Origin of the sequence: Pseudoalteromonas caenipelagi (assembly GCF_013140855.1) — a bacterium.
Classification (GTDB): Bacteria; Pseudomonadota; Gammaproteobacteria; order Enterobacterales; family Alteromonadaceae; genus Pseudoalteromonas; species Pseudoalteromonas caenipelagi.
The window spans coordinates 692,057-807,399 of sequence record NZ_JABBPG010000001.1; the positions used below are offsets into that span (position 1 = coordinate 692,057).

The 115,343-nt window shown below is 42.7% G+C and carries 98 protein-coding genes and 8 tRNA genes (2 of these 106 running past the window's edge); 27 read left to right on the forward strand and 79 right to left on the reverse strand.

All coding sequences use genetic code 11. The features are described from left to right. The 30 genes from HG263_RS02965 to HG263_RS03105 form a co-directional block, all read right to left on the reverse strand. Positions 1-260 carry the start of a phage tail protein I gene (locus tag HG263_RS02965; protein ID WP_171624578.1) on the reverse strand. Its footprint begins 412 nt before the window's first position, so the window shows 260 of its 672 coding nt (coding positions 1-260); it begins with the start codon at positions 258-260; the stop codon falls past the left edge of the window. Then, positions 257-1,162: a baseplate assembly protein gene (locus HG263_RS02970; RefSeq protein ID WP_171624579.1), complete on the reverse strand. Its 906-nt coding sequence runs from the start codon at positions 1,160-1,162 to the stop codon at positions 257-259. The genes HG263_RS02965 and HG263_RS02970 overlap by 4 nt, the downstream gene beginning before the upstream one ends. A gap of 20 nt (positions 1,163-1,182) precedes the next feature. Then, the gene (locus tag HG263_RS02975) at positions 1,183-1,887 is read right to left on the reverse strand and encodes a hypothetical protein (RefSeq protein WP_171624580.1); all 705 of its coding nucleotides are present in this window, start codon (positions 1,885-1,887) and stop codon (positions 1,183-1,185) included. A gap of 351 nt (positions 1,888-2,238) precedes the next feature. After that, positions 2,239-2,781 carry a hypothetical protein gene (locus HG263_RS02980; RefSeq protein WP_171624581.1) on the reverse strand — a complete coding sequence of 181 codons (543 nt, stop codon included), beginning with the start codon at positions 2,779-2,781 and terminating at the stop codon, positions 2,239-2,241. Between the two features lie 30 nt (positions 2,782-2,811). Next, on the reverse strand, positions 2,812-4,125 hold the full coding sequence (locus HG263_RS02985; RefSeq protein ID WP_171624582.1) for a hypothetical protein: 1,314 nt from the start codon (positions 4,123-4,125) through the stop codon (positions 2,812-2,814). A 19-nt stretch (positions 4,126-4,144) separates the two neighbouring features. Next, positions 4,145-9,037 carry a hypothetical protein gene (locus HG263_RS02990; protein ID WP_171624583.1) on the reverse strand — a complete coding sequence of 1,631 codons (4,893 nt, stop codon included), beginning with the start codon at positions 9,035-9,037 and terminating at the stop codon, positions 4,145-4,147. 2 nt (positions 9,038-9,039) lie between these two features. Further along, entirely contained in the window at positions 9,040-13,329 is a 4,290-nt protein-coding gene (locus tag HG263_RS02995; RefSeq protein WP_171624584.1) for a phage tail protein, read from the reverse strand. Between the two features lies 1 nt (position 13,330). Further along, a complete protein-coding gene (locus HG263_RS03000) occupies positions 13,331-13,939 on the reverse strand; it encodes a baseplate hub domain-containing protein (RefSeq protein ID WP_171624585.1) in 609 nt (202 codons plus the stop codon). Beyond that, complete coding sequence (locus HG263_RS03005) at positions 13,939-14,526, reverse strand: hypothetical protein (protein WP_171624586.1); 588 nt, start codon at positions 14,524-14,526, stop codon at positions 13,939-13,941. Before HG263_RS03005 ends, HG263_RS03000 begins: the two co-directional genes overlap by 1 nt. Further along, positions 14,517-17,498 (reverse strand): tape measure protein, encoded by a 2,982-nt coding sequence (locus HG263_RS03010; RefSeq protein WP_171624587.1) that lies wholly within the window; start codon positions 17,496-17,498, stop codon positions 14,517-14,519. Before HG263_RS03010 ends, HG263_RS03005 begins: the two co-directional genes overlap by 10 nt. Continuing rightward, positions 17,488-17,763, reverse strand: coding sequence for a phage tail assembly chaperone (locus tag HG263_RS22795; RefSeq protein WP_439331978.1), 276 nt, complete (start codon positions 17,761-17,763; stop codon positions 17,488-17,490). The genes HG263_RS03010 and HG263_RS22795 overlap by 11 nt, the downstream gene beginning before the upstream one ends. Before the next feature lie 5 nt (positions 17,764-17,768). After that, positions 17,769-18,182, reverse strand: coding sequence for a hypothetical protein (locus HG263_RS03015; RefSeq protein ID WP_171624588.1), 414 nt, complete (start codon positions 18,180-18,182; stop codon positions 17,769-17,771). Beyond that, positions 18,179-19,099: a phage tail tube protein gene (locus tag HG263_RS03020; RefSeq protein WP_171624589.1), complete on the reverse strand. Its 921-nt coding sequence runs from the start codon at positions 19,097-19,099 to the stop codon at positions 18,179-18,181. The genes HG263_RS03015 and HG263_RS03020 overlap by 4 nt, the downstream gene beginning before the upstream one ends. Before the next feature lie 285 nt (positions 19,100-19,384). Beyond that, a complete protein-coding gene (locus tag HG263_RS03025) occupies positions 19,385-22,339 on the reverse strand; it encodes a hypothetical protein (RefSeq protein ID WP_171624590.1) in 2,955 nt (984 codons plus the stop codon). Further along, complete coding sequence (locus HG263_RS03030; protein ID WP_171624591.1) at positions 22,339-22,878, reverse strand: phage tail-collar fiber domain-containing protein; 540 nt, start codon at positions 22,876-22,878, stop codon at positions 22,339-22,341. Before HG263_RS03030 ends, HG263_RS03025 begins: the two co-directional genes overlap by 1 nt. Next, the gene (locus HG263_RS03035) at positions 22,875-23,702 is read right to left on the reverse strand and encodes a phage tail protein I (RefSeq protein ID WP_171624592.1); all 828 of its coding nucleotides are present in this window, start codon (positions 23,700-23,702) and stop codon (positions 22,875-22,877) included. Before HG263_RS03035 ends, HG263_RS03030 begins: the two co-directional genes overlap by 4 nt. Then, positions 23,695-24,696, reverse strand: a complete 1,002-nt coding sequence (locus HG263_RS03040; RefSeq protein ID WP_171624593.1) for a baseplate assembly protein — start codon at positions 24,694-24,696, stop codon at positions 23,695-23,697. The genes HG263_RS03035 and HG263_RS03040 overlap by 8 nt, the downstream gene beginning before the upstream one ends. Before the next feature lie 265 nt (positions 24,697-24,961). Continuing rightward, positions 24,962-25,336 (reverse strand): hypothetical protein, encoded by a 375-nt coding sequence (locus HG263_RS03045; protein ID WP_171624594.1) that lies wholly within the window; start codon positions 25,334-25,336, stop codon positions 24,962-24,964. A gap of 11 nt (positions 25,337-25,347) precedes the next feature. Then, the gene (locus HG263_RS03050) at positions 25,348-25,929 is read right to left on the reverse strand and encodes a hypothetical protein (RefSeq protein ID WP_171624595.1); all 582 of its coding nucleotides are present in this window, start codon (positions 25,927-25,929) and stop codon (positions 25,348-25,350) included. Positions 25,930-26,171: 242 nt separating this feature from the next. Then, positions 26,172-26,477 (reverse strand): hypothetical protein, encoded by a 306-nt coding sequence (locus tag HG263_RS03055; RefSeq protein ID WP_171624596.1) that lies wholly within the window; start codon positions 26,475-26,477, stop codon positions 26,172-26,174. A gap of 2 nt (positions 26,478-26,479) precedes the next feature. Beyond that, entirely contained in the window at positions 26,480-27,358 is an 879-nt protein-coding gene (locus tag HG263_RS03060) for a hypothetical protein (protein ID WP_171624597.1), read from the reverse strand. A 70-nt stretch (positions 27,359-27,428) separates the two neighbouring features. Next, positions 27,429-27,743: a hypothetical protein gene (locus HG263_RS03065; RefSeq protein ID WP_171624598.1), complete on the reverse strand. Its 315-nt coding sequence runs from the start codon at positions 27,741-27,743 to the stop codon at positions 27,429-27,431. Positions 27,744-27,779: 36 nt separating this feature from the next. Continuing rightward, positions 27,780-28,304: a phage tail-collar fiber domain-containing protein gene (locus HG263_RS03070; protein WP_171624599.1), complete on the reverse strand. Its 525-nt coding sequence runs from the start codon at positions 28,302-28,304 to the stop codon at positions 27,780-27,782. Positions 28,305-28,430: 126 nt separating this feature from the next. Then, the gene (locus tag HG263_RS03075) at positions 28,431-29,330 is read right to left on the reverse strand and encodes a phage tail protein I (protein ID WP_171624600.1); all 900 of its coding nucleotides are present in this window, start codon (positions 29,328-29,330) and stop codon (positions 28,431-28,433) included. Positions 29,331-29,339: 9 nt separating this feature from the next. Then, positions 29,340-30,164: a baseplate J/gp47 family protein gene (locus tag HG263_RS03080; protein ID WP_171624601.1), complete on the reverse strand. Its 825-nt coding sequence runs from the start codon at positions 30,162-30,164 to the stop codon at positions 29,340-29,342. 106 nt (positions 30,165-30,270) lie between these two features. After that, positions 30,271-30,519, reverse strand: coding sequence for a hypothetical protein (locus HG263_RS03085; RefSeq protein ID WP_171624602.1), 249 nt, complete (start codon positions 30,517-30,519; stop codon positions 30,271-30,273). After that, positions 30,516-30,914, reverse strand: coding sequence for a 3TM-type holin (locus HG263_RS03090; RefSeq protein WP_171624906.1), 399 nt, complete (start codon positions 30,912-30,914; stop codon positions 30,516-30,518). Before HG263_RS03090 ends, HG263_RS03085 begins: the two co-directional genes overlap by 4 nt. Further along, the gene (locus tag HG263_RS03095; RefSeq protein ID WP_171624603.1) at positions 30,914-31,330 is read right to left on the reverse strand and encodes a glycoside hydrolase family protein; all 417 of its coding nucleotides are present in this window, start codon (positions 31,328-31,330) and stop codon (positions 30,914-30,916) included. Before HG263_RS03095 ends, HG263_RS03090 begins: the two co-directional genes overlap by 1 nt. A 9-nt stretch (positions 31,331-31,339) precedes the next feature. Continuing rightward, on the reverse strand, positions 31,340-31,711 hold the full coding sequence (locus HG263_RS03100) for a hypothetical protein (RefSeq protein ID WP_171624604.1): 372 nt from the start codon (positions 31,709-31,711) through the stop codon (positions 31,340-31,342). Next, entirely contained in the window at positions 31,689-31,964 is a 276-nt protein-coding gene (locus tag HG263_RS03105; RefSeq protein WP_171624605.1) for a helix-turn-helix domain-containing protein, read from the reverse strand. The genes HG263_RS03100 and HG263_RS03105 overlap by 23 nt, the downstream gene beginning before the upstream one ends. A gap of 540 nt (positions 31,965-32,504) precedes the next feature. Here HG263_RS03105 and ettA point away from each other — a divergent pair. The 4 genes from ettA to HG263_RS03125 all read left to right on the forward strand — a co-directional run bounded on the left by ettA (position 32,505) and on the right by HG263_RS03125 (position 36,193). Next, complete coding sequence (gene ettA / locus HG263_RS03110) at positions 32,505-34,169, forward strand: energy-dependent translational throttle protein EttA (protein WP_171624606.1); 1,665 nt, start codon at positions 32,505-32,507, stop codon at positions 34,167-34,169. 103 nt (positions 34,170-34,272) lie between these two features. Then, positions 34,273-34,641, forward strand: a complete 369-nt coding sequence (locus tag HG263_RS03115; RefSeq protein WP_171624907.1) for a PilZ domain-containing protein — start codon at positions 34,273-34,275, stop codon at positions 34,639-34,641. A 164-nt stretch (positions 34,642-34,805) separates the two neighbouring features. Next, positions 34,806-35,219, forward strand: a complete 414-nt coding sequence (locus tag HG263_RS03120; RefSeq protein WP_171624607.1) for a hypothetical protein — start codon at positions 34,806-34,808, stop codon at positions 35,217-35,219. Positions 35,220-35,278: 59 nt separating this feature from the next. Next, entirely contained in the window at positions 35,279-36,193 is a 915-nt protein-coding gene (locus tag HG263_RS03125) for a M14 family metallopeptidase (RefSeq protein ID WP_171624608.1), read from the forward strand. A gap of 70 nt (positions 36,194-36,263) precedes the next feature. On the opposite strand, the gene HG263_RS03130 is transcribed toward HG263_RS03125, so the two are convergent. Further along, positions 36,264-36,854, reverse strand: a complete 591-nt coding sequence (locus HG263_RS03130) for a CBS domain-containing protein (RefSeq protein ID WP_171624609.1) — start codon at positions 36,852-36,854, stop codon at positions 36,264-36,266. 349 nt (positions 36,855-37,203) lie between these two features. Here HG263_RS03130 and HG263_RS03135 point away from each other — a divergent pair, with 349 nt between their 5' ends. Beyond that, positions 37,204-38,160, forward strand: coding sequence for an FHA domain-containing protein (locus HG263_RS03135; protein WP_171624610.1), 957 nt, complete (start codon positions 37,204-37,206; stop codon positions 38,158-38,160). Positions 38,161-38,190: 30 nt separating this feature from the next. Here the strand turns inward: HG263_RS03135 and HG263_RS03140 are convergent, their stop codons facing one another. Next, positions 38,191-38,706 (reverse strand): Mpo1 family 2-hydroxy fatty acid dioxygenase, encoded by a 516-nt coding sequence (locus HG263_RS03140; RefSeq protein WP_171624611.1) that lies wholly within the window; start codon positions 38,704-38,706, stop codon positions 38,191-38,193. A 146-nt stretch (positions 38,707-38,852) separates the two neighbouring features. On the opposite strand from HG263_RS03140, the gene HG263_RS03145 reads away from it, so the two are divergent. Beyond that, positions 38,853-40,142: an amidohydrolase gene (locus HG263_RS03145; protein ID WP_171624612.1), complete on the forward strand. Its 1,290-nt coding sequence runs from the start codon at positions 38,853-38,855 to the stop codon at positions 40,140-40,142. Positions 40,143-40,303: 161 nt separating this feature from the next. On the opposite strand, the gene recD is transcribed toward HG263_RS03145, so the two are convergent. The 5 genes from recD to HG263_RS03170 all read right to left on the reverse strand — a co-directional run bounded on the left by recD (position 40,304) and on the right by HG263_RS03170 (position 51,617). Then, complete coding sequence (gene recD, locus HG263_RS03150) at positions 40,304-42,199, reverse strand: exodeoxyribonuclease V subunit alpha (protein WP_171624613.1); 1,896 nt, start codon at positions 42,197-42,199, stop codon at positions 40,304-40,306. Further along, positions 42,196-45,747: an exodeoxyribonuclease V subunit beta gene (gene recB / locus HG263_RS03155; protein ID WP_171624614.1), complete on the reverse strand. Its 3,552-nt coding sequence runs from the start codon at positions 45,745-45,747 to the stop codon at positions 42,196-42,198. The genes recD and recB overlap by 4 nt, the downstream gene beginning before the upstream one ends. Then, positions 45,734-49,030, reverse strand: a complete 3,297-nt coding sequence (recC, locus tag HG263_RS03160) for an exodeoxyribonuclease V subunit gamma (protein WP_171624615.1) — start codon at positions 49,028-49,030, stop codon at positions 45,734-45,736. Before recC ends, recB begins: the two co-directional genes overlap by 14 nt. 108 nt (positions 49,031-49,138) lie before the next feature. After that, on the reverse strand, positions 49,139-50,161 hold the full coding sequence (locus HG263_RS03165; RefSeq protein WP_171624616.1) for a GGDEF domain-containing protein: 1,023 nt from the start codon (positions 50,159-50,161) through the stop codon (positions 49,139-49,141). A gap of 412 nt (positions 50,162-50,573) precedes the next feature. After that, positions 50,574-51,617, reverse strand: a complete 1,044-nt coding sequence (locus tag HG263_RS03170; RefSeq protein WP_171624617.1) for an alkene reductase — start codon at positions 51,615-51,617, stop codon at positions 50,574-50,576. A 144-nt stretch (positions 51,618-51,761) separates the two neighbouring features. Between HG263_RS03170 and HG263_RS03175 the strand changes: the two genes are divergently transcribed. Continuing rightward, on the forward strand, positions 51,762-52,343 hold the full coding sequence (locus HG263_RS03175; protein WP_171624618.1) for a TetR/AcrR family transcriptional regulator: 582 nt from the start codon (positions 51,762-51,764) through the stop codon (positions 52,341-52,343). Between the two features lie 137 nt (positions 52,344-52,480). On the opposite strand, the gene HG263_RS03180 is transcribed toward HG263_RS03175, so the two are convergent. The 22 genes from HG263_RS03180 to aspS form a co-directional block, all read right to left on the reverse strand. Further along, positions 52,481-52,570, reverse strand: a tRNA-Ser gene (locus HG263_RS03180). A gap of 95 nt (positions 52,571-52,665) precedes the next feature. Next, positions 52,666-53,706 carry a quinolinate synthase NadA gene (gene nadA / locus HG263_RS03185; RefSeq protein ID WP_171624619.1) on the reverse strand — a complete coding sequence of 347 codons (1,041 nt, stop codon included), beginning with the start codon at positions 53,704-53,706 and terminating at the stop codon, positions 52,666-52,668. Positions 53,707-53,840: 134 nt separating this feature from the next. Then, positions 53,841-53,916 (reverse strand) — tRNA-Lys (locus tag HG263_RS03190). Positions 53,917-54,065: 149 nt separating this feature from the next. After that, a tRNA-Lys gene (locus HG263_RS03195) sits at positions 54,066-54,141 on the reverse strand. Positions 54,142-54,290: 149 nt separating this feature from the next. Continuing rightward, a tRNA-Lys gene (locus HG263_RS03200) sits at positions 54,291-54,366 on the reverse strand. Between the two features lie 27 nt (positions 54,367-54,393). Next, positions 54,394-54,469: transfer RNA gene (locus tag HG263_RS03205), tRNA-Lys, on the reverse strand. 29 nt (positions 54,470-54,498) lie between these two features. Continuing rightward, positions 54,499-54,574 (reverse strand) — tRNA-Lys (locus HG263_RS03210). Positions 54,575-54,594: 20 nt separating this feature from the next. Continuing rightward, a tRNA-Lys gene (locus HG263_RS03215) sits at positions 54,595-54,670 on the reverse strand. Between the two features lie 25 nt (positions 54,671-54,695). Beyond that, a tRNA-Lys gene (locus HG263_RS03220) sits at positions 54,696-54,771 on the reverse strand. 152 nt (positions 54,772-54,923) lie between these two features. Further along, a complete protein-coding gene (ybgF, locus tag HG263_RS03225; protein WP_171624620.1) occupies positions 54,924-55,685 on the reverse strand; it encodes a tol-pal system protein YbgF in 762 nt (253 codons plus the stop codon). 17 nt (positions 55,686-55,702) lie between these two features. Further along, the gene (gene pal / locus HG263_RS03230) at positions 55,703-56,239 is read right to left on the reverse strand and encodes a peptidoglycan-associated lipoprotein Pal (RefSeq protein WP_171624621.1); all 537 of its coding nucleotides are present in this window, start codon (positions 56,237-56,239) and stop codon (positions 55,703-55,705) included. A gap of 41 nt (positions 56,240-56,280) precedes the next feature. Continuing rightward, a complete protein-coding gene (gene tolB / locus HG263_RS03235; RefSeq protein WP_171624622.1) occupies positions 56,281-57,636 on the reverse strand; it encodes a Tol-Pal system beta propeller repeat protein TolB in 1,356 nt (451 codons plus the stop codon). Between the two features lie 9 nt (positions 57,637-57,645). Then, complete coding sequence (gene tolA, locus HG263_RS03240; protein WP_171624623.1) at positions 57,646-58,584, reverse strand: cell envelope integrity protein TolA; 939 nt, start codon at positions 58,582-58,584, stop codon at positions 57,646-57,648. A gap of 2 nt (positions 58,585-58,586) precedes the next feature. Then, positions 58,587-59,012, reverse strand: a complete 426-nt coding sequence (gene tolR / locus HG263_RS03245) for a protein TolR (RefSeq protein ID WP_171624624.1) — start codon at positions 59,010-59,012, stop codon at positions 58,587-58,589. A gap of 1 nt (position 59,013) precedes the next feature. Next, entirely contained in the window at positions 59,014-59,703 is a 690-nt protein-coding gene (tolQ, locus tag HG263_RS03250; RefSeq protein WP_171624625.1) for a protein TolQ, read from the reverse strand. Positions 59,704-60,628: 925 nt separating this feature from the next. Continuing rightward, positions 60,629-61,633: a Holliday junction branch migration DNA helicase RuvB gene (gene ruvB / locus HG263_RS03255; RefSeq protein WP_171624626.1), complete on the reverse strand. Its 1,005-nt coding sequence runs from the start codon at positions 61,631-61,633 to the stop codon at positions 60,629-60,631. 4 nt (positions 61,634-61,637) lie between these two features. Then, complete coding sequence (ruvA, locus tag HG263_RS03260; protein ID WP_171624627.1) at positions 61,638-62,255, reverse strand: Holliday junction branch migration protein RuvA; 618 nt, start codon at positions 62,253-62,255, stop codon at positions 61,638-61,640. Between the two features lie 8 nt (positions 62,256-62,263). After that, the gene (ruvC, locus tag HG263_RS03265) at positions 62,264-62,785 is read right to left on the reverse strand and encodes a crossover junction endodeoxyribonuclease RuvC (protein ID WP_171624628.1); all 522 of its coding nucleotides are present in this window, start codon (positions 62,783-62,785) and stop codon (positions 62,264-62,266) included. Between the two features lie 104 nt (positions 62,786-62,889). Continuing rightward, entirely contained in the window at positions 62,890-63,036 is a 147-nt protein-coding gene (locus HG263_RS22545) for a helix-hairpin-helix domain-containing protein (RefSeq protein ID WP_171624629.1), read from the reverse strand. A 1-nt stretch (position 63,037) separates the two neighbouring features. Continuing rightward, complete coding sequence (locus tag HG263_RS22550) at positions 63,038-63,184, reverse strand: TfoX/Sxy family DNA transformation protein (protein WP_171624630.1); 147 nt, start codon at positions 63,182-63,184, stop codon at positions 63,038-63,040. Between the two features lie 229 nt (positions 63,185-63,413). Then, the gene (locus tag HG263_RS03280) at positions 63,414-63,944 is read right to left on the reverse strand and encodes a carbon-nitrogen hydrolase family protein (protein ID WP_216628335.1); all 531 of its coding nucleotides are present in this window, start codon (positions 63,942-63,944) and stop codon (positions 63,414-63,416) included. Positions 63,945-64,100: 156 nt separating this feature from the next. Further along, positions 64,101-65,876: an aspartate--tRNA ligase gene (gene aspS / locus HG263_RS03285; RefSeq protein WP_171624631.1), complete on the reverse strand. Its 1,776-nt coding sequence runs from the start codon at positions 65,874-65,876 to the stop codon at positions 64,101-64,103. Positions 65,877-66,045: 169 nt separating this feature from the next. Between aspS and HG263_RS03290 the strand changes: the two genes are divergently transcribed. Continuing rightward, the gene (locus HG263_RS03290; protein WP_171624632.1) at positions 66,046-66,894 is read left to right on the forward strand and encodes a DUF72 domain-containing protein; all 849 of its coding nucleotides are present in this window, start codon (positions 66,046-66,048) and stop codon (positions 66,892-66,894) included. Between the two features lie 90 nt (positions 66,895-66,984). Continuing rightward, a complete protein-coding gene (locus tag HG263_RS03295; RefSeq protein WP_171624633.1) occupies positions 66,985-67,191 on the forward strand; it encodes a hypothetical protein in 207 nt (68 codons plus the stop codon). Between the two features lie 102 nt (positions 67,192-67,293). On the opposite strand, the gene HG263_RS03300 is transcribed toward HG263_RS03295, so the two are convergent. Then, positions 67,294-67,704 carry a GFA family protein gene (locus HG263_RS03300; RefSeq protein WP_171624634.1) on the reverse strand — a complete coding sequence of 137 codons (411 nt, stop codon included), beginning with the start codon at positions 67,702-67,704 and terminating at the stop codon, positions 67,294-67,296. Positions 67,705-67,783: 79 nt separating this feature from the next. Here HG263_RS03300 and HG263_RS03305 point away from each other — a divergent pair, with 79 nt between their 5' ends. Then, on the forward strand, positions 67,784-68,287 hold the full coding sequence (locus tag HG263_RS03305; protein WP_171624635.1) for a M48 metallopeptidase family protein: 504 nt from the start codon (positions 67,784-67,786) through the stop codon (positions 68,285-68,287). On the opposite strand, the gene HG263_RS03310 is transcribed toward HG263_RS03305, so the two are convergent. Next, positions 68,267-69,538, reverse strand: coding sequence for an oligosaccharide flippase family protein (locus tag HG263_RS03310; protein WP_171624636.1), 1,272 nt, complete (start codon positions 69,536-69,538; stop codon positions 68,267-68,269). The two genes, HG263_RS03305 and HG263_RS03310, sit on opposite strands and share 21 nt — an antisense overlap. A 14-nt stretch (positions 69,539-69,552) precedes the next feature. Beyond that, entirely contained in the window at positions 69,553-70,242 is a 690-nt protein-coding gene (locus tag HG263_RS03315; protein WP_171624637.1) for a DUF3334 family protein, read from the reverse strand. Positions 70,243-70,359: 117 nt separating this feature from the next. Here HG263_RS03315 and cmoA point away from each other — a divergent pair, with 117 nt between their 5' ends. From cmoA to HG263_RS03340, 5 genes are all read left to right on the forward strand, one after another. Next, complete coding sequence (gene cmoA, locus HG263_RS03320; RefSeq protein ID WP_171624638.1) at positions 70,360-71,085, forward strand: carboxy-S-adenosyl-L-methionine synthase CmoA; 726 nt, start codon at positions 70,360-70,362, stop codon at positions 71,083-71,085. Positions 71,086-71,095: 10 nt separating this feature from the next. Further along, the gene (gene cmoB, locus HG263_RS03325) at positions 71,096-72,064 is read left to right on the forward strand and encodes a tRNA 5-methoxyuridine(34)/uridine 5-oxyacetic acid(34) synthase CmoB (RefSeq protein ID WP_171624639.1); all 969 of its coding nucleotides are present in this window, start codon (positions 71,096-71,098) and stop codon (positions 72,062-72,064) included. A gap of 158 nt (positions 72,065-72,222) precedes the next feature. Next, positions 72,223-73,275: a phosphoribosylformylglycinamidine cyclo-ligase gene (gene purM / locus HG263_RS03330; RefSeq protein WP_171624640.1), complete on the forward strand. Its 1,053-nt coding sequence runs from the start codon at positions 72,223-72,225 to the stop codon at positions 73,273-73,275. Continuing rightward, complete coding sequence (gene purN / locus HG263_RS03335) at positions 73,275-73,922, forward strand: phosphoribosylglycinamide formyltransferase (RefSeq protein WP_171624641.1); 648 nt, start codon at positions 73,275-73,277, stop codon at positions 73,920-73,922. Before purM ends, purN begins: the two co-directional genes overlap by 1 nt. Beyond that, a complete protein-coding gene (locus HG263_RS03340; protein WP_171624642.1) occupies positions 73,867-74,631 on the forward strand; it encodes a DUF3108 domain-containing protein in 765 nt (254 codons plus the stop codon). Before purN ends, HG263_RS03340 begins: the two co-directional genes overlap by 56 nt. Before the next feature lie 51 nt (positions 74,632-74,682). Here the strand turns inward: HG263_RS03340 and HG263_RS03345 are convergent, their stop codons facing one another. Continuing rightward, positions 74,683-75,447 (reverse strand): class II glutamine amidotransferase, encoded by a 765-nt coding sequence (locus HG263_RS03345; RefSeq protein ID WP_171624643.1) that lies wholly within the window; start codon positions 75,445-75,447, stop codon positions 74,683-74,685. Positions 75,448-75,650: 203 nt separating this feature from the next. On the opposite strand from HG263_RS03345, the gene HG263_RS03350 reads away from it, so the two are divergent. Beyond that, on the forward strand, positions 75,651-76,079 hold the full coding sequence (locus HG263_RS03350; RefSeq protein WP_171624644.1) for a peptidoglycan-binding domain-containing protein: 429 nt from the start codon (positions 75,651-75,653) through the stop codon (positions 76,077-76,079). Between the two features lie 89 nt (positions 76,080-76,168). Here HG263_RS03350 and HG263_RS03355 read toward each other — a convergent pair whose 3' ends face one another. Next, a complete protein-coding gene (locus HG263_RS03355; protein WP_171624645.1) occupies positions 76,169-77,551 on the reverse strand; it encodes a Na+/H+ antiporter NhaC family protein in 1,383 nt (460 codons plus the stop codon). A 413-nt stretch (positions 77,552-77,964) separates the two neighbouring features. On the opposite strand from HG263_RS03355, the gene HG263_RS03360 reads away from it, so the two are divergent. Further along, positions 77,965-78,201: a hypothetical protein gene (locus tag HG263_RS03360; RefSeq protein WP_171624646.1), complete on the forward strand. Its 237-nt coding sequence runs from the start codon at positions 77,965-77,967 to the stop codon at positions 78,199-78,201. 63 nt (positions 78,202-78,264) lie between these two features. Here HG263_RS03360 and topA read toward each other — a convergent pair whose 3' ends face one another. Both topA and HG263_RS03370 read right to left on the reverse strand, forming a co-directional pair. Next, a complete protein-coding gene (topA, locus tag HG263_RS03365; protein WP_171624647.1) occupies positions 78,265-80,904 on the reverse strand; it encodes a type I DNA topoisomerase in 2,640 nt (879 codons plus the stop codon). 245 nt (positions 80,905-81,149) lie between these two features. Next, a complete protein-coding gene (locus HG263_RS03370; RefSeq protein WP_171624648.1) occupies positions 81,150-84,206 on the reverse strand; it encodes an Ig-like domain-containing protein in 3,057 nt (1,018 codons plus the stop codon). Between the two features lie 167 nt (positions 84,207-84,373). Here HG263_RS03370 and HG263_RS03375 point away from each other — a divergent pair, with 167 nt between their 5' ends. Then, positions 84,374-85,699 (forward strand): dicarboxylate/amino acid:cation symporter, encoded by a 1,326-nt coding sequence (locus HG263_RS03375; protein WP_171624649.1) that lies wholly within the window; start codon positions 84,374-84,376, stop codon positions 85,697-85,699. A 68-nt stretch (positions 85,700-85,767) separates the two neighbouring features. On the opposite strand, the gene HG263_RS03380 is transcribed toward HG263_RS03375, so the two are convergent. From HG263_RS03380 to HG263_RS03415, 8 genes are all read right to left on the reverse strand, one after another. Next, a complete protein-coding gene (locus HG263_RS03380; RefSeq protein ID WP_171624650.1) occupies positions 85,768-86,937 on the reverse strand; it encodes a cystathionine beta-lyase in 1,170 nt (389 codons plus the stop codon). A 10-nt stretch (positions 86,938-86,947) separates the two neighbouring features. Next, entirely contained in the window at positions 86,948-87,862 is a 915-nt protein-coding gene (nudC, locus tag HG263_RS03385) for an NAD(+) diphosphatase (protein ID WP_171624651.1), read from the reverse strand. A gap of 138 nt (positions 87,863-88,000) precedes the next feature. After that, positions 88,001-88,804 carry a glucosamine-6-phosphate deaminase gene (nagB, locus tag HG263_RS03390; RefSeq protein WP_171624652.1) on the reverse strand — a complete coding sequence of 268 codons (804 nt, stop codon included), beginning with the start codon at positions 88,802-88,804 and terminating at the stop codon, positions 88,001-88,003. Between the two features lie 258 nt (positions 88,805-89,062). Beyond that, positions 89,063-90,196, reverse strand: a complete 1,134-nt coding sequence (gene nagX / locus HG263_RS03395) for a transmembrane glucosamine N-acetyltransferase NagX (RefSeq protein ID WP_171624653.1) — start codon at positions 90,194-90,196, stop codon at positions 89,063-89,065. A gap of 63 nt (positions 90,197-90,259) precedes the next feature. After that, the gene (gene nagA / locus HG263_RS03400; protein WP_171624654.1) at positions 90,260-91,384 is read right to left on the reverse strand and encodes an N-acetylglucosamine-6-phosphate deacetylase; all 1,125 of its coding nucleotides are present in this window, start codon (positions 91,382-91,384) and stop codon (positions 90,260-90,262) included. Next, a complete protein-coding gene (gene nagK, locus HG263_RS03405) occupies positions 91,384-92,295 on the reverse strand; it encodes an N-acetylglucosamine kinase (RefSeq protein WP_171624655.1) in 912 nt (303 codons plus the stop codon). Before nagK ends, nagA begins: the two co-directional genes overlap by 1 nt. Before the next feature lie 272 nt (positions 92,296-92,567). Further along, positions 92,568-93,410, reverse strand: a complete 843-nt coding sequence (locus HG263_RS03410; RefSeq protein WP_171624656.1) for an isopenicillin N synthase family dioxygenase — start codon at positions 93,408-93,410, stop codon at positions 92,568-92,570. A 288-nt stretch (positions 93,411-93,698) separates the two neighbouring features. Continuing rightward, positions 93,699-94,508, reverse strand: coding sequence for a M48 family metallopeptidase (locus HG263_RS03415; RefSeq protein WP_171624657.1), 810 nt, complete (start codon positions 94,506-94,508; stop codon positions 93,699-93,701). A 179-nt stretch (positions 94,509-94,687) separates the two neighbouring features. Here HG263_RS03415 and HG263_RS03420 point away from each other — a divergent pair, with 179 nt between their 5' ends. Then, the gene (locus HG263_RS03420) at positions 94,688-95,878 is read left to right on the forward strand and encodes a Bcr/CflA family efflux MFS transporter (RefSeq protein WP_171624658.1); all 1,191 of its coding nucleotides are present in this window, start codon (positions 94,688-94,690) and stop codon (positions 95,876-95,878) included. Between the two features lie 29 nt (positions 95,879-95,907). Here HG263_RS03420 and grpE read toward each other — a convergent pair whose 3' ends face one another. Both grpE and HG263_RS03430 read right to left on the reverse strand, forming a co-directional pair. Then, positions 95,908-96,510: a nucleotide exchange factor GrpE gene (grpE, locus tag HG263_RS03425; RefSeq protein ID WP_171624659.1), complete on the reverse strand. Its 603-nt coding sequence runs from the start codon at positions 96,508-96,510 to the stop codon at positions 95,908-95,910. Between the two features lie 58 nt (positions 96,511-96,568). Next, positions 96,569-97,513 carry an HrcA family transcriptional regulator gene (locus tag HG263_RS03430; protein ID WP_171624660.1) on the reverse strand — a complete coding sequence of 315 codons (945 nt, stop codon included), beginning with the start codon at positions 97,511-97,513 and terminating at the stop codon, positions 96,569-96,571. Between the two features lie 85 nt (positions 97,514-97,598). Between HG263_RS03430 and nadK the strand changes: the two genes are divergently transcribed. From nadK to HG263_RS03450, 4 genes are all read left to right on the forward strand, one after another. Further along, positions 97,599-98,483: an NAD(+) kinase gene (gene nadK, locus HG263_RS03435; protein ID WP_171624661.1), complete on the forward strand. Its 885-nt coding sequence runs from the start codon at positions 97,599-97,601 to the stop codon at positions 98,481-98,483. A gap of 65 nt (positions 98,484-98,548) precedes the next feature. After that, a complete protein-coding gene (locus tag HG263_RS03440) occupies positions 98,549-99,157 on the forward strand; it encodes a hypothetical protein (protein ID WP_171624908.1) in 609 nt (202 codons plus the stop codon). Positions 99,158-99,247: 90 nt separating this feature from the next. Next, positions 99,248-100,921, forward strand: a complete 1,674-nt coding sequence (recN, locus tag HG263_RS03445; RefSeq protein WP_171624662.1) for a DNA repair protein RecN — start codon at positions 99,248-99,250, stop codon at positions 100,919-100,921. A 615-nt stretch (positions 100,922-101,536) separates the two neighbouring features. After that, positions 101,537-103,423, forward strand: a complete 1,887-nt coding sequence (locus HG263_RS03450) for an acyltransferase family protein (RefSeq protein ID WP_171624663.1) — start codon at positions 101,537-101,539, stop codon at positions 103,421-103,423. A 301-nt stretch (positions 103,424-103,724) separates the two neighbouring features. Here the strand turns inward: HG263_RS03450 and HG263_RS03455 are convergent, their stop codons facing one another. From HG263_RS03455 to HG263_RS03465, 3 genes are all read right to left on the reverse strand, one after another. After that, positions 103,725-105,140, reverse strand: coding sequence for an FAD-dependent oxidoreductase (locus HG263_RS03455; RefSeq protein WP_171624664.1), 1,416 nt, complete (start codon positions 105,138-105,140; stop codon positions 103,725-103,727). A gap of 8 nt (positions 105,141-105,148) precedes the next feature. Then, positions 105,149-109,603 (reverse strand): glutamate synthase large subunit, encoded by a 4,455-nt coding sequence (gltB, locus tag HG263_RS03460; protein WP_171624665.1) that lies wholly within the window; start codon positions 109,601-109,603, stop codon positions 105,149-105,151. A gap of 526 nt (positions 109,604-110,129) precedes the next feature. Further along, positions 110,130-110,477, reverse strand: a complete 348-nt coding sequence (locus HG263_RS03465; RefSeq protein ID WP_171624666.1) for a Grx4 family monothiol glutaredoxin — start codon at positions 110,475-110,477, stop codon at positions 110,130-110,132. Between the two features lie 241 nt (positions 110,478-110,718). Here HG263_RS03465 and HG263_RS03470 point away from each other — a divergent pair, with 241 nt between their 5' ends. From HG263_RS03470 to HG263_RS03485, 4 genes are all read left to right on the forward strand, one after another. Next, complete coding sequence (locus HG263_RS03470; protein ID WP_171624667.1) at positions 110,719-111,300, forward strand: Fe-Mn family superoxide dismutase; 582 nt, start codon at positions 110,719-110,721, stop codon at positions 111,298-111,300. Between the two features lie 204 nt (positions 111,301-111,504). Continuing rightward, positions 111,505-113,427, forward strand: a complete 1,923-nt coding sequence (locus tag HG263_RS03475; protein ID WP_171624668.1) for a PrkA family serine protein kinase — start codon at positions 111,505-111,507, stop codon at positions 113,425-113,427. Positions 113,428-113,454: 27 nt separating this feature from the next. Then, the gene (locus HG263_RS03480) at positions 113,455-114,738 is read left to right on the forward strand and encodes a YeaH/YhbH family protein (RefSeq protein WP_171624669.1); all 1,284 of its coding nucleotides are present in this window, start codon (positions 113,455-113,457) and stop codon (positions 114,736-114,738) included. Positions 114,739-114,756: 18 nt separating this feature from the next. After that, positions 114,757-115,343 carry the 5' portion of a SpoVR family protein gene (locus tag HG263_RS03485; RefSeq protein ID WP_171624670.1) on the forward strand. It continues 919 nt past the right edge of the window, so the window shows 587 of its 1,506 coding nt (coding positions 1-587); it begins with the start codon at positions 114,757-114,759; its stop codon lies beyond the right edge, outside the window.

The window sequence follows — 115,343 nt, forward strand, 5'->3', positions numbered from 1 at the left end:
ATGGCAAAGCGGGTGCCTAAATGTTTATGCTGCTCATAGCTTTGCGATATCACCAAACGTTTGGTTGTATCACTCCAGCTTTCGTCCCATTGCGTCACACCTTGGCTCCAAGCAAGCCAAGGTAGCAAAGACGTTGGGCAACTTTGTGCATCCCAAAGTGTTGCTATAAAGTCTGTGCCATCAAAAATTGGCTGTAGAAGATGTTGCGCTGCAACTTGTAGTTCGCTTTGCAGTTGTGTGCCATTGTGCAATTGACTCATGCCACAACCTCAAAGGTGATGTTATCTAAACCGTTTTCACACCAGGCAACTTCATCTTGCGCCACAACAATGTTGCTATTTGGCTGAATAAGTTCAACTTCTTCAACGCCCTCTTGATGCAGCACCGCAAACAATGCCGAGCGTTTGATGCTTTGCCCAAGGCCATTCTGTTTCGCGATAAAGCGCGCTGTTTTTTCAAGTACTAGCTCTTTAACATGGCTGTTACCGGGGCCTTGCTCTAGTTTGATATGAGCTTGTAACGTAAACGACTTTATTTTTGCCGGCACAATGTCAACGCGATCGCCAATAGGACGAATTTTTTGCGCCTCTAACACATGCGAAACGTGCTCGGGCGCGCCCGCTTGTAGCCCAAATGCCTCGTGTAAGGTGTTCATTAAACCGCTTGATGGCAAGCCATTTTGTGACTCGTTACTTAATACCGTGAGCACAACGTGGCAAGGTGAGGGACTGGCAACATGTACATCTTTTACCCGCTCATCAGCGCTCAAAGTATGATAGCGGTAGCTTTTACCTGTACCTGCGGTGTTTAAGCTATGAAACGCCAGTTGCACTCGCTCGCGCAGCCGCGTGTCGTTTTCGTTTTGTTGACGTACCACGCCATACTTACTGGCAATATGATCTAAATCACTGCCCATTGCGCTACTGAGCATAGTAGATTTAGCCGCGTCGTTCACTCGTGCGCGCAGCAACATGGCATGATAGGCATAGGTGTTCAGCAACTGAGTAAGTGGCTCAGACTCAAGCCCCAAGGTTTGCTCAAGCGCTGGGTTTTGCGCTAATAAATTGTTTTTTAACTCTGTAAGCAGTTGCTCGTAGTCTAACTGTTGTAACACATTAGGCGGCGGCAACTTTGATAAATCAATCAGTTTAGATTTTGACATAAGCAGCTCGGCAAAGTGGTTTATTGGGCATCGTAAAAATAAATAGCAACGTTATTGGGCGCTAAAATTTGCCCATTACTAATGGTATTGGTGGCCACATTCAGGTTCATAGCATTGGTAGCGTCAAGCCAGCTTCCACCTTGATTGTAGGCACAAAAATTAGGCCCATCGGCTTGAGCTTGGCGAGTGAGATTAAACGCCGTGTTACTGCCATCGGGTACATGATTAAGGTTGTATCGACCCATTACCCCTTTGGGAAAGGTTTGCGCAAATTGATTTGGCGCAGCGATTACGTCCATTTGCGGCATGGCGGTAAACTCTTCCCCTTCACCGATGGTGGCAATCATAATATGCGCGGTAACTTGGCTGTGCTCGCTGATGGTATTTCCCGTACTAAACCAGTTATCGTCCCCGGTGTTTGGGTTAACCAAAGCAAGGTTTTCACCACCAACTACGATACACTCGTTTACTTGCAGCCATTCACCCAATTGGTGACCACCCGCAAAACTGCCTAAATTGGTATTACCAAATGAGGTGAATTTGATCAAGACGGGTTGAACAAGGGGCTGAACGAGCGAGTTAGCAAAATATTGCTCACGACCATACACAGGCAAGTTTTGGGTAAGTGGATTGTTGACAGGCTCGGCTGCAATGCTATCAATAAAAATAGTACTGGTGGATGCTCGGCACACGTCAGCATGCACCAAGGTAAAAGGATTGCTCATAGTTTGGCTCTGCTTTTTAATGAATATTCAAAACCGCGCAAACAAAAAATGGGCATAGAGTAAAACCCTATGCCCATTTCGTTACGGGAAAGACCACTGTTTCAATTTGCTGAAATAGTAGCAATTATTTAGAAAAGAAAACGGTCAAGTTTGACCGTTTTGAAAAGGAAGTGGCAACTAACTGAATTTAGTTACCTTGCTGTTGGAAATGCAAAGCCACTCGCATACTCGTACTAACTCAGGCACAGTCATTCGGAACATCTCAAAAGTGCTCTGTGAAGATATGCTTAAAACTATGTAGTGAGTGATTTAGCGAGGGCTTTGAATAGGAAGGAAAACAAGTATTAGTAATTATAGGTAAGCGTCAAACTCAACGGTCTCGAATTCAAGTCTAAAATCAGCACCTATACGCGCTAAGCCACGGTTTACACGTGCAGCGCTGATGGTATAGTTGCCCGAGTTTACAAACTGACCGCTAAGCAACACTTTAGCATCTTTAATTGTTGCGATGTAACGCATATCATCTACAGGCAATTGGCCGTCGACCACACGCTCACACATTAGCATAAGTTCAGTATCGTTTAACGAATCAGGCAGTGGCGCTTCTTCATCAGCAGCTTGCAGGTCAGCAGTTAATGTAAACTCCGTGCCTACTTTTACCCAATGAATATCACCCACTAAGCGTGCGGCTTCACCCGTCACGGTTACATCAGTTAATGCAAGCTGTGCTAATGGTGCTTGCTCAGAGGCTTGTTGTATATCAGCCTGTGGCGCAAAGTAATCTGCTACTTCTTGCTCGTTTTGCCACACTTCGCCTGTGAGCGGGTTAGTTAAATGCGTTACCCCGTTTACCGTAACGCTCTGATTTTGGCTATCAAAAATAAAGTCTGTCATTGTAATATCCTTAAATTAATTGAGCGTGGTTTAAATTGCTTGCGCAATGCCTTCGGTGGTTTCGATGCGAGAAGAGCTGATATAAATTATTTTGTTATGCTGGCGGCTAATAGCGGCTATGTGACAATCATACTGAGTAATATAAAAATCATTATCCTTTTTGCGGTAACCAATGGTTATTTTAACTTGACGTTCACCTGCATGTTTTGTTTTTGGTAGAAGGGCAACACCTGAATAACGACTAAAGCTACTGTAATCAGAGTTTGTCACGTCGTGATAAGGTAGCCAAGCATCCCCATGTAAATCAACCGGAAGACTAGTTTGGCCTAGCACTAAACCCTGCTCACGAGAAAATTCATATTGGCGTGCCCGCCAAACAAACTTTGGCGGAGTGCAAATAACTTGGTCTGAACTCCCTTGGAGACTACTTATATTTTCATTGCTATGTGAATAGGCCCGAATTTCGACTGAATAATAGCCTTTTTGAGTAGTAAACTCTTGCTCAAAAGCCGCTTTATTAGCAATTGCTTTACCCATTTCCGCTTCCCCTGACGATGTACGACTATATGCTTTACCACCACGCACATAGATTAACGCTCTATCAGATTTACGCACTTTTAATGCAGAAAAGTCTACTAAAATAGAGGTATCTATTGACCAACTATTCGCTTTGTGAATGTTAATCGTCAGCGCTGAAGCGCTATTGTAATTGGCATTACTCGTAAATAGCCTGGCAGTGTTGTCATGATATGGTAGTAACCCGTATCCATGACCACTCGCTGTCAACGAGATTTTTCGACTAATGACTTCTACTTCACCTTGAGCGTTTATTTTTCCTAATTTCGCGGAAACGTAGCGATATACATCACTTGTACTCCATGTTGTGTAGCCTCTATCGTAATAAAAATACATCTCTTTAGTATCAAAGTCTTCAATCGAAATATAGCTCGTTGGTGCTTGAGTAGATGTATTACTGTATTGTGAAGGGTGCTGCTGATAGTTCAAGTTTTGAATGGCATTCACTGGTGTTTGGCTAAAATAAAAGCTTTTTTGTGTCGCATTATTGATTGATTTAATCAACTCAGGAATTTTCGACAGCTCTTGTGTTGCTTGTACCGCAAAAGCGTCTTTTGCGCTATTCAGCGACGCGGTGCTTTGGCCTAGCGAGTCTGTGGCTGTATCTAAGTGTTGCTCTGCTACAGCAACCAGTGCGGCTTCTACATTTGCGCCAGAAGTGAGCTGATTAATAGCTACACCAAGTTGCGCGTTTTCTTGAGGGGTAAGTGTGCCGTTGACAATTTTATTGGTCAACGTTTGCACTGCATTTGCAATTGTATTAGACATGATTTCTCCTTAATAAAAATTAGATAAATGCGGCAGCAATTGGGTTAGTTGCAGCCACAGCGGCTCTGACTGGGTCTTGAATATAGTCTTGCCACTCTTGTTCGGTTTTACCGGCAAATTTTTGGCTATCGCCAGAAGTTACTTGATTTGCTGATGCTTGAAGTTGTTGATTAAAGTTACCTTGGTGGATCACTTTTTGGTTGTAGTTGGGACCTGCGTAAATATCGCCTTTGACATAAGTAGGCCTGCCAAAGTAAAACTTTTCTCTGTCGGTATCAAAATGACACCAATTGCTGTTTTGCGGCCCTATATCAACATAACCATTATTGGTGATGGCTCTGACTGTATTGCTCACACCTTTTGCAAGCTTGGTATTTGAGTCTTGAAGTTGAATATCACTGCGAAACTTAACCCAGCGACTTTGATAATTCATCTGCATAGCCCAGTTGTCAGCTATATTGTCTGATCCTAAGTTCCCCATACCAATATATGAGTAACCATCTCCTATATAGCTCAAATGCAGTGACGCTGAGTTATCTCGACCAGACTCACCAATTGAGATACCCGCAGCCTGCTCATTGGTATTCGAGCCGCTAGAGCTACTGTCCAATGTCAGCCACGGGTTGTTTTTGCTGATATTAATATCAGCACCAAAGTCAAAGGCTTGGCTGTTGGTATACTTCATGGCCACTTTGTTAGTGTGCGAGTCGTAAATACCGGTATAGCCATTGGCCGTGTTTGGTGACCATATATAGCTATCAGTGCCCGACATTTTTAAGTCGCCACTGACTTTTACATCCCCAGTAAATGCCCATTCACCATTTGCGGCAACTTTTGACCAGTCACTTCCATAGTTGATGTACAACTGATCAGTAGCCCCAACTAAAGCGCGTTTATCACGGATTTTAAGATCTTGCCCGCTATTGGTATCAACATGTGAGCTTTCAAAACGCGCGAGCTTGTCGCTTTTGCCGTGGTATTTATTGCTAAGTAACTTATCGCCTTCTTGTAATGCAGCTGCCTTGACCTTACCTCTAAATTCCCAGTCGTTACTCAAATGTAAGTTTCTAGCAGTCCAATGAGTTTGTCCGCTAGAGCGTCTGAATAGGGTAAAATAATCTGCCCCTGAGCCGCTGGTCACTGGACTATTGTCACCATTGTATTCAATACCGCCACCGTGATTTGGGCTTTGCCCCACATACACAATGCCAGTTGTTTGTGCATCCACTTCAGCGCATACATTAAGTACCGCAGCGCCACTGTCATTGGCGCGAATATTTACCGTGGTATTGTCGCCGTTATCAAAGGTTGCATTACCATTAATTGCCAGCCCCGAGGCTGTAACATAACCTTTTACCTTAAGCCCCCAGTCTTTTAGTGACATCCACTCAGTGATTGAGCTTCCACTTCTGTGTTGCCATCTAAAATATTCATTTAAGTTATCTGAGGTTTCAAAATACAGGTAACTATTGGTATCTTGGTCCGAGGTATTTTGAAATCCAATCGCAGCACCATCAGAGTTTTCTACCCAGCGAAGTGCTTGATTAGTTAAATCAATACTTTCACCCTTAGCAACGGCACCAATCTCGCTTGGTGTGGGTTTATGACCTTCGTGGTAGACTTGGTTACCTTGCACCGTGATAGTAGCTTCTCGGTTATCAGCTGAGCTTAGGGCAATACCTGACTTTGTTCCTTCATGTATAAACTCTTGAGGATAACCTTCGGTATTAAAGTCACCAATCTCTATCACTTCCTGCCCATAACTTTGTACAGTTATGTTCATAGCAATGGCACTTGGAGTGTCAACTTTTGCTTGGATTAAAAAGTGTTCATTGGTATTTGAAAGCAGACGTAAAGTAACTTGTGAGTAAGGCCCACTGAGCGACTTGATTGTAAAATCACTGTGATGATTGACTATGATTTCAGCCGAAAACGCAACAACCGTGCTATCAGTCGTTCCTTTTAAGTTTAGCCGGATCATTGAGGCAAGCTCTGCCCCCGTTACTTTTGCAATCGTTTTAAACTCACTTTTAGTCACAAGTGGCGTACGACCAGAGATAGAAGGTAATGCTTTTACATCTGAAGCTAAGGGCTTATTGCCTTCATGATAAACCCGTTGGTTATAACCTTCCCCTGCGTAAATGTCGCCCTTAACTTTTAATTCCTTGTTAAACCAATGGTTGGGTCTATCGGTCTCATAGTGGCAAAAGTTGTCATTTTGCGCACCTAATTTTAGATACCCCCTGCCATTTGAGACTTTAAACGCCTTGTCACCATATTCACCGGTCGTAGTTTCTAAAGTGACGCCACTTACTTTTACAGAGTCAGAAAACGCCCACGCGCCTTTGGCGGATACATTAGAAAAATCGCCATTGTAGTTGACGTACAGCATCTCGGGCGTGTGAGCTACAAGCGCACGACCACCTCTAAGTCTAAAGTCATTACCGTGAGTAAAGTCGAACTCAGAGTCCACCAAGCGCTGTAATTTGCTATCTGCTGCTTGCAGTCCTGCACGCGCTTCACTGACTACTTCCTCTTTGGTTTTGCCTCCTAAGCGCTGTGAATCAGGTGCTGTGCCCCCTGCAATTTCTGCCACTTCATTACGAATTGACTGTGCCTCAACAACAGAATTTGCAGCACTATCTTCACTGGCTTTTGCCGCAACCTGACTGGCTTGTGCCGTTGCAGCCGATTGCGCTGCATTGCTTTCACTGGTTTTGGCTGCCGCTTTACTCGCAGCGGCTGCCGTAGCCGATGATGCGGCATTGGTTTCACTGGTTTTCGCCGCAGCTTTACTTGTAGCTGCAGCGCTGGCTGAGCTGGCTGCCGCTGATTGACTAGAGGCTGCTGCGGTTTTACTACTCGCTGCGCTACTTGCAGAATTTGCTGCTGCGGTTTCGCTGGCCTTGGCCGCTTCTTCGCTACCAAGCGCTGCCTCGGCTGACTCAGCAGCTGCGGCTTTACTTGATGCCGCCGCCGATTTGCTCAACCCCGCACTAATCGCAGAACCCGCCGCTGCACTTTGGCTTGCTTTGGCGGCATCTTCGCTGGCTTTAGCCGCCACTTTAGATGCTGCCGCATTGGTTTCGCTGGTTTTTGCCGCCGCTTTGCTAGCTGCTGCGCTACTTGCAGAACTGGCCGCTGCGGACTTACTTGACGCCGCTGCCGTTTTGCTACTCGCTGCGCTGCTCGCTGAGCTGGCTGCTGCGGTTTCACTGACCTTTGCCGCGTCTTCGCTGGCAAGTGCCGCACTTGCATGCTCGGCCGCTTTATCTTCACTGACTTTGGCTGCTGACTTACTGCTTGCCGCACTTGTTGCTGAAGCAGCCGCTGCGCTTTGGCTTGCTTTGGCGGCATCTTCACTGGCTTTAGCCGCCACTTTAGATGCTGCCGCATTGGTCTCACTGGTTTTAGCCGCCGCTTTACTCGCCGCGGCGCTACTTGCGGAACTGGCCGCTGCGGACTTACTTGATGCCGCTGCCGTTTTGCTACTCGCTGCGCTGCTCGCTGAGCTGGCTGCTGCGGTTTCACTAGCCTTTGCCGCATCTTCGCTGGCAAGTGCCGCACTTGCATGCTCGGCCGCTTTATCTTCACTGGCTTTAGCAGCTGATTTACTGCTTGCCGCACTTGTTGCTGAACCCGCCGCTGCGCTTTGACTTGCTTTGGCGGCATCCTCACTGGCTTTAGCCGCCACTTTAGATGCCGCTGCGTTGGTTTCGCTGGTTTTAGCCGCCGCTTTACTTGCCGCGGCGCTACTTGCAGAACTGGCCGCAGCCGACTGGCTTGACGCCGCTGCTGTTTTGCTACTCGCTGCGCTGCTCGCTGAGCTGGCTGCTGCGGTTTCACTGACTTTTGCGGCGTCTTCGCTGGCAAGTGCTGCAGCTGCATGCTCGGCTACTTTATCTTCGCTGGCTTTGGCTGCTGACTTGCTGCTAGCCGCACTTGTTGCTGAACCCGCCGCTGCGCTTTGGCTTGCTTTGGCGGCATCTTCACTGGCTTTAGCCGCCACTTTAGATGCCGCTGCGTTGGTTTCGCTGGTTTTAGCCGCCGCTTTACTTGCCGCGGCGCTACTTGCAGAACTGGCCGCTGCCGATTGGCTTGACGCCGCTGCTGTTTTGCTACTCGCTGCGCTGCTCGCTGAGCTGGCTGCTGCGGTTTCACTGACTTTTGCGGCATCTTCGCTGGCAAGTGCTGCAGCTGCAGAATCAGCTGCCGCAGCTTTACTTGATGCTGCTGCCGATTTGCTTAGCCCTGCACTAATCGCAGAGCCCGCCGCTGCGCTTTGGCTTGCCTTAGCTGCATCTTCACTGGCTTTGGCTGCCACTTTAGACGCTGCTGCATTGTTTTCGCTGGTTTTCGCAGCTATCTTACTTGCTGCAGCAGCGCTGGCTGATGCTGCTGCATCATCTGCATTTTGTGCTGCTTGTGCTATAGAGGCCACCATGGCTTCTAGCTCTTCAATTAATTGCGCTACTTTTACTGCATTGCGATTAATTTCAGCTGGCGTTGCTATTTCGCTTTGTTCACCTAAAAAATTGGTAACAGGGAATGTAGCTTCATTACTTTGAAACCAACCCGTCAGCTCCTTTTCACGGCGATGCCACTTTGTTTGCAGCTCTGTTAAGCTTTTTGCCAAACGCGCAGGTGTCGAATTATTGAAATTTTGAACCAAACCATAAGGCAGTTCACTGCCACTTTCTTGCGGGTTAAACCTCTGCCCATCGAGCAAAGCTAAACGCAATTGTGTATCACTGATCACTTGGGCAACTTGAAGTATCTGATTTTGTTGATTTAGCCTTAAATAAACGAGATCTCCCGTTTGTACTTTCGCCACGCTAATAAATTGCGTATGCACACCCGTGATCGTCGCGTTATTTTTAGTAACGCTAATTTTGCCAATTGAATAGGCCATAATTATCCTCTTTTATAAATTACTGCGACCTGTTTGATTTGATCAGGAGAGTCAAATGTGACGTTGTGACGTACTTGAGCGATGGTGTAACGCTCTTCACTTTGTGTTGGTTGACGCATCCCTTTGCCAGGCATGGAACTTGAGCAAATTAAATCGCCAGTTTGTAAATTGCCACCTTCGCCGCAGACATTCATTGCGCCTTCACCACCTGCGTTGATGCTTGCTATATCGTACAGGTAGGCCAGTTGCTCCCACTCTTCAAAGCCGACTAGGCCAGCAGGTTGCGAGTCTGTAAGCACTCGACGACGCGTGTAAATACCTCGCACTGTAATGTCCATCGGTGTGCTCGATAGTTTTGCCGTACAAATTGCATTTGAGATATTTGCAATGTGCATAAGCTCATCATCACAAAGAATATCACCGGGTTCTGGCTCTAACTCTTTGGGTAGGAGTGTTTCATGAGCAGATGTGTGAGGTCCTATTTCACCATTCTTTGCATAAAGGGCCCAAGAAGACGCGTCGACGTGAATAGCGTTACTATGATATTTAATTGCAATACCCCAAACATCTTCTGGCTTGCCATTATCCCAGACATATAGGTTACGCAGAAAACCTTCCCCATTCGCCATAAACCTGGCGTTAAGGACCCCATCTTGCTTAATAGCAAGCATACCTGAACTCGCTGTAACGGTACTGCTTCCACCCGAATCCCATGTACATGATCGTAAAGTTGCATTACTAATTACACCACTAGACGCTTCAACTTTACCTCTAAAAGTACCACTCGTTGCCTCAACCTTACCCTTAAACGTTCCACTATCAGCTTCAACTCTTCCTTTAAATATACCGCTATTAGCATACACGTTGCCGGTGAACGACCCACTGGTTGCGTTAACATGCCCAGTGAACGACCCGCTACTCGCATTAATATGCCCGTTAAACTTATATTTCCCCGCGCTGCTATCAAAATACACAGCACTGTTATTGCTATTATCGAGTAATTCAAAAACGCCAGCTTTTACCTGCATTCGCCCGGGTGTTATCGTGAGCCCTGTTACATGGTTATTAACGTCTACACCAATTGAAACCCGCGCATCTAGCTCGTCTATTTGGTTCCCTTGTTCATCCAACTTCCTCGCATGCGTAGTCATAAGCTGAAATACGCTCGCAGTACCCGAGTCAGTTTCTACACTAACGTTTTTGACAAACGAGGCTAAAGCACCATTTGAGTCCGTCTTTGAGAAATAAATATCACCCAGCTTGGAAATTTTCCCGCCAAACTCTGTCGATAAAGACTGAGCTTTTAAGCCTATTGCCTTCTCAGTTTCTACTTTCGTATACGTATTACTTGCAAGGCTAGATATGTCGCCATTGAATTCAGAGCGCAAGGAGCTCTCTTTGGCACTAATTACACTATTTGTTTGCGCTGCGGTGTAAAAAGTTTGATCTAGATAAGCGCGATTACTATTAACTTTACTTTCTAGCTCAGTTTTAGCCTGTGAGACAGCGCTTTGTGCATCCGCTTTGGTAATATAATAGTGCTGCACATCAGCCTTGTTTTGTGCAACTTCAGAGGTTAGGCCGCTAATTTTTGTGGCAAGCGCTTGCTCTTTGGTTGCTAACGATTGCTCAACGTTAACTATCTGCGCACTGTTGCCATCTACAACTGCTTTAACCTCACTAATTTTATTCGCAAGCGCTTGATTTTGTGTGGCAGAAGCTTGCTCTACACTGACTATTTGCGCTTTGTTCTGCACAACCTGTGCTTCCACTTGCCTGATGTTTGTTGCAATAGCGCGTTCTTTATCTGCAAGGGACTGCTCAACATTGACTATCTGAGCATTGTTTTCACCGACCAAGGCCTTAACTTCACTCACTCTTGTAGCCAATGCTTGATTTTCATCAGCTTGAACTGCAACAGCCTCATTAATTCTTGCGTTAGTTTTGGCGGTTTTTTCCTCTAAAGTAAGCGTACTTGTTAAATCGGCCTCGAAAACTTGCTCAGTATCCAATGCTTGTTCAAGAATACTATTGGCAAGATCATCAATTTCTCTTATCTTCTCTTGCGTTTCTTTTAATTCGTTAACACTGAGCCCAGATACTGAAAATGCCTGCCTAACAACTTGCAACTCGTGGCGAGCTTCAACAATTAAGTTGCTGGTGGCCTGAGCCAAAAATTCAATTGCTAGCTCACTGTCTGTTACATTGCCTTTTTCTTCACCTAAAGCACCATACAGCACACCATCATCGCTCAACTCAACCTGTAAGGTTTGAAATGCTAACTCTTGTTGAGTTTGCAAATCTCGAAGTGATACGCGAACTTGGTTCACTATGCCCTCAGGCTGCCAACCAACACCCATACCTATCCAATTTGGGCTTTGGCTCATCTCAAATACAAGCGCGGTGCTGTGCTCATAAGTTGCTAAATCGGCAGTTTTAACATCAAAACTCTTCCATTGGCTTTTGCCTGCCGCATTCAAGGTTCTAACACGTCCTTGGTAGCTTTTTGAAGGTAGTAATGAAGAAACGGTGAGCACTTGGGAGATAACGGTTTTTTGCTCACCTTCCCCTGCAAACTGCCACTCATAATTGGTTTGCGTGGATGCGCCTGTTGTAGTTGCATACAGCACAACACTTGTCGGTGTGAGCGAGGTGATTTCAACAGTAGGTACCGCCGGCTCTGCAACAGTAAACAACAAAGTCGCTGCGCTACTTCGATAGCCGAGTATATTGACCGCATAAATACTGATTTGGTACTCACCTGCATCCAGCGCTAACGAGATGTCATGTAAGGTCGTATTACCTGATTTTACAACTTTACCATTCCTGCGAACTTGGTACTCAAAGTCATTTGACGCTGATTGCCATTCAACCTTTAGGGTATTATCCTCTCCTACACTGGCTTGTAATCCTGCTGGGGCATCCGGCTTTCGTGAGCGATATACGGTATCTTCGATGATTGTTTGTGGTGCACTCGGCTCCCATGAAAAATGACTGGGCTGATGCTCAACTAAGCTTAAGTCAACTTCGCCACTGCCATTAAGCACCATATCATTGAGTACAAAAGGCTTTTTATCAAACCCTAGCAACTCATCACTAACGCGAATAACGTCACCAATTGCCAGTAAAGCCGCATCATCACGAGCCGTAAATTTAATGCTTAACTGTTCACGACTTTTACGCGCAATAAACTCCGCAATACGCTTTGCTTCATAGAAGCTGTTGAGCGTTTCAATTTTTACTTTTTTGGTTAAACGAATGTCGTTGTCTTGGGCTAACCATTGCGTATCAATCGCACTGCTTGGCTCTGGAAATACAGCATCTTGTAGCTTGCCATTGCGCTTTTCATCATAGTACTGAACCGTTACTTGGTTGTAGCGATCCTTTTTTGAGGCATCGTTAACCTCAATATCACTTACAATGGTTTGTTCATTGGCCTCCCATGATATCGGCGCCTTATTTTCTTCAAGCACTAACGTTAGTTTGCCATTAACCACAGGTAAGCTGGCACGCATCGAAGCCAAAAGCATTTCACAATTGGCTTTTACTGATTTACTGGTATTAAGTCGCACATTAGAGGTGTACAACGGGATGGTTGCTCCCCCCTCATAGCTCTCTACCTGCAAATCACAAATATTGGCGGCACGTTTAAAGCTTTCGACATCTAGGTCAGAGCTGGGTAACCCTTTGCCATAGCGGGTGTTGGTTAAATAATCATATAGTTGCAGCGCAGGGTTAGAGGTAACATTACTTTTAGTTCCAGTTCGTACATCATGGATACGCGTTTGTTCAATGTCTGCGGTAATGTTTGGCCTTGAAGTAAAAACAGGGTCATCAGCGCCCATCTCTAAACGTACATAGCTATACAACAAGCCTTCGGGTAAGTTTCTGTCAGGAGACCAGCCGCTAGCGTTTAAAAGAGGGTCAGAATAACGCCCCCCCTCAATATTACGTGTATAAGCCCACCAATGTGCCCCCTCATCATGGAACTTATCAGATGTGATTGGCTCATCATCAATGTAAATCTGCTTTACTGTTGCGCCATTTGCTTCACCCCAAACAATGATAAGGTGAAGTAGCTCATTTTCTACATCATTTCGCACCACATCATTCGTCGCGCGGTAGATAATCGTACCACCTGTTCTTTTTACTTCTCCATAAAATACAGGTATAGCAGCGTCAGTTGCAGGTGCTGTAAAATCGACCCCTTGTACTTGCTTTTGAGGTTGCGGCTCTAAATCGACCCCCAAAATCTTAAAAAAGCCGCTAACGATATTACCTAAAAAACCCATGCTATGGCTCCTGCTGCTGGTTGTTATTGCGCTTATTTTTCGGTGCTTCAAAGCTCGATTTGGCAGAACGAGACTTCACCGTGCCATCACCTTCTTTACCCCAAGGCACTGAATCTGTTAAGAAAGGCGTGTGCTCAAACGGATCGGTATTTGGAAAAAACTTCTGATGACTTGCGGTATTTGTTTGCCGACCTGCGGATTTTTCAAAATCGGCCCAAATAGAGCTGACGGTAAAGCTCATGGTGCCAGACGAGTTCATATCCATTTTTGCAATAAGCCCTTTGTACAAAGACAAAGCCCCTACGGGTGCATCTGTGATGATCAGCTTGGATAACTCAACACGACGGTTCATCCACTTTTCGCCAAGACCTAAGGCCACTACGGCTGAGTCCAAAGCATTAAAATTAAGCTTTAAATCACCAATGCGAATACCGCTACTGTGTTTTACCGAACTGAAACTTTTTAGCATGCCAGCAAGGTAAATGTTGCCACCATAGCTAATATCTTCATCCGCATCGGTCATATATATTGGACCCCAATCGAATTGGATTTTCAGTAAATGGCAAAATTGATAATCACCAGCAAGCGCTTGTTTTAATGCTGTAGACATTATTGCGTTACCTCCACCAGCTCTACGCTCACAGGAATGGGTCGGCCAGCTGAAATAGAGATCTCCGTATCATCATCATCGCTGTACACTAAAAACTGTACATTTTCGCCACATTGAATCGCGCTGTTACCCGCCACATTCGTTTTCAACTTGGGATAAAAGTGAATAATGTCTGCGTCGCTATTAAACCCCGTAACCTGATATACCTTGTGGTGACCTAAAAACTGAATAAAGTCACCTGCTGAAAATGCCACGCCTTCTCCTTTTGCAGACACCGCAACACGTACCGAGCTCTCACCTTGCGAAATTGACTCTGCAGTTTTTGCACTCAACACACTGCCAATTTGTGGTAGCGGGTTTGGCAACTTGGTTTTTTCAAATACCCCATCTAAGCTTGCCACTTCTGCATACACCGCCATGGCCTCTTGATAAGGCATCGCCGTTGAAGTGAGCTTAATGCGCCACCTTTGCGGTTGGCCGAGCTGACGTACCTGACGGGTAAAACTGTATTTGTTTTTGGTGACTAAGGTTTTTGTTTCTGAAGAGATTTTTGCTTTAGCAATTTGTGTTAATGCGGTTAATCCCATTCTCCTGACTCCATTGCATAACGTACATCTTGCATGATTTTGGCGCGCTCACGCTTCATTACTTGCGCAACGCCCTCACTATCATTGGCATTGATGACGTAATTAAATTTGACTGATTTATCGATGTTTTGTGGTGTTTGTTCTGCTGCACTATTTGACGTATTCAACCCTGCGGTGGTGCGACGGCTGGTGACGTTAACCGGGCCTGCAATAAGTTCAGGCCCATATTCACCCACTAGGCCGATTTTACCGGCGGGGATCAGACCACCATGGTCATAGGCACCTGAGTAATTGGTTGATTTAATCGCCTGAACGTTAGCCATACCGGCAGCCACCGCAGCGGCTGCCGCAGCGATGCCCAAAGCAGGTCCTACATACGGAATACCCGCTAAAGAGGCATAAGCGTTGGTTGCCGATTCATACGTTTTAATTGTCGTTTGCGCGATTGCCGCGGCCTTTGCCGCTTTTGATTGTTTGCCACCAAATGCGGCGGCCACGCTGGCTACCCCACCAAAGAAGTCCGATGCCTGATTTAAACGCTGCGACTGCTGCTCACGCTCGATATCTGCCATGGCCTTATTTTTTTGCTTGGTTTGGTCCACCTCAATTTGGGCTTGTTCTTCTGCAAGCGCTTGAGTTGCGGCAAGCTTTTCTTCGTTTTGGGCTTCAATGACCGAAGAATCCTGTTCATCGGTTTGTTCAGGATCCTCTTCTTCCCCTGTTCCTAAAAACAACTCATCAATGATATTTTTACCTGACTCATATACTTCAACCATGGCCTGCACAGATGCTTCAACATTTTCAGGGTTTGTTAAGTCACCATTGAGCGAGTCACCCAAATTTTGCAACTGAGACATAAAACCTGAAGCTTCACTGGCAAGCTGCGCATTTTTCTGCCTTTCAAGCTGAATAATCTTTTCATGGCGCTTTTTAATTAAGTCTGTTTGAATTTGTGTTTGCTGATTTTCTGAGCTTTCTACTATTCCACGTTGACGCTCGCAGCTTTGTGTCAGCAGCTTTTCTGTTTCTTCGGCGTTTTTTTGCGCAGATGTATTGTCACTTTTTGGGTCTAATGCGCTAACAATTGTTTGCACATCGTTTTTTGCCCCTGCGCTAGTTAATCCAGAGCTTGCTTTTGGACCTTTCGCAGGTTTTAAACCAATTTCAGTATTGTTTTTTGCCTTATCGTAATTTTCGCCTTTTTTGTCGTAGGCCTCGCCAAGCTTTTGTGCTTCATCAAGCTTTTTATAAAGTTCTTCTGTGACCTTTTCTCTTTGCTTTAGCGCTTCATCCCAAGATTTCTTAATGCGCTCTTCAAATGTGCTACTGTCAAATTCATCAAGCTTTTCAGATTTGTTACCTCTGAGGTTTTTAAGTTCCTCATCTCTTTGAACCTTATTTTGCGCAACCTTCTTTTTCTCTTCTTCATAATCAAATGAATCAGACCAAGGATTCAATGCACCAATCGAGTTTTTAAACTCGAGCATTAATGATTCACTGGCCGACGAAAGGTCATTCTTGATACTGGTAAAGGTATAGTCTGTCGCCGTATCAAAGTAATTCATCCAATGATCGAATTCTTTGCGTGCCATACCGAGCGCAGAACTGATACTCTGGGGAATTAGCAAGTAGTTTACACCAAGCTTCTTCAGGCCTTCTTTGGCATCTCCTCCCCATTTTTCATACGCTTTAGAGAAAAAACTTGAAGCTCCATTTAATGCTGCTTCTAACTCATCTCCCATGGTGTACTGATAAAGACCGCTAAAGCCCGCTTTCAACGGACCTATGTAAGCATCAAAGTACTTTCCTAACTGACCTGATGCCAATGAGTCATTAAACGTATCTAAAGCATCACTTCCTACACTAAATGCAGATTTTATAGCATCGCCAACTCCTCCCGAGCCGATATTTAAAAACAGCTCATCCCACTCAGACTTAAAACGGGCAACCTCACCACCCATTGTTCCCATTTGCTCAGCCATTGCCCCGGCAAAGTTGTTTTGAGCTAACTGATTGAAGTACCCTTGTATACTCTCAGCATTATCTTTGATGTTAGTCGTAACACCATTATAAGTAAGCGCTAAGCCATCTTTGGTTTCCTTCGCATTTATGCCAAGGTTTGCAAATGCATCAGCTTGAGTTTTCGCATTGTCAGACGTCGCATTAATTACATTATTTGCAACATCTTGTAAGCTCATACCCATGGCACTTGCTATATCACCATAGGCAGTCATCGCCTCTTTAGTCGGTATTAAACCGTTGTTGTAAAGCGCTAAAAAAGAATTGGTGGTTTGATCTATATTATGTGGCGTTTCTTCTGCCATTTCTTTGAGATTGTGGAAAATCTCTTTGCTTTTTTCAGAGCTCGCTGCAACAACATTGATTCTCGCTTCAAGCGCTTCAAATTGAGACGTTACAGCTATCGTTTTTTGACCTGCTGCAACCACAGCATCAGCTAACAACAATGGAGCCCCGGCAGCACCTGCAACACCTTTTGCAAAACTGCCTATACCCGCAAGTGATTTTTTAAAAGGTGAGCCTCCAACTTTTTTATTACTGGCAGCACTAACACTGCTGCTTGCTGAGCCGCTAGCGCCCATAGACGAGTTTAGATCTTTACTTGCTTTAATATTCTTTCGAAGTTGATCTTCTAAAGCTGCAAGTCTGCCTTTGGCTTTGTCTGAGCTTTGCTCTAGTTGGCTAAACGACTTACCTGCTTCTTTGCCAAAGTTTGAAGCTGATTTTTTTGCAGTTTTAAAATCTTGATGTAGCCATGTGAGATTTTTACTCGCGCCTTTAATATGCGATAAAAAGCCCGCTAGAGATTTTTTAGCCCAATCTACATCATCAGCAAAATCAGACGTTGCTCTTGCGGACTTTTTTACTTGCTCTTCAAGCTTTGAGAGTTCACGCGTTGCGCTCGTGGTTTCTTTAATTAGCAACGATAGGGAAAGCTCAGCGTTAGTTGCCATGCATGACACTCCAATAAATTCGGTCTATTGAGCGCAAAAGATCGACCTCCCAGGAGCGGAGGTGTTTACGCGTTAGAGATGACCAGTGGTAAATTTCGGTAAAATTGATAGGTTTGTCGCTTTTCAGCTCTAAATACCATTGCCATAAATAAGCCAGCTCGTCTGGCAGAGCAACTTGCTCTGCCAGTTCGGCTGGCTTGTGACCTGTGGTTTTCCAGACCTGTTTAAGCGCTTGTTTACGGGTTAAGCGTGCGCCTTTAGGTATGGTGTTTAGTTGGAACTCGCTTTTGGCGTAGTCGGCGAACTGCTCAACCCTTTGGCGAAAAAAAGCGCACGTTTGGCCGCAACTTTATCAATTTGTTCGCAAATTTGCGGCGCTTGATGCAAAAACTTTTTAACGGTTTCAAGTTCACAAGGTTCATCAAATGACCAATCGGCCACCAATGCAGCGATTAAACCTAAACGCTCATCAGCAAACGCCTCTGCACGTTTTGCTTCGTCTTCAATGGTAGCAAAAGCCATAGCGTTGCGTTTGGCTAGGGTTTCTGCATCTCTAAACGCATCTGAGTCAATACCACGTACTACGATGTAATGCTCTGATTGCGAGCCATCCGGTAAAGTCAGTGGCACTTTAATGCCTTCGTTGGCTTTTTCGCGGGTAAAAAAATCTTCCATCATGCTCATGCTTTTGCTTTCCTTTCGATAATTAAATTGGTGCCTTCTGTTTCTGACAGCAAGCCTTGGAATGGCAGTGATACAATGATTGCACCCGTGCCTTCTACATCAGGCTGACCACCTGTGTAGCGCAGGTTTGGCACACTCACAACATATTGGTTGCCCGTAGGATCAGTCATCGAAAAACTGATATTTGACTGCTCACCGTTGAAAAACTTCTCAAGCAGGGCGTGGTTTTCAAAGTAAACACCCAGCGTACCAGTTAGGTTTGATAAACCAATTGATGGACGAATTGTCTCGCTTGAGCCAATCACAAAACGCGGCTCAATGCCGTTTTCAAGGGTAAACCCAAGTTCAGTCGCAATGGCTAGGTTTTCGCCGCCTTCAGTAACCTGACCGTTAAAGGTATCTACCGCCGGTACGGCTGCCGTGGCTTTTAACGTAGCACCCGCTGGCAACTCAGATAATGCTTCAACCGATTTACCTACTGCACTAAATGTTGCGGTTGTTACACCTTCTGTGCCCAACTGAATATTGATATTGTTAAGCTCAATACCACGATAAAGTTGGTATGGCTTATCTGCTGCTGACAATGTCGTAAAGTGGCGTAAGATGCTAAAGCTGCGACGTTTTGTGCCGCTTTTTAGCTTGTCGGCTTCCCAATCACCGCATACAGCCGCTGCTAGCAACATGTCGATGGCTTGCCACTGTAATTCAGCTTTGATGTCACCACCAATTTGCTGAGTACCGTCTCTAAAGTCAGAGATCTGACGGTCGCTACGAATGGTGTTCGATTGACTGGTGTTTTTTGTTAGGCCCAAAGTTGTGCCTGTAATTGGCACTTCAATAAACTGTGCCGACGCTGGCGTAACGCCATACTCTGTTTCTTCTACTAAATAAAACTTATGTGATGTGGATTGAGACATAGTGATTCCTAAAAGTAATAGGGTGATTTAAATACAGGTATTCGTGCCGCAACTAACAGTGCGACAATAAGTGGTAATGTTTTTTGTAAATTAAAAAGGATGAAGTAAGCTGAATGCTTACTTCTTCGATGATGAAATGATTCTAATCAAATTTAGGGACAAAAAACGGTCAAGTTTGACCGCTGTGTTAATTTATGGGAATTAGATATATAGGCTTAGTGGCAAAGTAACTGTTGATAATTACATTACAGTTAAGCCAAGTGTATGTTCTGTCATAATTCAACCTTAGTTGTTATGGGCAATGCCAATTGGGAATTGACTATGATGACAGAACACTTTAACCGTATTGCCGTTAAGGTCGGTTTTAACATCTTCACCATTGACCAATGGAATAGCTTGATCGTCTCCCCAAGAGGTTTCTTCATAAGGGATTAAGTACTCGTTTCTATCGAGTCCTTTGGCGCTTATGCTGCCATTTGGTTTTTTAAGCCAAACATCATTATTCCAATCAACTGTAGAGTCTGTGGCACAGTACCAATATTGGCCGTCCATCACCGTTGTACCGGCTTTGTTTTTAACAAAGTACACCTGACCTTTCACCATATCGGTTCCAAGATTGGTCGAATCAATCACCTGTACTTGTGGCTTGTCAAACTTCAACTCACTGCCGTTAAACTGCACATAGTACAAACCATTTTTTACCGTGAGTGAGTAAAGCGCTTTACAGCCTATATTACCTAGCACACCACCTAAATGCGGCAATAGCGCATGTTTTGGCTCTTCATCACGAACCAAACCATTACCCAGTATACTCGCCTGAGTTAGTGGCACACTGGCATTAGTGGTATATGTTATTGAAGTGGGTACTTTATCAAGCAAACTCGTTTGTAAATTGGCACCAAATGACGCTCGCGCATCATTACCGCACCATACTTTGCTAACATCACTGACGAGTGAACTTAGCGATGCAGGTGTTGTACTGTTAGCTTTTGTCTCATAGTAATATAACGCCACATTATCTTGTGCAAATATAGTAGGGTGTGAAATAGAGTTACTTTGGGCAACAAGGTTCATCGCACTTTCACTGCTTTCCCACTGCTCACCGTTATAAAAAGTTACTAAATCGTTATCGCCAGATACTGCTTTTTTCGTTAACGCGAAGCGCTCACCTGAGCCGTCTGGAATATGATTTGGGTTCCACTGGCCCACGACGCCATTTGGAAAAGTTGCGGCTATGTTGTCGGCTGAGCCAATGATATCGACATAGGGCAACACATCAAACTCACATCCTTGGTACTGCGTTGGCATGATGATCTGAGCTCGAATAGTGCTGGCCCGTCCAGAGCTAATCCAATTAGCACTGTTATTGTTTGGGTTAACCAATGCAATGTGGTTACGGCTATTTAGTAAGCAGCCTCTATCAACTTGAATCCAAGTATTCAACGGGTGGCCGCCACCATAGGTACCTAAATCAGTGTCACCGTAGTCTAAAAACTTGATTAAAACAGAGTCAATATCAAACTTATCATTGTCCCGATAGGCAAAATATCTGTCCCGATTGAATAGCGGTAAGTTTTTAGTTAGCAGATTAGCATTATCATTTTTTATATCCAGATAAATAGTCATCTCAGAGTCATGGCAATAATCACTGTTGATTAATGTAAACGGTATCTTGCCCTTGGCACGCAACTGACCTGTAATGGCTTTTTGCATAGACTCATGTAGCAATTGTTGCTTATTTAGCTTATTGGAATTTAAGCGCAAGTCTTCTACTTGACCTGCATAAATTGCATCGTGATATTTATAGCTACCTGGTCGACCTGTTTGACCTGATGACAACGCACCGTGTGTAGTATGACGGCCTATACGAGATGGTGTTGGTAATTCAAAGCACCCTGCTTTACTCGGATAATAGTTACTTGGCAACGTATTCCAATGAAAATTAGCAACATTGGTTTGGGTAAACTGTGCGGTGCCCATTGGGTTATAAACTGGGTGATATGCGCCTTGGTTTAGGCGTTGAACGAGGGCGATTGGAAGAGCAAAGCCCTTATCTATTCCCTCAGTTGTGAACCTGCCCACATCTGGATATCCTGGTGAATCTAAATTATTAGGGGTCACAAAAACAGAATACGCCGCAGGATTATATTCCACTAAATCTCGATCATTCCCCGTATAGCCAAATCTGCTACCAATAATTGAGTTAGGTTTACCATGAATACCAAGAAATTTATTGTAAGAAGATCCACCGTCGCTAGGTCTAGTTACCTTCCATGAATCACTTACTCCTTCTACCACACGCATACGATAACGTACTTGCACAAGCTTATTTGCTTTAGCATCATAATAAATATTGTGTTCTGGACCACTTAAAAATACAGTTTTTTGCTCATCAGTCAGTGATGACCATTTAACACCATAACCCTTGGTATTTTGGTCCCACTCACCAAACGCGCAGTAGCCTTGTGCCACCAAATTATTAACGAGTGCAATGCCTTCATAGTTGCTTGCACCATATTGCACATTGCCAAGTGGGTAAACCACATCCTTTTCACTGATGTCTTCACGCCAAGACTCTAAAAATACAAGGTCTTTACGTGTGGTGATAACTTTATTGGTCGCTGTTTCTGATGAAAAAGCCGCTTGTGCATCGCTATGCTGCGTAACTGTGCCTGTGGCTGAGTCATAGGTTTTGGTGCCATCGGGTGCATCTGGGAGTAAAACTCTTGTCATTTCGAGTGGATTTTCAGCATCCCACGTTCCGAAAAGCTGGTGTATAACGCCGTCAATGACGACAACTGGGTAATCGTACAAACTATCCCCGCGACCAAGAGCAATTTTATTTCGCCACGCAGTTGTTGACTGATACATCCACATACCGTCATTCACATGTTCTAAATCCGTGTGATGCTTGCCCCACTCAACAAACCCACTGCCCGCATATTGCTGCTTGCGCTGTTCACGCAAGGCATCAAACTGCACTTTTGCCATGGCTGGCATCCAAGGTTTAATCGCCTCTTCCATGCGCGTTTGAATATCTGCGTTTACCTTAGCCGCATCGCTTTTTACTTTATTAAGTGTGGTGGTAGTTGCCGATGACATCTCGTTCTTAGCATCCACTACTGATTTTTCAACACGCGATATTTGGCTTTGTACAGCTTGAGTTAGTGCATTACTTTTGTTGGCTAAGTCGGCATTGGTGGTATTGAGTTTTTGAATTTGTTGTTCGATTGTGCTCATTACAGCACTCCTTTTTGAGCAAGTTCTTGATAAAGTTTTACGGTGGTGAGGTTGGTTTCTAGCTGCGAGGCCAGCATCTCGGTTTGTACTTGGGTCATATGTAAAAACACATCGTCGTAATACAGACGCAAGTCGCCATCATGAGTCACGGTAATCGCATCATGCGGTGCTGCACTGAGTAATAAGTCAAACCCCTGCACCACGGTGGCCATTGGGGTAAGGTAAAACAGCACGTTTTCAGGGTGTGACCAAACGGCAAATAAAGTACCGTCTGATAAATAAAAGCCAACTTCTTTGACGCTATAGCTGGTGTCACTGGTAAATTTACCCGACACCCTAAATTGGCCGTTGTTATAATCAACGCCCTCGCCTGTTGGCACGCGGTCGCGTTCGTTTTGTAACTGGGTTTGTGTCCGGGTCGGCGTGTAGCCTTTATCACCCACAGCAATATGGCTTAGGTGCACACTCAACCCTTTTTCTTTAGCATTCACTGCGGCGTTCAAGCCCGCCTGTGTAATGATAGGTTGGTAAGAACTCATGTTATTTCCATCGTTAATATTTGAAATGTGGTACTGCCTGACACTGTATCGACATACAAGTCAGACATATCGAATTGAATAGCTTGATTTTGCTTTAAACTACTATGTGCAATGTGCAGTTGATTACCCCCACTGTTCGCATAAACCGTAACAGGCTCTAACAGCGACTCTGTATTTTGGCTAAGCTGTTGCGTTGCAAGTTGAATGTGGTTATTTCTGGCACTCACATACAGGTTGTTTTGCTCAAATTGCCCGTCGGCATTTTGCTCAAGCGCTGCTTGGGTAATTTGTGTGGCCGTACTCACTGGCGAAAAATACAGCTGGTTTTGCACTATATTGCCAATGTGAAAGTCTATTTGCGTACGGGCTGGCTTGTTTGCCGCCACTGCACGCCAAAGTTGGGCTTGCAGTTTTGGGGTGATAAAGGTATCACCATTTTCATCAAGGTTATGAGTGGCTAAGGCCACGATGGTTGCGGTGTGGGGTGCGCCCCCAGTTTGCCACCACTCTTGCAGCTCAAGCTCAGCATCTAGTGCGCTGAGTGATTGTTTTAAAGCACCAAATGTGCCCTTAATTCTGTGGCTCGGTACACTGTCTGCGATAACTTGGCGTTGAATATGCTCAGGCCAATTACTATCCCATGTATCTACACTCAAGCCATGGGCAAGCCAAGGTAAAAAGTGCGCAGGACACTGCCATGGGTTCCAAAGGTGCTGCAAGGGCACCGGCAGTTTTTCTATTCGCGCCGCTGCGCCCGATAAACCATGCTCTAACAGCGAACTACTTACAGGCAATAATGGGTCATATTGTGTAGCATCAGACATCTCGCTGTGCCTCAATTGATACCTCTATACTTTCGCAATGCGCCACTTCGTTTGCGGCAACAAAAATATCACTAGTAGGCGAGAGCAGCTCAACACGTTGCACGCCGGCGCCGTGTAAAACAGCATATAGACCCGACAGCGAAATATCATGGTTAAATTTACGATGTTGTTTTAGCCAGTTTTTGCAGTTTGCCATCACCGAGGTATGAATTTCGTCGCTATTTATACCCGGATACAGGTGCAATTTAGCTTTGATAGCAAATGGCTTAACCGTGGGTTTGAGTAAGTTAACCCTATCGGTCAAAGGGCGAATATTGTCTTGGTTAAGCACCTCGTAGACTTTTGCAATAACCATATCTGATGGTGTGCCATCCCCTTCGTCACTGAGCAAAGTAATTGCCACGTCACCGGGCATAGGGTTTTCAAGTCCAGCATTATAAGTGTTGGTTAGCAACATAGTGCCGCTTGGCACTTGTTCTGCAAGCTCCGCTGGTGGCAACAGCATCACAAACTCTGGCGCTTCAATAAACACATCTTGAATATGGTTTGACGCTTTAAAACAATGAAAGGCATACGCTCCTTCGGGGCCTGCGGTGCTAAACCCTTCTAATGCTAATTGAATGCGTGTACGAAAACGTTCGTCGCTTTCATATTCAATCTCATCTGCAGGTAAATCATCACTGGCCTGATTAATAACAGCGCGCGTAACACCAAAGCGCTGACCTAAAAAGTCCAATTCTTCAGTGCTGGCTTTGGCAAGCAAAACAGCCTCTGCGCCTTCATTGATACGCTGACGAACTAACAGCTCTCTATATGTGAACGTTTCAATGAGTTTTACCACTGGATCACTTTCATAATTGAGCTGTGCGTCTGGATAACGAGTTGCAAAGTCAGCCATAATGGCTGTTTTTATTTCCTCGAAACTAAGTGGCTCAATAATCTCGGGCACGGGTAGTTGATTTAAGTCGATGGCACTAAAATTGGTTAAGCTCATAAAGCACTCAAAGTTGATAGCATGATAATTGGGAGTGGAATAATTGAAAGGGTTGCGGATTAGGTAGGAGAACCGTCCCTATCTGTGACTGCCCTTCAAATTATGTGTGACAAGTAGTACCTTACGCTAAGGAGATCCTGACCTTCGTCAGGATGACAAACGCGTGCACATCAGTGCGCTTAGGAGATCCCGACCTTCATCGGGATGACTAACTTGTTTCAGGATCTCGTGACTAAACGTTCAGGGTTACCTGCTGCAAGGCGTTTTATTCGCCCTTAAGCACTTGGCTTACACCATTTGCACGTTGACTGATTTCATCCATCACTTGCGCTTGGCCTTTTACTTGATAAGGGAACTGTAAGCTGCCCTCAGTCACTTGTTGCTCGATACCACCAATGGCGGCTTTTAGTGACTCTGTTGACGCGCGCATTTCTGCAAGGCTTTGCGCAGTGCTTAGTTTGTTGATAAAGCCACTTAGCTCGTTGAGTAGGATGTGTGTGGTGTCTGAGGTGGTGCCCAGTAGAGAGTCACTGTCAGCTACTTTTTTATTGATATTATGTCTAAACGTTTGTGTTTGCTGCTGTTTTAAAATTTCTGCTTGTTGCTGTTCAGATACTAGCGTTGCGATATTTGTTTCCATGATAATGCTCCTTATAGTGTTTCTTGCTCAGATCGAATAATTTCAATATCGCCGTGTTTATACAATCGACCATTGCCAACCCGCATTGTGTCTACTGAAAGGGTTAAATAATATTGATTTGTAAAGCTTAAGCGGCCATAAATATGACCATCGGAACCTTTATAAACGTGGGGTGTATGAGTACCTACAGTATCAACGTTAATGACATTCTCGACGACTTTATAGCAATAGCCAACTAGAGTGGCATCTACTATTTTTCCTTCTCCATATGCATAACCTGTTATGTGTAGATGAAACATTGCATGGTCTGTATCGGCCTTAAATGGCAGTTTAAAGTGTAGGTTCGTCACACCTGAATCATTGGTAAAAAAGTTAGCAACATTGATAGCACGGGAGCCATAGCCACCATTACCAATAATAGAAAGCTGGTTTAGTTTGTCGTCTACTTTGCTATTGGTGCTGGTAATGAGTGAGTCTACTTCTACCGATTTACTCGCGACTCTTGCATCTATATCTTGAATTTTATTTTCTACAACGGTGGTAAGCTCTTCTGCTTTACCGACTAGCGTTGCAATATCTTGTTCTAAAGCCATTTGTTTTCTCCAACTCATGGTTTGCCATACTGCAAAATTGGCAGGGTTAAAATAAAAAACCCGCTCATAGCAAAACACCAGTCGCGTATAAGATCCTGACCTTCGTCAGGATGACGATGTGGGATATATTTCACATATTCGTCATTCTGAACTTGTTTCAGAATCTCATAACACTTAAATGGGAAGATTGAGCTAGTAAGCGGGCTTGTTTGGTTTAAGGTTTAAGGTTTAAGGTTTAAGAATTATTCAGGTTTCGCGTAAGTTGCTTTGATGGCGTTTCGCTGAGCCAGCCATGCGTCTTTTGCGGCTGTGGCTTGCTCTGATGATTCACCAAACTCAGTCACAGCTGCCATATAGTCAAAGAAAAGGTAATCACTTTCTTTACTATACTGGGCGCGTCTTAGCGTTTGTATTTCTTGTTCATTAAAAATAAGCTCGTAGTCGTCTGCTGCAACTTCGGCTTGCTTTGCAATATGTTCTGCGTGAGTGGCGTCTTTAATACCACCAGCAAAAATTTTGTTTGTTGATACTTGCTTTAGTACTGCCATGATTATGCTCCTTCATCTAATGCTGGGGCGGTATGAGAATATGGGTGACCCACGCTATCCGCCCAAATCATATTGTCACCATGATCGCCTGTGCCAACGTAAGGTAAAGCAATAGCCACTTTCATTTTGCCTAAGCCTCTAAAGTAAGGCTGATGGCACCCCCCCCAACCAGTACGTGTGGCATGTTTGTACTGCCAGCCTTTGCCAACATCATTGGCACTAACTCGAATATTTGCCGAACGGTTTTGTGACGGGTAGAACGCAAGACTCCCCGATTGCTCAAGCACGTTAACCCAGCAACTAGCCTGAGTTAAAAATTCCCCTTTACTCCAACCGGTGAATGTTGGGCAGCCTTGGTTTAAAACAAATAGCAGCCCTAAGTTTTCATCCGTAGTCATCCCTTTGGTTAGGTCAACATCGAATACTAAAATTCTGAAATTACTGCCGTAATAAGTGTCATTATCTGAGCGGTAGTTACCTAAAGCACGATGAAATTCATTGTTTGGCTCAAAGCCATGCTCTGAAAGCATTTTATTTGTAAGCTTTGTCACCGTTGCAGTGCCCTCCGTGCCTTGGTAATAAAAGCAGCTCCAAGGCGCAGAATGAGACTGCATCACATCTACTGGTGTGCCAAAATCTTGATCTGAGTTAATTTTTGAAAAGAGCTTAGTATCAGATAAGTTGTTCGGAGCCAATGGCAACGCTTTTTGAAAACTGGCTATTTTACTCTCAACGGCTTGCTCCTTAGCCGCAAGCCTACTATCAATTTCTTGCGATTTTTGATTCAGCGTGCTCGTAATGTCTGCAATCTTGCTGTCTACCGTGTCTGTAAGTCGATCGGTTGAATCTATCAAGCGACCAATATCTTGCTCTAATGCCATGATATTTCCTTTTGGTTTTTAAAAATAAAAAAACCGCTCAAAAGCGGCCTCGTATATTTACTGCTTGTATCTAATGTGAGTCGTCGCAATATCGTGCCTGAATCGCAGTACGTGCATCTAGCCATAGTTTTTTAGCGCTAACGGTTTGTTCGTGACTATCACCATATTGTGCTTGCATGGCCAGATATTTAAATGCAAGTCCGTCAGATTCCATTTGATATGCATGGCTTCTTGCTGCTTTACATTGTGCTCTTTTTTGGATCTGCTTGGCTTGTTCAAAGGCGGCTTTAGACGCTAAAGGCACACATTGTGCTCCTAATGTATGAGTATTATCATTACCTTGTTCAGTTTCCGCATTGATTATCATTTGTTGTAATTCCTGCATCGCTATCCTTCCTCTCACTTATTGATACAATATTATTTAAAGTACACCCGCATCCATCAACGCAAATTTTTGCTTGAGGTGGCGGACCATATTGCCGATTTGTGCTGCGCCTAGTTTGGCAAGCTCGGGGGCAATTAAAATGTTGAGATTAACGCCTTGGTCAATCACCGTGATTGAGTCAGCGGGTACACCGGTTAGCACCAAGTCAAACGCCAGTAGCAAATCGACTTCGGCTGATTTATAAGCAATGGGTTTATCAGGATTTGAATAAACCGCAAACAAGGTGCCGTCTTCTAAGTAAAAGCCGACTTCGTTGACCCAAAAGTTATGGTCCGTGTCGTCAATCACACTCATATGAATTTGTGCGTTGCCTTTGTCTTCTCCACTGGCAACTGAAATTCGATGTACTTCTGCTTGTAATGCACTGCGGCTTTGATCAGGCGTGTAGTTACCTGTGCCTAAGCCGATTTTGTTAATTTTGGCTTGAAAGCCATTTTTGTCTGAATTAAACACCGCCTCCAATCCGGCGGTGGTGATGGTTGGCCGTAAAATTGTGCTCACTGCACTTACTCCTTGTTTCAATAGAAATAAAAGCAGTTACACGGCATGCACTGTGGTAACTTACACCTAATTTGAAAGCCGCTGGGCAATGTGTGGGTAAACCAAAAAGCGATTGCCGAGAGGTAACTACTTGTTTGGATATAGATAAAAGCGCCCAACGCTGATGCGCCGGTTACTAAAATGACAACCTGCTGCAAGCTGTGATTGCAAGTAGTAGCAACCCGCTGGCAGCTTTTGGTCGCTCGTCATATAAAATCGCCCTACCGTATGGCGCTGATTATTCAAATGTACGCCAAGCGCCACGGTATCTTGTAATCTTGCGTCAACCGCCTTTGTTGCCCCTCGCTGACGATTTACAGCGTAGCGCCCGTGGCTACTGACCGTTAAACCTGCCGTTATTTCGCTGGGGGCAGCCTTAGCAGGCAAGGTATTGTAGTTAATTCGCCCTACCTGCAAGCCACTACTGGTGGTTGCAACCGTGATACCTAAATCTAGCTTAGCGCCAACTAAAAAGTTAAAGTGCGCTCGCTGTGGCTTGGTCTGGTTGGTCACTCGGTTAATTGCTTTATAAAGCGCGTCAGATAGCGCGACTTGCTGACTGGTGTATACCTGCTCATTAGCCCAAGTGATAAAGGTAAAGGTATTTGGCTCTTTGCTATGTACTGGTATCAAAGCAGTGTTATCTACATCCTCAAACCATTCAAAAAATTCGATAACGACACCCAAAGACTTCAGTGCGCGTTTAACTGCGCCTACCGTGCCTTTGTGCTTATGAATGGCCACTGAGTTTTTGATCAGCGCACGTTTTGCCTCTACTGGCCACTGCTCATCCCAATCATCAACTGACAAACTCCATGCTAACCAAGGCAATAATTTTTCAGGACAAGTATCAGGGTGCCAGTGCTTTGCAACATAATCAGGTATCGGTTTTACATCATCAAAGTAGGTCGCTCGCTCATGCGCTTGTTCAAACTTGCTGGCATTTGGCGCTAATAAAGACTTAAAGTCTTGTTTGGTGTTAGACATGCGCTGCTCCTACAAGTATTCAATGTTGATTGCATCAGCCACTGCCGCTTCATCAATACCGCAAGGAAGATCATCCACAGGTTCAAAAAGCTTTACTTTACGAACGCCTGCCTGATGCAACATGTCGATAATTCCAGAATGGGGTATTTCTTGCCCTAGTTTGTAATGCTCACTAATAAAGGTCTTTAACTTGCGGTTGATTTGTTCACTGACCTGCGTTTTATCCGCTAACTCGTTTAAATAAACTTGTGCATTGATCTGGTAGGTCTTTGGCTCAACGTTATGCACTTTTACCAAGTCAGTTAATGGCCTAATGTCGTCATTATTTAAATGCGCTCTAACTTGGCTTATCACCTCAATTGGGTCGACGCCTTGTTGTGGTAACACTTTTACATCCACAACCCCTGGCATAGATGAATACACATAAACATCTTTTACATCTTGGCTAGCCGCCATGGTTTGGTATTCATAAGCGCCCATGGTGCCCGCCATACTATAACTCTCTAAAGACAGTGGAATACGCTGACGGTATCGCTCATCGTCTTCATTTTGTGAGCGCTCAACCCCAAATAAGCGACCTAAATGATCTAGGTCTTTACCTTTTGCGTAAGCTACCATCACTGAACGAGCCGCATCATTGATACGTTGACGAAGTAATAATTCTCTTGTAGCCGCAATTTCTAACAATTTAACGGCAGGGTCAGACACCAACGGCGTATAATCCGGTAGTTCATCGAGCAATGAATCGTACATTTGCTGATAGATTGCTTGGTAATCTAAATTTTCAATCACATCTGGCACCGCCAAGCGTGATAGCTCAATTGCATTGTTCACAAGTAACTCCTTTTGGGTATAACTAGGTGCCGCGTGTTCATTGAAGTACACACAATAAGATTAATAAATGATGTTTAGTGGTGGTGTTTGGTGTTTGGTGTGTTGTTTATTCGCTGCGAAGATTGCTACCAAGCAGAGTATCGAGCTTTTTATCGATAGAATCTAAGCGTTTTTCAATGCGTTTTTGGTCTTCATTGCGGATTTGCTTTAGATGGTTTAATTCTTGCGAATTGGTTGTGATCCGTTTATCTAAATCCCCTAAATAGAGGATCCCTGATACCAGCAATGTTACCGTTGTAATAATATGGGCTAAATTGAGCTCCTTCTTCATTTGCCAATGCTCTGGTTGACTCATTTAGCGACCCCTTTGATTTTTTCAACCGTTCGTAACCCCGCGAGCCCTAACATGCCTAAAGTTAGCTCAAGCATGACTTCTAGTGGGAGTTCTGGTGCGCCAACTTCTGGCCACAACCATTGCAAAATCGGATTCACCACAAAAGAGAACAAAAAGCCAAACCCACAAACCCAGAGCAAAAATGGTCGCGCGCCGGCAACAAACACACTGCGATGAGACGCACTTAACGCATTAATTTGTGCTTGCACCTGTGCAGATTTGGCGACGAGTCTTGCCTTGAGTAAATCTTGCTTTAGGACTTCTTCTTCACTTGTAAATAGTTCATCTAAAATATTGCCCACTGTTTGGATAGGATCTTGACTGGTTGTGCTAAATAACTTAGCCAGCAACCCCATCATTGCCATTCCCCTGTGAGCATCTGCTTAGCAAGCTCATTGGCTCGATTTGGCACTTGATTTGCCCAGCGGCTGTTAAGCATCTCTAATGCGGCTTGCTCATAATTGCCATTTTCAATGTGCTTGATCATTTTCTTAAAGCCCATTAAGCCATTAATGCCAAGATTGAATGCCATATTGATAAGTACAGCTAGACGTGCTTCATTGCATTTGCCGACATCAATACGGCGCTTTACGCCCGCTTTTGCCTCTTGCACATCATGAGCAAGCAGCTGCTCTGCTTCTTCCTCATCAACGCCGTTATCATCTAGGTTTCGCCCATAGCCAATGGTAAGCTTACCTCCCGTACAATAATAAGGGTACTGTTTGTACCCTTCGTGCTTTTTGATCTGTTCGACCGTGATCATCAGCGACATAGTTACCCCTTATACACTATTAAGGTTGGCCGAAAACTCAGCCAACAAACTGCGCTCAGCTTTAACGAGCCAAAACTCTGCTGAACGTTTTGAGTCAAACCCAACCAATTTTGCCGCATCAGCCAAAGTGCCTGTCATCAAATAACGAGCACGAATTGCCCTTATACACTCTGGTCTAAGTGCCGCAATGAGTTGGGTGATTAACTCGATTTCGGTTGGTACAGACATAGACTCTGCACCTGCAAATCCCCCTGTCGGTCTACCAAACGATTCACTGATAGAAGTGCTTTTAAAACCTTTACCGAATTCTCTGGCTTTCCAAAAGTTGCCCCAGCGTTTAAGTGCACTACGAACTTGCTTAATCGTTATGTGAGTCGTCATGATTAATCTTTCCAATTACATCTAAAATATCGAGTAAATATACGTCTTCAACTAGGCTGATAACGTCATTCCAACGGGGGTCAAACTCTCTGTTTTCCCAACGTCTGAGCGTTCGCTCTTCAATCCCATAACTGGCTGCCGATTCAGCCTGTGTAAACCCCCTCAAGCGGCGAGCGAAGCGCAGTATTTCACCACCCCTAGGGGTTTTTCTTGAGGTAAAAATTCGCGCAGAGTTAACTGGTGATTGAGTCATTGCATTTCCTTTTAATTTCTTAATTAATTTATGACTGCCGAAGACGCTTTAAAGTTTTTATGGATCGACCCAAAAACAGGTACATACGGCAAAGCTGTACAATTGAGTGATAGCCAAACTTCAACTTAACGACTGACTTTAAATAAGCCCTTTTCCGTAAAGCTCACTTAACCAATCACGTGCTATTGGCAAAAAATCCCTAAGCGCATAAAGAGCAGACAAACCAAGCCGTTTAGCTTGATTTGGGATTATTTACAATTTCTCTAAACAATTGTTCTCAATGTAAGCTAATATTACCGTTTTCCTGACCCTGAAACAGGTCAAAAATGACCTATAATTATAAAGTTATGGCTTTTCACTAGGTTAGAATGAAAGTGAGCAATAAAAGCACAACTCATACACATTTGTTAAATAATAAGGTTGTATTATAAAGTTATTAGTAAGCTCATACCTTAGTAATAGTAATTACGCTAAAACATTGCCCCATCGCTGCGCTTTCACTAAAATAACGCCAAACTAAATAATTAGAATTGGAACCTCATGGCTCAATATATTTATACAATGTCGCGGGTGAGCAAAGTTGTGCCGCCTAAAAGAACCATCTTAAAAGATATCTCTCTGTGTTTTTTCCCAGGTGCCAAAATCGGTGTTCTTGGCCTAAATGGTGCGGGTAAATCTACTTTATTACGCATCATGGCGGGTATTGATAAAGAATTTGAAGGTGAAGCGCGCCCGCAACCTGGTACCAAGATAGGCTACCTGCCACAAGAACCTGTTCTAGACGAAAGTAAAACCGTTCGTGAAACAGTTGAAGAAGCCGTTAGTGAAGTTAAAAACGCTTTAGCGCGTCTTGATGAAGTTTATGCAGAGTATGCGATGGAAGACGCTGACTTTGATGCGCTTGCAAAAGAGCAAGGTCAGTTGGAAGCGATTATTCAAGCACATGATGGTCATAATATTGATAATGTTTTAGAACGTGCTGCAGATGCTCTTCGTCTACCTGAGTGGGATGCAAAAATTGAACATTTATCAGGAGGTGAACGTCGTCGCGTTGCAATCTGTCGTTTGTTGCTTGAAAAACCAGATATGCTGTTACTGGACGAACCAACGAACCACTTGGATGCTGAATCTGTCGCTTGGCTTGAGCGATTCTTACATGACTATGAAGGCACTGTTGTGGCAATCACCCACGACCGTTACTTCTTAGATAATGTAGCTGGTTGGATTTTAGAACTTGACCGCGGCCATGGTATTCCATGGGAAGGTAACTACTCGTCTTGGCTTGAGCAAAAAGACGCGCGTTTGAAACAAGAAGAAAAGTCAGAAAAAGCACGCCAAAAATCGATTGAGAAAGAACTTGAATGGGTTCGTTCAAATCCAAAAGGCCGTCAGGCAAAATCGAAAGCGCGTATGGCTCAATTTACCGAAATGCAGCAGTCTGACTATCAAAAACGTAATGAAACTAATGAGCTGTTTATTCCACCGGGTCCTCGTTTAGGTGACAAAGTTATTGAAGTGAATAACCTAAACAAAAGCTTTGGTGATCGCGTCCTTATCGATGACCTAAGTTTCAATGTACCAAAAGGGGCAATTGTCGGTATTATTGGTGCAAACGGTGCTGGTAAGTCTACACTTTTCAAAATGTTAAGTGGTCAAGAACAACCATCAGGCGGTGAAATTGTTATTGGTGATACTGTTGAACTCGCAACTGTTGAGCAGTTCCGTGAGAACATGGACGAAAACAATACGGTATTCCAAGAAATTTCTAACGGCCAAGACATCCTCAAAATTGGTAACTTTGAGTTCCCAAGCCGTGCATACGTAGGCCGTTTTAACTTTAAAGGGAACGATCAGCAGAAGTTTGTTAAAGAACTTTCGGGTGGTGAGCGTAACCGTTTACATTTGGCCAAACTATTGAAAGCAGGCGGCAACGTGATCCTACTGGATGAGCCAACTAACGATCTAGACGTTGAAACGCTGCGTGCCCTAGAAAACGCTATTTTAGAGTTCCCTGGTTGTGTTATGTGTATTTCCCACGACCGTTGGTTCTTAGACCGAATTGCAACCCATATTTTAGATTATCGTGATGAAGGTCAGGTAAACTTCTTTGATGGTAACTACACAGAATATGAAGAATGGTTGAAAAAGACTTACGGTGCTGAAGCCGCTGAGCCGAAACGTATAAAATACAAAAAAATAGGTTAACTCATATAGCCCGCAAGCCTCGATAATTCGGGGCTTTTTTATAGTTGGTAATGACTAAGATAAGCAACTATGCTTAACACATACCCGTTATAGAGGAACGATGATGGAAGAGCGCCGACAATTTACCCGAGTGTTATTTTCAACCCCTGCGTTATTAATGACAGCCAGTGGAGACTATAATTGTCAATTGCTTGATTTATCGCTTAAGGGTGCACTTGTTACATTGCCTAAAGGTTATGTTCCTTTAAAAGACGAATTGGCAAGTATTAAAGTTATGCTGCCTGATAGTGATATTACCATCTCTATGGAAGTAGAAGTAAGACACATTGAACATGATCATCTTGGCTTACACTGTAGTCAAATTGATTTAGACAGCGTGACCCATTTAAAAAGATTGATTGAGCTAAACATTGGTGACGATAAAGTGCTTCACAGAGAACTCGTTCAGTTAATACATAGTTCTGAGGCTTAATGCCTAGCCCCTTCTTTCATTTTTACAAAACCTGAACTTTGCTCATCCATTTTACATCATCAAAACGGATGATAAATTTTTGTCCCTCCATATTTTATTCATTTTGTTTCATTATTCTAAACGGACTAAACAGTTACCCTATTGAGAAAATGGAACACCTTAACATGAAAGAGCTTAGACTACAGATTAACATAACCTTCTACACCCTTGTTGCATCAATAGTTTTATGCCTACTAACCGTATCAATGTTTGTAACTCATGACCATGATAACGCCTTGCTGAAAAGTGCCATGGTGCTATCTTTTATACTCATTGGTGCAATTAATGTTAATTTACTAATGGCACTATCAGGAAAACGTAAAGCCAGTTTATGTAACAACGGCCTTCATTACGTATCCGCAATTGGACGTAAAGTGTATATCCCAGCTGAGAGTATTAGTCATATTAAAGTTAAAAAATGCTGTGGTATAAGAATAACCAAAGTGTCTACCCCTGAACGAAATATCTACTTTTTAAGCTTCCAATTTTCAACACTACAAGAGCTTAAACTAAAAGAATTTGGTTATTTAGCTCAGTAAGTTGCACCTGCTCACTAAAGCAAATAGGATGGAGTTTTGCTCTATTATTTGAGGCTTTTATGTCACAACTTTATCCTATTGGCGAAGCAAATATCCCTTGGCAAGCCCATCACAAAAAACAGTGGCTCGAACAACAGCAGGTAAAACGCAGTTATACTGACGAAGTCGAATCGCAAATAAAAGCATTGTCAGATCAACTCGACGTTGAACAATATGGGAGGTTAGATTATAACCCCCATCAATATTCACTTTATGCGCTGAAAAGCAAACAGTGGCAAGACCATAAACCAACCGTGCTAGTGACTGGTGGCGTGCATGGCTATGAAACCAGTGGTGTACATGGTGCGCTCGCCTTTGCAAAACATCACGCACAATATTACCAACGCTTTTTTAACGTCATCGTACTACCTTGTATCAGCCCATGGGGCTATGAAACCATCAACAGATGGAACCCCAACGCCATTGACCCTAATCGATCGTTTTATCAAGACTCCCCAGCTGAAGAGTCACGACTCGCTATGGCGTATATTAATACCTTAGGCTGCGACATTGTCTGCCACGTTGATTTACACGAAACAACGGATACCGATAATAGTGAATTTAGACCAGCTCTTGCTGCAAGAGACGGTAAACAAAACCATAATTGGAATATTCCAGATGGATTTTATCTAGTTGGTCATACTCAAAAACCACAACCCGCGTTTCAAAAAGCTATTATAGAAAAAGTTGCAACCGTCACCCCTATCGCCCCTGCTGATGAATCTAATCAACTGATTGGCGTGCCTGTCGAACAATTTGGCGTGATCAACTACGATGGGACAACTTTGGGTTTATGTATGGGAATGACATCAGCGCCTTACGTCACGACCACTGAAGTTTACCCTGACGGTGCATCGGCTACGCCTCAAAACTGCATCGATGGTCAAGTCGCCGCTGTTATTGGCGCGTTAGACTATATTTTAAACCTTGGCTAACTAACTTGAAGTTAACTACTTGGCACAGCTTTGTTCATTGACATTAATGCTGTGCCAATGACTTCGTACATTATGCGAGCATTTCTTCATGCCCGTGAATAATAGCAAATATCTCTTTGAAAGAATGGGCTTTTTGAATAATGTTGACCGGAATATGTAACGCTCTGGCAATATCACTGGCTGAGATCATCCCTCGCAAACCACCATTTTTACTTACTAATAGTACATGTTGTTGCCCTATCTCTTTTAAAGTTTCCAACACGTCACCTATTTTGGCCTCTTTAACAAGACTAAAAGGAAGTGCATGCAAGTCGTTTTTACTCGTCATCACGTCTTCCACTGTAAGATCACTGCGCGCTTGATTACGCTTTTGCGCAATACTTAATACTTTCCGTCCTGTTAAATCTCTAGAGTTAACAACTCCTAAAAAAGTATCATCATGGTCGATAACCAGCTTAGAGCGCACATGACCATTGACCATCATGAAAAGCGCATGATCTATATCTACATCTTTGAGGATCATCTGAGGCGCACGGCGAGTAAAATCGGTGACAACCTTTAAAGCGCTTGAATATAAGGTTAATGGCTGAGAATCGTAATGATCACATAAAGAGTATACGTTTTCTAACTTAACCGTATTCATTTTTTTAAATTCACTCATTGAAGCCTCTTTAATTAGACGAATAAGCTGTTTTCAAAATATGGTTCATTCTGCAATAATGCGCAAGATGGGATTACGGATATAGTTGTAATCTTGTGTAATTGGCTAATGCCATAAAAATCTCTAGACTATTGTTGTAAAATGTAGTTTTGTTAAATCGCCCAATAATGTGTGGTATTGGTTAGGGTTATTATTTAAATTCAGGCCAAAAAAACGACAAAACAAGAGCTTATGCTATTAACAAACACTATTTGTATCTTTAAGCATTCGCAAAGCTGCAGATAAATGGAATAATCGTCTTAGCAATGACGCTTGATGACAACACAAAAGGTAATGTAAGGACATATATATGGCTTATCTTATTGATGAACACAAACTGAGCAAAGTATATCTAAAAAGCTATCATACGATTGGCCGTTATAAGTTCAATGTTGACACTTTGATAGACCAACCTGGAGTCTCACGTCATCACGCAATTATCGAGCTTGCCCAAGGTAAATGGCTTATCCGCGACGTTAGCACTAATGGCATTTGGATCAATGATAAAAAAATTGATAAGAATCTACCCTACCAACTATGTGAAAACGACAAACTCGATTTTGCCGCCCCAGGTCAGAATTCTTTTGTAGTCGCTAACTTAAATACACAATGCCAATTTCTGGTTTCGCAAAGCGACAACCAGCAAGTAATTGAAATATCAGATCAACTATTGCTTCCTGATGGCGATAACCCGACCCATATTATTTATTATGATCAAATGCTCAATTATTGGTTCCTTGAAGATCTCAATACCAGTGATCGTCAAGCACTCATTGATGGTGGGCTCGTTAATGCCTTTAATAATCAGTGGGTTTTTTATTCGGCTGGTACTGCCGCAATGACTAAGCACCTTGAGCGTTTACCTAGCGTGAAACCATGCGGACTTTCATTCTCAGTCAGTCAAGATGAAGAGGCAACACAATTGTCTGTAAACCTTGATGGTAATACCATTGATTTGGGTGTTCGCAGTCACCACTACTTATTGTTGCTGCTCGCTCGTTTGCGTATTCAAGATAAAGATGACGGTTTAGAGCAAGAGCAACAAGGCTGGATTTACCGAGAAGATTTAATCAAAGCGCTAGGTGTGCAAATGAACCATATGAATATTATGGTCCACAGGGCGCGAAAACAGTTAACTGACGCTGGTGGCGAGGCCTATCCTGAGCTTGGTTATCTCATTGAGACTTCAAATGGTAAGCTGCGCCTTAACAGCCAAGATATCACGATTATCAAGGGGCACAAACTAGAGACGCGCATGTCACTTTAAGCTTCCTTTTAGAGGCTGAGTATTAAACACTCAGCCTTTGCGATACTCACCTGCAACAGCTATGATTTTCTGCTCCAGCGTCTTCATTAATCCGAGCATAAATAATGCTTCAACGACAACAAATAGTGGCCCAATAACTAGCCCAATTAAATCATCAACAAAAGCAGGCTTTTTCCCTTCAAAATAATGACCAATAAACTGTAAAATCCACCCGCAAACAAAAAGCACAGCGCCTAACAAGTAAAACCAACTCTTGTCGTCTGGCCAGCCAATATAGAGCTGTTTAGCGGCCGTATACACGAGCGCAAATAATAACGACATCAGCGCACCTAATCGAAAGTCTAAACGCAAGTAATAAGCACTGCACAACAGAACCACAATCAGGGTTGGCGTTAATACCATAGAATTTAATTGGGATATTGGAATATAAAGGAGTAGACCGATGGCAATGACGATTAAAGGGATCCCCACAAAGTGCGTTGCTATGTTACGCCTATCTCTGTGGTACTTTGCATAGTTTATTAGTTTTTGTTCCAACATAGTCATCAATACACACCAAAATTAAAGTAATTACTTTATTTAGTTAAACCATATCGCTCAATTTTTGTCAATTTTGTCCTTTATCTAAAACATTAGCATCCGCTGCTACGCTGAGTTAGGCTAACCGCAAAATAATAATCTGGGTAACATACATGCGCTTTTTTCTTTTGTGGTTAGTTAGTAGCCATCTATTTATAACTAATTTGGCTTGGGCAAATATCGCTCAAAGCTCAAACTTAGATTCGATTAATCAAGATGTTATAAAATGGCGCCGCCATTTGCATCAATACCCTGAACTGAGCAATAGAGAATATAAAACTGCTGAGTATATTGCAGCTCACTTGCGTAAACTTGGTCTAGAAGTACAAACAGGTGTTGCCCATACCGGCGTGGTAGCGAAATTGGTTGGAGCCAAGCCAGGCCCGTTGATTGCACTGCGTGCTGATATGGATGCACTGCCTGTAACAGAGCAAGTAGCGCTCCCCTTTGCATCAAAGCAAGTTGCTGAATATCGCGGGAAAGAAGTAGGTGTTATGCACGCATGCGGTCATGACACACATGTTGCTATTTTGATGGGGGTTGCAACTTTGCTAGCACAACAGCAGTCGCAACTATCCGGTTCAGTGATGTTTATCTTCCAACCAGCAGAGGAAGGCGCGCCAGAAGAAGAAGAAGGCGGTGCACAATTAATGCTAAAAGAAGGTATATTTGCCGCGCAAAAACCTGAAGCGATTTTTGGGTTACACGCAACCAGCCGCTTGAAAGTCGGACAAATTGGTTATAGAAGTGGCCCGATGATGGCCAGTGAAGACTCGTTTTCAATCATTGTTCAGGGTAAACAAACTCATGGCTCTCGACCTTGGCGTGGCATTGACCCGATAGTTACCGCCGCGCAGATCATTATGTCAGCACAAACGATTGCCTCAAGACAAGTTGATGTTACTAAAGCCCCTTCGGTGCTGTCATTTGGCGCGATAAACGGTGGCGTGCGCTCTAATATTATCCCTGATCAAGTTGAGCTAATCGGCACCATCAGAACGTTTGACCAAACCATGCGTGCAGACATTAAGCAGCGCCTAGAAAAAACGACCTCTCTTGTAGCTCAATCAGCAGGAGCAACAGCAACCACAAAAATTAATTCGGGCTATCCTGTTACTATCAACAACCCGCAACTTACAAAAAAGATGTTGCCAACGTTACAATCACTCATTGGAAACGATAATTTAATTGAGCTTGACCTGATTACCGGTGCTGAAGATTTTTCATACTATGCATTAGAAACACCTGGGTTGTTTTTGATGTTAGGCGTTACACCAAAAGATAAACCGCTAAACGAAGCGGCCAGTAACCACTCACCTTTGTTTTATGTGGATGAAGATGCTTTAGCAGTTGGAGTATCTACACTGAGTAACCTCGCGTTAAATTACTTAAACGACCGATAAGCATGAAAAAGCCGCCATAATCATCAAACTATGGCGGCATAATTGAACCACTGGGCAGTGGGTACACTAAGGGAATGTAAGCTTTAAGTTAATATTTCTAGCTAAAGCCGACATGAAAACTATAGAGTAGTTCGTAAGAAACACAAAACATTATCCACTTGTTAATTTTTCATTAACCTATTACGTAACCCAGAACACCTTGCTACTGACCTATTCATTGCATTGAGTAATACTTGTTCTTGAGCCACCAGCTCAAAATGCTGTTTGGCTCGCGTGATCCCTGTATACACGAGCTGCCGGTTAATACCAACTGAAGCTCGTTGAATGGGTGGTAATATCATCGCAGTATGCGCAAATTCAGATCCTTGAGACTTGTGAATAGTCATGGCGTATACATTCTCATACCGTGGTAAACGCGCGGGATAAAACGCTCGGAAACTGCCCTGCTCATCAATAAAGGTTGCTTTTAACTGTCCTTGTTCATCGGGCAATAATATACCAATATCACCATTAAACAGCTTTAACTGGTAGTCATTCTCTACCACCATAATTGGCTGACCTGCATAATGGCGTGTGATCGGATTAATCAATCGTTTAGCATAAAGCGCTTGTTCAATGCGCCTATTTAGCTGTTCAACACCATAAGGTCCTTCTCTGAGTGCCGCGAGCAATTGATACTGTGAAAAGGCATGGTGAATGTCTTTTACATCGGCTCCGTTATGCATCAAAGTTAAATAACGACTGTAATGTGAGGCCGCTCGCTCGACTAACGCTATGTATTGCTCGTTATTTAGCCCCCACAACGTGATATCACTATATCCTTTTGTCAACGTTAGATTAAGCAGCTGCGTGTCATTATTGTTTACCGCTAAAGCTAGCTGCCCAACGCCACTTCGGCTATCAAAACGATGGCTTTTTTGTAAAAATGCAATACTATCAGACAGTAAAAAGTCGCTGTGTTGCACCTTGAGAAAAGGCTTGTTGGCAAAGCACAATGTATTGAGTTTATCGCACAAACTTTGGCTATAGTTGGGTTGCTTATTGAGCGCCAAATCTTGGCATAAATCACTCATCACACTACCGGTGTCAACCGAAGCAAGTTGGTCCTTATCGCCTAATAAAATTAACCTTGCATGCGTGGGTAATGCTTGCACAAGTTTAGCAAGTAGAGATAAATCAACCATTGACGCTTCATCAATAATTAGCAAATCTAAGTGCAGCGGGTTAAATTGATTGTGGCGATACTGATTACTTTGTGGGATCACACCCAGCAAACGGTGAATAGTTTGTGCTTGATCTACAATCAGCTCATTCAGTTTAGGGGCTAACCCTAACTTTGCTTTTGCGCCCAAAATTGATTCACTTAACCGAGCAGCAGCTTTACCTGTTGGGGCGACGAGTTTGACGGTGAGGGGCGCTTCAATGTACAAAGATTGCAAAATTGCCAACAACTTAGTGACTGTTGTGGTTTTACCTGTACCAGGCCCACCGGTGATCACACAAAAACCACTACTGGCGGCCATGGCACATGCTACCTTTTGCCAATCTATACCGCTATCCTCGGAGTCTGGAAAGTAGCTGTCTAGCAAGTGTATCAGCTTGTCTTCATCCAGTTTTATAACTTGCTGTTGCATCTGTAAGAAACGCTCAGCTAACATAGCTTCATAGCTGGCTAAACGGGATAAATACAACTTATCAGCAAACAGCACAAGTGGTTTACCTTCGCCTACGGCAGGGTGTTGCAATAATTGTTGCCAGATAATATTGCCATCTTGGGGTTGCCAAGGAGCTAAAGGTACATCTAGCTGGTAAATGGCCAGTGAAAAAGGATCCGCCCACTGAATTTCCTCATACGATAAACAACTATGTTGTTGTTGTTCGGCACGAAGCAATAACAGGATCACATAAAAACTGTCATCTATTTTCTGATTATTCAATAACTTTGCTAAAGCAAGATCAGAATGACGAACTCGCATGTGTACCAGCAAGGCGGCAATATATGCGTCGTGATCAATGACGGCCTGTGGCGTATCGGCAAATAAATCTAACTGACTCATAGCAAACTACCTTGGCTAAACAATGCATCCAACTTAAGCAATTGCTCTGTACTTAATTGATTAAAGTACACGCCAGCTGTATCAGGTAGCGCTCTTAAAAACAAATAATAGACTCCCCCTAAATGGGTATCTGGGTGGTAATCAGCGATACGTTGGATCAGTAAACGATGTAATGCAACCGAATAGATCATGTATTGCAAATGATATTGGTGGGCATCCATCGCCAGCTTTAAGTTATCAGTTTGATAGTCGTTTGGACTATCTCCAAGGTAATTAGACTTATAGTCCAAAATGTAATATTTACCCTCATAGACAAAGATCAGGTCGATAAACCCTTTTAAGAGCCCTTTGACGTTATCAAAGCTTAATTGGCTATGCTGACCGGTAATATCACTCACCAAACGATTTAACTCTGTTGCGCTCAGCGGCTCCAATGGCAGATAAAACTCCATCTCCACCAAACAATCACTTGGCCTTAACTTGGCTAGCTGTAGAGCATTTTCAGCATTAAGCTGGCATTGCAAACAGCCTTGTATCCAATCTTGAACAGGAACTTGCCATTGTTCATCAATATGATATTTGCTGAGACTTTTTGCTATTGCTTCGCTCAAAGGAAGTTGCTCGTTGCTAGTTGGAGAGTGTGGCGAAGTAAAATCAATAAGCTCAAAAATTTCATGCAAACAACTACCCGGTTTTGCCCCTTTTGGGAAAGTATAAGGGCTAAGTTGCGTGTTTACTGAATGAGCACCTTGATCTGGCAAATCTAACTGATGGTTCTCATCTAGTGCGCCAAGCGGTCTTTCATCAGTGTGACTGTGATAGCTTAATTGGCTAAAACTTGTTGCTCGCCAATTTCTCTCTATAGATGCACTCACAGGCTTAACTGACAACGATTGCAGGGCTGGACTATTTGCTGACACTTTAAGCTGCACACCGACGTCTTCTGCTAACCAACATAGTGCAATATCATCATGCTCGTCACAGAAAGACTGTAAAGCCTCATGCCACTGTGCTTGAGATTGGAAGCTCTGTGCACTAAACAGTACATAGCCAATGGCCGTTTGCGTTATGCCCGGCTTTTTACTGCGCCCCGCGGCAACATTAAATAATCCAATATCACAAAAATGGATAGCCCGGGTGAGTGCAACGTACAGCAGCCTTATATCTTCAGCTAGACGTTCTTGCTGTGCAAGTGCAAGCTCATCATCTCCGGCATCCAGTGAATACACCAATTGCCCATCACGGTGAAATACCACATCACTTGCCTCGCGATAACTATTAGCAAATGGCATATAAACTATTGGATATTCAAGCCCTTTTGATGCATGCATTGTGACAATTTTTACCAAGTCAGCGTCACTTTCTAATCGAACCTGAGCACTATCTTGAGCTGCATGCTGAGTTTGTGTAGCAAACCAGCGCAACACACGTAACGTGCCGTCGAGCTCAATTTGCTTTTGTTGTAAAAGCTCGGCTAAATGGCGATAGTCTGTAAGCCAACGCTCTACATTGTAACCTTGTGCTTGCCAAAGCGCAGGCAAGTTATTTTGTGTAAGCAGTTGCTCTAACATCGCCATAGCACCTTGTTTGTACCACAGCTTTTGTAACTTGCTAAATTGCTCAAGGTACCCCTGCCATTGTTGCTCGTGAGTGCGAAGTTGAAATATTTGCTGATAGTCCAATGCAAATAAGGGGCTGACTAAAACGCCTCGCAACGCAGCTTCATCGTACTTACCATGAAGTACTTCTAAAAAGCTTAATATTGCATGACTGATTGGCTGACTGAAAATACTATCCCGAGCCAAATAAACACTAGGAATAGCTGACTGAGCAAGCGCAGATTTGATAACACTCGCCTCCCCTCTATCTCGCACTAACACGCAGATATCACCGGCTTGCACGGCTTTGTTACCTATCAACGCCTTACCTTCAGCCGCGTCAATAAGTAACTGCGCAATTTTGTTTGCATAGTTTTTTGCCAAAATAGGTAATGCCTGAGATTTACTGGTTATCGCAGCATCATCTTTGTAAACACTAAATTGCAATGCTGTATCACCCAACGCTTTTGACGAAAAACGGCTATCTTCCGACTTGCCATTGGCCGTTACAGAAATAAATGGAATATCCTTGTTGAAAATAAAGCTATGCTCATGGTTAGAAAATATCGCATTAACCGCAGCAACCACACCCGTGGCTGAGCGGAAATTGGTTGCTAAGGTATATTGATTGCTCGGTTCAACTTGTTGCTTTGCATGAATATATGTGAAAATATCAGCTCCACGAAAACCGTAAATGGCTTGTTTAGGGTCACCTATCATGGTCAGCGCGCTACCACCTTCTGTGCCATAAATTGTATCAAAGATGCCATACTGGACGGGGTCGGTGTCCTGAAACTCATCTATCATGGCAACCGGAAACAACTGCGCAATTTTATCAACTAAGATGTCACCTTGCTTTGATTTTAACGCTTCATAAAGCTGACGTAGTAAGTCGTCCGGACTAATCAAACCATGTTGCTGCTTGTGAGCCCTTAGCAGTCGGCGTACCTCAACCACGCTGTACTGCAAAATAGCAATTTTTAGCCCGGTACTGACTTGCGAGTGCAATTGGGCCATCATATCAAATTCGCTTGTCATGGAGTGCTCAATAAGCGCCGCGCCTTTTTTATAGTTGGCAGGGTTTGATAATGATGCTTCGCCCCAGATTGAAAAAGAATGTTTAGCGCTGCCAAACTCAAAATACCAATCGTCACTTTGGCAATATGCAATCAACGCATCAATATTGCCTGCTCTTCCAGGTGTTTTGTTTTTAGCCAAACCCGAGTTCGCAAGCACGCTAAAAAAGTCACTACTCATTAATGATTGTTTAAATTTTTGCGCCTGTTGTTGATATTGCTTTCTTGCGTCGAGCACTGTTTGCAAATCTAATTGTGGGGTAATCGTCGCCTGCTCTTTATTTAGGATACTAATTACTTCTTTAGCCAATGATTGCGGACTCTTGTAGTGCTCAATAACCGCTTGCGTGGTATCCCTATCCAACGGATAAACAAAGCTACGCCAATGATCTTTAATCGCCTCTAATACAAGCTCAGACTCATCTAAAACAAACTCAAGATTGAATGCCACATTAGACTCAAAAGCATGTTGCTTTAGCATCCTTTGACAAAAACCATGTATGGTAAAAATCGCCGCTTCATCAATTGATTTAGCTGCAGAATCTAGCAATACAAAAGAGTTGTGAGGGTCGTCAACCTGAGCAAGAACACGGTTGACTAACTCGTCTTGGCAAGGCTGCCCCAATAAGGCATCGCGCGCGAGCAAAATACGTGCTCTAACCCGCTCTTTAATTTCTTGCGTTGCAGCTTCAGTAAAAGTAACCACTAGGATCTGCTCAACGCTCAGCGGTGCGCTTGGCTGTTCGGGTATTTGCAAGCCAAGTAGACAGCGTAGATACAAACCTGTGATAGTATAGGTCTTGCCAGTACCAGCGCTGGCTTCAATCAAGCTGCTACCCGAGATTGGCATCACTTGTGGATTAAGCATCTGCATATCGCTGCTCCTGAGCTAAAGTCACAATATCTGCCAGTAAATCCTGACTAATCGTTTGAAGCGGCTCAATAACCTCTGCAAGCGTTGTAAAATTCAAAGCTACATACGCATCTTCGCTTTCTCCGTAGCCAATATATTGCCCGCCATTAAACTTAGCAGCCGCTTTATTTGCATCACCCGTTGCGACTAATTCATAAGCCGTGCTGACAAAAAATGGCATAGGTTGGGCTAAACACGCTCGGTAAAAGCTCAGCCACTTTTGTAAATAGCCGTGTGCTTTTGACTTTTCCATCGGTGCAAAACTCACCTGTTCATCAAGCCCGTAAATATAGGTATGCACGGGCTCATCCATACACTGAGCAATACAATGCATTAAAAACCCTTTTACTCGGTCTTTTGCCTTTATACTGGCACTGCGATAAAAAATTTGTTTGTTGTCGTAGAGCTTATCTAGCCAGCCCAACAAGGTATGCTGAGCAATATCTAAACGCACTTCTAGCGGAGCTCTTGGTTGCTTAACTTGAGGCTTTAGCAGCTCTACCATGGGTTGCACACGTTGTTGCAAACGCGCAAGCTGTATTTCGCCTACCGCCGCTTGCGGTAAATTACCGCGTTGCATTATTTGTGCTAAGTTTATTGGCTCATCTCTTAATTCAGCCGCTAACAATTCATCCAAGTAAAAGTAGCGTTCAAGGGTATCCAGAACAAAGGGTTCTTCATCTTTATTGAGTTCAGTTTGTTCGTTTAATCTCAAGCCCAATGTTTGCGTATAAAAAGCCTTTTGAGGGGCAAGTACAGTAAACAAAAACTGACCAATATCGAGGTGTTTTTCATACTCAACATCAAGGGGAGCTGGTGGTTGCCGCTCAAGCTTTGTGTTTTCGACTAGCCATACTGGGTTATAACTTTGCAACTTATTGTCAGGGCAGTAATTAGCTGGGTTAAAAGGTTGTAATGTTGCCCTTTGAAGCAAATGCTCAGATGGCTTTGACTCAATATTTTCATATTTAAAGCTTCGGTCAACATATTCCAATAGCTCACTGACCAATACAGATGGCATTTGTGGTTCATTATTGTAGCAAGAGCGACCAATATAACTTATGTAAAAATGCTCGCGAGCACTGAGCAGCGCTTCAAGAAACAGATAACGGTCGTCAAATTTTCGTGACCGGTCACCTTTTTGCCGTTTAGAGTGTGGTACTAAATCAAAACCGATTGGTTGCACGGTGCGTGGATAATCTGCATCATTCATACCCAGCAGGCACACAACTTTAAAGGGGACGGCACGCATAGGCATCAATGTACAAAAATTTACAGGCCCTACTAAAAAGCGCTGGCCAACGCCCTTTTCTTTTACGCCCTGCTTAACTAAATAGCTTAACACTCTAGCCGATACTGGCGATTGCATATCTAAGTTGTCATCATGTTTTTGCAAATCATCAATGACACTCTCTAAAGTAAGCAAGTCCCAGCTTTGTTCCGTCTGCGCATCATAAAACTGTGCGACCATCTCTCTGAGCAACTGGGCTTTATCAGTTAGTCGGTCGTCGTTGTTCAGCTTCAATTTGTAGCTGGCTAATGTATTGACGAAATGCAGCAGTTTACTCAAACTATTAACCGCCATACCTTCAACTAGATCGGCAGGATAAATATCGGCAAATGCAACCTGTTCGTCACTTGAAGCAATACCCAATAACAAACGGTTTAAGCCATGCTGCCACGTGTTAAGCGATAATGCTGGCAAGTCGTGCTCGGTTTTATGCTTGGCATCTAACCCCCATTTAACCCCTACCTGCTCTAACCAATACTTCAGTTGCGAAAACTCATGTTCTTCAACCTTAAACTTGCTAGCGATTGGGTTCACAGCAAGTAGGTCTAATATGTCCGATACACCAAATCGACTAAAAGGTAAGTTAACTAAACTAACAAACGAGCTTAAAATTGGCTTTTCTTGTTCAATTGATAAATCAGCCAATGCATATGGGATAAATCGCTCTGCGTTGGCAGCCCCAAACACTGCTTCAATGTATGGGCTATAAGTGCCAACATCTGGCATCATCACAATAATGTCTTTAGGAGTTAAGTTTGGGTTGTCGTGAAACAGCCTCAGTAAATGATCGTGTAAGCACTCAACTTCTCGCAAGGGCGTGTGACAGTCAACTAACTGAATAGATCTGTCCTCTGGGTTAATTGTCAGCTTACCTTCATCACTGATAAACCAGCTTTTGTCAGGCGTTAGTGACCGTCCTTTAAATGCTAATTGATATATTTCGCTGTGTACTTGAGCTAATAAACTGTCGTCAAAATCGCTGACAAAGCCATCAATCCACTGAGCATCTAATTGTACTAACTGTTCGAAGTAGTCGCGACCAAGCTTGCCCCACGATGACAACAGCGGGTTGCCTACAAAGTAATAATCTTCTTGGTTTTTTTGCGCTTCCAACTCAGGCATTTTAATGTATTTAGCGGCAATTTTTGACTGTGTTTTTTCGTCAACTAAATCTCCCCAGTAGTGCTCACTGGGATTGCAAAAAAATAATAGAACGTCAATTTTTTTAGCTAACGTTTGGAAAACTTCCAATTGACTAGGCGCCATTGCCGACAACCCAAATATGGTGATCCGCTCCGGTAGGAGCCGCTCTGGTAGGAGCCGCTCTGGTAAGAGCCGCTCATCTAAAGCATTGTCAAGAGCACTGAGCAGTTGTTGGTGCATATTAGCTCTGTGATAATCGCTTTGTCCCAATGATTGAGTATGCTTAACCAAGCGCCTCCAAAGATCAGGCTGCCAAGCTGCTACAGATATGTCTACATCATCTAACTCATCGCGTCCACTATCCCATTGGCTTATCCAATGCGGACGATACATCAGATATTGGTCATATACGTCGGCTATTTTTTCACACAGAGAAAACAGTTTTAAGCCATCACTGTCTTCTTTTAAATACTGGTTTAGTTGAGCATACTTATCATCATCTAAACAACTCGGTAATATTGAGACCAACTTCCAAGTCATATTTTGTTTGTTATAGGGAGATTCACTAGGCACATTAGGCAAAAATTGTTGGTACAATTGCCAAATAAAACTCGATGGAAGTGGAAAATCTACCTGAGCGGCAACGCCAAGTGCTTCACTAAGACCAATTTTTAACCATTGTGACATGCCAGGAGATTGCACCAATACAACTTCTTTGCTAAACGGGGAGCTCAATGGGGCCGTTTTTAACAACGTATGAAACTGCGCCTGTAATACTTCCATTTTATTAGATTGAATAATGTGCAACATGGTGGTTTCCCGAAGCTATTAACAACCAGAATAACCTGAGAATCTAGCTGATTTTTAAGTTTTATATGCTGTGGGCAGTGTAAGATATTTGCGTATCATAAGATAGATTCAAAACAGATCTATATCCCCATCTTCATCTCGTGATGGCGTCTGTGGTGGCTCCATTTGGTCATAAAAGCAAAGCTGATCCCTGCCATTTTCTTTTGCAAAATAAAGCGCCTTGTCAGCGCTTTCTAACACATGGATGGGAAAATCATAAGGCCCTACCTTTGCTACACCAATACTTACGGTCAGCTTATTAACAAAGGGGAATTTGGTAATACGAACAAGCTCCACAAACTTGTATAACAAGGACTCTATTTCTTCACGGGTGGCAGGTTCAAATACCAAAACAAACTCCTCGCCACCAAAGCGAAATAGTAAGTCTGTAGCTCTAAAGAATCCATCCATTACCTGAGCCAAAATAAGCAACACCTCATCGCCGCACACATGACCATAGTTGTCATTTACCCGTTTAAAATGGTCAATATCCAGCATAGCAAGCCAAGATACTGTTTCTCTATGAGTTTCTCTATCTTGCTGTGACTTAGTTGTTTTGTAATGCTTAAGAACTTGCTTTTCGATTAATTGTTTGAGTTTTTTATCAAAAGTCTGTCGATTTAACAGCCCTGTTAGCTTATCCCTTTCATTTTCATGCAAAATAGTCAGGTAGTTTTCGTAGATACAACAAAATGCATTGAGCAGCACTTGCTCTGAGCTGCCAAGCCCTTTACTAACAATTGCAATAGCCCCGATAGGCTTATCTGCTAATGTAATTGGCACCCATCTTCTTTCTATCCCATCGTTGCTTTGAACAGCGATAATACATGCTGAGTTCAAACAAGATAATAATTCCGAACTTGGGCTTTGTACCTTTTCAGATTGACTCCACCGATAACGTTTTCCCTCTATTACCTGTAAGCTTAGACAACATTCAACATCCGCAGCGTCCTTTAATGAGATAGATTTGTAGATTGATACTTCCTGACAACCAATAAATTCATGAATGGTGGATAGTAAACTTGATTCGAGTGAATCAACATCTCGCGTTTTTGTGAGTTTTACAACAGAGTGAAGTAGCTCTTCTTGCATAACCTACCCTAAAAAAATTAAAGTGTTAAAACAGCACCTAAATTGAGTTGTCAGTATTTAGCTATAAAACAACATTATTTAATTATTATAGACAGAATTTTTAAGCTTGTTGAGGATTGATAATTTGGGCCTGTTTTTCTTTCAAGTTTGTTTTTGCAGCAGTTGGATTAGTATTTATATAAGACAGAGCCAGCATATTTATTTTAAGCGAGTCTGGTGATAAAGACTTTTTACTCCTGTAAAGTCACCTTACCCCACTTCCATGTGGAGCAACAAAGTGGCAATCAAGCGCTGCCCTTCGGGGAACAGAATTAAACATCAAAGTTCAACAGGCCCTTGTAGTTCACTCTAGCAGGTTACCTGCACATTGAAGTGACAAAACGCTGAAAAATTTTCAGCGCGGTGGCGTAAACTATACTAGCTGGGCTAGCATTTCTTCATTGTATTGTGTTAACGGCTGCTGGTTTTTTACTTTATTAACATAGTCTGGGTTAGCAATAAATGGTCTGCCGATGGCAACTAGGTCAAATCGCTTGTTATCCAACGCCTGTGAAGCCGTTTGTGGTGTAAAGCCCCCAACACCAACCAAAGTGCCATTGTAGCGCGCACGCATGTAATCAGAAACACGTCCGCCCAAATGCTCAAATTGCATGTTATCGTCAAAAATACCCACATGCACAAATGCCAGCTCTCGTGCATTCAACTTAGCAAGTAGATAGTCGAATACTGCTTTATCTCTGTGATCCGGCTCCATATTAAAGTATGCCCCCGGAGATAAACGCAAGCCCACCTTTTGCGCACCAATTGCATCTGAAACTGCTGCAACAACTTCAAGCGCAAAGCGGGACATGTTTTCAGGCGTTTCGCCGTACTCATCCGTACGCTGATTTGAAGAGTAATGTAAAAATTGGTCTATTAGATAACCATTTGCACCATGGAGTTCAACGCCATCAAAACCCGCTTCAATCGCATTTTTTGCAGCCTGAGCATAATCAGCGACTAACTGCTTAATTTCAGCAGTTGTTGCAGCTTTAGGTGTTTGATAGCTTAAATCTCTCATTCTCGGAACCGTACCTTCAACACCAATAGCCGATGGAGCTAACACATCCCCTTCACCAAAAAAATAAGGATGTGCTACACGACCCACATGCCATAGCTGGGCAAAGATCTTACCTCCTGCGTTATGCACTGCACGAGTCACGTTTTTCCACCCGTCGATTTGCGCTTGAGTGAATAGTCCAGGTGTATTTGGGTAACCTTGGGCATCTGGACGAATAATTGTCGCCTCACTGATGATCAAGCCCGAATCAGCTCTGCGTGCGTAGTAGGCTGCCATTGCTTCTGTTGGCACTAAATTATCGTCGGCCATGCAACGAGTCAAAGGAGCCATCAAAATGCGGTTGTTTAGAGTGAGCGTGTCGTTGAGTTTGAATTGCTCAAATAATGTTGAAGTCATATTTCCTCGCCAAGGTAATTTTATTTTGTTCATTTTGAATATTCGTTCAAGATACACATACTTGAATAAACGTTCAAGAACTATTTTTGAATAAACAATCAAATTAGGGTAGAATTTTTTCAACCAATCAAGATAACTCCCTATATGAGAAGCGCAGAATTCGATAAAGAATATGTTTTACGCCAAGCTATGCGCACGTTTATGCAATATGGCTACAGTAAAACCAGCATGCAAAAATTAACAGAAGCTACGGGGTTGCACCCTGGCTCTATTTATTGCGCATTTAAAAATAAAAAAGGTTTGCTATTAGCATCTGTTGAGCAATATCAACAAGATAAAAATGAGCAATTTGAGCAACTGTTTGCACAGCATAAAAGCGTTCGCTCTGCGCTGGAAATATTTTTGCAGGACATTGTCCAGCCATGTGCCAGTAATGAAGCTACCAAGGTATGTCTGCTTACTCGTACACTGTCAGAAGTGGATGGCCAAGATGATGAAGTGACTCAAGTTCTCTCAAATAACCTTTGCGCATTTGAACAAGCACTACAGAGTGTATTAAGCAAAGCTCAGCACTGCGGTGAAATTAGCGCTACACCAAGTGCGAAAGAAAGAGCACAGTTTTTAGTTATGGGTATTTATGGACTAAGAACTTATGCCAGTACTAGTAGCGATGAGCAAGCACTTGTGAAGCTCAGTGAACAACTACTTGGACACGTTTTACAATAATAGCAGTGGACATTAATGTTTGAGCAATTTGTAGAATTAAATGACAGTTAGAATAACACACTGCCTTTCTTGAATTTCAGAGACAAAAAAAGCGCCGTAAAAGCGCTTTTTTTGTTGTGCCCATTTAAAAAGCAACATGGCGGAGAGGGAGGGATTCGAACCCTCGATAGGGGTTAGCCTATACACGAGTTCCAGTCGTGCGCCTTCAGCCACTCAGCCACCTCTCCGTTACACCTAAAGTGCGGGGCTAATACTATGAAAAGCAATGCACTTTAGCAAGTAGTTTTTCGGATATATCAATCAGTTGCTCAACTATCGAGCATTACTTTTGCAGACTTGCTGAAAAATCCAACATACGATTTAATGAACGCAATGCCCCTTCACGTAAATTCATATCAACAAATACTTCTTTACCTTGCGGGTCTACTAGTGCTTCTTCAATCGCTTTTAAGCCATTCATTGCCATCCACGGACAATGCGCACAACTTTTACACGTCGCGCCTTCACCTGCCGTTGGCGCTTCAAAAAACTCTTTATCAGGACACAACTGCTGCATTTTGTAAAAAATACCTCTATCAGTTGCAACAATGAACTTTTTATTATTCATTGTTTGTGCCGCTTTTATCAATTGGCTTGTTGAACCAACTGCATCAGCCAAATCGACTATCTCGGCAGGTGATTCTGGATGTACCAAAACAGCCGCATCTGGATGAAGCGCCTTCATATCTTTCAAAGCTTTTGTTTTAAACTCATCATGAACGATACACGCACCGTTCCACATGATCATATCTGCACCCGTTTTCTTTTGGATGTAAGAGCCAAGATGTTTATCCGGACCCCAGATGATCTTCTCCCCTTGTTCATCAAGGTGATCAACTATCTCTAGTGCACATGATGACGTAACTATCCAATCTGCTCGCGCTTTTACCGCTGTTGAAGTGTTCGCATACACGACCACCTTTCTATCTGGGTGTTGATCACAAAATGCAGAAAACTCGTCAATTGGACAGCCCACATCCAGTGAACATGTAGCCGCTAGCGTTGGCATAACCACGGTTTTATTAGGGGTAAGGATTTTAGCGGTCTCACCCATAAAGCGCACACCAGCTACCACAATAACATCTGCATCGTGCTTAGCGCCAAAGCGCGCCATTTCTAGTGAGTCGGCAACGCACCCACCCGTCTCTTCCGCCAAAGCTTGGATTTCAGGGTCTGTGTAGTAGTGCGCGACTAATACCGCATTTTTTTCTTTTAACAATGATTTGATACGCGCTTTATAAGCAGATTTTTCGTCATCTGATAATGGCGTAGGCTTGGGAGGAAAAATATAATCCTCTGGCATGATTTGTTCAGCTAAACTCATTTCTCGACCACTGTAGTCACATTGCATAATTAGGGCGAATTATACGTAAATGAGCGCAATAATCCTAGTCAAACACAGATTAAATGACACGCTAAAGAAATTAAAATGAAAGATAAAAGAAACTATGTATGAAGTGGTGGGTCATGATGGACTTGAACCATCGACCAATGGATTAAAAGTCCACTGCTCTACCAACTGAGCTAATGACCCGCTCTGAGTAAAAGTGCCACTAATTCATCCTGAAGCTTGGGACCGGCTCGTCTTCCTGACTCGCGTTCTCAACACTGCGAAACTGCGTTTCGTTTGTTGCTCACCCAACTGAGCTAATGACCCGCTCTGAGTATTGATATTATGGGAAATGGTGGGTCATGATGGACTTGAACCATCGACCAATGGATTAAAAGTCCACTGCTCTACCAACTGAGCTAATGACCCGCTCTGAGTAAAAGTGCCACTAATTCATCCTGAAGATTAGGACCGGCTCGTCTTCCTGACTCGCGTTCTCAACACTGCGAAACTGCGTTTCGTTTGTTGCTCACCCAACTGAGCTAATGACCCGCTCTATATCAATGGGGTGTTCTGAATGGTGGGTCATGATGGACTTGAACCATCGACCAATGGATTAAAAGTCCACTGCTCTACCAACTGAGCTAATGACCCGCTCGATATTCAAAACTGATTTGTAAATGGTGGGTCATGATGGACTTGAACCATCGACCAATGGATTAAAAGTCCACTGCTCTACCAACTGAGCTAATGACCCGCTCACGTTATCCTGAATTTTTGCATTGCTGGTGGGTCATGATGGACTTGAACCATCGACCAATGGATTAAAAGTCCACTGCTCTACCAACTGAGCTAATGACCCGCTCAATGCAAATATGTAAATGGTGGGTCATGATGGACTTGAACCATCGACCAATGGATTAAAAGTCCACTGCTCTACCAACTGAGCTAATGACCCGCTCGGATAACATTTACAAATTAAGTGGTGGGTCATGATGGACTTGAACCATCGACCAATGGATTAAAAGTCCACTGCTCTACCAACTGAGCTAATGACCCACTTAGTGCAGCATTTTGATTTGAACCAATCGCCTGCTGCGGGCGCTTATAATACTTATTTAAAAAATGAGTGCAACTGAAATACGTAGTTTTTTTCAGTTTTTATGTCTAAGCGCCTAATTTTAAACCATTGTGGTAAAAATTCATGCCATTTATATCTTTGCAAGACGTTCTGTGGCTAATTTAGCAGCAGTTGTACTTGGGTATTCAGATATCAAAGTATTCAGAATTTGCTTTGCAAGATCTGTTTTTTCCAGCTTCTCATACAAAGCACCTAGCTTTAACATAGCATCTGGGCGCTTATTAGAATCAGGAAATTGCTCAACGACCTTTTTAAAATGCACTAATGCATTATTATCATCATTTTTAATAGATAATAACTGCCCCAACCAATAATGTGCATTAGGAATATACACTGAATTAGGGAATGTGGTTAAAAAGCTCTGAAATTCAGGGATTGCTGCGTCATAGCGTTTGTCTTGCATTATCAAGGCAACAGCACGGTCATAGGCTTCATTTTCTGATAGATCGTTACTAAGAGCTTGCGACGCATCAGCAGGGTTAACTGCTGTAGCTGAAGCAGTATTGCTTTGGTCGTATACTTTTGAAACTCGGTTTTCAATCTCTTGATACAACTCTCGCTGGCGTTGCAATACTTTTTCAAGTTTATAGCTTTGCTCCTCAGTGACGCCACGTACTTGACTCACTTCGTCCTGAAGCAAATTAAGCTGCTGTTGCAGTTCAATTTGTAGTAGATTGCGAGTTTTCATCATTCGCTCTAATTGCGCAATACGTTGCTCAATAGAACCTGGAGTTGGGTTGTTTGCAGCCTCAGAAACAGGAGCGGGAGCAGCCCAAACTTGGGTGCTCCCGCTTAGTAACATCAGAGCTGCCAAAATAGTATTCGGCTTCATAATCTCTCTTTACTAAATTAGTATACAAGCACCGCGCGACGGTTTTTAGCAAATGCTTCTTCTGTGCGTGATTTGATCATTGGCTTCTCTTCACCATAGCTCACTACAGAAATTTGGCTTTGCGACACACCTAAGCTTTGTAGGTACTTAGATACTGCCTTACCACGGCTCTCGCCTAGTGCAATGTTGTACTCAGGCGTACCGCGCTCATCTGCGTGGCCTTCTACAAGTACTTTTACACTTGGGTTTTTAACTAAGAAGTCAGCGTGTGCTTGCAGTAATTCTGCATACTTGCTCTGAATAGTTGATTTATCAAAGTCAAAGTACACAATTTGCTCTTGACGCAATGCTTCGTATTTTTCGCGCAACTTTTCTTCTGCTGATTTTTCACGAGAAATAGTGTTAACGTCTACTTGATTGTTTGCATCGTTATTGGCAGCTTGATTGCTTTCATTTGCAGCACCTTCGTCAACACTTGAAGAAGAGCTACATGCCGCTAGCGTCATTACTGGTAGAGCCACCAATAGCGCTTTTAAAGTTTTGTTAAGTTGCATCGAGTATATTCCTATTTGTAAAATTCAAACCAGCAAAGTTGTTATAAAAATGGCGACCAGGCCGGAGCCTTCACTTGCCCATCTGAAACGGGAAGCCGCGCTTTAAATCGACCATCCATAGACACTAAAGCTAAAACCTGCTTATTATTGTGTAGCGTACTATAAATAATCATAGAGCCATTTGGTGCAATACTGGGAGATTCGTCTAAACGCGTTCTCGTCAATACTTGAAACAGCCCTGATCCTAATTCTTTTTTAGCGATGTGATACTTACCTAGCGTTCTGTTTACCATAACCAGCTGTTGTCCGTCTGGTGTTATGGAGCCTGCTAGATTCATATCACCGTCAAAAGTAATACGTTTTGACCTACCTGACTCTAAATTTAACTTATATATCTGGGCATTACCACCCCTTTCAGACGTATAGACAATTTCTTTCCCATTTGGGTGCCATGATGGTTCAGTATCTATGCTACGGTGCTTAGTCAAACGTCTTGTTTGTTTTGTTTTTAGGTCCATTACGTAGACTTCTGTTGCACCACCGGCATCTTTAGAAAGTACAATCAATAACTTTGTACCGTCAGGTGAAAATTGTGGCGCACCATTAATGCCAGGAAAGCTAGTTAAAATCTCGCGTTTACCCGTGTATAAGTCTTGAAGAATGATCTGTGATTGGCGGTTTTCAAAAGTCACATACGCAAGTTTATTGCCATCGGGTGACCAAGCGGGTGACATCAATGGCTCTTTTGAACGCAGCAGCACTTGCTCGTTATAACCATCATAGTCAGCCACTACCAATTGATATGGTTTTTCTTCGCCGTCACGCACAATCACGTAAGCTATCTTGGTACGGAATGCGCCGCGCTCACCGGTCAATGCTTGATACACTACATCACTGATTTGATGCGCATAGCGCCTAAAACCATCACTAGTGATGATGCTTTGCCTTGCTTCTTTTATATGATCCTGACTTTTCATAAGTTGACCATTGCTCATCATACGGGTTTCACCACCCGTTATTTGCGCACGGATAACATCAATCAACTCATACTTTACTAGGTAGCGACCACCAGGCTGCTGTTCGATAGAACCAACCACAATTGCTTCTACACCTTTATTAACCCATGCATTGTAATCAACATCTTCATCGTTGGTAGGCATTTGTGGCATATCTGCCAAATCAAGTGGCTTGAATTTACCGCTACGCATTAAATCAGCGGCAATCACCTCACTTAACTGCGATGGCACTTGGCCAACACCATTATAGTTAAACGGTACTATGGCTATTGGGCGTGCACTGTCGATGCCCTCTGTAATGACAATTTCAAGCGCTGCGTTGGCAACACCTTGCAAGCCAAAAGCAACTATGATTAACAAGGTTTTCAATCGGTTAAACATGAGCTTCCTTTATAAATTAGGTTTAATTGTTAGATTAATATTTTTAAGCTGTTCAAACACGTCTTTCTCTTTTGACACTGGCAACGTATCCGCCATCCGTACTGCTCTAAGCGCAGCGTCACAGACTATCTTATCGCCCCCTAAAGAAGTAACACTGGTAACCAGACCATTAAATGCTAATCGAATATTCACACGGCATTCTTTGCCACGCATTTTTTCATCCGTTAGCAGGTTTTGTTGAATACGTTGTGTGATCAAAGCCTGATACTTCTCTACTTCTGTCAATACTTGTTGCTGACGAATTCTAGCTCGAGCAGCTTGCTCTTTTGCCAGTTGTTCTTGCAACATTTTTTCTTCTAGTGCTTTTTGACGTGCTCTTTCAGCCTCTTGCGCCTTGCGCTTTTCTTCAGCCTCACGACGTTTTCTTGCCTCTTCCGCTTTTCGCAGAGCATCTTCTTCTGCTTTGCGCTTTTGCGCTGCTGCTTTCGCCGCTTTTTCAGCTGCTAATGTTTCTTGCTGCGCCTTTTGCGCTTGCTCGCGTTGCTTCTTCTCTATCGCGCGGGCTTTTCTAGCTTGCGCTTCTGCTTTGCGTTTCTCTTCTTCTTTTGCAAGACGTTGCTGCTCAAGTTTTTTGATCCTGCGCGCTTCAGCTTCTCGCTCTTTTCTTGCTTGTACAGCACGGCGTTCTAGATCACGTATACGTTTCTCTTCAGCCTTTTTTTGTGCATCTTCTTTTTGTTTCAGCTCTGCTATTTTCTTTTCAACAGCATTTTGGTCTACTGAAATCGCCGACACGATATTCTCTGATGGTTCGCTTTGTGGCGCATTCAGTGTCACCTCCATCACAGTAGGTGTTGGCGTTTCAAATGTCGCGCTAGCAAACAAAAAACCGGCAATCGCTAAGTGCAAAAGAAAAGATTTCAATAACCCACTTTGTAACGAGTCCATGGCTATTCCTCAAACGATTTCGTCATTAAGCCAACCGATGGCACACCCGCATTTTTCAAAAAGTCCATAAGCAACAGCACTTCTTGATACGACACTTTCCCTGAACCTTTAATCATGACCGGCGTATCCGGATTTTGTTGTAATTTCAGTTTTATGATTGCGGCCACTTCAACTGCATCCATGGGCGCTTCAGGATCTGTCCCTACACTCACATAGTAACGACCTTCAGCGTCTATACTCGCAATAATCGGCGGAGCATCTTTGGTTTCAACCAAGTCAGACTCCTGCATTTGTGGCAAGTCAACTTTTACACCATGCGTGATCAAAGGTGCTGTGGCCATAAAAATAATCAGCAGCACCAACATGACATCTATATATGGTACAACGTTTATTTCAGCTACTTGGCGACGTTTTTTCCGCACATACATGTTACTTTGCCTCGACTGAGTTTGTAGCTTGGCGGTGCAGGATATTAGAAAACTCTTCCATAAAATTAACGTACTGAGTCTCTGCAACTTCTACATTTTTCGCAAAGCGGTTGTAGGCAATAACGGCAGGTATCGCAGCGAATAGGCCCATTGCAGTTGCAATCAAAGCTTCCGCTATACCTGGTGCTACCATTTGCAAAGTTGCCTGTTTCACCTCGCCAAGTGCGATAAATGCGTTCATTATCCCCCACACAGTACCAAACAACCCGATATAAGGGCTGATCGATCCTACTGTTGCCAAGAAAGATAAACCAGATTCTAGTTTTTCAACTTCTCTTGATAACGCTACCCGCATTGAACGGTGGGTGCCCTCAATAACCATGCCAGCAGAAGGAGAGTTACTTTTTTTATGGCGCGCAAACTCTTTGAATCCAGCAATAAACAAAGCTTCTAAGCCAGCAGCTGGCGTAACTTTACTAGTTACTTCACCGTAGAGCTTACTAAGGTCTATTCCCGACCAAAACCTTTTCTCAAATTCCTTTGCTTCATTGACGGCTTTACGAATAATTCCTTTGCGTTGAAAAATAATGGCCCAAGAGGCAATCGACATCCCAACCAGTGTTAGCATCACAAGTTGCACCAACAAACTTGCTTTTAAAATAAGATCAATAAAATTGAGTCCCGATTCCACTTTATTCTACTCCTAACGATTGTATCTTGGCTTTTAAACCACAAAATCACTCTATTGACTGTAAGCGGCTATAAAGATTCAGTTAGTTTACTCACACATGCCTGTGCTTACAATCTCATTACCATGAAATACAGCTATTTGGCGACAAAGTACGCAAAAATATAACAAACCACTAAAGCCATGCCTATTTTTAATGCAAAAGGATGGGGTTTTATATTTCCTGCACTTTTTATGATGCGTATTTATTATTAGTAACTGCATAAATCTACGTCTTTATGCATAAATCACGAATAAACTCGCATAACCTTATTGGTAAGACCAATTAACAACAAATAAACTAATACTCACAAAAAGAACAAAAATAATACAAGCAACTTAAAAACAACAAGTTACAACATCATCAAGTACATTATTTCAGCAGATGAGAAATAACATCATTTTCTTGATATTAGTTTTTTTAATTTGAAAATTAAATTTTTCTAGTTTGATAGAATGTCTAAACACATTTAATATACACCCTGTACTGAGCAAGCAGCATGGGTCATGCAAAAGCACAGTTTTAGTAATATGATTTCTGATTTGTCGTATTACTGTTGATAAATGGACTTGGGATAAAACCTAAACTCATTTATCAGTTCCCTGGATTACTTCCTTCAACTTGTTGTTTTGCCCGCTATCTTAGCGGGCTTTTTTTTGCCTAAAATTTCCGCCAAGTCTACGCAAGCAGCATTAACGCTAACTGAAGAGCATGAAACCGACGATTGTAAACAGTGTGAAAAGCCCCGTAATAAGAGGATATATTGACCATTTGAGCTAATTTTTTGCAGCTGAGCGTGACTTTTTATACGGGCGTTGAGAGTTGGCTACTTTACCTGAGCATGCGGGACACATAAGCCACAAACAAAGCATGAAGGGTCAACAGACCCTAAGCTTGAGGCGTTAAATTAAAGTGTAAATAGGCTGCATTCGACGCAATACGGCCTCGGGGTGTTCGTTGGATAAACCCTTGTTGAATTAAAAATGGCTCAATGACATCTTCTATGGTTTCTCGCTCTTCACCGATAGCCGCAGCTAAGTTATCCAAACCAACCGGCCCCCCGGTGAATTTTTCAATAATCGCGAGCAAATACTTTCTATCCATATAGTCAAAGCCACATTTATCAACATCAACCATTTCTAGCGCCTGCTGAGCTATCTCAGCTGAGACTTTGCCATCCCCTTTGACCTGAGCAAAATCACGCACGCGTCTGAGTAAACGATTTGCTATACGAGGCGTACCTCGAGAACGCTTTGCTACTTCATCGGCTCCTTCTGGGCTGATTGTAAGGTCTAAGTAGTATGCTGAGCGTGAAATAATCGTCGACAAATCTGCAACTGAGTAAAACTCCAAGCGTTGTACAATCCCAAACCGGTCTCTTAAAGGTGATGTTAATGAGCCTGCTCGAGTCGTTGCGCCTATCAATGTAAACGGTGGTAAATCGAGCTTAATTGACCGCGCAGCGGGCCCCTCTCCTATCATGATATCTAACTGATAGTCTTCCATCGCAGGATATAGTATTTCTTCTACTTGTGGACTGAGCCTATGTATCTCATCGATAAATAATACATCGCCTTCTTCAAGATTAGTAAGCAATGCAGCTAAGTCTCCAGCTTTTTCAAGCACAGGTCCTGACGTTGTTTTAATATTTACTTTAAGTTCATTGGCAACAATATTTGCCAATGTCGTTTTACCGAGCCCTGGAGGACCAAAAATAAGCAAATGATCTAACGCTTCTTCTCTTGTGCGTGCAGCTTCGATGAAAATCTCCATCTGCTTTTTAACATGTGGCTGGCCAGTATAATCACTCAGTAACTTTGGGCGTATCGCTCTGTCTACGACATCTTCATTACCCTGTACTTCTGGCTCTATTAATCTATCGGCTTCTATCATAATGTTACATCATTGATTTGAGCGCTTCTTTTATCAACGCTTCAGTACTCATATTTGGCTGTGACACACTCTTTACTGCTTTTTGTGCTTGCGCTAGCTTGTAGCCCAAAGCAACTAACGCAGCAATCGCGTCGTCTGCAGGGGTATCCTCAACCGTTGGATTTTGCATTGGCTCAAGTATAGCTGAATCACTAAACGGCGTGAGCAAGTCATGGGCAAAGTTTTTCAGTCTATCTTTCATCTCAAGCACTAAACGTTCAGCTGTTTTTTTACCCACCCCAGGAATTTTAACTAACGTGGTCGCATCTTCATTATTAACGCACTGAATAAACTGCTCAGCTGACATGCCTGACAAAATAGCAAGACCAAGTTTGGGGCCAACACCATTTGCTTTAATCAGCTCTCTGAATAACGCCCTTTCTTTTTTATGATTAAAGCCAAATAGCAATTGTGCGTCTTCACGAACCACAAAATGAGTATAAACAGCTGCTTGCTCACCAACTTTGGGCAATTCATAAAAACAAGTCATAGGCATTTGCACTTCATAACCAATACCCGATACATCAAGCAATATTTCAGGCGGTTGTTTTTCTAATAAAATGCCGCTAAGTCTTCCAATCATGATAAGTCCTATCTTAGTCTTCTACGTACTGTTTTCGTCGCGCTACCCGCTAGACGAATTAAGCTTTGTTCTGAGTGAGCATGGCATATTGCGATGGCTAAAGCATCTGCCGCATCAGCTTGTGGTGTACCGGGCAATTTTAAAATACGTTTGACCATTTCTTGAACTTGCGATTTTTGCGCAGCGCCCGTACCAACTACAGCCTGTTTAACTTGCCGTGCTGAGTATTCACTCACAGCCACATTTTGCATCGTTGCAGCAACGATTGCTGCACCACGCGCTTGCCCTAGCTTTAAAGCTGAATCAGGGTTATGCGCCATAAACACTTGCTCGATAGCAAAACTTGTTGGAGAAAACTGTTCAATTAACTGACTTACTCCTTGGTAAATCATTTTTAAGCGGGTTGGAAAGTCATGTTCGCCGAGTTTAATACAGCCACTGCCAAGATATTGAAACTTAGCACCATGATGGTTGATCACTCCATAACCTGTAAATCGGGATCCAGGGTCTATGCCTAAAATAACAGCCAATGCATCTACTCTTTTTTTTATCTAACGGCATAATGCCAAAATACTGTATGAATTACCAGTTATAAATCAGGATAAACCACGGCTCAATACTTTCAAAAGCAAATTCATTTATGAGTATCGGGTTTGTTGCTATACAAGCGTTTTTCTACTTCTTCGTGCTCCTCCAAAGCCATCATGAGTGCTACTTTTTGGTTGTTTGCAATATCTAGCCAATGTCGATTTTGAAGCACACCTTCAAATGCATAGAGCATATTAACGCTCACCGGCAACAACACTTGACCTTAAATATGCTCTGACTGAGCCAATCCGTCTGAGTATTTCAACAGAATCTACGCCTGCATCTAAAAGCATCTGCTCAGATTCAGCGCCCAGCCCGGGTAAGTCAGTAAGTTTTACCATAGCACCTTTGCATCGCTTTTAGGTTTATACTAATTTGCCGTTATTCATCTTCGATTGTATATAAAAAGCAACCCTCACCTTTAGTGCTACTGCTCATGACACATTCACCACTAGCATTATAAACACTGTTATTACCCGCTGATAACCAACCACCCGTTATGGAAATGTGATTACTCAAAAATACTGGGAGTTGATGGCGTCTGGCAATGTTTGCCAATATCTCTGAGTCTTACGCAAAGCCACTTTTTGAAATCAATGCGCTAACCACATAAGCATCTGCACCAGCAGCAACAGCATTGGCTACATGCACTGGATTGGTAAAATCGGCACATATCGCCAGTCCTATTTTGTAACCTCGTACCTCAAATACGCAGTCATCAACACCTGCAGTGCAGTAACGCTCTTCACCTGTGTGTAAAAACTGCTTGTGGTAAAATTCAACTCGACCATCAGCAAAACAAATCACTGCACCAATGGTCGTTTTACCATTTGCCAGCAATGGGCACCCTGCAATAATTGTTACCCCCTGCTCAATCGCCATTTTTGATAGCGCGAGAAAGTTATCACGCTTTGCGTCAACAGCCAGTTTTTGGAGTAAGTCTAGCTCGTATCCAATCAACGACAATTCGGGAAAAACAACTAAATGTGCGCCCAGTTCACTTGCTTGCTTAACCATTGCTATGTGAGCATTTAAATTTGCAACAAAGTTTCCTTTTTCTATTTCAACTTGCACCAAACAAACGGATAAATTTCTTTTCATTTTGTATTCTACTTTGCAGCTACGTTTTACTTATTTACTCGTGTAATACTAAGCCGTAGAGCCCCTAAGTACTCAAGTGCTTCAAATTGTCTAGCTTTAGCAACGGCAAAAACAAAAAAGGCGGCCGAAGCCGCCAATTTATCTAAAACTAAAAAGTTACTCACTCGCGAGTTGTGCTTGCTCAACACTGATAGCTAGCTCTTTAAGCGCATCAGGGTTTGCGATACTTGGCGCGTTGGTCATTAAACATGACGCCTGTGTTGTTTTCGGGAATGCGATCACATCACGAATATTATCAGTGCCACAAAGCAACATCACTAAACGGTCCAGACCAAATGCAAGACCTGCATGTGGTGGCGTACCGTATTTTAATGCATCCAACAAGAAGCCAAACTTATCTTGTTGCTCTTGCTCATTAATACCTAAAATTCTAAATGCCGCTTGTTGCATTTCATTGTTGTGAATACGAACGGAACCACCGCCTACTTCATAGCCATTTAGAACCATATCGTATGCATCTGAAATAGCCCCTGCAGGGTTTGCTTCTAGCTCTGCAGCCGTGATGTCTTTTGGTGCAGTGAATGGGTGGTGAACTGCATGCAGCATCCCTTCGTCATCTTCTTCAAACATTGGGAAATCAACCACCCAAAGCGGCGCCCATTTGTTTAAGTCTGTTAGTTCAAGGTCAAGACCTACTTTCAAACGTAATGCACCCATTGCTTCATTAACTACATTGCGCTTGTCTGCGCCAAACAAAATAATGTCGCCCGTTTGTGCATTGGTACGCTCAAGAAGTGCAGTAATCACGTCTTCACTCAAAAATTTAGCGATAGGTGACTGCACACCTTCCATGCCCGCATCACGGTCATTTACCTTCATCCAAGCAAGACCTTTAGCACCGTAGATCCCAACAAATTTAGTGTATTCGTCAATTTGCTTACGAGAAAGCTGCGCACCACCTGGCACTGTTAGCACAGCCACGCGGCCTTTTTCATCATTTGCAGGCGCAGCTAAAACTTTAAACTCTACGTCTTTTACAAGATCAGCAACATCAACAAGTTCCATCGGGTTACGTAAATCAGGCTTGTCTGACCCAAAACGACGCATTGCTTCGCTATACGCCATAACTGGGAACTGACCTAAATCTACATTGAGTAGTTCTTGCCACATTTCACGAATTAACTGCTCAGTAACTGCACGTACTTGATCAGAGGTCATGAATGAAGTTTCAATATCGATTTGCGTAAATTCAGGCTGGCGGTCAGCGCGTAAGTCTTCGTCTCGGAAACATTTTACGATTTGGTAGTAACGGTCAAAACCCGACATCATCAGCAACTGCTTAAATAGCTGCGGCGACTGCGGAAGCGCGTAGAAGCTGCCTTTATGAACACGACTTGGGACTAAATAGTCACGTGCCCCTTCTGGCGTTGCTTTGGTAAGCACGGGTGTTTCAATATCCAAAAAGTCGTTACTATCTAAGAAACGACGTACAAAGCTACTGGCTTTAGCACGAAGCTTAATACGGTCGCTCATCTCTAAACGACGTAAGTCTAGGTATCGATACTTAAGACGACGCTCTTCAGAGTTTTGCTGGTTAAAGTCAAGTGGTAATGGCTCTGCACGGTTGATGATAGTCAAACCAGTGCCTAATATTTCCACTTCACCGGTTGCCATATCTTTATTCACTTGGCTCTCTGGGCGAGCACGAACAGTCCCCTTAACCTGAACACAAAATTCTTGACGTAATGTATTTGCTACATCCATCAACCCTTCAACTTCAGGGTCAAATACAACTTGCACTAACCCTTCACGGTCGCGCAAATCGATAAAAATTAGGCCACCTAAATCACGGCGTTTGTTGATCCAACCGCATAGTTCTACTTCTTGTCCAACGTGACTTTTGTTTAAGTTTCCGCAATATATTGAGCGCATAGTCTTCCTGTCTCTCAGTTACGCTAAGTGGTAACTGGCATTAATATGAAAAATTATCGGCGATTATATAAAAATACCCGTCTCAATGTCATCCTTGATTCTATTTAGTTTCCAAATTTCGCTAACTTTATTACACTAGCGCCATCAATTAGACGCCTAAAATATAGATATGTTATACCTTGGCTGCCCACAGTGGAGCTCAGCACACTGGAAAGGACGCTTTTTTACCAATCATTGCCCAAACAATAAAATGCTCAGTGAATATGCGCATATTTTTAACTCGGTAGAAGGTAATACCAGCTTTTATGCTGATCCCAAGCCCAGCACGATTGAAAAATGGCGCGCTGATGTACCTGATGACTTTCGTTTTACCTTTAAGATCCCCAAACGTTTCTCACATGAAATGGCGCTACAAAACTGCCATCAAGCGCTCAGCGCTTGGCTTAACTTATTTGAGCCAATTTTTGAAAAGCTCGGTATGATTATGCTGCAACTACCTAAATCCTGCGGACCGGAGTATTTGTCTAGAATTGTTGAATTTTGTCAGTTATTACCCAAAGAGCTAAATCTTGGTATCGAGATACGTCATTTGGGTTTTTTTGATAAAACAGATAATGAACGGCGATTTAATCAATTTTTGATGGCCAACAATTACGACCGCATTATGATGGATACCCGCCCACTGTTCAGTGAACCGGCTACGACTCCCGCAATCATTGACGCACAGCAAAAGAAGCCTAAAGTACCCTTACATGTCATAGCAACAGGTAACTCGCCAGTTATACGCTATGTAGGCTGTTCTAATTTACAAGCCAATCGTACTTTTTACAGCCCTTGGCTGAAAAAAATTAACCACTGGCTCGATGAAGGCAAGACTCCCTATGTGTTTTTTCATACCGCTGATAACTATGATGCCCCACTGTTGGCCAAGCAATTTATCACTGATTTAAACAGAGAAGGCACCCAGCTAGGTGCTTTTCCAGCTCAAAAACAACCTCAACAAACTAGCTTCCTTTAACAAAATTACCAGCTGTTAAAAGTAACAGGTTTTCCTGTTGTGTTAAGCGATGTAACAATGCAAGTGATTATTAACTAGAAGGAAATTAATATGTTGAAATTAAATAAAAAAAACATGAAAACACTATCTCACGATAACCAAGTGTTACCGCAACAGGTAACTCAAAGAGTAGCAGGGGGATTGCCTACTAAAGAAAAAGATACAAGATCAGACGTACATACCTCAATAAGAGCCGCTGGAACTGATTTTGGAGGAAACTCTCGCGCATCAGATTGCTGTTTTGCTTCTATTCGATAACGACGTCTAGAAGTTTAGTAGAAACCCGTGAAAATTGGTTTCTACCTCTAGACCCCTAATTGTACATCAAGCCTTATACAAATATATGGCTTTAGCGAGGGGTTACTTCATTCGACTCGGTTCAAATTCATTATATCTAGGTAGCTTTGCATCCAAATCATCCCAGCTCGCTTTGCTAGTTACAAAGTTATGAGACATCGGGCGTTCGCTAATATCAGTGTCTAAAATTCCTAAGCGCAGACGTAGTTTTTCAGGTAAGTCACTATTGGAACTAAACAAAGGAGATGCACAGTGAGCACAAAAATGACGCTTTCGTCCCAACTTGAACTCAAAGTACTTAATATGCTCCTGTCCTTTTATAATTTTTAGTTCATTCGTATTCACAAATCCGTTAGTGGCATACGCTGTCCCCGTAGATTTTCGGCATAATGAACAGTGACAATGAATGATATCGCTAATTTTCCCAGTAATTTGCAGTTCAACTTGACCACATAAACAGCTTGCTTGATACACCCTGTACTCCTTGAAGTAATTCGTGTTTATTTTTTTATGCATTATACTGCTCGCATTTATTTGTACCAGAGATATACACATGGACTTTGCGCGTTATTTTGTTCACTACCCAGAAGGCATTCAATCACAGGTTGAACAGCTCATTACCTCAGGGCAGCTCAAGCAGTATTTTGAACGTAAGTACCCTAATGCACATCAATTGCAAAATGAAAAAGCACTGTATGAGTTTACCAACCAACTCAAGCAGCGTTATTTAAAAAATGCACCAAAGCTCAATAGTGTAAAGTATAAAAAGCAAGCTGATTTGGTGAAAAATGCGTTAGGTACGCACACATTTAAAAGTCATCAACATGGGGGAAAACTCAAGGCTAAACACGAAATAGCCATTGCTGCACAGTTAAAGCAAGCACCAGAAGCATTATTAAAAGTACTTGTCGTGCATGAATTAGCGCACTTTAAAGAAAAAGATCACAACAAAGCGTTTTATCAACTTTGTTGTCATATGGAGCCTGACTATCATCAACTAGAATTAGACTTACGGCTATTTTTAGTACTGCAGGAATTAGAGCTGAGCTTTTACTGATGCTGGCATATAGCCCAGCATACAAAACCCTGACAAATAGCCACAGCGATATACAAACCAAGCGCGCAAACAAGTGCCAAGAATAAATCCAAAAGCAAATGCACTTACAAGCCCTATTAAACCAAAATGTGCTTGTAAATACCATGCAAGCATCACTGTGATGGTTGTCGCAAACAGCAAAACCCATAAATTGTATATCGGATTACCAATGAGTTTTATGGCTGTTGCGCTACACATTCTCAAAGGCGTGACTAACTGAGCAATCAGCAATATGACCAGCATGGTGTGACCTGACTGTAATTCTGGCTCATGGTACAACACCAGTAATGGATAGGCGATAAGCATCAATACACCCACAAACACCGAATTACATAGCCAAAACAAACGCATTAACTGACCGATCCTTGCCTCATCTAAACGCTTTTCTAGTAATATTGGCTTTAATAGCACCGCAAACGCATTGGACAAAATTGCCATAAGCCCAGCGATGACAACTGCAGGGTAAAATACACTCACCGCTTTTGGGCCAAGCCAATGATGTACCAACAACACGTCAAGCTTTGCAACTAAAGCAGCCCCCGCGCCACTGGCTAATAAAGAAAGCGAAGAAGTACACCAATGCTTGGTTTTAAATTGTGGTTTATGCTGCTGTAGCAAAGGAAAAATTAAAACAAACTGCAGGATAACAACCATACCAATACTGAGTACGAGTGCTTGACACACAGTTGCTAAGTGCAACTGTCCATGTTGCCAATATAGATAGGCACAGGTTAAAGCTGTGCATATTTCAAATAAACATTGCTGCGTTAGTAAGCCCCGGCGCTTTTTGTCCAACGCCAGTAAAAATGCGGCCTGACATTGCATGAGTGCACCCAATGGTACAATTAACAACAAATATTCCAAATGTTCATTGGCCAATTGGTGAGGTGAAAAGTAAGCATACCCCAAGATTACTGAAGCTGAAAAAATCCCCCCGAATACGAGCGCAACAGCAAAGTACACCCGCTTAAGACCGTGCAAAAGGGCATATTCTTGGCTTTTATATAACGGGTGCGCCAAGCGCATCAATGAGGATGAAAACCCCATACTGGCGGGCAGCAGCAGTACTTCACATAAGGCCAGTAAGGCCGCAAAAGTGCCGAAATGTTCGGCACCCATAAACTTGGCTAACATCAGCGTCATTACCACGCGGCTTATATGGTTAAGGCCGGTGAATGTACTGATAGATAGGACTTTTTTTAAAACATCCATTTATTGAAAAAGAATTACAGACCTAACTCCGACATAAAATCATCGTCTGCCGTATCATCGGCGTTGTCTTTTGCTTTTTTCTCTTCCTTTTTAGCGTCTTTAGCAGCCTGACTGGCGATAATGGTATCAGGGTCGACCGATTCAGCAATATCAAAGTCATGCAATTTGATGAACTCTGTTTTGTCCATCGCAAGCTCTAGATAGAAAATATTCTGATTCTGCGTTGTAAAGGTAACGCGTCGAGCTTGAGGGCGGTCCATCGTAGTATCGACTGAAATTTGCACCTGCTTGTTGATGGCCATCATCTTCGGTTGGTTTTGTGTAATTGAGGTATGCAGCTGCTCGCGCACTTTGCTCGTAAAGTCACCCACAATCTGGTTCATCAATTCACCCATAACATTGGATACATCGTCTGATAGATGGCTGCTCGCAATTTCACTCTCAGGCATGCCCATGTTACGCATGTAATCTTGGTAAATTTCCATTGCGGCTTGCGCGGTAAAGTTAGTTACGACAAGCCCGGTAAAACCACCATCGAACAACACAAAACAACCAATGTCTGGACGCATACATGTTCGTGTGATCTTTTGTACCATGGCAGAATATGCGATTTGATTTCCACTTGCTGATGACAGTACCTCAGTCACTGAGCGACATAAGGTTGACAATATGTCTTCTGTACTAACCACTTTATTTTTCGTCATTATTTGTCTCTTTGCTTACTTCTTTTTATTAATAGTAGCCAAGCTACTCAATTTATCACTGACTATCCAGTATAAAATGTTAAAATAGCATGATTATTTGGCAAGAGAGAAAAAATTGTGACTGGCAAAGACAGTATTTATGCCACTGAGCAGCAAGTAAAAGACTTCAGTTTTGATGCCAACGTCGTTGAAGTGTTTCCTGACATGATCCAACGCTCTGTACCGGGCTATGCAACAATCGTAAGTACCATGGGTAAACTCGCAGGACAGTATGCGCAAAGCAACTCAAATTTATACGATTTAGGCTGCTCGCTCGGCGCGGTGACGCTGAGTATGCGTCGAAACATTGCAAAAGAGAACTGCGAAATAATTGCAGTAGATAATTCAAAAGCCATGGTTGAGCGCTGTAAAATGCACTTAAGTGGCTTCAAGTCTGATGTACCTGTGAGCGTACAACTTGGCGATATCACTGAGCTTGAAATCGAAAATGCCAGTGTTGTAGCAATGAACTTTACATTGCAATTTATTCCAAAAGAGCAACGTGAAGCTGTGTTAACCAGTATCTATCGCGGCCTAAAGCCGGGTGGCGTTCTACTTTTAAGTGAAAAAGTTAAAGGTGAAACCGATCAACAGGATAATTTGCTTATCGATCTGCACCATGATTTTAAACGTCACAATGGCTATTCTGAATTAGAGATCAGCCAAAAGCGTACTGCGATTGAAAATGTCATGCGACCAGACCGTTTAAGCACACATATGACGCGATTAGAAAAAATAGGCTTTAAACAAACTCAAGTTTGGTATCAATGTTTTAACTTTTGCTCACTAGTAGCAATTAAATAACGGAGCAAAAATGCACGCTTGGTTCACCGATTTTTATGCTGCCATAGCAAAAAGCCCATTAAGTCATTGGCTGGATACGTTGCCTGCACAATTGACGCATTGGCAAAATGAAGCCCAACATGGCGATTGGCCACAATGGGAAAAAGTCCTTAAAAATTTACCTGAGTCAAATACAGCTCATATAAATATTCAAGATAGAGTCGAATTTGGTTTATCTGACGAGCTTTCTGATGGACACAAAAAGCAGCTTACCCACTTACTAAAACGCATGATGCCATGGCGTAAAGGCCCCTTTAATATTCATGGTATTGATATTGACACTGAATGGCGCAGCGATTGGAAATGGGACCGACTTTTGCCACACATTAGTGATTTGCATGGTCGTACCGTATTAGATATTGGCTGTGGCTCGGGTTATCACTTATGGCGAATGCGCGGTGCTGGCGCAAACTTTGTGGTGGGCATTGACCCTTCTGATCTGTTTTTATCACAGTTCCAAGCGATAAAACATTTCAACCCAGACCCAAACGTACACTTGTTGCCTTTAGGTGTTGAGCAACTGCCACAGCTTAAAGCGTTTGATACCGTGTTTTCAATGGGAGTGCTATACCACCGCCGTTCACCTATCGACTTTTTAGCACAGCTAAAAGCGCAATTACGCGCAGGTGGTGAGCTGGTGCTAGAAACTTTGGTGATTGAAGGCGATGTGAACACCGTGTTAGTGCCAACCGATCGCTACGCAAAAATGCGCAACGTATGGTTTATTCCCAGTACCGATGCATTAACATTATGGCTACAGCGAGTTGGCTTTAAAGATATCAAAGTAGTGAACAAAGACGTAACCTCTTTGGATGAGCAACGTCGCACCGAGTGGATGCAAACCGAATCATTGGCCGACTTTTTAGACCCAAGCGATCCGAGTAAAACCATTGAAGGTTACCCCGCCCCACTACGTGCTATTTTGACCGCCAAAGCATAACCACTTTTAACTTGGAGGGCATGATATCAGCCCTCCTGCATTTACCCAATATCGTCCCTCGCCTAATTTGTCATATTTCAGCTAGCCCCAAATTGCCAATTGTTGTAAAATACGCGCGTTTCTAAGCAACCCATAAATAGCAATTTTGAGGAAAACCTGTGAGCGAACAAAAACAGTCTCTTAGCTACAAAGACGCAGGCGTAGACATCGATGCGGGTAACGCATTGGTAGAGCGCATAAAAGGCGTAGTGAAAAAAACTCGCCGTCCAGAAGTAATGGGCGGAATCGGTGGTTTTGGCGCACTATGCGAACTTCCAACTGGTTACAAAGAGCCTGTATTAGTTGCTGGCACTGATGGCGTAGGCACCAAACTTCGCCTTGCTATTGATTTGAAAAAACACGACACGGTTGGTATCGACCTAGTGGCAATGTGTGTTAATGATTTAATTGTCCAAGGTGCTGAACCCCTATTTTTCTTGGACTACTACGCGACAGGTAAACTTGATGTAGATGTTGCAGCAGATGTTGTAACCGGTATTGGTAAAGGCTGTGAGTTAGCGGGTTGTGCCCTTATCGGCGGTGAAACCGCTGAAATGCCAGGTATGTACGAAGGCGACGATTACGACATGGCAGGCTTTTGTACAGGTGTGGTTGAAAAGTCAAAAATCATCGACGGTACTAAAGTTGCTTCAGGCGACCAACTGATTGCTTTAGCGTCAAGCGGCCCTCATTCAAACGGTTATTCACTAATCCGTAAAGTACTTGAAGTATCAGGCGCTGACACGAGTTCAGAGTTTGAAGGTAAAACGCTTGGCGAACACTTACTTGAGCCAACGCGCATTTATGTAAAACCTATTCTTGAACTACTTAAAGACGTTGATGTTCACGCACTTTCTCATATCACTGGCGGTGGTTTCTGGGAAAACATTCCACGCGTACTACCTGAATCAGCAAAAGCAGTTGTAAAAGGTGATAGCTGGCAATGGCCTGCAATTTTCAACTGGCTGCAAGACAACGGCAACATCAGCACTCACGAAATGTACCGCACGTTCAACTGTGGTGTTGGCATGATCTTAGTCGTCCCTGCTGATAAATTAGAGCAGAGTCTTAAGATTTTAACTGCACACGGTGAAAACGCTTGGCATATTGGCGAAATCCAAAACGCCAATGCAGGTGAAGAGCAAGTTGAGATCATAGGTGGAAAAGCCTAATGTCTAACACTCGCTTAGTTGTATTGATCTCTGGCAGTGGTTCTAACCTACAAGCCATTATAAATGCTTGCCAGAGCAATCAAATTAAGGGAGAGATAGTTGCTGTTATTAGTAACAAAGACAAAGCATATGGCTTAACTCGTGCAGCCAACGCTGGCATACCAACGCGCGTTTTGAGCCATAAGGCATTTGCTACACGTGAAGATTATGACGTTGAATTAGCATCTTTAATTGAGTCTTTTGATCCAGATTTGGTTGTATTAGCTGGATTTATGCGTATTCTAACTCCTAGCTTAGTGCAAAAATTTAAGGGAAAAATGTTGAACATTCACCCATCTTTGTTGCCTAAGTATCAAGGGCTGAATACCCACCAAAGAGCAATAGATGCAAAAGACGATGTGCACGGTGTAAGCGTACACTTTGTGACTGAAGAGCTAGACGGTGGTCCGGTTGTATTGCAAGCTGAGGTACCTATCTTAGCCGATGACACAGCCGAGACACTGGCACAGCGGGTTCATGAACAAGAACATATAATCTATCCTTTGGTGGTCCAGTGGTTCAGCGAACACAGACTAACTATGGAAGCAGATTATGCCGTTTTTGATAACCAACCCCTTCCAGCTCAAGGCGCAACTTACCCAAAATAAAAAAATATGCGCTTGGCTACTCGGCTTAAGCGCTATTTTCTCCTGCTCACTATTTGCCAACCCACTTGTTCCTTACAGTGCCGAATATCAAGTTTCACGCAAAGGCTCAGTACAAGGGTCAGCATACCGACAGTTAAAACAAGTTGATAATGATACCTATCAATTGAAATATAAAAGTGAAATTGAATGGATGATTTTTTCTGATGAAAGAGAAGAAATATCAACATTTAAAATGCAAGGCACGCAACCAATACCCATGGAGTATTCTATGGTGCGCACAGGCACAGGCCCTGATAAGAACTACAAAATTACTTTTGACCACAAAAATCAAGCCATCTTATCAAATCAAGAAAAATACCCGCTAGATGTAAAATGGCTAGATGCCCAGCAAGATTTATTGACCTATCAATTGCAACTTCGCTACGACCTCAAAGCAGGAAAAAGAACGTTTAGCTACCCTATCATCGATAAAAAAGGTGCCCAACGTACTTACGATTTTGCTGTCGACGGCGAAGAAACTATCACCTTGCCCGTAGGGAACGTGAAAACCATACGCATTAAACGCCTTTATGATAATGATAAGCGCCAAGCCACAGTTTGGTTAGCCCCAGAGTATGATTATATGGTTGTAAAAATGTATAAAGGAAAAGAAGGCATTGAGCAATTTCAAGTGCAGTTAACGAAATATGAAAAACACAGCGACTTGTAACAAAATGGACAGGTAGTTGAAAGAGTTCAACTACCTCAGCAAGCTTAACAGCTAGATCTTTTCGCCCATCTTAAATAACACAAACTCACCCTCAGACATTTTCTGCCACTGCTCATCATTGGTCAGTGGTCGCGTTGCGATCACTGTCACCACATCGTTGGGCGTGGTTTCTTGTTGAAAATCGACCACCATATCTGCGTCAATAAGCGTTGCTTTGCCAAAGGGTGCTCTGCGAGTGATCCAATGTAGATTATTAGTACAATAAGCTAATACATACACACCGTCGGTCAAAAGCATATTAAATACACCTTTTTCTCTAAGCGTATCGGCAAGTTTAGCAGCATATCTAAATACCGACGCCATATTGCTAGGGCGCTTTGGGTATTTTTCACGTATTTTGTCAAGTAGCCAACAAAACGCTAACTCACTGTCGGTATTACCTACTGGACGGTAAAATTCAGGTTTTAAGTCATTATAATTAGATAGCTGACCATTGTGCGCATAGGTGATCTCCCTTCCCCACAACTCGCGCGTGAATGGGTGTGTATTCTCAAGACAGACCCTGCCTCGATTACCTTGTCTAATATGACTGATCACCGACATACTTTTTATCGGATATGCTTTAACTAGTTTGGCAATTTCAGATTGGCAGCTCGGTTCGGGGTCTTTAAACGTTCTACACCCTTTGCCTTCATAAAAGGTAATTCCCCAGCCATCTTTATGCGGTCCAGTGTTACCACCACGTTCCAAAAGTCCGGAAAAACTAAAACAAATATCTGTTGGGACATTCGCCGACATGCCCAATAGCTCACACATTAAATAAAACCCCTTTAAAAACTGAAGAAAACACCAACGATTAGATCACAAGCATACTATAATCTGACTGATGCTAGGGTTACGATTACTCTATTCTTATACTTAACACCCGAGAGCATTATGTCTCACTATCTGGGTGTCGTAAATATGGCAAGCGATTTAATATCTTTTTAGATATGTCTCTCAATCGGTGAGATAAAATTATGTGGAACATTCATGTACTGCTAACATTAATACTAGTTCTATTAAGTCCTCTATCCTATGCAACTAGTGGAAGAACTAATTCGGATGGGTGTCACAAAAGCAAAAAAGTTGGTTATCATTGCCATGGTAACTCTAAATCACTATCAACCTCTTATTCAATTCAAACTAAGCAGCCGACATCCAAACCAGCAAATAACATTGAGCATTTATCTGGTGTTAGTAATCCCCCAGATAATCACAACCTTGTATTCATAATACAAACATACCTCAATAAACTTGGTTACTACAAAGGAAGCATTAGTGGTGATTTTGATTTGAATACGAAAACTGCTATTGAAAAGTATCAATCAGAAAAGAAACTAGCCGTTGACGGTCAACCAAGCAATGAGTTAATTGGCGATCTTATAAGGGAAATAAGCGCTCAATAATAGTCGATTTAAACTATGTATAGACGAGTAAGTTAGATAAGCTTAACACAATCCAACATTTAAAGGGCACCGCTCGATGCCCTTCTCTATTAAGCCATTAACAAGAAGCCAATAAATGCAATGACAGCGGCAATTAATGCATAGGGAAGCTGTGTGACTGCGTGACTAATTAAGTTACATCCAGAGCCTTGTGCAGCCAGTACAGTTGAATCTGAATAGAAACACGCTTGGCTGCCAAATGATGAGGCTGATAGTAATGCACCAATCACAAGTGGGATATTGGCATCCACTGCAACAGCAAGTGGCATCACAATAGGTATCGTCACTGCAAAAATTCCCCAACTAGAACCCGTTGCAAAGGCTAAGATTGCCATAGAAAGAAACACCATCGCGGGCAATAACTGCGCCGTCATGTAAGGACTGAGTGAATCAATAACAAAGCGTGGTAGCATCAGCTGATCGCAGACATCTTTGAAGATAAAAGCCGCGATCACCGTACCAATGGCTGGTAACATACACTTAAAGCCATCGATCATTTGCTCTAGCATCTGAGCTAGCGTCATTAATCTTTGTACTAAATAAAATGGCACGGTCACAGCCAAAGTAGCCAATAACCCTTTCCAAACATCAATATCAAAATAAACGGTGAAAGCCACCAGCAAAGTGATAGGCACAAGAAAGTTGTACAACTTGCCTTGCTCATCAGCAAGTTCAAATTCCTGTTCAATGGCTTTAGCAGCGTATTCATCAGGCGTATGTACTTGCTCAAAGTCAACTTGATCTAACGCTGGTTGGCCTTTTTCAACTGCAGATTCTGCCTTTTTCATCGCGCCAAACAGTGGGATCACGCCAAGTACAACAAGTGGCACCATCAGCACCGCAACCCACGCGTACAGCATAAAAGGTATTGCTTGGATATAAGTGCTGATCCCCTGCCCTTGCTCCGCAACCCCATTGTCGACCAACAAGCCACCAAAAAATACCGCCCAAGTAGATAGCGGCACCAAAACACAAATAGGTGCGGCCGTTGAGTCAACCACATATGCAAGCATTTCACGTGATACTTTAAATTTATCTGTGACCCTGCGCATTGTTTCGCCAACCGTCAAGGCGTTAAGATAGTCGTCAATAAAAATAACCACACCGAGTAAGTAAGTCATTAACAGTGATGACTTACGTCCTTTTGTAAACTTTAAGGCATTTCGACCAAATGCCAGTGCGCCTCCGGTACGTACCAATAAAGCAATCAGCGCGCCGAAGCTACCGCACACTAAAATTAACCAGCCAATGGTCTCATCTGCCATGACTTTCAAAGAGGTTTCAGAAAATTTAGCGAGTATTTCGGACGGATTAATTAACGCTAAACCAACCAACGCACCTATGACAAGTGCAAGTATCGGTCGGCGAAGTAATACCGCAAGCGCGAGTACAACAATAGGTGGAATAACACTGATAACACTAGGCTCTAACATAAGGCACTTTCCCAATATTATTATTTAAAGAGTTAAGGCGCTATCTATACGTGCTATAGGTGCGCAAGTCTGCTTAATATTGGGTTGACCGATGCTTAGTATGGCCCTTCTTGAAACATCAGCGAGAAAATAAACAGGAAATTCACCGAGGTCAATTTCTTTTTAATCAAAAATAACATTTTTTACTGCTCGTTATGGATTGGTACCTTTGAGCTGTACTCTATCCGTTTAGGTGCACGCTTACTGACAGCATATAATTACTACTTTTCTTATATTCAACATAGAGTTAAATGAAAAAGAACGATACCGAGCAATAATCACATTTTTAACTCTTTACGAGTAAATTATTTCGTTTTTCAAGTTGTTTTTTTTAGTTTAAAAAGTGCTTGTCCAATTAACTTAAGGCAAAAAAGATGAAAAACACATTACTTGGTATGGTTGCAGCTTTAACTTTTGTTGCAACAAGTAGCCTGGCTGATGAAAATGCTGTTGCACCTCAAGAGTTAGTACAAGAGTTCACGCAAATGTGCTTAGAGTGGGCAAATGATGATGGCGTAGAAGCAAAAGATCTTAAAAAGTACGTTTTAGACTGTGTAAACGATGAGCTGACAAGCAGCAATTATCAGGCAGTATCAAACGTTGAGTTTTAATTAAACGACACGTATCCTCATTCATACTTCAATAAAAAAAGCCGGGTTTCCCGGCTTTTTTTATTACTTTTTCTTTTTCGATGCTTTGCTTTCTTCGACCCATTTACCGTTTTCAAAGGTGGCCTTCCAGCCAGTTGCCTTCCCATCAACCTCAGTCATCACATACTGAGTTTTGGTCTTTCTCGAATAGCGCACGACAGCTAAATTGCCGTCTTCGTCTTTCTCTGGTGCGTCGGCTAGATAATAGAACTTCGGAGATATTCTATCTCTGAAGCGCTTCAGTTCAGCAACCTTTGGAGCACGTGTTTCACGAGATTTCGGGAATGTATGTGCTGCTAAGAAAATTCCAGATGCTCCATCGCGTAGTACAAAGTATGCATCTGACTTTTCACACTCTAATTCAGGCAAGTGTACTGGATCTTCTTTTGGTGGCGCAGGTTCACCATTTTTAAGCAGTTTACGTGTGTTTTTACACTCAGCGTTACTGCATCCAAAGTATTTACCAAAGCGACCAGATTTAAGCTCCATATCTGAGCCACATTTATCACATTCGATAATAGGTCCGTCATAGCCTTTGAGTTTAAACGTACCTTTTTCAACGATATAGCCCTTACATGCAGGGTTGTTACCGCAAACATGTAGCTTGCGCGTTTCATCTATAAGATATGAATCCATCGCCGTTTCACACAACGGACAACGCTTCATTTGCATCAAGGTTTCGGTTTCAACATCTTCAACGTCTGCGGCAATCGCTTCATCACCAGAGACCAAGTTCATCGTGGTTGTACAACGCTCTTTTGGTGGTAAGTTGTAACCTGTACAACCTAAGAACACCCCCGTTGACGCAGTACGAATACCCATTTTTCGACTACACGTTGGGCAGTCTATGTCGGTTTCGACCATCACATTTTGGCGCATGCCGCCATGCTCTTCGTCTCCAGACGCCTTTTCTAGCTGTTTAGAGAAGTTATCGTAAAACTTGTCAAGAACTTGAGTCCAAACACGCTCACCTTCTGCGATGTCATCTAAGCGGTCTTCCATTTTTGCCGTGAAGTCGAAGTTCATTAAATCATTGAAATTTTCAACTAAGCGATCGGTAACGATTTCACCCATTTTTTCGGCAAAAAAGCGACGATTTTCAACGCGAACATAACCTCTATCTTGAATCGTTGAAATGATTGATGCATAAGTTGAAGGACGACCAATGCCACGCTTTTCTAGCTCTTTTACCAAGCTCGCTTCGCTAAAGCGTGCTGGTGGCTTAGTGAAATGTTGCTTCGGATCAAGTGCAACTAAATCAATAACATCACCCACAGCAACCGCTGGTAGCGATTGATCTTCTTCGTTTTTCTTACGAACTGACGGCTGTACTTTAGTCCAACCATCAAAGCGCATAACGCGCCCTTTCGCCTTTAGTGTATAGTCGTCAGCACCCACAGTTAATGTGGTTAAGTCATACTCAGCAGGTGTCATTTGACACGCAACAAATTGACGCCAGATGAGCTCGTAGAGCTTTTTAGCATCTGCATCTACGCCTTCAACATGACCAGATAACACATTCACATCAGATGGACGGATAGCTTCGTGCGCTTCTTGGGCGTTTTCTTTTGCGCTGTATTTAATAGGGTTTGCTGGTAAGTACTTATCGCCAAACTGTTCGGTGATATACTCTCGACACATAGCAACCGCATCATTGGACAAGTTGGTCGAGTCAGTACGCATATAAGTAATGTAACCCGCTTCATACAAACGCTGTGCAAGCATCATGGTTTTTTTAACACCATATCCTAAGCGTGTACTTGCCGCTTGCTGCATCGTTGAAGTAATAAATGGTGCACTTGGCTTGCTCTTGCTCGGTTTTTCTTCAACCTTAACAACTTTATAGTCACAGTTTTCAAGCACTTTGACCGCAGTCATAGCTTGCTCTTCGGTAACTGGTTTAAATGCGCTACCTTGATATTTTGTGACTTCTAAACGGATTGGCTGTTTTTTAGCGGTTACATCAGCATGAATATCCCAAAACTCTTCTGGAATAAAAGCCTTGATTTCCCTTTCACGTTCAACAAGCAAGCGCACAGCAACAGACTGAACGCGCCCTGCAGATAAGCCGCGAGCTACTTTTTGCCAAAGTAGCGGAGAGACCATAAAACCAACAACTCGGTCTAAGAAACGCCGCGCCTGTTGTGCATACACCATATCTGTATTCAGTTGCCCAGGTGTTTCAAAAGCTTGTTGAATGGCGTTTTTAGTGATTTCGTTAAAGACTACGCGCTTATACTTTTGCTCATCGCCACCTATGATCTGCTCTAGGTGCCATGCAATCGCTTCCCCCTCTCTATCCAAATCGGTTGCGAGATAGATGTGGTCAGCGTTTTCAGCAAGTTTTTTTAGCTCTTGTACTACTTTTTCTTTACCTGGTAGTACTTCGTAATGAGGTTCCCAGCCTTTCTCTGGATCGATCCCCATACGCGCAACTAAGTTAGCGTAATCTTTATTCTTTTTGTATATGGCTTTTTCTTCAGGCGACATTTTTCTAACTTCAGCTGGCGTTTTTGTTGCCAAGCCTTTCGTTTTTCCTGCACCAGAAGTAGGTAAGTCACGCACATGTCCAACACTGGACTTGACGATAAAATCCTTACCTAAATATTTGTTAATTGTTTTTGCCTTAGCGGGAGACTCTACAATTACTAGCGATTTGCCCATAGCTGCCTATTTTGACCCATCTTGTCTGAGTTTTGCCCGTCTTGGGCGACTAATATTTATAGGTATATCTACAAACACCTATTGTTACAAGCTTTAAATACAATCTTTTAGCTGTTTAATGATTAATTACACAATTTTTGTTGCTATTTTAAACAAAAAGTACAAAGCCAAATTTAAGCAGCGCAATATAATGGAAACAATATAAAAATGCCAACCCGAAGGTTGGCATTTTTATGTTTCATTTATTAGCCTGCATCTTTTATCGGCAGTGTAACTGCCGTTACAACCCCTTTCGGCGTAGTGAATATAAAGGATACAACACCTTCTTCTTTTTGGTTAGCTTCCAACTCTCGTGAAATAGTAAAATTGATACTTGATGCACTTTTGATATTTAGATTAGGTATTACAACATCAGAAACACCAGTATATAAGCCATTATCTGCACTAATAGCTATTTCAGTACCTTGTGGTAATGGATTGTTATTTACATCACTGTAAAATAATTCAATGTCTGCTTTTGTGATTGTTTGTACAGTGCTTGTGCCAAAATTAACTTCAGTTACATCACAGTATAAATCTGACCCTGACGCCTCTATATCAAGCGCTACAACTCCACCTATAATAACATCACTGCAAGAACTAGGTACAACCGTGTTATTACCAAGCTGTGCGCCCTTTTTAATCGCAAAACGATAGACGGGCACACTGCCTGACATAATAATTTCTGCACTGTCAAATACATCGATTATTGACTTGGTGCACTGCCCAGAACTTTGCTGTGCGACTGTACAACTTAGTCCGTTGTATTTACCGTCTCTGTCGGTAAAAGCACCATCGCCATTGCCATCCCACAGCTTCTCAAAATGACCGGCATTGGTGTTAAGCGGTGAGCATAGGTTAGCTGTGCTATTGGGCAAGCAGTTAGTGCCTTCAAAATTACCGTTCTCATTATCGTCTCTAAATGCTTCTGGCACATCATAAACAAGGCTAAATTCGTTGCTATCGAACAGGCCGTTACCGTTAACATCATTGAAGTTTTCTTCACCATCAGTGATAGCGATTAATGTAGCACGACCTGCCAGTGGCACACCTTCAGGATCGTTGGCCGCATTTAAAATGCCACCAATACAAGGTGCCGCTTTGGGCTCAGACGGTGCCGATGTGTTTGCTGAGTACAAATCACAATTACGGGTGCTTTCTAAAACTGATGCATTTATTTGATTGTTACCCACATTTAAAATTTGTTGGTGTGAAGGGTTAGAGTTGCCCTGTCCGATAAGGAATGACTTTTTAGCTGCGTACAATTTTTTAGGGTTATATGAGTCGACTCTATTGCCCCAATAATTTGTTGAACACTCCACCTGATTTGGCTTTTTGCAATCGATAGGACTGCGCGGGTCGCTGGATGGTTTATTGGTTACAAATGGAATAATATTTTGGCTAACCCAAGTTGCACTACAACGACCATCAGTTGTTTCACACTCAAGCTCTGCATTAAATTGCGTACCATCAACCGTACCCACTGCACCACCTTCGGCGCTAATGTAAACTTTGGTGCCATCGTGCACAAAGTTGCCGTATCTGTCGGCAACATTCACAGTAATTGGCACTTCTTGATTACTAAAGCTTAGCGTTTCTGTATTAAGCGTCTCAACCGATAAAGACATGGTTGAGTTTACAGGCAAGCCACTAGTCACACTTAAACGGCTTGAAACAGACATGATTGCTTCATCTTGTGGCACTAAACTGATGGTACCGCTTTGACAGCCAGCAGGCTTATTCTCAACATTACATGCGTCATAGCGCTCCTGCCAGCACGTCACTTCATCATTATTATTACTCGGGATTAATTCTGCTGGAATAAAACATGCTTGAACAACAAAACTTGAAGAAACATTACCAGAGCTCACGATTACTTTCGCTTCCCCTTGAGAGTCGGTGCGCACACTGCTTGGTACTAGCGTTGCGTCACTGTGCTTAGCTCTCAGTCTAAAGTCTATGCGCTGGTTAGCCGCTCCACCACTTAAGCTGTTAATCAGCTTAAACATCAGCTCAGAAGATTCTTTACGCTGCGGGCCACCTGTGCCTTTTAGCGCTAATAAGCTCTCGGTAGCGTCAACAAATTCAATCGATTGCGGTTTTGCGGGAGACACAGGAATGATGACCTGCTCAGTGACTGAGTTGCCCCCTTTAGAGATAGTAACCGATACGGTATCCCCTGTTGCGATATCACAGCCAAGGTTCTTATATGTTGAGTAAGCTATGCCACCCACACTCGTTGCGTTGGCATCAACGCTTGCTTTGTCGCCTTCAGCACACCCAGAAGAAAATGCCACATCTAATGGTGTTGTAACATAAGCCCCGTTTTGATCCCTAATTTCAACAGTCAATAACGTGGTTTCCCCCGCACCAAGCGCAATATCATTACCTTGCCCATCTTTATTTAAACCGTTATCAACACTGAGCGATAAATCTTCTGCGCCACTGGTAAAAGCAAAAGTGGCAGAAACTTCATTAAACGTGGCAGTTAACTGACCGGCGCCGCCTTGAAGAGGAGGACGGTATTTAAACAATGCAAAACCAAAGTTGTCGGTTACGCTCTTTTCACCAGATAAGATTGTGCCAATATCAGCCGCTAAGTTAACCAACACGCCAGACACGCCTTGACCTGACTTTGTACTCGATGCACCTACTAATACATCTACTTCTTCAATCGCATCTATTTTGTTGGTAGACGTACATTTCATCGCAGCATCTTCCAATGACTCGTTGTCACGATCACTTTCCCAGTTTGCTGGGCAATCAGTCAATACCTTGATCGTTAATTTAGTACTGTCATCCTCTATATCCGCTTCATCTCCAGATGAGTAAAATACGGTTTTGCTAGTAACGATATCACCTTCGCTTGGTGTATAAGTTGCAATAACCTCACCCCAGCCGCGACTTTCTCCACTTTCGATGGTAATCGTTGCAACACCGTCGGAGTTTGTTGCCCCGGTGCCCGCCTCTGGGCTTAAACGCCCTGAATGGTTTAACTGAAATTCGATCAGCTGACCACTTAATGGCTGATTATCTTGGGTAAGTGTTGCCGTTACGATACCCGCTCGGCCTTGTGCTATTGGGTGTTCTTCATCAAAAGCTGTACCGTCACTGTCAGCGACTGCAATAGTAAATGTAATATCTCCATTAGTACCAGAAGACGTACCATCACCATTGTTCGTTTTTTCTATCGTTCCACCGCCACCACAGGCGGTAAGTAACACACCCAGTACAATTGTGCTAAACCAGCGCATCAAAGGCATCAACCTATCTCCCTAGCATATTTAAAGCTGAATTTTTTCTCATACTACCTTAGAAACTGCCAAAAAATCACAGTTTTTTCTGATTTCTCACCGATTTTTTTTGCCAAAATCAATCAGCCTGTTAGGCTATGCAGATCGATTGACGCAAATCAGTTCAAACTTTAAATATGCAAAAAAATAATAAGATGAGTTTAACAACTCGAATCATGCTCGGCATGGTATTCGGGATTGTACTTGGTTTATCACTACAAGCCCTTTTTTCAGGTCAAGCTGAATACTTTATTCCCCTAGGTCTTTTCGACTTCCCAGTTAAGAGCTTTGTAGTTGATGGCTTATTTCATGTTGGTGGGCAAATATTCATTGCTAGCTTAAAAATGCTTGTTGTTCCCTTGGTTTTCATCTCTTTAGTGTGTGGTACATGTAGCTTAAGCGACCCTAAAAAGCTGGGCCGTTTGGGAGGCAAGTCAATTGGCCTGTATCTATTGACCACGGCAATTGCAATTACCGTTGCCATTACTTTGGCATTAATCGTTGCCCCAGGAGAGGGCCAGACTATCCCGACTAATGCAAGCTTCGAAGCGCAGCAAGCACCGACGCTTGCGCAAGTCATTATCAATATGTTCCCAACCAACCCAATCAATGCAATGGCCGCCGGTAATATGCTACAAGTGATTGTATTTGCTTTGCTGTTTGGGATTGCAATGGCGTTATCTGGGGAGCCTGGCAAGCGCGTTGCAAAAATGTTTGATGACTTGAATGTCGTTGTATTGAAGTTAGTTACACTGTTAATGAATCTAGCGCCATATGGCGTATTTTGCTTGATGGCTAAATTGTTTACCACCATTGAAATGGGGCTGATTGTTAGCTTGGGCAAATATTTCTGTGTGGTATTGGCTGCGCTGTTTATTCATGCACTCGTTAATTACTCCATTATTCTCAAGATACTTACTGGCTTAAGCCCAATTACCTTCTTACTTAAAATGAAAGATGCCTGTATGTTTGCATTTAGCACCTCAAGCTCAAGTGCCACGATGCCGGTAACCCTTGAGACTGCGACCAAAAAGCTTGGCGCTCACAACTCTGTCGCTTCTTTCACTGTGCCTCTAGGAGCAACGATTAACATGGACGGCACAGCAATCATGCAAGGTGTAGCAACCGTATTCATCGCCCAAGTATTTGCTATTGATTTAAGTATTACTGATTATTTGATGGTGATCTTAACGGCCACATTGGCTTCTGTCGGTACGGCAGGTGTACCAGGTGTAGGATTAATTATGCTTGCCATGGTTCTTAACCAAGTCGGCCTCCCTGTAGAGGGAATAGCAATTATCATTGGTGTTGATAGGCTACTAGATATGACACGTACAGCCGTTAACGTAACAGGCGACTGTATGGTTACTTGTATTGTGGCTAAATCTGAAAAAGAGTTCGACTTAGACGTATTCAACGACCCAAAGGCTGCCAAAGAGTTAGAAGAAAAAACCTCTTTATAGTCGTCTAAAAGCATGAAAAAAGCCCGCTATCAATGCGGGCTTTTTTTGTGACTAAATAGATTAAATATTTAGCAGTTTGATTCATAAACAGTTAGCGCTTGATCCAAATCCGCAATTAAATCTTCAACATCTTCCAGCCCTATATGTAACCGAATAATAGGACCCTGCTCCCACCCTGTGGTACTGCGTAAACCTGCCATGGTTTTGTTGGCGGTCACTAAACTTTCGTAGCCTCCCCAAGAAAAGCCCATTTTAAAGTGCTCTAACGCATCTAAAAACGCGTTGATTGCCTTTTGAGTACCTTTGTTCATTACGAACGAAAACAATCCATTGCTACCGCTAAAATCGCGTTTGAAGAACTCGTGCCCTGGACACGTTTGTAAAGCTGGATGCCTAACATGGTCAACCAGTGGGTGCTTGCTGAGCCAATCTGCCACTTGCAATGCTGCTTTTTCGTGCTGTGCTAAACGCACCGCCATAGTACGCAGCCCACGTAACGCCAGATAAGCATCATCTGCAGACGTACATTGCCCCAGTAAATAGGAGTGCTCACGAAGTGTTGGCCAGTACGTTTCGTTAGCTACAGCAACGCCCATCATCACATCTGAGTGACCTACAATATATTTTGTTGCCGCTTGAATACTGATATCTACGCCGTGGTCGAGCGGCTTATAATGCCAGCCATTGCCATAGGTGTTATCTAACATTGTGATTACACCATGGCGTTTAGCAGTTGCCACTAAACTTGGTACATCTTGTACTTCCATCGTTATTGAGCCCGGGGACTCTAAAAACAACACTTTGGTATTGTCTTGAATAAGCGCTTCGATACCCGCACCTATCATTGGATCATAATATGTTGTAGTAATCCCTAAACCCGCTAAAATTTTGTCACAGAAGTCTCTGGTAGGCTCATAAGCAGTATCAACCATCAATAGATGGTCACCCGCTTTTAAAAATGACAAGAGCGATTGGCTAATTGCGGCAGCACCACATGGATAAAGTGCGCAACCTGCACCATTTTCTAACTCCATTATCGCATCTTGAAGTGCATAATGTGTATTGGTGCCACGGCGCCCGTAAAACAAGGTGCGATTACCACGTTCCTTAATTGCATGATGCAGGTCAGCAACGCTATCAAACACGACTGTTGAGGCTCGTTGCACAACAGGGTTAACAACGCCTTGCGTATATTGAGATTTGCGCCCTGCACTTACCAACTTTGTATTTTTCTTCATTTTCTTACCTTTATTGTGCACGCCAATACTCTACTAAATACCGTGAAATGGAATCTGGCCGAGTAAGCTTATAGCCTGTACCTGAATCGCCCCATTGCCCAAATGTATCAAGTTGCTCACGAGAAAACCATTGGGCGTCTTCTAAATCATCTTGATCAATGTTAATGTCTGTCGAGCTTGCGGTGCCCATAAAGCCAAGCATTAACGATGATGGGAATGGCCAAGGCTGCGAAGCAATATACTTAACATCAACCACATCTATATCTGCTTCTTCTTTGACTTCCCTTATTACTGCTTGCTCTAACGTTTCTCCCGGGTCAACAAACCCTGCAAGCGTTGAGTATACACCTTCGGGCCAACTAGCTTGTCGCCCCATAAGACAGCGCTCAATACCATCGTCAAACGTATGGGTGATAAGCATAATCACCGCAGGATCGGTGCGAGGAAAGGTCATATGCCGACACTGGTCATTTTGGCAACGCCTTGCATGACCAGCTTCAATACTCTCATTGGTATAACCACAACGGCCACAAAAACGATGGGTTTTGTGCCAATAGCATAACCCTCTTGCCAGTACCCCAACAGATGCCATTTGGGGGTCAAGCTGCAAACCTATATGTCGCATATCGACAAACTCGAGCGTTGAGCCTTGCAGCAACGATAAAGTTGCTGTGCTGCTAGAAACATCCAATGCAAAATAGCTGTATTGTTGGTCAACGCCCAAAAATACAGCATTGTTTTTATCAAACTCTTGAACTTGCTCTAGCTCTAGTAGATGCAACTCACTGGTCGCAACATTCACCAAATTTCTATCTTTATCAATAAGTAGCCAGCGACTGTTGGCATTGATTTGACGTGTTATCCACTGCCGATCTTTGCGTTCATTAGAGGCACGGTTTAAGTGCATATGAGTGTAATGTAACAAAGCCTGATCCCTGTTGAAAATGTTTGCATAAAGCTATCATATAGCAGCACAAAGCTAAACTATTTACGCTGTACCTAATCTCAAAATACACGCAAAAAAAAAGCCCTTTCGGGCTTAAAGCTATAGTGTAACTCCACACTACAGAGAGGCAACAGACGCCAAATAGTCTTGAAGCTTTTGGTTTTCAGCTTCGATGTGTTGGTAAAACTCAATATTTTTTAACTTACTTGCAGCAAGCAGATCGATAACAATCACTGCATCTTTATGTAACTGTAAGGCCGATGCTGGGCAAGATGCCGTTAATGGTCCCTCGACCATCGCTTGAATGGCATCCGCTTTGTTTTCGCCTGTTGCAAGCAAAACCACCTTCTTGGCATCTAAAATTGTGCCTATACCCATGGTGATTGATAAATGCGGCTGATACTCACCTTCTTCAAAAAAACGCGCATTATCTTCGATAGTTTCTTTGGTCAGTGTTTTTACGCGTGTGCGAGATGTTAAACCTGAAGATGGCTCGTTAAACCCAATATGTCCATTACGACCTATACCCAGTAACTGAATATCCACTCCCCCTGCAGCAGCCATACGCGCTTCGTAATCTTGGCAGGCGGTAATAGGGTTTTTAGCATCTCCCGGTGGAACATGGGTGTTATCAATGTCTATATCAATATGATTAAACAGCTGTTCGTTCATAAAGTGGCGATAACTTTGCGGATGCGACCCCTCTAAACCAAGGTATTCATCTAAATTAAATGTTGTAGCGTCTTTAAAACTCAACTCGCCTTCACGGTTGCGACGAATAAGTTCTTGATATAAAGCCACTGGCGTAGAGCCGGTCGCTAAACCTAATACTGATTCAGCTTTGCGTTGTAGCTGAGTTGAAAATATGTCTGCGCCATAGGCTGCGACTTCTGCGGCATCATTTAAAATAACAATTTGCATAGTATAGGCTCAACGTTGAGTACAAAGAAAAATGGGATCTGAGCCTTACTTCGCGTGCAATCAAAGCAAGGTCAGATCAAACCTAATTGGGATACACTGTATTATTAGGCATTACCATTATGACAACGCTGTCATTATTATCAGAATAAAATGCTTTGTAAAGTAAAAGTGAAGAAAAATTTCACTATTTTCACTCCAAAAACGACGAAGCCCACGTATTCTGTGGGCTTCACTATCTTGAAATTATTTAAATCGCTTTTAAACGCTGACAAAAATCTTTCGTTTATACATCCAATGCAGCACTAATAACTGCACAGATAGCAACGCTAAAACACTTAACAATGGCTGCCAATTTGGCGCAGCCGCAGCGACTATCCCACCAAATACACTAAGGCTAATATAGTTCCAATTTACCAAAGATGAGGCTAGATAAATAATAATTGAATTTGCACCAATAATGATAAATGGGTAAGCCAATTTTTGTGTATTAAGTAAATCAACTGATGCATAAAATATGGCAAAAAGTATGGCACTCCACCCAACTGTAACGAGCACAAATGAACTAGTCCAAAGCTCTTTATTTACAGGGAAAGACAAATCCCATAACCAACCTAAGAGTAAACAACTAAAACCTGCGCCAAAGAGCACAGCGACACTGCGCCATTGACCAAACAGTTCAGCTCTTGCGATAAAGCGCCCAACAAAAACTCCTGCGAGTGCGTTTACAATGGCAGGCAAGCTCGATAACACGCCTTCAGGGTCAACAACTCTAGCCTGATAACTTATGCCTGGTAAAAAGTGTTTATCAAACCAAGCATTCCAACTGCCAGCACCAGTAGCAGAGAGATCGCCCGCAACTCCCCCTGGTAAAGGGATAAAACACAGCAATATCCAATAAAAAAGTAAAATACCAACAGCAACGTAAGCTTGAGTACGCGCACTGGTATGCCAAACAAGTAACGCACAGAAAAACCATGCCACCGCAATCCGCCCCAATACACTTGCGTAGCGTATTTCATCTAATGCGGCAGGTATACCTGTTCCCCAACCGTGGTTATATAAAACTCCAAGTAGGCACAGTAGCAAGAGTCTTTTTAACGCTTTTTGATAATATGATTTTCGCTCACCAAAAGGTAAATGATCAATGCGCTTTGGTGCTAGTCCCATCGCGACGCCAGAGAGAAAAATAAAAAGAGGAAAAATAAGATCATAAAAGGTAAAACCATGCCAAGGACTGTGCACAGTGTGTGCTTCGAACAACTTCCAGCCTTGCCAACCCGTAAGCACAAACAGTGCGGCAAATATTGATTGCCCCCCTAAAATCCAAAACATATCCATGCCTCGTAACGCATCAAGGGATGCCAGGCGCTTTTTAGTGGTATTTGTTGCCATAGGGAGCCTCATAAAAACAAAAGCCCCGTTAAACTGCAACGGGGTTTTTCTTCAGGGAAAAAACTAAATCTTTTGGCCTGCAATGTACGTTGCATTTGCAAACAAAGAATCATCGAGCAAAACAAAGTCTGCATCTGCACCCTCTGCTAAATGACCTTTGTTAGGAAGGTTTAAATACTGTGCGGGATATAAAGATGCCATACGCAGGCTCTCTCCAAGCGCAATATCCAAATCACTCACCGTATTACGTACTGCACTTGCCATATCCAGCACACTGCCAGCGAGTTCACCTGTGGTTGAGTTTAGTCGATCTCCAGTGCGTATCACCTTACGGCCATCAAAGAAGTCAAACTCCATATCATCTGTACCCACCGGAGGCATAGCATCTGTCACCAACATAACTTTGCCGCGTTGTTTTGTTCTTATAGCAAGTTTCGCTGACGTGCTATGCACATGATGTCCGTCAACAATCAAACCACACCAACTGTTATTGTCCCAAAGTGCCGCACCCACAACGCCAGGCTCACGAGAAGTAAATGCCGACATAGCGTTAAACAAATGGGTAAAGCCATCCGCTCCCACTCGCAATGCTTTCATGGTTGTATCAAAATCAGCGTTTGAGTGGCCAATACTGACTTTTACGCCCAATTTAACCAAGCGTTCAATGTCACTAAGTGGCACCGTTTCAGGAGCCAACGTCACCATTTTGATACCTAAGTCTTGGCGTTCGTAAATAGCAAACTCTTCATCGGAAATAGCACGAATATACTGCTCGCTGTGAGTCCCTTTTTTAGGGTGTGATAAATGCGGACCTTCAAAGTGTATGCCTACAATACCAGCTTGATTATTTGCAATAGCCTGAGCCACCGCATCAGCGGCAGCCGACATCACTTCAACTTTATCAGTTATAAGGGTAGGCATAATAGCTGTCGACCCAAATTGGCCGTGTGCTGATAATATTTTTGCTAGGCAATCAGTACTTTGTTCAGCATTAAAAAAAGCGCCACCGCCACCATTCACTTGAACATCAATAAAACCAGGCGCAACTAGACCATTTAACTGCTGAGCAGGCTCGTGTGTATTATCAATCTCAAAACTTATTTTGCCCTGCTCTACGGCAAAAACTACATTTTCTTTAAAATCATAGCCATCAAAAAATTTTGATGCCTTATATAATTGCCTAGTCATTAATTCGCCTTTATTAAGTCCTGTTCCACATTTTTTATTGCAAAGTAAATTGCGCCCATTTCTGGCGGCTGTTTAGGAAGCTCTACTAATTTTGCAATTTCAGGGTCTAACCATTTATTGAGTGGCTCAGACAAGCCCCCGATCATTGATAAGCGAGGTGGATTGTTCTCAAGCAGTCTTTTTGCCAGTCGGCTAATGTAGTCTGCGCCTTGCGTAACGATAGAAAGTGCAACTTCATCTTGCTGCTCTGCTGCATCAAATACCAAACGCGCGAGCTTTGCATAAACACTTGATGGTTGACCCGCCATTTGTTCAGCAATTCCCATCGCAGTTAACGTGTTAAAATGAGATTTAAATGTTCCGCTGAGTCTTGTGGTAGGCCCTAGTTCATCCAAGTCTAGTAGAACAGCTTTGGTAGCCTCTAAACCCATCCAAGCACCACTACCAATATCACCTTGCGCAAAGCCGTGACCACCGTAATTAACCGACTCACCATTTACAATAGAAAAACCACAGGAACCAGTACCAGTAATAATCACCGCTCCATCTTGTCCTTCGTGTGCTCCTATACATGCTGTATGCAAATCGGTAGTTAGAAACATTTGTTGAAACGGGTGATCCCACTGCATTATTTTGTCATAAAGCGCAGGTAGGTTTACACCGGCAAGACCCATTCCTGCATTTAGTTCATGCACTTGTTCAACACGTAAACCCGCATCTTGCAATGCGAGCTGGGTCGAAACCATAATTGACTCTAACGTACGTTCAAGACCATGAAGTGGATTAGCAGGCCCTCCAAGACCTGTGCCTAATACACCGTGTTGTTTTGAGTAGATAGTAGCGCGGCATTTTGTTCCTCCGCCGTCTATACCTATATATAACTGGTCTTGTTGCACCTGTTTAGCCATCATGTAGCGACCTCTATCGAATTGGGGTTGGCTCAATTTTATAGTTATTGCTGAGCATTGAGTCGTGTTGAATTAATGTTACACACAAAATGACAGCGTTGTCATTAAATTTTTGATAAAATTTCTTAACAATGAAAAATTCTAATATTGCATAGAATCTAAAGGTTGTCAGCGTAAATTTGCCATTCGTATTGAAGTTTTAGGGACGAAACTTACAGCTTGTGGCTTTTAAAATACTGATTAATAAAATAAAAAGAGCGGCTATGCCGCTCTTTTTATTTTACGCCTAACTCTGTTAGTCGCTCTTGTAAGTAGCTATCTGCGGTATAACGCTCAGACAATACAACATCAGGGCGTGGGTGCAAGAATAGCGGTAGCGATATTCTTGATTTTGTCGATGCTTTTCCTGTTGGGTTAATTACGCGGTGAATTGTTGATGGGAAATAGCCACCTGATGCTTCTTGCAGCATGTCACCAATATTGATAATTAATGAACCAAAATCACATGGCACATCTAGCCAACCACCCTCTTTTGTTTGTACCTGTAGACCTGGCTCATTCGCAGCAGGCAATACCGTTAATAGGTTAATATCACCATGAGCTGCAGCGCGGATAGCACCTGGCTCTTCATCACCGGTCATTGGCGGGTAATGGAGTATACGCAGCAATGTTTGCTCAGAATTAGCAATCATATCTTTTAAGTCGATAGAAAATTTCGCACGCACCTCTTGTGGTGCTTGCGCTTGTACCCAGCTCAATAGTGTGGCGGCAAATTCATTTGCTAGTCGATAGTATTCACGGATCTCTGCTTCTAATTGAGCTGGTACACGACCTTTGGGATATACGTGAAAATATTCTTTTATGTCTTTTACAGTGAAACCTTTTGCTACCTCAGATACATCTGGTGGAAAGTAACCATCCTGAGTCTCTTTGTCGAACAAAAACTCATGCTTTTGTTCAGAGTTAAAGAACGCTTGCCAATTTTTATAAATCGATTCTACGAGCTCTTGAGGGATTGGATGATTTTTTAATACACCGAAGCCTGTATTGCGTAGAGATTCGACAAATTGTGCGGCTGCGTCAGGCGCTTGATAATCGACCGTAGGTAATTGTTGCATATTGATTCCACTTGATTATTGCATGAATTCACTGGTAAATAAGCAATTGGTATTCTAACCCCGCCTATCTTAGTGCATATACTGTATAGATAGCTGGCGAGCATAGTTAAATACGCCTCTCCAGATAAGGACTTTTGTCCTCTTCCACTTTTAGTTATGCACTATTTTGAGCCAGATCAAATTTGTCAAAATGCACCACACAAATAAAGCTGGCTAAGCTAAATATAGCATTGCTTAGGCAAAGCACTTAGATTGTGTTTGTCCACAGGCTTTGCCCTTAACAAAAATTTACTTGCAGTTTGGTTTTCTACCCGCCTGCCAAGCCATTTGTTTTAGCTCGTTTGCGTTAGTCATACCACTTTGTAAATTAGCTATACGAGTTTGCGGTGCTGGGTGAGTAGACATAAACTCAGCTGGGCGCTCACCGCCAGAAGCTGCCTCCATATTTTGCCAAAGGTCAACTGAGCCTTGTGGATCAAAACCCGCTTTCGCCATCAAATCTAAACCTATAATGTCTGCTTCACTTTCATGAGAGCGACTAAATGGTAAAGCAACACCAAACTGAGCACCTAAGCCGAGCCCTTGCATAATAGCTTCTCGGTACTGCACGTCGCCCATTTGTAAAGCGACATTGCTAGCTTGTAGACCAAACTGCAACAAACTGTTTTGCGATACACGTTCGTTCGCATGTTGTGCAATAACATGCCCTACTTCATGGCCCATTACCGCCGCAAGTTGGTGCTGGTTTTTAGCAACCTTTAGCAGACCAGTATGTACACCAATCTTACCTCCAGGTAGTGCAAATGCGTTGGCACTATCTTCTTTAAAAACCACAACCTCCCACTGTTGATTTGCATACTCTGCTGGTAGCTGAGTAATTAGGTGGTCGGCAATGCACTGTACATAGGCATTTGTCGATTTATCTGATTCGATAGCTTGCTGCTCTTTCATTTGCGAAAAGCTAGCAACGCCCATTTCACTCATTTTTTGATCTGAATATAAGGTAATTTGTGTCCGTCCAGTGGGAGAGGTTTTACATCCCGACACTACCAGAGTCATAACCAAGGCACTGGTCAAAGTAGTAAGCACTTTCTTCATTCTGTTCATTCCCAATAACATTAAGCTTGCTGCTAGTTTAAAACATCCTAGCTTCGACTCAAGTAGTCAGCTTTGCAACTATTCATTTTTACCGCAAATAATTGCTATTCAACTATTAACTTAAGCTTAATTGCGCCCTTACCGTTATAATGGACAAAAGTTATCTTGTGTGAGTACTCGTGCAACATTCTCATTTTCTTGGTCGATTATTTTTGCCTTTATTGGCAAGTATTGTGGCATTAACGCCATTAGCAATAGATTTATATTTACCAGCAATGCTCGCAATTGCACAGCAATTAAACACCTCACTTGAGCAGGTTCAAGTTTCCTTGAGCAGTTATCTGGCAGGCTATGCGATGGGCATGCTTGTTTTCGGCCCACTTGCAGATAGGTTTTCACGCACACTCTTAGCACGTATCGGGTTATTGGGCTTTGCTATCAGCTCGGCCTTACTTGCCATGACGACCAATATTGAGCTATTCAACATTTTGCGGGTTGTGCAAGCATTTACAGGTGCTGCAGCAAGTGTTGTGGTTCCAGGGATCATTCGCCACTATTACCAACAAGACACAGCTAAAGGCATGTCTTATGTGTCAATGATCATGATGTTAGCGCCTTTACTCGCCCCAAGTATTGGTGCAGCACTGATGTTAATTTGGCACTGGAGTGCAATATTTTGGTCGCTTGCCCTATATGCATTACTCGTATTAGCTTGCTGTTTTTATGCCGATATAGACGTACCAAGCTTTAACAAAAGTAAAATATCACTGTCATTTTTCCTAAAAAACTATCGCGTTGTGCTGTCTAATAAAAAAAGCCGTTTTGACATACTTACATCCATGTCAGCGTCGTTTGCATTCTTTTGTTTTTTAACGTCAGTTCCATTTATTTATCTTGACTACTTTTCGGTATCTGAGCAGTTATTCGGCATTCTTTTTGCGCTTAATGTGATGGCCCTGATGTTTGGCAACTTTTTAAATACCCGTCTTGTACCAAGGCTAGGCTCTAGACGAATGCTGTTTTTGGGCCTAATGATAGGTTTGCTTGTGGGTAGTGCCCTCGTAATTGAAAGTATGATGTCTGTGAATGTTTGGTTATTTGCCAGTACCGTTGCCCCGTTAATGATGAGTTTGGGGATCATTGCAAGCAATGCTGATGCCCTTATTTTAATCGCGTTTGAGCAGCATTCGGGCACAGCCACAGCTGTAATTGGTACACTGCGCTTTGGCAGTGGTGCTCTCGTAGGCCCAATTTTAGCGTTTATTGAACCGAGCAGCGCAGTACCGTTTTCAGCCCTTATGCTAGGCGCTGTATTGTTATCTATTTGCTATCAAATAATCCAAAAATCACGCATAAAAAAAGCCGATTAACATCGGCTTTTTACGTCTAAAAATGCAACTTACTCTGCTTCTTTAGATACCATCACCATTGCAGGACGTAATAAACGACCATTCAATGTATAACCTTTTTGCATTACCGCAAGTACGGTGTTTGGCGAAACATCATTGCTAGGTTGAATAGACATCGCTTGATGTAAATCAGGGTTAAATGTTTCACCTTGTGGATTAACCATTTCAACACCGAACTTCGAAAGTGCATCTGCGAAGCTCTTAAGCGTCATATCAATCCCCTCAAGCACTGGCTTTAAGGTTTCGTTTTCTTTGTCAGAAAACTCAATTGCACGTTCAAGGTTATCCAGCACAGGTAACAACTCGTTTGCGAACTTTTCTAATGCAAACTTATGTGCTTTTTCAACATCTTGTGCAGCTCTACGACGCATATTTTCAACATCAGCAGCAGCTCTTACCACACTGTCTTGTTGATCTTTGATCGTTTGCTTTGCTGCTTCAAGCTCAGCGTAAAGGCCTGCAATTTCTTCTTCAGGGCTTAGCTCTGTTTGCGTTTGCGCTTCTTCTTGCTCTGTTTCTTGTGTTTGAGCCGCTTGCTCTACTTGCTCAGCAGCTTCTTGTTCATGTTCAGGGGCATTGGTTTGCTCAGACATGTAAGATTTCTCCGATTCTTTACAACTGTGGCTAATTATGGGGATTGAAATTTGAGATTCAAGTCCCGATTGGCGTGATTTGAGAAAATTGTGTAATGATTGCTTCAATTGGTGCATTTACTGGGCAAATTACGCAAAACCGACTTTGATATTCTCCGTTTTGAAAATATGGCACACTCAAAACCAGAGACTGTTTTACATTGAGCGTGCTTAACTCTTCACCCAATAAAACAGATATGCCATTTCTAAACGCAAGTTTGTCTTCAACTTGGTGCAAAAACGACACACCAATATTAAGTTCAGAATCAATATCCAAGCCCTGATATAAAAATCGTTCACCTACCACAATACTATTGTCAGTACCCAATTGATAATGTAGCTCTCGCGTCCATTGTGCCAATTGATCTCTACAATTTTCTGGGGCGCTGTGCGCCATTGCCTTCATACGGTGCAAACCTTCAATCAATGTTTGCTGGCTAAATACCGTGTTCATCCAAGCAGCGAATAAATAACGGTGCTGATCACTGTCATCTTTGGGCTTGTTGATACAAATATTATGTGACTGACCTGCTCTGTCTATCAATAGAACCAGCCATGAGGCGCTATCAAATGCTAATACCTCAACTCTGAAAACAAGTTGAGAGCTGGCTTGTGGTAAACCCACACAACAGCAAATATTAAATTTTTGGCTTAGGCTATGTGCAAACTCAATCAATTGACTTTGCTCTGGTTGCCAGTAATTAGCAATGTCATGCAACGAAAAATACTCATCTAGCCAGTATTTTAGGCCGGAGTCTGTGGGTACCCTACCAGCTGAGGTGTGCGGTGAATACAGTAGCCCAAATTTTTCCAATCGAGCCATAGCATTACGTACTGTAGCCGAACAAACAGCCATACCTTTTTGCTTGGCTATTCTGCTAGAAGCCACTGGATGCCCTTCACCATTGCAGTATAAACTCATTACCGCAGAGAAGATTTGTTGGTCGCGTGCTGTTAATTTCATATTATTTATGTAGTGACATCATTTGCCAGTTTCAAGTGCTGACTTTTTAAGTTAGTCTTGCGCTATTATTATCAAGGAATTCAACATGACGACTCCCTTCAAAACTATAGGCCTAATTGGAAAGCCTAACCATGAAGGCGCGGCGTTGACCTTACAACGCTTATACACCTTTTTGCAAGCACTTGGTTATACCGTTTTAGTTGAGCAGCGAGTTGGTGCGCAAATTTCTAACATTGATAACAACGTGCTTACTGAATTGGTCGATCTCGGCAGTCAATGTGACTTAGCCATTGTGGTCGGTGGAGATGGCAATATGCTCGGGGCAGCGCGTGTATTAGCGCGCTTTGATGTGGCCGTAATCGGAGTTAATCGGGGTAACCTTGGCTTTTTAACCGATCTCAACCCCGAAGGCTTTGAAGCCAGCCTAGAAGAAGTGCTTAGAGGCGAGTTTATTTCAGAGTCGCGCTTTTTACTAAAAGTAGAAGTATATCGACACGCCCAGCTAAAGAGCGCCAATTTAGCTGTGAACGAAGCGGTACTGCACGCCGATAAAGTTGCACATATGATAGAATTTGAAGCGTTTATTAATGATGAATTTGTGTTTTCACAACGCTCAGATGGCTTAATCGTGTCAACGCCAACAGGCTCAACGGCCTACTCTTTATCGGGAGGCGGGCCAATACTCACCCCGCAGCTCAACGCGATGGCGTTGGTACCCATGTTCCCACATACACTCTCAAGCAGACCCTTGGTTGTTGATGCAAACAATGAGATCCGCCTAAAGCTAAGTTTAGAAAATACCGATAGCTTGCAAGTAAGCTGTGACAGTCATGTGGTTTTGGCACTTCTTCCAGGTGATGAAGTGGTTATTAAAAAAGCAGATAAAACGCTGCGTTTGATCCATCCAAAATCATACTCGTATTACAATGTGCTCAGACAAAAATTAAATTGGGGCAGTAGGCTTTACTAATGCCTCAAAGATGCCGCAAAATAGAGCCTGTTATTTTTCTAGTTTAGGAAATTTTAGTTGATATGATCAGTTACATTGTTTTTTTCACTCTTCTGCTCCTTATTACCCTGTTAGGAGTGTATGTAGTGATAGAAAATAATCGCAAAAAAGCGCGAGAAGCCGAAAAAAAGATATTCAACGCGCGTCTTAAAGAGGTCACAGATAACTTTAAAGCAAAGACAGCCGAATATGTAGATGCAAAAGTACTACGGCCTAAATATGCACCCAAAGTAAACGCTATTGTAGGTAATTTCTTTGTTGTGCAAGCACATACAGAAGCGAACCTAAATCAACTAGAAAAGATAAGTGAGCAATTTACCCGTGCAGTCGGCACTGAGTTAGGTAAGTCCAGAGTTACAGGCAATAAAGACCAGCTTGCTGAACAGCTGCAGTATTTTGTTGCTGAACTCCCTTCGTCAGGTATTGCATATAACAAAGATTTTTATTACGAAATATTGCCAGCTCTGATTGCCCTAATTAAAACACCTGACGTGTCAGTTGATGCATTTGATGATGGCCAAGACGAAGAACAAGAGGGCAACTTTGAAGAGCAAGATGCTAATCCCAGAGACGATCAAAACAACCAATTAGAGCAGCAAATGGCCGCTGCAAGGCAACGTCTCACTACAAGCTAGTTCACTTGTTCATTAATAGTTAAAATTCAAGTTGCAATTATTAAGCATACTGTATAAATTAACAGTATAACCACTGTTTGGATGCACAGTATGCTTATCAACTTAGAAATTAAAAATTTTGCAATAGTTAACGCCTTAAATATTGAATGGCGAGCAGGTATGACAGCCATCACGGGTGAAACCGGTGCTGGTAAATCTATTGCCATTGATGCCCTATCCTTATGCTTAGGTGAACGTGCAGATCCTGCTGCAATCCGACCTGGTACCGACAAAGCACAGATAAGTGCGCACTTTGACATTGCTGATCTGCCAGTTGCTCAACAATTTTTAAAAGAGCACATGCTCAATAACGAAGATCAAGATTGTATTTTACGCCGCGTTATCAGTAAAAATGGCCGTAGCAAAAGTTACATCAACGGCGTTGCTGTCACTGCCGGGCAGCTAAAAGACCTTGGACAATACTTAATTTCTATTCATGGTCAGCATGCTCACCAGCTGTTGCTTAAGCCTGAACATCAGTTACATCTTCTTGACGCTTATGCAGGTCACTACTCGTTGTTGAACGCGGTAACGACTCAATATACCCATTTTAACAAACTACAACGCGAATACTCAGAACTGCAAAAACAACAACAAACGCAAGCTGCAAAGCAGCAGCTGCTTGAATACCAAGTAGCTGAACTGGATGAGTTTGCTCTTGAAGAGGGTGAATTTGCAGAAATTGAAGCTGAGCATAGCCGACTAAGCCACAGCCAAACCATTATTGACACCTGTCAAAGAGAGTTGTCATATTTATATGAAAACGACCAAACCGTTCTCAGTCAACTTCAGCATAGTGCTCAGCAATTTAGTGAGCTATCTGGCTACGATAGTAACCTAAATCCAATCGCGCTTATGCTTGAAGAAGCTGCGGTACAAATTGAAGAAGCGTGTAGAGAGTTACGCAGCTACAGCGAGAACATTGACCAAGATCCCATGCGCTTACAAGAGCTGGAAGAGCGACTGTCAAAAACCATGGATTTATCTCGCAAACATGCCGTTAAGCCTGATGAACTTTACGCATTTCATCAGCAGTTAAAGTCAGAACTTAACGATATTAGCTCAGATTCACAGCGCCTTGACGCTCTTGAGCAAGAAATTGCGGATGCTATTCAGGCTTATAATATTGCCGCTAAAGGCTTGAGCGAAAGCAGGCACGCAGCCGCTAAACAGCTTAACGAACTGATCAGCAAAAGTATGGCGTCGCTATCAATGGAAAATGGTCGCTTTGCCATTGAGTTAACACAAAAATCACAGCAAAAGCCAGCCGCAAAAGGCTTTGATGATATTGAATTTTTAGTTTCAACAAATCCAGGACAGCCAATGCAGCCGCTTGGCAAAGTTGCATCGGGCGGTGAATTGTCGCGAATAAGCTTAGCTATTCAAGTGATTATTGCCCAGCGTGTTACTACCCCTACCCTTATTTTTGACGAAGTAGATGTAGGTATTTCTGGTCCTACCGCATCGCAAGTGGGCAAGCTGCTACGACAACTGGGTAAATCAACCCAAGTGATCTGTGTAACCCACCTACCACAGGTGGCTTGTAGTGGCCATCAACAGTTTTTTGTTGCCAAGTCTGTGGAAAATGGCGAAACCTTCACTGCAATGAAACCTCTCGAACATGAAATGCGTGTAGAAGAAATAGCTCGCTTAATTGGTGGAGATAAAATCAGTGCTACCACCAAAGCCAGTGCCCAAGAGCTGCTGATGGTGCAAAGTGCTTAAAAGCAAATAGCTCCCATTGATGTAGTCACTTATCCCTGATGTGATAAGTGACTACACTCAAAATGGCTGTAGAGAAAATTATTTAGAGCTGATCTCAGCTTAATCATTTTAAGGGACAAGGCATGATGCTAGCTGCCTTAAAAACTTCTCATTTAGAACAACTAAATAGCAATGTTTTTGCCTTTCAATTGATAACATATTATTGCCTAAAAATAGACCACTTAGTTAAGTGGAATGGTATAACTATAATATTCCAATTGCCCAAATCCAACACATACGCAGCCCGATAAGTTACTGCTATCATCGCGACACTTACCCTAACTTAATCGCCAGTCGCACCACCTTTTGTAGTTAGTTTGTTTTGAAATTATTACGTGCCTTTATCTCTCGTTGTTCTGGAATATTGTCATGGCATTTCGAGTGTAAATCTCCCATAACGTATCGCATTCGAATTATCCCGCATTAGTTTTGTTACTAATGATTGGCGCACTATTCCCTTGGGTGGTGACCTAAGTTCTCTAAATATCTATTTCGTTACTCAAAGAAAATGAGAAGAGTTACTTGATAACAACCCCAATAAGGGTACAATCTAATCTAATTTTTGGACGGAATTCGATGTATTTCAGATATGATATCAATGGATTAAGAGCCTTAGCAGTAATCTCAGTGGTTATATTCCATTTTAATGACCATTGGCTACCTGGAGGATTTGCAGGAGTAGATATATTTTTTGTTCTCTCTGGTTTTTTAATGACCAGTATTATTGTTAAAGCCGTTGATACAAACTCTTTTTCGTTCGCAAACTTTTACTTATCTAGATTTAATCGTTTGGTCCCAGCACTACTGTTTGTATGTGTAGCCCTGCTCGTGATTACCTCATTCTTCGTACTGCCGTTAGAATTTAAAGATTTGGGCAAACATGTACTCGCAAGCATGCTGTTTATATCCAACATTATTTATTTTCGAGAGAGTGGCTATTTCGATGTTGACTCTGCGCAAAAGTGGCTTTTACACACTTGGTCTTTGTCAGTAGAGTGGCAGTTTTATTTAATCTATCCAATCTTATTGCTGTTGTTATGCAAGCTATTATCTAGAAAGTATTTACCCATTACATTAAGCATTTTGACTGCTGGATTTTTTATCTTTAGTGTCATGGTAACAAAAAGGTCCCCAAATGAAGCTTATTTCATGCTGCAGACTAGAGCGTGGGAGTTGATGATTGGTGGCATTGTATTTTTTTGTAACTATAACTTACCCGAACGAACGAGAAGCTTCCTCTACTATGTTGGATTATCACTCGTTTTACTAAGCTTCTTCATTTTTAATAAGCAGACACCTTGGCCAGGAATATATGCATTCACTCCAGTATTTGGTACATGCTTAGTGTTAATTGCTAATAAGCAGAACTTATTATTCGAAAAAAATGCGGCTATCCAAGCGCTTGGTCAGTGGTCTTATTCCATCTATTTGTGGCATTGGCCTGTGGTAGTTTTTATGACATATTGGGGGTTTAAGGGCGGCTATATTCTTGGCATTGCAGTGAGCATTTTCCTCGGCTACTTAAGCTATAAATTAATTGAAAGCCAGAGGCACTTCAAGGTGGACCGAATAAGCAGGCTTGTGTTTTCCAAACTGAGTTTTGTTGGATTAATTGTTCTACTGATTAGTTTTTCTTCATTTCGTACTCAGGGCTTTCTCTTTTTACACGCAGACAAAATTCAACAACTAGCAGCCGCTAAAACCGACTTAAACCCAAGAAAAAAGGAATGCTTTCATTTGAAGTCTGGTAGCTGCAAATTTGGTGATGACGAGCCATCCTTTATTTTATTAGGAGATAGTCATTCATTATCAGTCGCTACAGCCCTTTTAGAGGGAACTAAAAAAAGCTTTACATATTATGGTTACGGATCATGTAACACGATGTTTGGTGAATTCACAAATCTAGAGTCTCCAGACTGTAATGTTTTTAATGATAGGGTATACAGGGAAATTAAAAGCAACAATTTACCAGTCATTGTAGTTAATAGTGGTGCATACCCTGTAGGTGACGCATATATGCGTCACCCAGACAAATTCGATATCGAGCCCATTGTTAAGTTTGACAAGCTAGGTGATTATCGAACGCATTACATAAATCGATTTAGTGACTCAATGTGCCGCTTAAAACATGATAGAGAAGTGTATGTTTTTACACCATTGCCACGCATGCAAAGTAACGTTCCCGACCATATGATGAAAGAGTACCACCGACTAGGATATGTAAATGAATATACCATCCAAAAGCAGCAATACCTCGATACACATAAGATTATTTTTGAAGCCCAAGAAGTGGCCAAAAGAAGGTGTGATATAAAACTAGTGGATGCTACGCAAGCGTTATGTAGTGAACAGTTCTGCTTTGGCAGCTCTGAAAAGTTCCCCTTATATAGCGATACCAATCATCTAACAGAGCATGGAGCTCAAAAGCTAATTCCAATTATTCGAGAAACAATTATCTTGTAGGTAAGCTATTAAGCAAGCTGAAACTGAAACGGTGCAGCCACCTGAATTTAATGCTTTGAGAAGCAACTTATCTAAGATTGCTTCTCTATTTTAAGTTCCAATTGAGTGAGCGCTGCGCTCAGCAAAGTTACCAAAGCAATTTACCGATTGCTATGAGTTACACAAAAACTCCGTCGTTATATCTTACATTGAGTAGCCACGGTTAAATTAAATATAACCACCTAAGTATGACCATAAAAAGCCCGCTTGCGCGGGCTCGATGGTCTTACTACTTAGTTTGAAACTAGTTTCTATCAAATCACTAAACGCCTAAGTAATCTAGAATGCCTTCGGCGGCGTTGCGACCTTCAAAAATCGCGGTAACCACTAAATCTGAGCCTCGCACTGCATCACCACCAGCGAAAATTTTGGGATTACTAGTTTGATGAGTAAACTCGCCTTTTTCGGGTGCTTCTATGCCGCCCCAGTGGTTAATTTCAACATCATATTGCGCTAGCCACTCAAGACTGTGAGGCTTAAAGCCAAACGCCATAAGTACCGCATCAGCGTCTAGCACATGTTCAGACCCAGACACTTCTTCGGCTCTACGGCGACCATTTTCATCAGCCTCACCTAATCGCGTTTGGACCATTTCAACGCCTTTCACATGACCATTGTCGTCAACCACAATACCCTTCGGTTGCAGGTTAAATTTAAACTCAACCCCTTCTTCTTTGGCATTTTTTACCTCACGGCGCGAGCCCGGCATGTTTTCTTCGTCACGACGGTATGCACACACTACCGATGTGGCGTTTTGTCTTATCGATGTACGCACACAGTCCATTGCGGTATCACCACCACCAAGTACCACAACTTTTTTACCCGCCATATCAACAAATGGCTGTGCAGACTCATCATAACCCATAACTCGGTTGGTGTTACCAATCAAAAATGGCAGTGCATCATATACGCCCGGCGCGTCTTCGTTCACCAATCCACCACGCATACTTTGATAAGTGCCAACTCCAACAAACACCGCATCGTATTGTGATAACAGTTCATCCATACTGATGTCTTTGCCGACTTCGGTGTTCAACTTAAATTCAACACCCATTTCAGTAAAGATCTCACGGCGTTTTTCCATCACTGATTTTTCAAGCTTAAATGATGGAATACCAAATGTGAGCAAACCGCCAATTTCTGGATTGCGATCAAACACCACTGGTTTAACGCCATTGCGCACTAAAATATCAGCACACCCCAGTCCAGCGGGGCCTGCGCCGATTATTGCCACTTTCTTATCGCTCCACACTACATAAGACATATCGGGCTTCCAGCCCTGTGCAAATGCCGTGTCAGTAATGTATTTTTCTATATTACCAATAGTGACCGCTCCAAACTCTTCATTGAGTGTACAGGCGCCCTCACACAATCGGTCTTGTGGACATACGCGACCACATACTTCAGGTAAGCTATTGGTTCGGTGTGATAACTCTGCCGCTTCAAAAATGCGGCCATTTCTTATTAACTTCAGCCATTGTGGAATATAGTTATGCACAGGGCACTTCCACTCACAATAAGGGTTACCACAATCTAAACATCTATCTGACTGCGAGCTAACCTGACTGTTCGAAAACGGCTCGTAAATTTCTACAAATGACTGCTTACGAGTTGAGATTGGCTTTTTGCGTGGATCAACGCGTTGTACGTCTATAAATTGATATACATTTTCGCTCATACTTCCCCCTATTGAGCTTGCACACGAAGTTCAGCACTACTGCGTGCTCTGTGCCCTAATAGGCCTTTAAGATCACTTGATTTAGGTTTAACTAGCTTGAACATTGGCAAGTACAAATCAAAATTTGCTAAAACCTGCTCTGCACGTGATGAACAAGTGAGATCTGAGTGCTCAGCAATTAACCCTCTGAGATGCTCTTGATGAGACGCTAGATCACTCAGCTCAACCACTTCAACAAGTTCAGGGTTAATGCGCTTTTCAAAGTCATTGGCTTCATCTAGTACATAAGCAAAACCACCAGTCATACCCGCGCCAAAGTTCACACCTACCGCACCAAGTACACAGACCACACCGCCAGTCATATATTCACAACCATTGTCTCCTAATCCTTCAACAACCGCTTGAACACCAGAGTTACGAACCGCAAAGCGTTCTCCCGCTCGACCTGCGGCAAACAATTTGCCGCCTGTTGCACCATACAAACATGTGTTACCCATAATGGTCGCTTGGTGGCTTGCGAAGTTAGAGCCCATTGGAGGTCTGATCACCAGTTTTCCGCCAGCCATACCTTTGCCCACATAATCGTTGGCATCACCGACTAGCGTCATTTCCAGACCACCTGCATTCCATACCCCAAATGATTGACCCGCTGTACCGTGTAATTCGATTGCAACTGGGTCTGCCGCCATACCTTGGTTGCCATATTTACTGGCAATATAGCCTGATAACATCGCGCCTACAGAACGGTCTGTATTAGCTATCCTGTTCACCAAAGAGATACCTGACTTTTCGTCGATGGCTTGCTTAGCTTTATCAAGCAACAATTCATTAAGCTTACCCTCATAATGAGACGTATTCTTGGCACTGCAATACAGTGTTTCACCTGACGGATTATTTGGCTTGGCCAACAAGTTTGATAGGTTCAACTTGCTTTGTTTAGCGGTACGGCCTTCAATCATCTCTAGCAAATCTGTACGACCAACTAAGTCAACAAGTCTTGTTACACCTAATTGTGCCATCAATTCACGTGCTTCACGGGCAATAAACTTGAAGTAATTCATCGCCATTTCTGGTAAACCGTGATAGTGCTTTTGACGCAACGTTTCATCTTGTGTTGCGACGCCTGTTGCACAGTTATTCAGGTGACAAATTCTTAAATATTTACAGCCCAGTGCAACCATCGGCCCTGTGCCAAACCCAAAGCTCTCTGCACCTAATATAGCGGCTTTGACTATATCTAAACCGGTTTTTAAACCACCATCTGTTTGCAAACGAATACGGTGACGTAAACCGTTCTCAACCAAAGCTTGCTGGGTTTCCACTAAGCCAAGCTCCCACGGGCTGCCCGCATATTTAACTGACGTTAACGGGCTTGCACCCGTACCACCGTCATAACCTGCAATGGTTATAAGGTCTGCATACGCTTTTGCTACACCTGTGGCAATGGTTCCAACCCCAGGTTCAGACACCAATTTCACCGAAATCATAGCATTGGGGTTAACCTGTTTGAGGTCAAAAATTAACTGCGCTAAGTCTTCAATGGAGTAAATGTCGTGATGCGGTGGAGGCGAGATCAACGTCACCCCCGGTACCGAATAACGTAACTTCGCAATATATGGTGTCACCTTTTCACCTGGTAACTGCCCGCCTTCACCGGGCTTTGCACCTTGCGCTACTTTAATTTGGATAACATCAGCACTTTGTAAATAGTGTGGGGTTACACCAAATCGCCCTGAGGCAACTTGCTTGATACGCGAATTCTTTTCAGTACCAAAACGCAGCTTATCTTCACCACCTTCACCCGAGTTAGAAAAGCCGCCTAAACGGTTCATGGCAATCGCTAATGCTTCATGCGCCTCTGGCGACAAAGCACCGATACTCATTGCCGCGGAGTCAAAACGTTTATACAGCTCGGTTGCAGGTTCTACATCATCGATACTCACAGACGTTTGCGCTTTCAAAGCCAACAAATCACGTAAGTTAGTCACCGGTCGATTATTTACTAAATCTGCGTATTTTTGATAATCATCATAACTGCCAGAGCGCACCGCCACCTGCAGTGCTTGCACAACATCAGGGTTATATGCATGGTACTCACCACCGTGTACATACTTAAGTAAACCACCATGAGTTAACAACTTACGCTTGCTATAAGCCAGTTTATGCAATTTAACTTGGTCGCTTTCAAAGTCTTCAAAAGATGCCCCTTGAATACGGTTTGCAACCCCTTTAAAGCACTTCTCAACCACCGTATCAGATAAGCCAACCGCCTCAAACAACATTGAACAGCGATAAGACGCAACCGTACTAATACCCATTTTCGACATGATTTTGTACAAGCCTTTATTAATCGCATTACGATAGGCCAATGTCACTTCACGATAGGTTTTTTTGATCACACCTTCGTCACACATAGCAACCAATGATTCGTATGCCAAATATGGGTAAATTGCGGTTGCACCAAAGCCCAGCAGAACCGCAAACTGGTGTGGATCTCTGGCGCTACCCGTCTCAATAAGAATGTTTGAGTCACAGCGAAGATTCGAGTCAACCAATCTTCTTTGTACAGCGCCTACCGCCATTGCAGCAGGCACTGGTAAAGTCGCTTCACTGATATCACGATCACTTAATACCACCATCACGCAACCCGCTTGTGCCTTTTGTTGTGCTTCATCACAAATACGGTCTATGGCATTTTCAAGCCCTTCCTCCGGCGTGTAGTTAAGCGAAACTTTGCAGATTGAATAATGTTGATCATCCGCATTGCGCAGCTGCTGCATGTCTGAGTATGACAATACTGGTGAGTCAAACTGCAGTCGTTTAGCATGTCCCGTGGTTTCGTTAAATACATTCTGCTCACGACCAATACAAGTAGCCAACGACATCACGTGATTTTCACGTAGCGGATCAATAGGTGGGTTGGTTACTTGCGCGAACTTTTGTCTAAAATAATCAAACAAAGAGCGATAGCCTTCTGATAGCACCGCAAAAGGTGTGTCATCGCCCATTGAACCAGTTGCTTCTTGGCCATTTTGGCCCATTACACGTAGTACTTGGTCAAGCTCTTCATTGGAGTAGCCAAACAGTTTTTGGTGGGTCAATAACATTTGGTCATCAATATCTCTACCGCCCGCTTGCTCCTCATCTAACTGCTCAAACGGCGTTAAACGCTTAACATTTTGCTCCAACCACGCTTTGTATGGGTGACGCGCTTTCAGGTCTTGGTCAATCTCATCCGATTGCCAAATTTTACCATGCAATGTATCAACTACCAGTAACTCGCCTGGTCCGACACGACCTTTATCAATCACCTCATCTGCCGCGTAATCCCAAATACCTACCTCAGAAGCAAGCGTAATAAAACCATCTTGGGTTAATACATAACGCGCAGGCCTAAGGCCATTTCTATCTAGGTTACACGCTGCAAAACGACCATCTGACATGACGATCCCTGCGGGGCCATCCCAAGGCTCCATATGCATCGAGTTAAAATCGTAAAATGCACGTAAATCTTCATCCATCGCACGATTTTTTTGCCATGCTGGTGGCACGAGCATACGCATCGCGCGAAATAAGTCCATGCCCCCTGCTAGAAACAGCTCAAGCATATTATCCAAGCTTGATGAGTCAGACCCCTCTTCATTTACAAAAGGTGCCGCACTTTGTAAGTCAGGTAATAGTGGTGATGAAAACTTATAAGCACGCGCCCTTGCCCACTGACGGTTACCAGTAATGGTGTTTATTTCCCCATTGTGTGCCAAGTATCTAAATGGCTGGGCCAAAGGCCAACGGGGTTGCGTATTGGTCGAAAAGCGCTGGTGAAAAACACAAATTGCACTTTTCATGCGCATATCCGCAAGGTCTAGGTAAAAATTCGGCAAGTCTGCTGGCATCATCAGACCTTTATATACCGTCACCAAGCCTGACAAACTAGCAATATAAAACTGCTTATCATCAGCCAAACGTTTTTCAATTCTGCGCCTTGCGATATAAAGGCGACGCTCTAAATCTTTGGGTCGCCAACCTTCGGGGGCACTGACAAATACTTGCTCAAAAATTGGTAATTGCGCCTTTGCAATTGGACCAAGCATTGATGGATCGGTAGGCACTTCTCTGAATCCAACCAGCGTAAGTGTTTCTTTTTCTAATTCTTCACCTATCACTTTTCTTGCAGCATTGGCCAGCTCACTATCTGTGTTAAGAAATAGCATGCCCACCGCATAGTTTTTACCCAAACGCCATTGCTGTTCATCAGCAATTGCACGGAAAAAACTGTCTGGTTTTTGTAATAGAAGCCCACAGCCATCACCGGTTTTGCCATCAGACGCAATACCGCCTCGGTGCTGCATTCGATCTAACCCTGTTATTGCTGTACGAATGAGTTTGTGACTAGCTTGGCCGTTAATATGCGCAATTAAGCCAAACCCACAATTATCTTTTTCTAGTGCTGAGTCATATAACATGGACTCCTCCCCTTGCTACAACTGCCGTTGGTTACACTTCTAACGAGATTTTTTGGCAGATATTCAAAATTAGCGAGGTTTTATATGCGAGTCAACATAATTATGAATATATATTCATGAACTTGAATATTTCTCATTAGTTTAAAAAATTAACAAAAAACAACTTTTCAGGTGAAAAATACATAAAAAGACCACAAAAAGAAAATGACACCAGTGTCATTAGCGATTCAAAGTTAACAAACAAACTTCAAAATCACAGTTTACGTAAACGTAAACCGCAACAAATATGAATAATTATTCAACATTCGTAATGGTACAAGGAGTTAACTCACCACATTTTTGTGCATATTATTCAGCGTCCGCATAAACATAAAATAACAATCTAACGCTTACTCCAGCGTTAAAACAAAACGCCTTACGTTAACGTCAACCAAATTCATAAAAACATATAAATGTACAAAGATGTGGACATAAAAAAGCCCAACTCTTGGTTGGGCTAAAAATTATATTTATCCAGAAAGGCTATTTACTCAGCTGAGTCAGACTCTTCTGTTTTATATTTTGCTGCTGTTTCTTGGATCAAAGGCTGTAATTCACCGCGCTGAAACATCTCGATAATGATATCGCATCCGCCAATCAGCTCACCTTCAACCCACAATTGAGGAAACGTTGGCCAATTTGCGTAATGAGGTAGCTCGGCACGAATATCAGGATTAAGTAAAATATCAACGTAAGCAAATTGCTCACCACATGCCATTAGTGCTTGTGATGCTTGTGATGAAAAACCACAGTTAGGCAATTTAGGAGAGCCTTTCATATAAAGAAGAATCGGGTTTTCAGAAATTTGCTGTTTAATTTTATCAATGGTTTCCATCTTTAACCTCAAAGTGACGATAGCATTTGGTCTGTGATAACAATGTGTGCTTGAAATATCACCATTAAGACCATATTTACAATTAGTATTAAGGCAACGCCATTGCTGTTTGCCAAAACTTGAGTAAAATACTCGGGAATTATAGTATCACTATAATGCCAATTCGTATAGAACAGCACTGGTTAAGTGCGCAATGTTTGATACTCTTATTTGGCATTCACACAACAAAATGGAGATTAAAATGGCATTTGAACTACCGTCACTACCTTATGCAATCGATGCACTTGAGCCACATATTTCTAAAGAAACCTTAGAGTTTCACCACGGCAAGCACCACAACACATATGTTGTTAAACTAAATGGTTTAGTTGAAGGTACTGAGTTTGCTAACAAAACTTTAGAAGAAGTCGTATGTAGCTCAGAAGGTGGTGTATTCAATAACGCTGCTCAAATCTGGAACCACACTTTTTACTGGCACAGCCTTTCACCAAATGGTGGTGGTGAGCCAACAGGCAAAGTTGCAGAACTTATCAATGCTAAATGGGGCTCATTTGCAGCTTTCCAAGAAGCATTCAACGACAAAGCTGTAAACAACTTCGGTTCTAGCTGGACTTGGTTAGTACAACTTGCTGATGGATCTTTAGATATCGTAAATACATCAAATGCGGCTACACCGCTTACAGATGCAGGTGTTACGCCAATTCTTACGGTTGACCTTTGGGAACACGCATACTATATCGACTATCGCAACGTTCGCCCTGATTACTTAAAAGGTTTCTGGGCATTAGTTAACTGGGAATTTGCAAACAGCAACCTTGCTTAACAAAGCAACCCCATTCAAGCGATAAAACTATTGCAAAAAAAGGCACTTTAGGTGCCTTTTTTATTTCCACTCTTTTTTTGTCCAAATGCATTAAATGTTTGGAATTTTTAGGCAAATTTTAGATATCAAGACTAAGCTTAAAGTAACCTTTTTCCTTTGTAGACAAATCAGCTTTTTTGAGTAAGCAGGTTACTGGAGGTCGTTATGACGATATTTGAACACTACCAAGCCAGGTATGAAGCAGCACAAGAAGAAGAGTACAGTATCGCCGAGTTTCTTGAGATTTGTAAAGAAGATAAATCGGCCTATGCGAGTGCTCCAGAGCGCCTATTAATGGCCATAGGCGAGCCCGAAATGATAGACACGGCGAGTGATGCGCGTTTAAGTCGGCTTTTTTCTAACCGCGTTATTGCCCGATATCCTGCCTTTAACGAATTTTATGGTATGGAAGATGCGATTGAACAAATCGTCTCTTATCTAAAACATGCCGCTCAAGGATTAGAAGAATGCAAACAAGTACTGTATTTGCTAGGTCCTGTAGGCGGCGGTAAATCTTCTATTGCTGAAAAACTAAAATATTTAATGCAGCAAGTCCCTATTTATTCTATCAAAGGCTCTCCCGTTAACGATCACCCTCTTTCTCTTTTTAATCCAATTGAAGATGCAGAATTACTTGAGAAAGAATATGGGATCAAACCACGCTATTTAAAAACGGTTATGTCTCCATGGGCAACCAAACGATTACATGAGTTTAATGGTGACATTAGTAAGTTTAAAGTGGTAAAGCGTTACCCTTCTATTTTAGACCAAGTTGCGATAGCTAAAACCGAGCCTGGGGATGAAAATAACCAAGATATTTCTGCTTTAGTAGGTAAAGTGGATATTAGAAAATTGGAGCATTTTGCACAAAATGACCCTGATGCCTACTCATACTCGGGTGCACTATGTTTAGCTAACCAAGGTTTGATGGAGTTTGTTGAGATGTTTAAAGCACCTATCAAGGTACTACATCCATTGCTCACAGCCACTCAAGAAGGGAACTATAACGGCACAGAGGGCATATCCGCCCTCCCCTTCAATGGCATGATTTTGGCGCACTCCAATGAATCTGAATGGCAAACCTTTAAAAATAACAAAAACAATGAAGCATTCTTAGACCGTGTTTACATTGTTAAAGTACCTTATTGTTTGAGGGTATCTGAAGAAGTTAAAATTTATAATAAGCTCATTGAAAACAGTGAATTAGCTGTTGCTCCTTGTGCCCCTGGCACACTCGAAACACTTGCTAAATTTGTTGCCTTGTCACGTCTAAAAGAGCCTGAAAATTCAAGTATTTACTCAAAAATGCGCGTATACGATGGCGAAAGTTTAAAAGATACAGATCCAAAAGCGAAATCATACCAAGAGTACCGAGACTATGCGGGTGTCGATGAGGGTATGACAGGGCTATCAACCCGTTTTGCCTTTAAAATCTTATCTCGCGTGTTTAACTTCGATCATGCTGAAGTTGCAGCCAACCCGGTTCATTTATTCTATGTGCTGGAGCAGCAGATTGAGCGCGAGCAATTTAGCGCCGAAGTACAAGAGCGCTATCTCAGTCATTTAAAAGGTTACTTAATTCCTCAGTATGTAGAATTTATTGGTAAAGAGCTTCAAACAGCATATCTTGAATCGTATTCTGAATATGGCCAAAACATTTTTGACCGATATGTAACCTATGCCGATTTCTGGATCCAAGACCAAGAGTACAGAGATCCAGACACAGGTCAGCTATTTGACAGAGCTGCTTTAAACGCAGAGCTTGAAAAAATTGAAAAACCAGCAGGAATTTCAAATCCTAAAGATTTCAGAAATGAAATTGTGAACTTTGTGCTAAGAGCAAGAGCTCACCATAATGGTCAAAATCCGGTTTGGACTAGCTATGAGAAATTGCGTACCGTCATTGAGAAGAAAATGTTCTCTAACACAGAAGAATTACTGCCGGTTATTTCTTTCAATGCTAAAACCTCCGCTGAGGATCAGAAAAAGCATGAGGATTTTGTTAATCGCATGGTTGAGAAGGGTTATACGCAGAAACAAGTTAGATTACTCTCTGAATGGTATCTAAGAGTTCGCAAGTCACAGTAATACGATTAGAAACTGAGAGGGTGATTTATGGCGCATTTTATAGACCGTCGCCTGAACGGTAAAAATAAGAGTACGCTGAACCGACAACGCTTTATTAGACGTTACAAGAAGCAGATTAAAGAAGCTGTTTCTGATGCGATTAATAAGCGCAGCGTAACCGACACTAGCAGTGGAGAGAGTATTTCAATCCCTCAACGAGATATTAGCGAGCCAATATTTCATCAAGGTAAAGGGGGGGATCGTGAAATGATCCACCCTGGCAATGACCAGTTTAGTACGGGGGATAAAATTCAACGCCCTCCTTCTGGTCAAGGGGGTGGCTCAGGACCTGGAGATGCCAGCGATCAAGGCGAAGGCGAAGATGATTTTGTATTCTCAATATCAAAAGACGAATATTTAGACCTTTTGTTTGAAGACTTGGAACTGCCTAATCTTCAACAGAGCCAGCTAGATAAACTCGTGCAAATGAAAACACATCGTGCTGGCTTTTGTAATGATGGTATGCCGAGTAATTTAGACATTGTTCGCTCGTTAAGGGGCTCCTTAGCTCGCAGAGTTGCTATGTCTGCTAGTAAACGCAGACGGCTTGCCGAAGCAGAAGAAGAGCTGACTGCTTTACTGGAAGAGCCCGTTCCTCCTCAACAAAAAATTACCGAGTTAGAAGCTGAAATAGCACAGTTGAAGCAAAAAATTGCAGCCGTTCCATTTATTGATAATTATGATCTTAGGTTTAGGAATTACGAAAAGCGTCCTCACCCAACGAGCAAAGCTGTAATGTTTTGTTTGATGGATGTGTCAGGTTCAATGGATCAAGCTACAAAAGATATGGCTAAACGTTTTTACATTTTGCTATATCAATTTCTAACCAGAACATACAAAGATATTGAAGTGGTTTACATTAGGCACCACACCCAAGCGAAAGAGGTTGATGAACAAGAATTTTTCTATTCGCAAGAAACAGGGGGAACCATTGTATCTAGTGCGCTTAAGCTGATGGATGAAATTGTTAAGGAACGCTATTCTCAGGGGGATTGGAATATCTATGCCGCACAAGCATCTGATGGTGATAATTGGGCTGATGACTCTCCACACTGTACTGAGATCATGACGAAAAAACTGCTTAAAGCCGTTAGGTATTATGCTTATATAGAGATCACTACTCGTGCACATCAAAGCCTGTGGCGTGAATATCAAGCAATCGCGAACACGCACGACAACTTTGCCATGCAACATATCCGCACGGTTGAAGATATCTACCCGATCTTTAGAGAGCTGTTCAAAAAGAATCGTCAACAACAAGGCGCGGCTTAGCCACATTGGAGGGAGCTTATGAGTTATAACCCAATGAATGATGGGCCTGATTGGACCTTCGATCTGCTTAATGAATATCAAGCAGAAATTGCTCGCGTTGCTGAGCATTACAGGCTAGATACCTACCCTAACCAAATCGAAGTAATCACCGCAGAACAGATGATGGATGCGTACTCGAGTGTGGGTATGCCAATAGGATATAGCCACTGGTCGTTTGGCAAAAAGTTTATTTCTACGGAGCAAAATTATAAACGTGGGCAAATGGGATTAGCATATGAGATTGTTATCAATTCTGATCCGTGTATTGCCTATTTAATGGAAGAAAATACTTTGCCTATGCAAGCGCTTGTTATGGCGCATGCATGCTACGGCCATAACTCTTTTTTTAAAGGCAACTACCTATTTAAAACCTGGACCGATGCATCTTCGATTATTGATTATTTAGTATTTGCTAAAAACTATATTGCCCAATGTGAAGAAAAACATGGTATTGACGAAGTTGAGAATCTTTTGGATTCATGTCACGCGCTGATGAATTATGGTGTTGACCGTTATAAGCGCCCTCAGCAAATTTCATTGTACGAAGAACAAAAGAGGCAAAAAGA

What these genes read in the sequence shown, in the direction of transcription:
- HG263_RS03005 (WP_171624586.1), bottom strand. Translation starts at nt 14,526, where the DNA reads ATGGGATTAACCGCATTAACACAAATTGCTAAAGCAAAAATCTCTTCA.
- HG263_RS03370 (WP_171624648.1), bottom strand. Translation starts at nt 84,206, where the DNA reads ATGCCTTTGATGCGCTGGTTTAGCACAATTGTACTGGGTGTGTTACTT.
- HG263_RS03045 (WP_171624594.1), bottom strand. Translation starts at nt 25,336, where the DNA reads ATGGAAACAAATATCGCAACGCTAGTATCTGAACAGCAACAAGCAGAA.
- HG263_RS03035 (WP_171624592.1), bottom strand. Translation starts at nt 23,702, where the DNA reads ATGTCTGATGCTACACAATATGACCCATTATTGCCTGTAAGTAGTTCG.
- HG263_RS03140 (WP_171624611.1), bottom strand. Translation starts at nt 38,706, where the DNA reads ATGACTATGTTGGAACAAAAACTAATAAACTATGCAAAGTACCACAGA.
- HG263_RS03145 (WP_171624612.1), top strand. Translation starts at nt 38,853, where the DNA reads ATGCGCTTTTTTCTTTTGTGGTTAGTTAGTAGCCATCTATTTATAACT.
- HG263_RS02980 (WP_171624581.1), bottom strand. Translation starts at nt 2,781, where the DNA reads ATGACAGACTTTATTTTTGATAGCCAAAATCAGAGCGTTACGGTAAAC.
- cmoB (WP_171624639.1), top strand. Translation starts at nt 71,096, where the DNA reads ATGCACGCTTGGTTCACCGATTTTTATGCTGCCATAGCAAAAAGCCCA.
- nadA (WP_171624619.1), bottom strand. Translation starts at nt 53,706, where the DNA reads ATGAGTTTAGCTGAACAAATCATGCCAGAGGATTATATTTTTCCTCCC.
- HG263_RS03175 (WP_171624618.1), top strand. Translation starts at nt 51,762, where the DNA reads ATGAGAAGCGCAGAATTCGATAAAGAATATGTTTTACGCCAAGCTATG.
- tolA (WP_171624623.1), bottom strand. Translation starts at nt 58,584, where the DNA reads ATGGACTCGTTACAAAGTGGGTTATTGAAATCTTTTCTTTTGCACTTA.
- ruvA (WP_171624627.1), bottom strand. Translation starts at nt 62,255, where the DNA reads ATGATTGGAAGACTTAGCGGCATTTTATTAGAAAAACAACCGCCTGAA.
- HG263_RS03170 (WP_171624617.1), bottom strand. Translation starts at nt 51,617, where the DNA reads ATGACTTCAACATTATTTGAGCAATTCAAACTCAACGACACGCTCACT.
- ruvB (WP_171624626.1), bottom strand. Translation starts at nt 61,633, where the DNA reads ATGATAGAAGCCGATAGATTAATAGAGCCAGAAGTACAGGGTAATGAA.
- HG263_RS03305 (WP_171624635.1), top strand. Translation starts at nt 67,784, where the DNA reads ATGGACTTTGCGCGTTATTTTGTTCACTACCCAGAAGGCATTCAATCA.
- HG263_RS03430 (WP_171624660.1), bottom strand. Translation starts at nt 97,513, where the DNA reads ATGAAATTAACAGCACGCGACCAACAAATCTTCTCTGCGGTAATGAGT.
- recB (WP_171624614.1), bottom strand. Translation starts at nt 45,747, where the DNA reads ATGCAGATGCTTAATCCACAAGTGATGCCAATCTCGGGTAGCAGCTTG.
- HG263_RS03090 (WP_171624906.1), bottom strand. Translation starts at nt 30,914, where the DNA reads ATGGGGTTGCTGGCTAAGTTATTTAGCACAACCAGTCAAGATCCTATC.
- HG263_RS03010 (WP_171624587.1), bottom strand. Translation starts at nt 17,498, where the DNA reads ATGGCAACTAACGCTGAGCTTTCCCTATCGTTGCTAATTAAAGAAACC.
- nagK (WP_171624655.1), bottom strand. Translation starts at nt 92,295, where the DNA reads ATGATGGCTAAACAGGTGCAACAAGACCAGTTATATATAGGTATAGAC.
- purN (WP_171624641.1), top strand. Translation starts at nt 73,275, where the DNA reads ATGTCTAACACTCGCTTAGTTGTATTGATCTCTGGCAGTGGTTCTAAC.
- ettA (WP_171624606.1), top strand. Translation starts at nt 32,505, where the DNA reads ATGGCTCAATATATTTATACAATGTCGCGGGTGAGCAAAGTTGTGCCG.
- HG263_RS03360 (WP_171624646.1), top strand. Translation starts at nt 77,965, where the DNA reads ATGAAAAACACATTACTTGGTATGGTTGCAGCTTTAACTTTTGTTGCA.
- HG263_RS03350 (WP_171624644.1), top strand. Translation starts at nt 75,651, where the DNA reads ATGTGGAACATTCATGTACTGCTAACATTAATACTAGTTCTATTAAGT.
- HG263_RS03295 (WP_171624633.1), top strand. Translation starts at nt 66,985, where the DNA reads ATGTTGAAATTAAATAAAAAAAACATGAAAACACTATCTCACGATAAC.
- HG263_RS02985 (WP_171624582.1), bottom strand. Translation starts at nt 4,125, where the DNA reads ATGTCTAATACAATTGCAAATGCAGTGCAAACGTTGACCAATAAAATT.
- HG263_RS03280 (WP_216628335.1), bottom strand. Translation starts at nt 63,944, where the DNA reads ATGAAAAGAAATTTATCCGTTTGTTTGGTGCAAGTTGAAATAGAAAAA.
- grpE (WP_171624659.1), bottom strand. Translation starts at nt 96,510, where the DNA reads ATGTCTGAGCAAACCAATGCCCCTGAACATGAACAAGAAGCTGCTGAG.
- HG263_RS02995 (WP_171624584.1), bottom strand. Translation starts at nt 13,329, where the DNA reads ATGGGTTTTTTAGGTAATATCGTTAGCGGCTTTTTTAAGATTTTGGGG.
- HG263_RS03095 (WP_171624603.1), bottom strand. Translation starts at nt 31,330, where the DNA reads ATGTCGCTGATGATCACGGTCGAACAGATCAAAAAGCACGAAGGGTAC.
- HG263_RS03050 (WP_171624595.1), bottom strand. Translation starts at nt 25,929, where the DNA reads ATGGCTTTAGAACAAGATATTGCAACGCTAGTCGGTAAAGCAGAAGAG.
- topA (WP_171624647.1), bottom strand. Translation starts at nt 80,904, where the DNA reads ATGGGCAAATCGCTAGTAATTGTAGAGTCTCCCGCTAAGGCAAAAACA.
- HG263_RS03355 (WP_171624645.1), bottom strand. Translation starts at nt 77,551, where the DNA reads ATGTTAGAGCCTAGTGTTATCAGTGTTATTCCACCTATTGTTGTACTC.
- recD (WP_171624613.1), bottom strand. Translation starts at nt 42,199, where the DNA reads ATGAGTCAGTTAGATTTATTTGCCGATACGCCACAGGCCGTCATTGAT.
- HG263_RS03020 (WP_171624589.1), bottom strand. Translation starts at nt 19,099, where the DNA reads ATGTCTCAATCCACATCACATAAGTTTTATTTAGTAGAAGAAACAGAG.
- HG263_RS03410 (WP_171624656.1), bottom strand. Translation starts at nt 93,410, where the DNA reads ATGCAACAATTACCTACGGTCGATTATCAAGCGCCTGACGCAGCCGCA.
- HG263_RS03450 (WP_171624663.1), top strand. Translation starts at nt 101,537, where the DNA reads ATGTATTTCAGATATGATATCAATGGATTAAGAGCCTTAGCAGTAATC.
- HG263_RS03065 (WP_171624598.1), bottom strand. Translation starts at nt 27,743, where the DNA reads ATGCAGGAATTACAACAAATGATAATCAATGCGGAAACTGAACAAGGT.
- HG263_RS02990 (WP_171624583.1), bottom strand. Translation starts at nt 9,037, where the DNA reads ATGGCCTATTCAATTGGCAAAATTAGCGTTACTAAAAATAACGCGACG.
- HG263_RS03340 (WP_171624642.1), top strand. Translation starts at nt 73,867, where the DNA reads ATGCCGTTTTTGATAACCAACCCCTTCCAGCTCAAGGCGCAACTTACC.
- HG263_RS03125 (WP_171624608.1), top strand. Translation starts at nt 35,279, where the DNA reads ATGTCACAACTTTATCCTATTGGCGAAGCAAATATCCCTTGGCAAGCC.
- HG263_RS03030 (WP_171624591.1), bottom strand. Translation starts at nt 22,878, where the DNA reads ATGAGTTCTTACCAACCTATCATTACACAGGCGGGCTTGAACGCCGCA.
- nagA (WP_171624654.1), bottom strand. Translation starts at nt 91,384, where the DNA reads ATGACTAGGCAATTATATAAGGCATCAAAATTTTTTGATGGCTATGAT.
- HG263_RS03165 (WP_171624616.1), bottom strand. Translation starts at nt 50,161, where the DNA reads ATGCAAGAAGAGCTACTTCACTCTGTTGTAAAACTCACAAAAACGCGA.
- tolR (WP_171624624.1), bottom strand. Translation starts at nt 59,012, where the DNA reads ATGTATGTGCGGAAAAAACGTCGCCAAGTAGCTGAAATAAACGTTGTA.
- HG263_RS03115 (WP_171624907.1), top strand. Translation starts at nt 34,273, where the DNA reads ATGGAAGAGCGCCGACAATTTACCCGAGTGTTATTTTCAACCCCTGCG.
- HG263_RS03105 (WP_171624605.1), bottom strand. Translation starts at nt 31,964, where the DNA reads ATGACTCAATCACCAGTTAACTCTGCGCGAATTTTTACCTCAAGAAAA.
- HG263_RS03085 (WP_171624602.1), bottom strand. Translation starts at nt 30,519, where the DNA reads ATGAGTCAACCAGAGCATTGGCAAATGAAGAAGGAGCTCAATTTAGCC.
- recN (WP_171624662.1), top strand. Translation starts at nt 99,248, where the DNA reads ATGCTTATCAACTTAGAAATTAAAAATTTTGCAATAGTTAACGCCTTA.
- HG263_RS03290 (WP_171624632.1), top strand. Translation starts at nt 66,046, where the DNA reads ATGTTATACCTTGGCTGCCCACAGTGGAGCTCAGCACACTGGAAAGGA.
- HG263_RS22545 (WP_171624629.1), bottom strand. Translation starts at nt 63,036, where the DNA reads ATGCTCTATGCATTTGAAGGTGTGCTTCAAAATCGACATTGGCTAGAT.
- HG263_RS03375 (WP_171624649.1), top strand. Translation starts at nt 84,374, where the DNA reads ATGCAAAAAAATAATAAGATGAGTTTAACAACTCGAATCATGCTCGGC.
- ybgF (WP_171624620.1), bottom strand. Translation starts at nt 55,685, where the DNA reads ATGAAGCCGAATACTATTTTGGCAGCTCTGATGTTACTAAGCGGGAGC.
- HG263_RS03470 (WP_171624667.1), top strand. Translation starts at nt 110,719, where the DNA reads ATGGCATTTGAACTACCGTCACTACCTTATGCAATCGATGCACTTGAG.
- aspS (WP_171624631.1), bottom strand. Translation starts at nt 65,876, where the DNA reads ATGCGCTCAATATATTGCGGAAACTTAAACAAAAGTCACGTTGGACAA.
- HG263_RS03055 (WP_171624596.1), bottom strand. Translation starts at nt 26,477, where the DNA reads ATGGCAGTACTAAAGCAAGTATCAACAAACAAAATTTTTGCTGGTGGT.
- HG263_RS02970 (WP_171624579.1), bottom strand. Translation starts at nt 1,162, where the DNA reads ATGTCAAAATCTAAACTGATTGATTTATCAAAGTTGCCGCCGCCTAAT.
- HG263_RS03100 (WP_171624604.1), bottom strand. Translation starts at nt 31,711, where the DNA reads ATGACGACTCACATAACGATTAAGCAAGTTCGTAGTGCACTTAAACGC.
- HG263_RS03345 (WP_171624643.1), bottom strand. Translation starts at nt 75,447, where the DNA reads ATGTGTGAGCTATTGGGCATGTCGGCGAATGTCCCAACAGATATTTGT.
- HG263_RS03415 (WP_171624657.1), bottom strand. Translation starts at nt 94,508, where the DNA reads ATGAAGAAAGTGCTTACTACTTTGACCAGTGCCTTGGTTATGACTCTG.
- HG263_RS03480 (WP_171624669.1), top strand. Translation starts at nt 113,455, where the DNA reads ATGGCGCATTTTATAGACCGTCGCCTGAACGGTAAAAATAAGAGTACG.
- HG263_RS03120 (WP_171624607.1), top strand. Translation starts at nt 34,806, where the DNA reads ATGAAAGAGCTTAGACTACAGATTAACATAACCTTCTACACCCTTGTT.
- HG263_RS03135 (WP_171624610.1), top strand. Translation starts at nt 37,204, where the DNA reads ATGGCTTATCTTATTGATGAACACAAACTGAGCAAAGTATATCTAAAA.
- HG263_RS03465 (WP_171624666.1), bottom strand. Translation starts at nt 110,477, where the DNA reads ATGGAAACCATTGATAAAATTAAACAGCAAATTTCTGAAAACCCGATT.
- HG263_RS03075 (WP_171624600.1), bottom strand. Translation starts at nt 29,330, where the DNA reads ATGTCTAACACCAAACAAGACTTTAAGTCTTTATTAGCGCCAAATGCC.
- HG263_RS03475 (WP_171624668.1), top strand. Translation starts at nt 111,505, where the DNA reads ATGACGATATTTGAACACTACCAAGCCAGGTATGAAGCAGCACAAGAA.
- HG263_RS03315 (WP_171624637.1), bottom strand. Translation starts at nt 70,242, where the DNA reads ATGACGAAAAATAAAGTGGTTAGTACAGAAGACATATTGTCAACCTTA.
- gltB (WP_171624665.1), bottom strand. Translation starts at nt 109,603, where the DNA reads ATGTTATATGACTCAGCACTAGAAAAAGATAATTGTGGGTTTGGCTTA.
- HG263_RS03310 (WP_171624636.1), bottom strand. Translation starts at nt 69,538, where the DNA reads ATGGATGTTTTAAAAAAAGTCCTATCTATCAGTACATTCACCGGCCTT.
- HG263_RS03060 (WP_171624597.1), bottom strand. Translation starts at nt 27,358, where the DNA reads ATGGCATTAGAGCAAGATATTGGTCGCTTGATAGATTCAACCGATCGA.
- HG263_RS22550 (WP_171624630.1), bottom strand. Translation starts at nt 63,184, where the DNA reads ATGGTAAAACTTACTGACTTACCCGGGCTGGGCGCTGAATCTGAGCAG.
- HG263_RS03455 (WP_171624664.1), bottom strand. Translation starts at nt 105,140, where the DNA reads ATGAGCGAAAATGTATATCAATTTATAGACGTACAACGCGTTGATCCA.
- HG263_RS03040 (WP_171624593.1), bottom strand. Translation starts at nt 24,696, where the DNA reads ATGAGCTTAACCAATTTTAGTGCCATCGACTTAAATCAACTACCCGTG.
- HG263_RS03380 (WP_171624650.1), bottom strand. Translation starts at nt 86,937, where the DNA reads ATGAAGAAAAATACAAAGTTGGTAAGTGCAGGGCGCAAATCTCAATAT.
- recC (WP_171624615.1), bottom strand. Translation starts at nt 49,030, where the DNA reads ATGTTGCACATTATTCAATCTAATAAAATGGAAGTATTACAGGCGCAG.
- HG263_RS03025 (WP_171624590.1), bottom strand. Translation starts at nt 22,339, where the DNA reads ATGAGCACAATCGAACAACAAATTCAAAAACTCAATACCACCAATGCC.
- HG263_RS03130 (WP_171624609.1), bottom strand. Translation starts at nt 36,854, where the DNA reads ATGAGTGAATTTAAAAAAATGAATACGGTTAAGTTAGAAAACGTATAC.
- nadK (WP_171624661.1), top strand. Translation starts at nt 97,599, where the DNA reads ATGACGACTCCCTTCAAAACTATAGGCCTAATTGGAAAGCCTAACCAT.
- nagB (WP_171624652.1), bottom strand. Translation starts at nt 88,804, where the DNA reads ATGCAAATTGTTATTTTAAATGATGCCGCAGAAGTCGCAGCCTATGGC.
- nagX (WP_171624653.1), bottom strand. Translation starts at nt 90,196, where the DNA reads ATGGCAACAAATACCACTAAAAAGCGCCTGGCATCCCTTGATGCGTTA.
- tolB (WP_171624622.1), bottom strand. Translation starts at nt 57,636, where the DNA reads ATGTTTAACCGATTGAAAACCTTGTTAATCATAGTTGCTTTTGGCTTG.
- HG263_RS02975 (WP_171624580.1), bottom strand. Translation starts at nt 1,887, where the DNA reads ATGAGCAATCCTTTTACCTTGGTGCATGCTGACGTGTGCCGAGCATCC.
- HG263_RS03015 (WP_171624588.1), bottom strand. Translation starts at nt 18,182, where the DNA reads ATGAGCATGATGGAAGATTTTTTTACCCGCGAAAAAGCCAACGAAGGC.
- HG263_RS03000 (WP_171624585.1), bottom strand. Translation starts at nt 13,939, where the DNA reads ATGTCTACAGCATTAAAACAAGCGCTTGCTGGTGATTATCAATTTTGC.
- pal (WP_171624621.1), bottom strand. Translation starts at nt 56,239, where the DNA reads ATGCAACTTAACAAAACTTTAAAAGCGCTATTGGTGGCTCTACCAGTA.